Annotated in this window: 98 protein-coding genes and 2 pseudogenes (1 of these 100 running past the window's edge); 53 read left to right on the forward strand and 47 right to left on the reverse strand. The window is 46.5% G+C overall.

The window, feature by feature from the left end; translation table 11 throughout:
* Positions 1-419, forward strand: a 419-nt coding sequence (locus tag C4S39_RS03540) for an IS5 family transposase (protein WP_146059740.1), incomplete at its 5' end; no start/stop codon positions are given.
* Between the two features lie 295 nt (positions 420-714).
* Here the strand turns inward: C4S39_RS03540 and rpoH are convergent.
* From rpoH to ftsY, 4 genes are all read right to left on the reverse strand, one after another.
* Entirely contained in the window at positions 715-1,560 is an 846-nt protein-coding gene (gene rpoH, locus C4S39_RS03545) for an RNA polymerase sigma factor RpoH (protein ID WP_103965677.1), read from the reverse strand.
* 116 nt (positions 1,561-1,676) lie between these two features.
* Positions 1,677-2,588, reverse strand: a complete 912-nt coding sequence (gene ftsX / locus C4S39_RS03550; RefSeq protein ID WP_103965678.1) for a permease-like cell division protein FtsX — start codon at positions 2,586-2,588, stop codon at positions 1,677-1,679.
* Positions 2,585-3,238, reverse strand: a complete 654-nt coding sequence (gene ftsE / locus C4S39_RS03555) for a cell division ATP-binding protein FtsE (protein ID WP_103965802.1) — start codon at positions 3,236-3,238, stop codon at positions 2,585-2,587. The genes ftsX and ftsE overlap by 4 nt, the downstream gene beginning before the upstream one ends.
* A 22-nt stretch (positions 3,239-3,260) precedes the next feature.
* Positions 3,261-4,286, reverse strand: a complete 1,026-nt coding sequence (ftsY, locus tag C4S39_RS03560) for a signal recognition particle-docking protein FtsY (protein WP_103965679.1) — start codon at positions 4,284-4,286, stop codon at positions 3,261-3,263.
* Between the two features lie 76 nt (positions 4,287-4,362).
* On the opposite strand from ftsY, the gene C4S39_RS03565 reads away from it, so the two are divergent.
* Entirely contained in the window at positions 4,363-5,766 is a 1,404-nt protein-coding gene (locus C4S39_RS03565) for a M16 family metallopeptidase (RefSeq protein WP_103965680.1), read from the forward strand.
* A 183-nt stretch (positions 5,767-5,949) separates the two neighbouring features.
* Here C4S39_RS03565 and C4S39_RS03570 read toward each other — a convergent pair whose 3' ends face one another.
* Together C4S39_RS03570 and orn are read right to left on the reverse strand one after the other, a co-directional pair.
* Positions 5,950-6,363, reverse strand: coding sequence for an EF-hand domain-containing protein (locus C4S39_RS03570; protein ID WP_103965681.1), 414 nt, complete (start codon positions 6,361-6,363; stop codon positions 5,950-5,952).
* A 140-nt stretch (positions 6,364-6,503) separates the two neighbouring features.
* Positions 6,504-7,049, reverse strand: coding sequence for an oligoribonuclease (orn, locus tag C4S39_RS03575; RefSeq protein ID WP_103965682.1), 546 nt, complete (start codon positions 7,047-7,049; stop codon positions 6,504-6,506).
* Between the two features lie 90 nt (positions 7,050-7,139).
* Between orn and C4S39_RS03580 the strand changes: the two genes are divergently transcribed.
* The 4 genes from C4S39_RS03580 to C4S39_RS03600 all read left to right on the forward strand — a co-directional run bounded on the left by C4S39_RS03580 (position 7,140) and on the right by C4S39_RS03600 (position 14,675).
* Positions 7,140-8,396: a M48 family metallopeptidase gene (locus C4S39_RS03580; protein ID WP_103965683.1), complete on the forward strand. Its 1,257-nt coding sequence runs from the start codon at positions 7,140-7,142 to the stop codon at positions 8,394-8,396.
* A complete protein-coding gene (locus C4S39_RS03585) occupies positions 8,393-8,734 on the forward strand; it encodes a 4a-hydroxytetrahydrobiopterin dehydratase (RefSeq protein ID WP_103965684.1) in 342 nt (113 codons plus the stop codon). Before C4S39_RS03580 ends, C4S39_RS03585 begins: the two co-directional genes overlap by 4 nt.
* The gene (gene rsgA / locus C4S39_RS03590; RefSeq protein WP_103965685.1) at positions 8,731-9,624 is read left to right on the forward strand and encodes a ribosome small subunit-dependent GTPase A; all 894 of its coding nucleotides are present in this window, start codon (positions 8,731-8,733) and stop codon (positions 9,622-9,624) included. Before C4S39_RS03585 ends, rsgA begins: the two co-directional genes overlap by 4 nt.
* A 431-nt stretch (positions 9,625-10,055) precedes the next feature.
* Entirely contained in the window at positions 10,056-14,675 is a 4,620-nt protein-coding gene (locus tag C4S39_RS03600) for a rhamnan synthesis F family protein (RefSeq protein ID WP_103965687.1), read from the forward strand.
* A gap of 140 nt (positions 14,676-14,815) precedes the next feature.
* Here the strand turns inward: C4S39_RS03600 and C4S39_RS03605 are convergent, their stop codons facing one another.
* The 6 genes from C4S39_RS03605 to C4S39_RS03630 form a co-directional block, all read right to left on the reverse strand.
* Positions 14,816-16,810, reverse strand: a complete 1,995-nt coding sequence (locus C4S39_RS03605; RefSeq protein ID WP_103965688.1) for an HAD family hydrolase — start codon at positions 16,808-16,810, stop codon at positions 14,816-14,818.
* Positions 16,811-16,981: 171 nt separating this feature from the next.
* The gene (locus C4S39_RS03610; protein WP_103965689.1) at positions 16,982-17,761 is read right to left on the reverse strand and encodes a PIG-L deacetylase family protein; all 780 of its coding nucleotides are present in this window, start codon (positions 17,759-17,761) and stop codon (positions 16,982-16,984) included.
* Positions 17,727-18,896, reverse strand: coding sequence for a glycosyltransferase (locus tag C4S39_RS03615; RefSeq protein ID WP_181023745.1), 1,170 nt, complete (start codon positions 18,894-18,896; stop codon positions 17,727-17,729). Before C4S39_RS03615 ends, C4S39_RS03610 begins: the two co-directional genes overlap by 35 nt.
* Positions 18,897-19,023: 127 nt before the next feature.
* Entirely contained in the window at positions 19,024-20,793 is a 1,770-nt protein-coding gene (locus tag C4S39_RS03620; protein ID WP_103965691.1) for a GNAT family N-acetyltransferase, read from the reverse strand.
* Complete coding sequence (locus tag C4S39_RS03625; protein ID WP_103965692.1) at positions 20,786-22,060, reverse strand: ABC transporter ATP-binding protein; 1,275 nt, start codon at positions 22,058-22,060, stop codon at positions 20,786-20,788. Before C4S39_RS03625 ends, C4S39_RS03620 begins: the two co-directional genes overlap by 8 nt.
* Positions 22,050-22,604 carry a hypothetical protein gene (locus C4S39_RS03630; RefSeq protein ID WP_258039265.1) on the reverse strand — a complete coding sequence of 185 codons (555 nt, stop codon included), beginning with the start codon at positions 22,602-22,604 and terminating at the stop codon, positions 22,050-22,052. Before C4S39_RS03630 ends, C4S39_RS03625 begins: the two co-directional genes overlap by 11 nt.
* Positions 22,605-23,020: 416 nt before the next feature.
* On the opposite strand from C4S39_RS03630, the gene C4S39_RS03635 reads away from it, so the two are divergent.
* Together C4S39_RS03635 and C4S39_RS15685 are read left to right on the forward strand one after the other, a co-directional pair.
* Positions 23,021-25,534 (forward strand): beta strand repeat-containing protein, encoded by a 2,514-nt coding sequence (locus C4S39_RS03635; RefSeq protein ID WP_103965693.1) that lies wholly within the window; start codon positions 23,021-23,023, stop codon positions 25,532-25,534.
* A gap of 86 nt (positions 25,535-25,620) precedes the next feature.
* A complete protein-coding gene (locus tag C4S39_RS15685) occupies positions 25,621-25,749 on the forward strand; it encodes a hypothetical protein (protein WP_258039266.1) in 129 nt (42 codons plus the stop codon).
* Here the strand turns inward: C4S39_RS15685 and pyrF are convergent.
* The 6 genes from pyrF to aroA form a co-directional block, all read right to left on the reverse strand.
* Complete coding sequence (gene pyrF / locus C4S39_RS03640; RefSeq protein WP_103965694.1) at positions 25,736-26,449, reverse strand: orotidine-5'-phosphate decarboxylase; 714 nt, start codon at positions 26,447-26,449, stop codon at positions 25,736-25,738. The genes C4S39_RS15685 and pyrF overlap by 14 nt on opposite strands.
* A 15-nt stretch (positions 26,450-26,464) precedes the next feature.
* Positions 26,465-26,674 (reverse strand): LapA family protein, encoded by a 210-nt coding sequence (locus tag C4S39_RS03645; protein WP_103965695.1) that lies wholly within the window; start codon positions 26,672-26,674, stop codon positions 26,465-26,467.
* A 338-nt stretch (positions 26,675-27,012) separates the two neighbouring features.
* Positions 27,013-27,303, reverse strand: a complete 291-nt coding sequence (locus tag C4S39_RS03650) for an integration host factor subunit beta (protein ID WP_103965696.1) — start codon at positions 27,301-27,303, stop codon at positions 27,013-27,015.
* A 9-nt stretch (positions 27,304-27,312) separates the two neighbouring features.
* On the reverse strand, positions 27,313-29,025 hold the full coding sequence (gene rpsA, locus C4S39_RS03655; protein WP_103965697.1) for a 30S ribosomal protein S1: 1,713 nt from the start codon (positions 29,023-29,025) through the stop codon (positions 27,313-27,315).
* A gap of 128 nt (positions 29,026-29,153) precedes the next feature.
* Complete coding sequence (cmk, locus tag C4S39_RS15440) at positions 29,154-29,834, reverse strand: (d)CMP kinase (protein WP_103965698.1); 681 nt, start codon at positions 29,832-29,834, stop codon at positions 29,154-29,156.
* 38 nt (positions 29,835-29,872) lie between these two features.
* Positions 29,873-31,195 (reverse strand): 3-phosphoshikimate 1-carboxyvinyltransferase, encoded by a 1,323-nt coding sequence (gene aroA / locus C4S39_RS15445; RefSeq protein ID WP_103965699.1) that lies wholly within the window; start codon positions 31,193-31,195, stop codon positions 29,873-29,875.
* A 305-nt stretch (positions 31,196-31,500) separates the two neighbouring features.
* Between aroA and C4S39_RS03670 the strand changes: the two genes are divergently transcribed.
* Positions 31,501-31,752, forward strand: a complete 252-nt coding sequence (locus C4S39_RS03670) for a hypothetical protein (protein WP_258039267.1) — start codon at positions 31,501-31,503, stop codon at positions 31,750-31,752.
* Between the two features lie 103 nt (positions 31,753-31,855).
* Here the strand turns inward: C4S39_RS03670 and C4S39_RS03675 are convergent, their stop codons facing one another.
* The 4 genes from C4S39_RS03675 to C4S39_RS03690 all read right to left on the reverse strand — a co-directional run bounded on the left by C4S39_RS03675 (position 31,856) and on the right by C4S39_RS03690 (position 37,171).
* Positions 31,856-34,372 carry a DNA topoisomerase III gene (locus C4S39_RS03675; protein ID WP_103965700.1) on the reverse strand — a complete coding sequence of 839 codons (2,517 nt, stop codon included), beginning with the start codon at positions 34,370-34,372 and terminating at the stop codon, positions 31,856-31,858.
* Between the two features lie 139 nt (positions 34,373-34,511).
* The gene (locus C4S39_RS03680; protein WP_013648722.1) at positions 34,512-34,970 is read right to left on the reverse strand and encodes a DUF494 domain-containing protein; all 459 of its coding nucleotides are present in this window, start codon (positions 34,968-34,970) and stop codon (positions 34,512-34,514) included.
* 49 nt (positions 34,971-35,019) lie between these two features.
* On the reverse strand, positions 35,020-36,117 hold the full coding sequence (gene dprA / locus C4S39_RS03685; protein WP_103965701.1) for a DNA-processing protein DprA: 1,098 nt from the start codon (positions 36,115-36,117) through the stop codon (positions 35,020-35,022).
* A gap of 19 nt (positions 36,118-36,136) precedes the next feature.
* Complete coding sequence (locus C4S39_RS03690) at positions 36,137-37,171, reverse strand: LysM peptidoglycan-binding domain-containing protein (RefSeq protein WP_103965702.1); 1,035 nt, start codon at positions 37,169-37,171, stop codon at positions 36,137-36,139.
* Between the two features lie 97 nt (positions 37,172-37,268).
* Here C4S39_RS03690 and def point away from each other — a divergent pair, with 97 nt between their 5' ends.
* From def to C4S39_RS03740, 10 genes are all read left to right on the forward strand, one after another.
* The gene (def, locus tag C4S39_RS03695) at positions 37,269-37,772 is read left to right on the forward strand and encodes a peptide deformylase (RefSeq protein WP_103965703.1); all 504 of its coding nucleotides are present in this window, start codon (positions 37,269-37,271) and stop codon (positions 37,770-37,772) included.
* Positions 37,773-37,884: 112 nt separating this feature from the next.
* Positions 37,885-38,826 (forward strand): methionyl-tRNA formyltransferase, encoded by a 942-nt coding sequence (gene fmt / locus C4S39_RS03700; protein WP_103965704.1) that lies wholly within the window; start codon positions 37,885-37,887, stop codon positions 38,824-38,826.
* Between the two features lie 4 nt (positions 38,827-38,830).
* The gene (rsmB, locus tag C4S39_RS03705; RefSeq protein WP_103965705.1) at positions 38,831-40,108 is read left to right on the forward strand and encodes a 16S rRNA (cytosine(967)-C(5))-methyltransferase RsmB; all 1,278 of its coding nucleotides are present in this window, start codon (positions 38,831-38,833) and stop codon (positions 40,106-40,108) included.
* Between the two features lie 7 nt (positions 40,109-40,115).
* Positions 40,116-40,721, forward strand: coding sequence for a DUF4390 domain-containing protein (locus tag C4S39_RS03710; RefSeq protein WP_258039268.1), 606 nt, complete (start codon positions 40,116-40,118; stop codon positions 40,719-40,721).
* Positions 40,721-42,898, forward strand: a complete 2,178-nt coding sequence (locus tag C4S39_RS03715; protein WP_103965707.1) for an ATP-binding protein — start codon at positions 40,721-40,723, stop codon at positions 42,896-42,898. The genes C4S39_RS03710 and C4S39_RS03715 overlap by 1 nt, the downstream gene beginning before the upstream one ends.
* Positions 42,899-43,046: 148 nt before the next feature.
* Entirely contained in the window at positions 43,047-44,309 is a 1,263-nt protein-coding gene (locus C4S39_RS03720) for a sigma-54-dependent transcriptional regulator (RefSeq protein WP_103965708.1), read from the forward strand.
* 1,203 nt (positions 44,310-45,512) lie between these two features.
* On the forward strand, positions 45,513-46,154 hold the full coding sequence (locus C4S39_RS03725; protein ID WP_103965709.1) for a DUF4114 domain-containing protein: 642 nt from the start codon (positions 45,513-45,515) through the stop codon (positions 46,152-46,154).
* A 331-nt stretch (positions 46,155-46,485) separates the two neighbouring features.
* Entirely contained in the window at positions 46,486-47,145 is a 660-nt protein-coding gene (locus C4S39_RS03730) for a dioxygenase family protein (protein WP_103965710.1), read from the forward strand.
* Between the two features lie 4 nt (positions 47,146-47,149).
* Positions 47,150-48,100 (forward strand): thioredoxin-disulfide reductase, encoded by a 951-nt coding sequence (gene trxB / locus C4S39_RS03735; RefSeq protein ID WP_103965711.1) that lies wholly within the window; start codon positions 47,150-47,152, stop codon positions 48,098-48,100.
* A 64-nt stretch (positions 48,101-48,164) separates the two neighbouring features.
* Complete coding sequence (locus tag C4S39_RS03740; RefSeq protein ID WP_103965712.1) at positions 48,165-48,698, forward strand: Smr/MutS family protein; 534 nt, start codon at positions 48,165-48,167, stop codon at positions 48,696-48,698.
* Positions 48,699-48,718: 20 nt separating this feature from the next.
* On the opposite strand, the gene C4S39_RS03745 is transcribed toward C4S39_RS03740, so the two are convergent.
* Both C4S39_RS03745 and C4S39_RS03750 read right to left on the reverse strand, forming a co-directional pair.
* On the reverse strand, positions 48,719-49,090 hold the full coding sequence (locus tag C4S39_RS03745) for a TraR/DksA family transcriptional regulator (RefSeq protein ID WP_103965713.1): 372 nt from the start codon (positions 49,088-49,090) through the stop codon (positions 48,719-48,721).
* Positions 49,091-49,187: 97 nt separating this feature from the next.
* A complete protein-coding gene (locus C4S39_RS03750) occupies positions 49,188-49,727 on the reverse strand; it encodes a peroxiredoxin (RefSeq protein WP_103965714.1) in 540 nt (179 codons plus the stop codon).
* Positions 49,728-49,890: 163 nt separating this feature from the next.
* Here C4S39_RS03750 and C4S39_RS03755 point away from each other — a divergent pair, with 163 nt between their 5' ends.
* A complete protein-coding gene (locus tag C4S39_RS03755) occupies positions 49,891-50,139 on the forward strand; it encodes a histone H1 (RefSeq protein ID WP_103965715.1) in 249 nt (82 codons plus the stop codon).
* On the opposite strand, the gene C4S39_RS03760 is transcribed toward C4S39_RS03755, so the two are convergent.
* Positions 50,099-51,130: a P63C domain-containing protein gene (locus tag C4S39_RS03760; RefSeq protein WP_181023746.1), complete on the reverse strand. Its 1,032-nt coding sequence runs from the start codon at positions 51,128-51,130 to the stop codon at positions 50,099-50,101. The genes C4S39_RS03755 and C4S39_RS03760 overlap by 41 nt on opposite strands.
* A 130-nt stretch (positions 51,131-51,260) precedes the next feature.
* On the opposite strand from C4S39_RS03760, the gene C4S39_RS03765 reads away from it, so the two are divergent.
* Positions 51,261-52,136, forward strand: a complete 876-nt coding sequence (locus C4S39_RS03765; RefSeq protein ID WP_103965805.1) for a DDE-type integrase/transposase/recombinase — start codon at positions 51,261-51,263, stop codon at positions 52,134-52,136.
* 1 nt (position 52,137) lies between these two features.
* Here C4S39_RS03765 and C4S39_RS03770 read toward each other — a convergent pair whose 3' ends face one another.
* On the reverse strand, positions 52,138-52,470 hold the full coding sequence (locus tag C4S39_RS03770; protein ID WP_103965717.1) for a hypothetical protein: 333 nt from the start codon (positions 52,468-52,470) through the stop codon (positions 52,138-52,140).
* Complete coding sequence (locus tag C4S39_RS03775; protein WP_103965718.1) at positions 52,470-52,901, reverse strand: Panacea domain-containing protein; 432 nt, start codon at positions 52,899-52,901, stop codon at positions 52,470-52,472. Before C4S39_RS03775 ends, C4S39_RS03770 begins: the two co-directional genes overlap by 1 nt.
* Before the next feature lie 953 nt (positions 52,902-53,854).
* Between C4S39_RS03775 and C4S39_RS03780 the strand changes: the two genes are divergently transcribed.
* The 3 genes from C4S39_RS03780 to C4S39_RS03790 all read left to right on the forward strand — a co-directional run bounded on the left by C4S39_RS03780 (position 53,855) and on the right by C4S39_RS03790 (position 56,978).
* Positions 53,855-56,320: a YdbH domain-containing protein gene (locus C4S39_RS03780; RefSeq protein ID WP_103965719.1), complete on the forward strand. Its 2,466-nt coding sequence runs from the start codon at positions 53,855-53,857 to the stop codon at positions 56,318-56,320.
* 67 nt (positions 56,321-56,387) lie between these two features.
* Positions 56,388-56,603: a YnbE family lipoprotein gene (locus tag C4S39_RS03785; protein WP_181023747.1), complete on the forward strand. Its 216-nt coding sequence runs from the start codon at positions 56,388-56,390 to the stop codon at positions 56,601-56,603.
* A gap of 24 nt (positions 56,604-56,627) precedes the next feature.
* Positions 56,628-56,978: a YdbL family protein gene (locus C4S39_RS03790; protein WP_103965720.1), complete on the forward strand. Its 351-nt coding sequence runs from the start codon at positions 56,628-56,630 to the stop codon at positions 56,976-56,978.
* A gap of 26 nt (positions 56,979-57,004) precedes the next feature.
* Here C4S39_RS03790 and C4S39_RS03795 read toward each other — a convergent pair whose 3' ends face one another.
* The 5 genes from C4S39_RS03795 to C4S39_RS15965 all read right to left on the reverse strand — a co-directional run bounded on the left by C4S39_RS03795 (position 57,005) and on the right by C4S39_RS15965 (position 62,301).
* Positions 57,005-58,714 (reverse strand): ABC transporter ATP-binding protein, encoded by a 1,710-nt coding sequence (locus tag C4S39_RS03795; RefSeq protein ID WP_103965721.1) that lies wholly within the window; start codon positions 58,712-58,714, stop codon positions 57,005-57,007.
* A gap of 50 nt (positions 58,715-58,764) precedes the next feature.
* Complete coding sequence (gene lolD, locus C4S39_RS03800; protein ID WP_103965722.1) at positions 58,765-59,454, reverse strand: lipoprotein-releasing ABC transporter ATP-binding protein LolD; 690 nt, start codon at positions 59,452-59,454, stop codon at positions 58,765-58,767.
* The gene (locus C4S39_RS03805; protein WP_103965723.1) at positions 59,447-60,694 is read right to left on the reverse strand and encodes a lipoprotein-releasing ABC transporter permease subunit; all 1,248 of its coding nucleotides are present in this window, start codon (positions 60,692-60,694) and stop codon (positions 59,447-59,449) included. The genes lolD and C4S39_RS03805 overlap by 8 nt, the downstream gene beginning before the upstream one ends.
* 109 nt (positions 60,695-60,803) lie before the next feature.
* Positions 60,804-61,523 carry a Crp/Fnr family transcriptional regulator gene (locus C4S39_RS03810; protein ID WP_103965724.1) on the reverse strand — a complete coding sequence of 240 codons (720 nt, stop codon included), beginning with the start codon at positions 61,521-61,523 and terminating at the stop codon, positions 60,804-60,806.
* Positions 61,524-61,683: 160 nt separating this feature from the next.
* On the reverse strand, positions 61,684-62,301 hold the full coding sequence (locus C4S39_RS15965; RefSeq protein WP_308457301.1) for a septal ring lytic transglycosylase RlpA family protein: 618 nt from the start codon (positions 62,299-62,301) through the stop codon (positions 61,684-61,686).
* A gap of 215 nt (positions 62,302-62,516) precedes the next feature.
* Between C4S39_RS15965 and speB the strand changes: the two genes are divergently transcribed.
* Positions 62,517-63,479 carry an agmatinase gene (gene speB, locus C4S39_RS03820; protein WP_103965725.1) on the forward strand — a complete coding sequence of 321 codons (963 nt, stop codon included), beginning with the start codon at positions 62,517-62,519 and terminating at the stop codon, positions 63,477-63,479.
* 54 nt (positions 63,480-63,533) lie between these two features.
* Here speB and C4S39_RS03825 read toward each other — a convergent pair whose 3' ends face one another.
* The 3 genes from C4S39_RS03825 to C4S39_RS03835 form a co-directional block, all read right to left on the reverse strand.
* On the reverse strand, positions 63,534-64,706 hold the full coding sequence (locus C4S39_RS03825; RefSeq protein ID WP_146059741.1) for a hypothetical protein: 1,173 nt from the start codon (positions 64,704-64,706) through the stop codon (positions 63,534-63,536).
* 244 nt (positions 64,707-64,950) lie between these two features.
* Positions 64,951-66,693, reverse strand: a complete 1,743-nt coding sequence (locus C4S39_RS03830; protein ID WP_103965727.1) for a DUF5666 domain-containing protein — start codon at positions 66,691-66,693, stop codon at positions 64,951-64,953.
* Between the two features lie 24 nt (positions 66,694-66,717).
* A complete protein-coding gene (locus tag C4S39_RS03835; protein ID WP_103965728.1) occupies positions 66,718-67,614 on the reverse strand; it encodes a DUF6502 family protein in 897 nt (298 codons plus the stop codon).
* A 195-nt stretch (positions 67,615-67,809) separates the two neighbouring features.
* On the opposite strand from C4S39_RS03835, the gene C4S39_RS03840 reads away from it, so the two are divergent.
* From C4S39_RS03840 to C4S39_RS03855, 4 genes are all read left to right on the forward strand, one after another.
* Entirely contained in the window at positions 67,810-68,115 is a 306-nt protein-coding gene (locus C4S39_RS03840; protein ID WP_103965729.1) for a hypothetical protein, read from the forward strand.
* A 109-nt stretch (positions 68,116-68,224) separates the two neighbouring features.
* The gene (locus C4S39_RS03845) at positions 68,225-70,045 is read left to right on the forward strand and encodes a copper oxidase (protein WP_103965730.1); all 1,821 of its coding nucleotides are present in this window, start codon (positions 68,225-68,227) and stop codon (positions 70,043-70,045) included.
* Positions 70,046-70,172: 127 nt separating this feature from the next.
* The gene (locus C4S39_RS03850) at positions 70,173-71,060 is read left to right on the forward strand and encodes a hypothetical protein (RefSeq protein ID WP_103965731.1); all 888 of its coding nucleotides are present in this window, start codon (positions 70,173-70,175) and stop codon (positions 71,058-71,060) included.
* A 367-nt stretch (positions 71,061-71,427) separates the two neighbouring features.
* Entirely contained in the window at positions 71,428-72,339 is a 912-nt protein-coding gene (locus tag C4S39_RS03855) for a hypothetical protein (protein WP_103965732.1), read from the forward strand.
* Between the two features lie 234 nt (positions 72,340-72,573).
* Here the strand turns inward: C4S39_RS03855 and C4S39_RS03860 are convergent, their stop codons facing one another.
* Positions 72,574-74,835 carry a bifunctional diguanylate cyclase/phosphodiesterase gene (locus C4S39_RS03860; RefSeq protein WP_103965733.1) on the reverse strand — a complete coding sequence of 754 codons (2,262 nt, stop codon included), beginning with the start codon at positions 74,833-74,835 and terminating at the stop codon, positions 72,574-72,576.
* Between the two features lie 429 nt (positions 74,836-75,264).
* On the opposite strand from C4S39_RS03860, the gene C4S39_RS03865 reads away from it, so the two are divergent.
* Both C4S39_RS03865 and C4S39_RS03870 read left to right on the forward strand, forming a co-directional pair.
* Complete coding sequence (locus C4S39_RS03865) at positions 75,265-75,954, forward strand: Crp/Fnr family transcriptional regulator (RefSeq protein ID WP_103965734.1); 690 nt, start codon at positions 75,265-75,267, stop codon at positions 75,952-75,954.
* Positions 75,955-76,084: 130 nt separating this feature from the next.
* Entirely contained in the window at positions 76,085-76,441 is a 357-nt protein-coding gene (locus tag C4S39_RS03870) for a hypothetical protein (protein WP_103965735.1), read from the forward strand.
* A gap of 126 nt (positions 76,442-76,567) precedes the next feature.
* Here the strand turns inward: C4S39_RS03870 and C4S39_RS03875 are convergent, their stop codons facing one another.
* Positions 76,568-76,882, reverse strand: a complete 315-nt coding sequence (locus tag C4S39_RS03875; protein ID WP_103965736.1) for a hypothetical protein — start codon at positions 76,880-76,882, stop codon at positions 76,568-76,570.
* A gap of 273 nt (positions 76,883-77,155) precedes the next feature.
* On the reverse strand, positions 77,156-77,527 hold the full coding sequence (locus tag C4S39_RS03880) for a DUF4156 domain-containing protein (protein ID WP_103965737.1): 372 nt from the start codon (positions 77,525-77,527) through the stop codon (positions 77,156-77,158).
* A 190-nt stretch (positions 77,528-77,717) separates the two neighbouring features.
* Here C4S39_RS03880 and C4S39_RS03885 point away from each other — a divergent pair, with 190 nt between their 5' ends.
* Together C4S39_RS03885 and C4S39_RS03890 are read left to right on the forward strand one after the other, a co-directional pair.
* Positions 77,718-78,305 carry a LemA family protein gene (locus C4S39_RS03885; protein ID WP_103965738.1) on the forward strand — a complete coding sequence of 196 codons (588 nt, stop codon included), beginning with the start codon at positions 77,718-77,720 and terminating at the stop codon, positions 78,303-78,305.
* A 15-nt stretch (positions 78,306-78,320) separates the two neighbouring features.
* The gene (locus C4S39_RS03890) at positions 78,321-79,250 is read left to right on the forward strand and encodes a GIDE domain-containing protein (RefSeq protein ID WP_103965739.1); all 930 of its coding nucleotides are present in this window, start codon (positions 78,321-78,323) and stop codon (positions 79,248-79,250) included.
* Positions 79,251-79,350: 100 nt separating this feature from the next.
* On the opposite strand, the gene C4S39_RS03895 is transcribed toward C4S39_RS03890, so the two are convergent.
* From C4S39_RS03895 to C4S39_RS03910, 4 genes are all read right to left on the reverse strand, one after another.
* Positions 79,351-80,844, reverse strand: coding sequence for a CYTH and CHAD domain-containing protein (locus tag C4S39_RS03895; RefSeq protein ID WP_103965740.1), 1,494 nt, complete (start codon positions 80,842-80,844; stop codon positions 79,351-79,353).
* Between the two features lie 54 nt (positions 80,845-80,898).
* Entirely contained in the window at positions 80,899-81,717 is an 819-nt protein-coding gene (locus tag C4S39_RS03900; protein ID WP_103965741.1) for a polyphosphate kinase 2 family protein, read from the reverse strand.
* 42 nt (positions 81,718-81,759) lie between these two features.
* Positions 81,760-82,773: an isoaspartyl peptidase/L-asparaginase family protein gene (locus C4S39_RS03905; protein ID WP_103965742.1), complete on the reverse strand. Its 1,014-nt coding sequence runs from the start codon at positions 82,771-82,773 to the stop codon at positions 81,760-81,762.
* 129 nt (positions 82,774-82,902) lie between these two features.
* A complete protein-coding gene (locus C4S39_RS03910) occupies positions 82,903-84,072 on the reverse strand; it encodes a L,D-transpeptidase family protein (protein WP_258039270.1) in 1,170 nt (389 codons plus the stop codon).
* 188 nt (positions 84,073-84,260) lie between these two features.
* On the opposite strand from C4S39_RS03910, the gene C4S39_RS03915 reads away from it, so the two are divergent.
* From C4S39_RS03915 to C4S39_RS03925, 3 genes are all read left to right on the forward strand, one after another.
* On the forward strand, positions 84,261-85,424 hold the full coding sequence (locus C4S39_RS03915) for a hypothetical protein (RefSeq protein ID WP_103965744.1): 1,164 nt from the start codon (positions 84,261-84,263) through the stop codon (positions 85,422-85,424).
* A gap of 190 nt (positions 85,425-85,614) precedes the next feature.
* Positions 85,615-85,944, forward strand: a complete 330-nt coding sequence (locus tag C4S39_RS03920; protein ID WP_103965745.1) for a DUF3467 domain-containing protein — start codon at positions 85,615-85,617, stop codon at positions 85,942-85,944.
* Between the two features lie 92 nt (positions 85,945-86,036).
* Positions 86,037-86,513, forward strand: a complete 477-nt coding sequence (locus C4S39_RS03925) for a hypothetical protein (protein ID WP_103965746.1) — start codon at positions 86,037-86,039, stop codon at positions 86,511-86,513.
* Positions 86,514-86,693: 180 nt separating this feature from the next.
* Here C4S39_RS03925 and C4S39_RS03930 read toward each other — a convergent pair whose 3' ends face one another.
* Together C4S39_RS03930 and C4S39_RS03935 are read right to left on the reverse strand one after the other, a co-directional pair.
* Positions 86,694-87,668, reverse strand: a complete 975-nt coding sequence (locus tag C4S39_RS03930; protein ID WP_103965747.1) for a cupredoxin domain-containing protein — start codon at positions 87,666-87,668, stop codon at positions 86,694-86,696.
* Positions 87,668-89,377: a multicopper oxidase domain-containing protein gene (locus C4S39_RS03935; RefSeq protein ID WP_103965748.1), complete on the reverse strand. Its 1,710-nt coding sequence runs from the start codon at positions 89,375-89,377 to the stop codon at positions 87,668-87,670. The genes C4S39_RS03930 and C4S39_RS03935 overlap by 1 nt, the downstream gene beginning before the upstream one ends.
* A 299-nt stretch (positions 89,378-89,676) precedes the next feature.
* Between C4S39_RS03935 and C4S39_RS03940 the strand changes: the two genes are divergently transcribed.
* From C4S39_RS03940 to C4S39_RS04015, 17 genes and pseudogenes are all read left to right on the forward strand, one after another.
* Positions 89,677-90,876: an efflux RND transporter periplasmic adaptor subunit gene (locus C4S39_RS03940; protein WP_258039271.1), complete on the forward strand. Its 1,200-nt coding sequence runs from the start codon at positions 89,677-89,679 to the stop codon at positions 90,874-90,876.
* Between the two features lie 18 nt (positions 90,877-90,894).
* The gene (locus tag C4S39_RS03945) at positions 90,895-94,053 is read left to right on the forward strand and encodes an efflux RND transporter permease subunit (RefSeq protein ID WP_103965750.1); all 3,159 of its coding nucleotides are present in this window, start codon (positions 90,895-90,897) and stop codon (positions 94,051-94,053) included.
* A gap of 280 nt (positions 94,054-94,333) precedes the next feature.
* A complete protein-coding gene (locus tag C4S39_RS03950; RefSeq protein ID WP_103965751.1) occupies positions 94,334-96,361 on the forward strand; it encodes an integrin alpha in 2,028 nt (675 codons plus the stop codon).
* A 311-nt stretch (positions 96,362-96,672) separates the two neighbouring features.
* Positions 96,673-97,217 (forward strand): annotated as a pseudogene (locus C4S39_RS03955) (hypothetical protein); the annotation flags it as partial.
* Between the two features lie 145 nt (positions 97,218-97,362).
* Positions 97,363-99,312 (forward strand): integrin alpha, encoded by a 1,950-nt coding sequence (locus C4S39_RS03960; RefSeq protein ID WP_103965752.1) that lies wholly within the window; start codon positions 97,363-97,365, stop codon positions 99,310-99,312.
* A 113-nt stretch (positions 99,313-99,425) separates the two neighbouring features.
* A complete protein-coding gene (locus tag C4S39_RS03965; RefSeq protein ID WP_103965753.1) occupies positions 99,426-101,354 on the forward strand; it encodes an integrin alpha in 1,929 nt (642 codons plus the stop codon).
* Positions 101,355-101,467: 113 nt separating this feature from the next.
* The gene (locus C4S39_RS03970; RefSeq protein WP_103965754.1) at positions 101,468-103,435 is read left to right on the forward strand and encodes an integrin alpha; all 1,968 of its coding nucleotides are present in this window, start codon (positions 101,468-101,470) and stop codon (positions 103,433-103,435) included.
* Positions 103,436-103,589: 154 nt separating this feature from the next.
* A complete protein-coding gene (locus C4S39_RS03975) occupies positions 103,590-104,648 on the forward strand; it encodes a TIGR03032 family protein (RefSeq protein WP_103965755.1) in 1,059 nt (352 codons plus the stop codon).
* Positions 104,649-104,902: 254 nt separating this feature from the next.
* Positions 104,903-105,421, forward strand: a pseudogene (locus C4S39_RS15690) (shikimate kinase); the annotation flags it as partial.
* Between the two features lie 60 nt (positions 105,422-105,481).
* Entirely contained in the window at positions 105,482-106,573 is a 1,092-nt protein-coding gene (gene aroB / locus C4S39_RS03980; RefSeq protein WP_258039276.1) for a 3-dehydroquinate synthase, read from the forward strand.
* 1 nt (position 106,574) lies between these two features.
* Positions 106,575-107,696, forward strand: a complete 1,122-nt coding sequence (locus C4S39_RS03985) for a deoxyguanosinetriphosphate triphosphohydrolase (protein ID WP_103965756.1) — start codon at positions 106,575-106,577, stop codon at positions 107,694-107,696.
* Positions 107,697-108,005: 309 nt separating this feature from the next.
* Positions 108,006-109,079 (forward strand): uroporphyrinogen decarboxylase, encoded by a 1,074-nt coding sequence (hemE, locus tag C4S39_RS03990; protein ID WP_103965757.1) that lies wholly within the window; start codon positions 108,006-108,008, stop codon positions 109,077-109,079.
* Positions 109,080-109,108: 29 nt separating this feature from the next.
* The gene (locus C4S39_RS03995) at positions 109,109-109,798 is read left to right on the forward strand and encodes a response regulator transcription factor (RefSeq protein ID WP_103965758.1); all 690 of its coding nucleotides are present in this window, start codon (positions 109,109-109,111) and stop codon (positions 109,796-109,798) included.
* Complete coding sequence (locus C4S39_RS04000) at positions 109,779-111,053, forward strand: sensor histidine kinase (RefSeq protein ID WP_103965759.1); 1,275 nt, start codon at positions 109,779-109,781, stop codon at positions 111,051-111,053. The genes C4S39_RS03995 and C4S39_RS04000 overlap by 20 nt, the downstream gene beginning before the upstream one ends.
* Positions 111,054-111,351: 298 nt before the next feature.
* Positions 111,352-112,308 carry a sodium-dependent bicarbonate transport family permease gene (locus C4S39_RS04005; protein ID WP_103965760.1) on the forward strand — a complete coding sequence of 319 codons (957 nt, stop codon included), beginning with the start codon at positions 111,352-111,354 and terminating at the stop codon, positions 112,306-112,308.
* A gap of 49 nt (positions 112,309-112,357) precedes the next feature.
* A complete protein-coding gene (locus C4S39_RS04010) occupies positions 112,358-112,675 on the forward strand; it encodes a DUF190 domain-containing protein (RefSeq protein WP_103965761.1) in 318 nt (105 codons plus the stop codon).
* Between the two features lie 167 nt (positions 112,676-112,842).
* A complete protein-coding gene (locus C4S39_RS04015) occupies positions 112,843-113,637 on the forward strand; it encodes a lysophospholipid acyltransferase family protein (RefSeq protein ID WP_103965762.1) in 795 nt (264 codons plus the stop codon).
* Here C4S39_RS04015 and C4S39_RS04020 read toward each other — a convergent pair.
* The 3 genes in view from C4S39_RS04020 to C4S39_RS04030 are tightly spaced (at most 52 nt apart) and all read right to left on the reverse strand, a layout consistent with a single transcriptional unit that may run on beyond the window.
* Positions 113,588-114,391: a symmetrical bis(5'-nucleosyl)-tetraphosphatase gene (locus C4S39_RS04020; protein ID WP_103965763.1), complete on the reverse strand. Its 804-nt coding sequence runs from the start codon at positions 114,389-114,391 to the stop codon at positions 113,588-113,590. The genes C4S39_RS04015 and C4S39_RS04020 overlap by 50 nt on opposite strands.
* Before the next feature lie 6 nt (positions 114,392-114,397).
* The gene (gene dapB / locus C4S39_RS04025; RefSeq protein ID WP_103965764.1) at positions 114,398-115,204 is read right to left on the reverse strand and encodes a 4-hydroxy-tetrahydrodipicolinate reductase; all 807 of its coding nucleotides are present in this window, start codon (positions 115,202-115,204) and stop codon (positions 114,398-114,400) included.
* A 52-nt stretch (positions 115,205-115,256) separates the two neighbouring features.
* A protein-coding gene (locus C4S39_RS04030; protein ID WP_103965765.1) for an outer membrane protein assembly factor BamE crosses the window boundary here: on the reverse strand, positions 115,257-115,343 show its 3' end. The gene runs 315 nt beyond the window's last position; the window shows 87 of its 402 coding nt (coding positions 316-402); its start codon lies beyond the right edge, outside the window; it ends in the stop codon at positions 115,257-115,259.

The following is a 115,343-nucleotide window of genomic DNA, read 5'->3' on the forward strand; positions in this document are numbered from 1 at the left end:
TCGGTAAATCCCGAGGTGGCTGGACCACCAGGATTCATCTGGTTGCCGCAGATGCCAGAACAGCCATAACCTTTGCCTTATCTCCGGGGCATGCGCATGATGCACCGGAAGGGCGACAACTCCTGTTAGCGCTCGGCCCCGTCCCTTCACCTACTCATCTGCTGATGGATCGTGCTTATGAAGGTGATCAAACCAGACAGCTTGCATTGGAGCTCGGTTATATCCCGGTTGTCCCACCCAAAACTAATCGATTGGAGCCTTGGGAATATGACCGCGCCATGTACAAAAAACGCAATGAGATCGAAAGATTATTCCGCAGAATCAAGGGCTTTCGTCGAATATTCTCCAGATTCGACAAACTGGATATCATCTTTCTCTCATTCATCCATTTCGCTCTTATCGTCGAAGCACTTAGGTAGTGTTAACAGGCCATAGTAAAACTAAATAATCGTTAAAGATTGAATACCGGCGCAAGTAAGAAGCTGCGAATTACTAACCCGTTCTTGTGACGGGTTTTGTTATTACTTTTTTATTTTTTAATGAGGATGGAATTCGATCCCATGTGTCAGGATATAATCTGATCATCTGATTTCGAGTCAGCGCCGCTATGGCCGCTTCGGTACCTCTCCGGTTGTTAGAAATTCAACATCCGCTGGATTTTTGTGAGATACCGGGCGGATGTTTCAAAGGATAATTTAAACTTTTACCTTTATGTTATGCAGAGGCTTTCATGGCATCGCGCATTTTCTGCATCGCCTTGACTTCAATCTGGCGAACGCGCTCTGCTGATACACCCAGTTCATCGGCTAAATCATGTAGTGTTGCGGTATCTTTTTCCCTTAACCAGCGGGCTTCTATAATGTGGCGGCTGCGTTTATCCAGGCAATCAAGAGATTGCTTCAGCCCCTTTTCACGCAGTTGATTGATTTGTTCTTTTTCCAGAAGCTGCGACGGTTCTGCGCCATCTGTCAAATAATTGATGGGGCTGAATGTGTCGTCCTCGTCTTCAGAGGCGGGTTCCAGAGAAATATCCGAACCGTTGAAACGTTTCTCCATCTCAACGACTTCTTCGGCTTTAACGCCCAATTGAGCAGCCATTGCATCCACCTCTTGCGGATTCATTGTGTCCAAGCCATGCTTCATGCTGCGCAGATTAAAAAATAATTTCCGCTGTTGCTTGGTCGTGGCAATTTTTACTAAACGCCAGTTGCGCATGATAAATTCGTGAATCTCGGCTTTAATCCAATGAACGGCAAAAGACACCAACCGCACTCCCCGCTCTGGATCGAAGCGTTTAACCGCCTTCATTAGGCCGACATTACCTTCCTGAATTAGATCAGCTTGTGGAAGACCGTACCCCTTATAACCGCGCGCTATCGCAACTACAAAACGCAGATGAGACATAATTAGCTGCTGTGCAGCTTCAATATCGCCGCTATTCCATAGTCGCCGCGCTAAACTTGTTTCTTCTTCCTGTGAAAGTATAGGGAAAGAATTAACAGACTGAATATAACTTTCAATACTTCCACCCGTGGTAGGTAGTGTCAAAGCATTCGTCATTGTAATAATCTCCTGATAATGGATTTGTGCCTGTGCGATATAGCTATATGTAATTTTAGCACTCCCATTCTGTGAGTGCCAAATATTTAAAAAGTTTCGCTATAAATTCTTCCAGGTTATTCAGGTTCGATTTGCCAAAGATGGCTTGCGACAGAAATGCGTGCACCTAACCATCCCAGCCAGGCAGAAAACAACAACAAGCTGATGCTGTCTTGTAGAGAAAGGTATCTCAGTTGTATCTCAAGGCCATAAAGCTGAGTGAGAGGCATGAGCTCCCCATTGAGTGCATCAATGCCCCATGCGATGATGAGCCACGCTGTAATGCCTCCGCACAATCCTTGAATGGCGCCAAAGTAAAGAAAAGGACGTTGGATAAAGCCGTCGGTTGCGCCAATGAGTTTGGATATTTCGATTTCATCACGTTTAGTCAGAATTTGCAGGCGGATGGTATTGAACATGATCGCAACGATTGAAATACTCAGCAATGTAGCTAACATGAGTACGACCGAGCGCCCCAGTTTAAGCAGTACGTTCAGGCGATCTACCCAGGCTGAATCAAATTGTACATGCGCAATTTCCGGCCAGCTCTGCATGGTTAATTTCCATTGCTCCAGCGAGTCCGATGTATTCTCCCGAGTATGGACGACAAAAGCATCCGGAAGAGGGTTATAGGTCAAATTGGCGGCGATATCGGTAAGTCCGCTGCTTTGTTGTAATTGAATTAGCGCACTATCCTTGGAAATAAATTGATAGTTCACGATTCGTGAATCCTCTTGCAGGCGTTGCTGGATCTTGTCGATATCTTCCTTTGACGCATCCTGTTTAAGAAACAAGCTGATTTGCGGGGAGCCGGCCGTTTGACCGGATATGGATTGCAAGTTTTCCATCAGTACATAGACGCCGGTCGGCAGGCTAAGCGCGATACCCATCACAGTGATGCTCAGCAGAGTGGTAACAGGTGTGGAAGCCAGTCGCTTGAGTGTGTGAAAAAATACAAACCCGTGTTGCGTCAGCCATGCGCGCATCATGCAGCTAATTTTCCTTGTTTAAGTGACAGAATCCGATGCTGCGTGTCGTCCAGCAGAGAGGCATCATGCGTTGCGATCAGGATGGTGACACCTACCTGATTGAACGATTTGAACATGGCCATGATATCCCGGGCATATTCAATATCCAGATTACCCGTTGGCTCATCGGCAATCAGGATAGCGGGCCGGTGAACGACTGCACGTGCAATACACAGCCGCTGCCTTTCACCGCCTGATAGGGTGATGGGCATGACTTTTTCTTTTTTTAACAGGCCAACTTTATCCAGAGCGGCACGCACTCGGGACATCGCCGTGTTGTTGTCAAAATCGCTGATTTGCAGCGGCAATAAAACATTTTCAAAAACATTACGGTCAAACAGAAGCTTGTGATCCTGAAAAATGAAACCGATCTTGCGTCTTAAATAGGGAATTGCGGCAGATTTGAGTTGGGCGATATTTTGCCCGCTGATTGCGATTACGCCGGAAGTCGGGCGTTCTATTGCAGCAATCAGCTTTAACAGTGTGCTTTTACCGGCACCTGAATGACCGGTTAAAAATACCATTTCGCCGGACTCCACCTCAAGTTCAACGTTGTTCAGAGCAATGTAGCCGTCGGGATAACGCTTGGAGACATTCTTGAAAGTAATCATAGGGTTTTGTTCATTGTAGCGTTCAATCCAGAAGCGCTTCAACAAATTCTCTGGCATCAAATGGTCTCAGGTCATCCAAACCTTCGCCCACACCAATAAAACGCAATGCCGGAGGATTCTCCGGATATTGTCCTGCGATAGCTGCGACCACGCCACCTTTTGCGGTGCCATCCAATTTGGTCAGGATCAGGCCGGTAACATTCAGCGCGTCGTTAAAGGCTCTGACTTGCGTAATTGCATTTTGTCCCGTGTTGGCATCCAATACCAGCAGCACTTCATGCGGTGCATCCGGTATGGCCTTGGCGATCACGCGTTTCACTTTTTTAATCTCTTCCATCAAATGTAGCTGAGTGGTCAGGCGTCCAGCCGTATCCGCCAGTACGATGTCTATACCGCGCGCTTTAGCTGAGTTGACGGCGTCATAAATTACAGCGGCCGGATCGCTCTTTTTATCCGGATCACTGTCCGGGGCTATTACGGTAACATTGTTCCGCTCCCCCCAAGCGATCAATTGCTCACGCGCAGCCGCACGAAAAGTATCGCCGGCAGCCAGTAGTACTGATTGACCTTGGGTTTGAAAGAATTTGGCAAGTTTGCCGATCGAAGTTGTTTTTCCTACGCCATTGACACCCGTTATCATGATGACGAAGGGTTTATGCGTGGTGGTATCCAGTGGTTGGGCAAGCGGTTCCAGCATGGTGATCAGAGATTCCTTAAGCGCTTGCTTTAACTGTATGGAATCTGTCAACGCATTGCGCTTGACTTGTTTGCGCAGATTTTCAAGTAATTGATGTGTTGCGTTGACGCCTATGTCGGAGGTTAACAGGATAGTTTCCAGTTCTTCGTAAAGTTCCTCATCAATCTTGCCGCCGCCAAACAGTCCCGATAGCTGTTTCCCCAGATTCTGCCGGGTGCGTGAAAGGCCTTGTTTAAGCTTGCTGGCGAAGCTGATGGATTCCTCCGGTGGAGATTCGGATTCCACAGCGGATTTGACTGGAGTTTCGCTCGAATCTCCAGGATCTTTTTTGGATTTAAAAAAACTAAACATTCTGGTAGGCTCTCAATATGCAGAGGAATTCTCAAACCTCAATTTTATTCTGTTTACTTACTTTAGGTTGGTAAAAATGATATCTGATTACCGTATCACTTTTTTTTGCATTTTTTCAATTTGTGGATTTTTGTTGGTGGTCAATCCGCTGGCTTCATCATCGGCATTTGCCAATCCGCATGAGTATGTGCTCGATAATGGCCTTAAATTGATTGTAAAACAAGATCATCGTTCACCGGTTGTGGTGACGCAAATCTGGTACAAGGCGGGCAGCATTGATGAAGTCAATGGTGTAACCGGTGTTGCGCATGTTCTGGAGCATATGATGTTCAAAGGCACTGAGAAAGTCCCCAATGGTGAGTTCTCAAAAAAAATTGCAGCAGCCGGAGGGCGTGAGAATGCTTTCACGAGTTACGATTACACTGCTTATTATCAACAATTGCATAAAGACCATTTACCGATGGCGATGGAACTGGAAGCGGATCGAATGCGCAATCTCATTTTAACCAAAGAAGAATTTGATAAGGAAATCAAGGTGGTGATGGAGGAAAGAAGATTGCGTACGGATGACCAGGCGCGTTCGTTACTGTATGAAAAAATGATGGCTGTTGCTTTTCAGTCTCACCCTTACAAGAATCCGATCATTGGCTGGATGAATGATCTGGAAAATATGAGAGTGGAAGATACGCAGGAATGGTATGACCGCTGGTACGCGCCTAATAATGCAACCTTGGTTGTCGTCGGGGATGTTGATGCAGATGAGGTGTTTCGTCTAGCAAAAAAATACTACGGTTCGATTCAATCACACTCTTTATTCACGATCGATGCTCGTAAACCACAGACCGAACCACCGCAATTAGGCACTAAACGGATAACCATCAAGGCATCGGCAGAATTGCCTTATCTCATCATGGGATTTCATGCGCCTGCGATTAAAAATGTTAATGAAGATTGGGAACCCTATGCGTTGGAAATATTGGAAGGGGTGCTGGATGGTCATGCTTCAGCCAGGTTGAGCAAGTCATTAGTGCGGGAAAGTCAAATCGCTAATTCTGCCAGTGCCGGTTATGGTGCGATTGCGCGCGGCCCAAGCATTTTTTTTCTGAGTGCAGTACCTGGCACGGGCAAAACAGTAGCTGAATTGGAGCAGGCGCTGCGTTCCGAGATCGAGAAAATTATTCAAGGAGGTGTTACGGAAGAAGAGCTGAACCGAGTGAAGGCGCAGGTAATTGCGGGTCATGTGTATCAACGGGATTCGACTTTTTCTCAAGCTATGCAGCTGGGTAGATTGGAGAGTACAGGATTATCTTATCGTGATACGGATACCATTCTGGATAAGTTGAAAGCGGTTACTGCTGAACAGATACGTGATGTGACAAAAAAATATTTTACTGATGAGGGTTTGACCGTCGCGATATTGGATCCGCAGCCACTGGAACAGAAAGCTCCGAAAAAAATACCCAGTGGTTTAAGACACTAGGAAGCGCTGAACAAGGGTCATTCCGAACATGGCAGGGGATCATTGTATCGATTGCTGAAAACTCTTTGTTGCGTTTGGAATGACAGATGCGAGTATTTCAGAGTTTATCTGGAATGAATTGAAACTCCGACAGCCGTATTAAAGGAGTTAATGAACCGCTGTCGAAGCAAAAATTGTAAGCGGTTATTCCTTCTTATCTCCGTGCGCATGATCGCCGTTTTGCTGTTGCTTGCCATGATCGTGCATGTGTTTGCGCATTTTTTCCTTCATGCTGCGCCTTTCTGCTTCATCCAAGAAACCATCTTTGTTGGTATCTTTCTTGTCAAACATGGCTTCATGGTGCTTCATGAATTCCTCTTTGCTGATTTTGCCATCATTATTTGTATCCACTGATGACATTTTATGTTCACATTTGTGGCCATGGTCGTGTTGACCTTCAGATTTTGTGTTGCTATGGCTATGTTCTGATTGCTGTCCGCTTTGGTGCTGATGGTTGCTGCCTTGGGCGGTATCTGCAGCGATGACCGGAGTTACAAATTGCGTAACTAAAAAAGCAGTTCCGATAGCGATTGAAAGCAAGTTTCTTTTTAGATGCATCTTGTTCTCCATAGATATTGATTGAGTGAAAAGGTTTGCGAAACCTCGTATTTTAGAAACGGGCGAATCTTAAAAGTTCGGAAATTAAATTTCATGCTGAGCGTAAATTAAATTTACTGACATGAGCTTTATCATCATTCTCAGGCAACGATGAAGTGCTGCCGGTAATGCTTGAGTTCGTTAATGGAATCATAAATATCCGCGAGAGCCTCATGCTTGCTGTCTTTAGAGAAATTTGCCGCGATCTCCGGTTTCCAGCGTTTCACCAACTCTTTTAAAGTACTGACATCCAGATTGCGGTAATGAAAATAGGTTTCCAATTGTGGCATCGAACGAACCATAAAGCGCCGATCCTGACAGATGGAATTGCCGCACATCGGAGAGATTCCTGATGGCACGTGCAATTTTAGAAATTCGATCATTTGTGTTTCCACTTCGGCTTCCGTCAATGTGGATGCTTTAACTTTATCAATCAGGCCCGACTTGGCATGGGTCGATTGATTCCATTTATCCATGCCATCCAGTATTTCATTGGGTTGATGCACGACCAGAACCGGACCTTCGGCAACCATATTCAGTTGTGAATCGGTTATAACTAAAGCGACTTCAATGATGCGATCGGTGTCTGGATTGAGTCCGGTCATTTCCATGTCGACCCAGATCAGGTTATTATTATCTTGTGCCATAATTATCTAAAATTTGAATGCAATGTGTTTAATTGTGTCATATTGCCATCAGTCAGTCACTTTTATAAACTTTTGTATTCAATTTACACTATGCAAATATTTACATTGATTTTTTTGATCGCGCTATTACTTACCACGCTAACCCAGGTTTGGTTATCAGTCAGGCATATCCGTCATGTACGGATTCATCAGGACAGAGTGCCGGAAGAATTTGCCAGTCAGATCAGTTTGGCTGATCATAAAAAGGCGGCCGACTATACCTGCGCAAAAACTCGCGCAGGATACCCCAGCATACTCATTCATGCAGGGCTATTGCTCGCATTTACACTGGGTGGCGGATTAAATGTCCTGAGCGAATTCTGGGCCAACTGGTTAAATGATCCTTTGGCGCATGGCATGGTACTGATCATCAGCACTTTTTTCATTATGAGCGCCGCTGAAATACCATTAAGTTACTATCGTACTTTTGTAATCGAAGAGCAGTTTGGTTTCAACAAGATGACACCGGCGATGTTTTTTGCCGATTTGATCAAACAATCCGCGCTCGCCTTATTGCTGGGCGCGCCTTTGTTATTTTTCGTACTGTGGTTGATGGAAAAAATGGGGGAGAGCTGGTGGTTGTATGCCTGGCTTGCCTGGATTGCGTTCAACTTATTTGTGCTGGCAATTTTTCCCACGTGGATCGCGCCGCTATTTAATAAATTTACTCCACTGGAGGACGCTACGCTCAAAGCGCGTATCGAGCAATTGATGAATAAATGTGGTTTTAAAGCCAGCGGATTGTTTGTGATGGATGGTTCGCGCCGCAGCAATCATGGCAATGCTTATTTCACCGGATTTGGCAAAACCAAGCGTATCGTGTTTTTTGATACGCTGCTGGCACGTTTGAATCCGGCGGAAATTGAAGCCGTCCTGGCGCACGAATTGGGGCATTTCAAGCATCGCCATGTAATCAAGCGCATTATGATTTCATTTGCAATGAGCTTGGCATTTTTCTGGATTCTGGGCTATCTGATGGAACAGGGCTGGTTCTATGAAGGATTGGGAGTAGAGATTGCTTCCGTGCCGTCGACTGCGATGGCATTGTTGCTGTTTTTTCTGGTGATGCCGGTGTTTACCTTTTTGCTGCATCCAATATCAAGTATTTATTCACGGAAACATGAATTTGAAGCTGATGCTTATGCAGTGCAGAATGCATCAGCAGATGATTTGATTCATGCACTGGTCAAGCTGTATCAGGATAATGCGGCAACGCTCACGCCAGATCCGCTGCATTCGGCTTTTTATGATTCACATCCACCAGCATCAATCCGGGTGGCACATTTACAAAGTCAGGAGCAAGCATGAACAATACCGCATGTGACTTATCATCCAAACAATGCAAGCCGTGCGAGGGCGGCGTGCCACCATTGTCCACCACTACGGTTGCTGATTATCTGAAGCAGATCGATGGCTGGCAATTGCAGGACAAGCAGATCACCAAGACTTATGGGTTCAAGAATTATTATCAAACGATGGCGTTCGTCAATGCGGTGGCATGGATTTCGCACCGCGAAGATCATCATCCCGACATGCTGGTTGGCTACAACCAATGCGTGGTTACGTATACGACACATGCCATTGGCGGTTTATCCGAAAATGATTTCATCTGCGCGGCGAAAATCGACATGTTATTTTCAATTTGAGCCCCTGTCCCGATAAAACAAAGCGGCAGGCTCGATATCCAATCGGACAGGTAATTGCCGCGTTTGGCAGGCACTATTCGATTAAAACGACGAACGGCGAAATCATTTCCTGCGTCATGCGTGGCAAAAAAGGCGGTATTGCATGCGGTGATCGGGTTGAATATCAGCTTACCGCTGCGGAGCAAGGCGTCATCGAAGCGGTTTGTCCGCGTACTTCATTGTTATATCGCAGCGATGCATTCAAGGAAAAGATCATTGCCGCTAACGTGACACAAGTCATCATTGTTGTTGCGGCGATTCCCAGCTTTAGCGAGGAATTGATCAATCGCTGCCTGGTTGCAGTGGAAAGCGAGAATATCGAGGTATTGATTGTGTTGAATAAAGCCGATCTGGTCGAGCCAACACAAGTTGCGATGGCAACGTTGTCGCTTTACCAGGATTTAGGCTATTGCGTACTACCATTGTGCGCTCTGCAGGGTGTTTCAGCGTTACAGCCTTATCTATCCAACCATTTCAGCGTGTTGGCCGGTCAGTCGGGCATGGGTAAATCCACCTTGCTCAACGCACTGGTTCCGCAGGCCCGGCGCGCCACCGCGGAAATTTCATTGGCACTTGATTCCGGCTGCCACACGACCACGCATTCGCAGCTTTATTCTCTTGATGATAATAGCGCTATCATCGATTCCCCGGGATTCCAGGAATTTGGATTGAACCATATTGCAGAAGAAAGTCTGGCCTGGGGGTTCATCGAATTTCACCCTTACCTCGGGCAATGCAAATTCAATAATTGCCGTCATGTCACTGAGCCTGGTTGCGCAGTGGTACAAGCTGTTCAGCAAGGAAAGATTAACTCCAGGCGGCTGAATTATTATCATCGACTGCTGCGCTAGGCGATCTTGGTTTATCGGCTTCTGTTTTTGAGAAAAATCAGCTACCACAAGCCTTGCAACCTGTTATCCGCATTCCAGGGTGATGTGGCCTCACGAGCCAACTAAATTTGTTCAACGCTTAACCGGATATCACTGATCTGACATATAGATGAATGAATCGGGTGCCGGCGTTTTGTTATTGCTTGCTGGCCTTAATTCACGGGATCTATTATTTGATTGGATTTTCCTTTACATTACGAGCCTCGGATTTTGCGCTTGGTATCCGGGAGAGAGCTGCATTACAATTTGTTATACTCAAGTTTATCAATATTATTCAGTATGTTATTTTATATTCTTTATGCCGGTTATGACTGAATCCAGCCTCAATGCCTCCATTAATTAATGAAATAGTAATGGAATCTATTAGTAAGTTATCTTAATTGAACGGAAAAATGTTGAAAAATTCACTTATTCCCCATCAGGCGGCTACACAAATTCCTGGTAATTGCATACTGGTTTTTGCGACCGAACCCGGCGATGAGGTATTCGGTTGTGGCGGAGCCATCATGCATCACGTTGAACAAGGCATTCCTGTGCATGTCATCGTGGTATCTGACGGTGCGCATGATATAAGTGAGGAGAAAGCAACTGCCGAGTACACGCTGCAACGTCAGAATGAAAGCATTGCTGCCGCCGATATCCTTGGCTATGGCACTCCCGTTTTCTGGCAATATCAGGATCGACAAGTCTGTTATGGAGAGAAGCTGATACAGGAAATTCAAACAGCTATTCACGCGACCGGCGCTGACTTGGTCTATGTACCATCAATTTTCGAGATGCAACCGGATCACCGCGTGCTGGGCATGGCTGCCGTAGAGGCGGTCAGACGAATCGGCAAAGCGGTATGTTTAGCGTTATATGAAGTGAGCATTCCGTTGCACCCCAACCAATTGCTCAATATCAGTAACTGGGTAGCACGCAAAAAAGCTGCAATGGAATGTTTTGTTTCACAAAATGCAATCCAGCGTTACGATTTGCATATTGCCGCACTTAATCGTTACCGTACTTATACTTTACCCGTCAGCGTAACCGCAGCGGAAGCTTTCATTCTAATCACGGCTGAGGAACTGTCCAACGATCCGCTCAAACTGTATCAATCGGAGCATGTTCGTCAAAGAGCCTTGGGGTTATTTCTGGATAGCGGTGACGTACCGTTAGTCAGTATCATCATTCGTAGCATGGATCGCTCCACATTATCGGATGCGCTGGATTCTATCGCTTTGCAGACTTATCCGAATATTGAAGTCGTCATCGTCAATGCCAAAGGGGCAGGGCATCGAGTAATCAATGAGTGGTGCGGCCGTTTTCCGGTCCGGATCGTTGGTGATAATGAGCCGCTGAACAGAAGCCGTGCGGCAAATATCGGTTTGAATTCAGCCAAAGGAAGCTACTTGATATTCCTGGATGATGATGATTTATTTTATCCGGAACATATATCCAGCTTGCTGGTTGCTTTACAAAATAACTCAGATGCCCGATGTGCTTATGCCGGTGTAAATGTTGAGTATTATGTTGCCGGACAACTTGAAACTAATGCTGTGTTCAATGAATCATTCGATCCGCGCCGGCTTTGGGGAAGGAATTTTATTCCTATTCACGCCATGTTGTTTGAGAAGTCTTTGATTGCCATTGATCATTGCAGCTTTGATGAAAACCTGGAAGTCTTTGAGGATTGGGATTTCTGGATGCAACTTGCGCAACACGGCGAAATATTACATGTCGATAAAATTACGGCCATTTACCGCAATCATGGTCATTCAGGGATGGGATTGGAATACAGTGAAGATTTTGTAAAAACATCTAGAAGCAAAGTCTACGATAAATGGAAGAAGCTTTTGACTGGAGAGCAACTGGAAGGCTTGATTCAGTACAGAGAGGACATAATATCCGGTCTCCGCGCCTGTTTAGCTGAGAGCGGGCATCTGGCAGCTTCTCTGCGAAATCGTCTACAGCAGGATATGCTGGCCAGCAATCAACGCGAACAGTTACTGCAAGAAACTATCAATGATCAGCAGAAAGCGATTAATGATCAGCAGAAAGCGATCAATGACCAGCAGAAAGCGATCAATGACCTGTTTTATTCCACCTCATGGAAGATTACAGCGCCTGTACGATTTATAGCCCGGATTATTCGCGGACAGTATGCCGAAGCGTGGGGCGGTTTGCGTCGTAGGATTTTGCCTCTGTTAAAAATTATCTATTCGTGGTTACCTGTTCGTTGGCGCAGCAAGGTATTGGATATCGGTTACCGGTTTGCGGGATCTCTCTTTGCTGGAATGGGACATTATGAGGTATGGCGGGCGAATGAAACTGGTTCTGCTGGTCAATTATCCAGGGATCTTGACAGCTCTTTAACAGGAATGTGGGATCCTTCCACTATTTCCCCTTTGGCGAAGACGCCATCAGGGCGCATTGCAATTCATGCGCATATTTTTTATGCGGATTTGGCGACAGAATTCGAGAGATATCTGAATAATATGCCATTTTCCTATGATTTATTTGTTTCAACGCCCCACGAGACAGCGAAGCAAAAATGTGAACAGGTTTTTTCCCGGTTACCTCGATTGGGGCGGTTGACCATCGCTATGGTACCCAATCGTGGGCGCGATATTGCGCCCATGTTCTGTACTTTTGGCGAGGTATTGCAGCAATATGATTATATTGCTCACATTCATAGCAAAAAATCACTGTACAACAATGGTGCTACGGATGGATGGCGGGAATACTTGCTAACAAATCTGCTGGGAAGCAAGGCGCAAATACGGAGAATTTTTACGCTGCTGACCGGGGAAAAGCCGATCGGTTTTGTTTATCCCCAGAATTTCTCAAAGCTGCCTTACATGGCAAATACATGGCTTTCCAATCAGGTGAGTGGGCGCTTATGGTGCAATAAACTGGGTATTACAGAAATACCGGAAGGTTATTTTGACTTTCCTGCGGGATCAATGTTCTGGGCTCGTACAAAGGCATTGCAGCCATTGTTTGACGCGCGTATCAAAATCGAAGATTTCGCTGAAGAAGCAGGGCAAAAAGATGCAACCTTTGCGCATTGTATAGAACGTTTATTTGTATTGGTCACCAGACAATCCGGATTTAATGCTGCCATTCTTCGAGACAGCGGATCCAACAGTTGGTCCCGTTGGCATTTTGAGCAATATGTGTTGCGCAAACAGGAAGATGCACATAACAGAATGGCTGATCCAACATTGCGCATAGTTACTTTTGATATCTTTGATACGTTATTGACTCGACCACTACTAGATCCTGAAATCGTTAAAAATATAATTGCCCATCGCGCTGGAGGTGATGAGGGCAAGCTTTATCTTAAATTTCGTTCCATTGCAGAAACTCAAGCACGCCAGAAAGCTGACCGTGATATTGGATTGGATGCCATTTTCGATGAATTTTCTATCCTGTCAGAACTCTCATTCGAGGCTGTAATGCGATTACGCAAGCTTGAAGAAGCTGCAGAGCTTGAAATTGTAGCTCCACGACCGGAAGCAATCGCTCTGATGCAATTTGCTATTTCCCTGGGTAAGCGTGTCATACTGGTCAGTGATAGGTACCTTTCCAAATTATGTGTTGAGGGGATATTGCGGCATCACGGTATCAATGGATGGCATGAGCTTTACTTGTCTGCCGGGAATGGATCGAGAAAAGATACCGGTGATTTTTATCGTCAACTCTTGATACAAGAAACTGCTTCTCCAAGCGAGATTATGGTTATCGGGGATGACGAGCACTCCGATGTTCAAATACCTGGTGATATGGGAATCAGGATTCTGCACGTAATGCGGCCTGTTGAATTAGCTCGGGCAATGCCACGATTGGGATCCATGATTGAGCGTTCGATATATTGTGAAGACATCAATGAGCAGCTTACCCTTGGAACCATCGTGCAGGGGAATTTCCATCCTTTGTTTTTTCCGCGCTTTAGCGCCTCCGATCTCGTTCCTTCGACACCTTGGGCCATTGGATATGCCGTTGTCGGACCATTGGTTCTATCCTTTGTGCAGTGGTTAGCGGCAAAAGCCGAGGCGGATGGTATCCAGCGTTTATATTTTCTGGCTCGCGAAGGCCAGTTACTGAAAATAGCTTATGATCTGTGGGTATCCAATAATGCCCATGCCATTGCATCTGATTACCTGGTACTTTCTCGCCGTGCAGTGACTGTACCGATGATTTCGGATTTTAATGATATTCTTCAAATCGCGAGAGCGCAGTATCATCCGAATCATCTGTCCGAATTTATACAAGTACGGTATGGATTGACGCTATCTCATGAAGATCTGGAAAATTTTGTGCGGCTTGGGTTGTGGCCAAAAAACAAGCTGGTTTCCGTTGAAAATGAAAATATCGGGCATCTGATGCCCGTATTGCAGGCTTTGGAAGAACGCATTTTGATCAATGCGCAGGCTGAGCGTCCTGGGTTATTAACTTACCTGAGTGATCTGGGCTTAAATAAAAACCTTAAATCTGCTGTAGTAGACATTGGTTATGCAGCAACAATACAGGGCTGTTTGAATCGATTGATGGGGCAGACAATACACGGGTATTATTTAATGACTGTAGAACGCGCGCAGAAAATATCCTCGCAATATGGGGCAATCGCTCAGGGATGCGTTGCTCATTGCATTGATCCAAAAATTTATCCAATGCCGCCGATATTCGTTAAAAGCTTTTTGCTGGAAAAATTATTAAGCTCTGATGATGCACAAGTTGTTTGCTACCGGCAGACAGATTCAAATGGCATTGTTCCTGAGTTTCGTCAGCTTGCTGACGAAGAGCGCCAATCCATGGCGACACGTGCGGAAATCAGGCGGGGAATAATGGATTTTATTAACCAATCGATCACAATACGGGATAAATTAGTCAGTGATTTTGAGATTCCTTTGGATATCGCAACCGAATTGTTTGACGAGTTTATCAAGCGCCCCTCTCAAGCAGAAAAAGATATTCTTGACGGGCTCACGCTGGATGACCATTACTGCGGACGAGGTCTTGTAAGTTGACGGTTTTTTTATATCCCATAACATAAAGTTCTTCGCCAATAAAACCACGCACGGAGATGCCATTGCAACTTATTCTTCAGGTTTGGTGCTTGAGCCAGAAGCCACACCTGTGCAATTACTTGCACAAATAGATGAATGGATTAATGCGGCAAGAATGTCGCGAAATGTACGATGCCCATTCCGCAATAATGATCGTCGGTTGCTATGCTCATGATTTGAGCGCGCTCAGACTCCGAAGTGCCTTCCCAAAAATCTCGAAAAATATCAACGGCCAAATGCGGATCGATGCGTAATTTTCCAAGGCCGGAGTCTTTCATGGAGCGATAGTCACGGGCAAAATCCAGCGCTCCTGCACGAAGTTCGGAACGTAACGGTATTGAAGCTTTTTCAGCTTCGCTCAAAGGATTGTATACGCCGGCTACAGCGTGATTGTCTTGATAGCGGTAATGACTGATTTGTGGATCATCCGATCCCATGAACATTTCCAGAGGAACGTTATAACGTAATAAGGGCGATTGATCGGGTGTGGCCAGGTCCTCACCAAAGCAACCCGAGATGCGCACACCGTGACGTGTGCGGACTTCTGCAGCGGCTGCGCGGGTTACCATGTAATAGCCCAGAATTTTTCGCTCTAGCAGGTCGCATAATCTGTCCTGGATAGTTCCCGCATAACCCACGTCGACCAGTGCCGCCACTCCTTCCGTTAACTTGATTTGCTGCAAATAGGACAGCATGGGTTCGCGTTCCATCGCTGCACGACGATGGATTGCATCCGACAGGGTTTCCAGTACCGCGAGCAGAGCGTCATCGATCTGACCCGCCTGAATTTCTACCAGACGTTTGCGTGACCAAATGCCGCGTCGCTCCAAAGCTGTTAATGTCGTGTGATCCAATGTCAGGCCAAAACGGCGCAGCAGGAATTCAGGCAGTGAATTGGCCTGATAATCCGTGCGGGCAATGGCCAGAATATCCTCGTGTGATCGGATCATTGCGACCGAAACCGCGCGGCGTGATAGTACTAAATAATTGGATTGCGGTGTATTGTGCCCTGCAGTTAATATCTCATGGATATCCTTCATGAGCTGTCCTTCGCGGGCAAGGAAATATAAACGATCAATGTTATCGGCATGGGCCTGTTCAATTAGCCATTCGCTAAAGGCCGCTAACAACGGACCCACAATCGCATAGCCAATGCCGTATCGTCCGCATTGGGTCAGTGATGCGCGATCCAGAAAGAATTGCCTGGATTGGGCTTGAAAGAAAGTGCGTACGATATTGCCCAGCACCAGCTCATCAGCGGTCGGGCCGGCTGATTTTACTTTTTCTATCCAGATATTGAGGCGTGGAAAATACCCTGCCAATGCCAGCGGGCTTTCCAGAGCCGCAATTTGAAAGCCCAGTTGCTGCGGAATCTGCTGATCTGAAATGGGGTGATCGCCAATCATAACGGCCTGTTCTGGCAATATTCCTTCACTCTCTGCAATGTGGCGGAAAAGCGCTCCGGTAGATTTGCGCACGCCCACTTCGGACGAAATGTATAAGGCATCATATTCAAGGATATTGCACTTTTGCAGCATTTTTCTGATGGCGTCCGATGACAGAAACATATCACTGGCCAGCACCACTTTTTTGCCAGCCCGTTTTACCGTTCCCAGTATCTCGATCATACCCGGCAATGGTTGTGCCAGGGACAATTCCACTGATTCTTCAATTGATTGCAGCTGCTTGGCATCGCCTTCGGCGGTGCCAAAAAGACGAACATATTCAGTGCATATATGAGCTAAACTGACATCGGAGCTTCCCGCTTCCCGCAATGACATTTCAGCTGCATGGCGTCGTTCCGGATAATGTTTGCAATTGATGCGCTTTGCGATCCAGTGCTTGGTATTTTCCGGATCAAGCAGCGGGCGTGTAATGAGCGTATCAAAAATGTCGAAAACTACCAATCTGATGTCCGGATGCTCAATTCTGGTCAATAGTGCATCGCGATCGAATAGCGCCTGGTAAGGGTGCGAGTGACCAATCGAGCGGCGCATTCGATTAAGAATTTCATTGATGGAGCGTTTTATTGTCGCTTTTGCTCCGTAGGTTTTCTGGTATCTCAATACCTTGCGGAGAAATTGGTGATTGGTCATGGATAAGTGATGAATTAAGAATTATTCTCAACAGAGTGTGATATTACACAGCTTTATTGAAATATTTTGAATCTCGTTAACAAAATATAAGACAGTATGAATGATTTTTGTTACCGCATTAAGTCACCGGGACTGATTTGTCCGGAGAGTTCTAGCAAATTTTCCGGTTTATCAGTTTGTTATAAGATTTTCGAGATGGATTCTTAATTTTAACATTCTATACGACAAGTCTCGAAAGGGACCTTTCTTTTCAGCCTCTACAAAGGCTTCTGCATAACTTTCCTCTTCTTTTTTAGGAAGAAAAAGACCGCGATAGCTGGCTAACCCGATGATCGCAGAAAGATAATTGCAGTGGGAAAGGGGTAACGCATAGCAGGATATGGCCTGTCTCTTGAGATTAATTACACTGGTGATGTCCATCACCCGGGTAGCGGGAAGCGGACTCCAGATTTCATAAATAAATGCACGCGATGATGTTTTGCAGCGCTGCCAGCAGTTTAAAACGGCGTGGCCTATGGCGACATGGTCGCGATGATAATCAAGTACCGAAGGCAGAAACAGCCAATCCGGGTTAAATTGCCGCAGTAGCGTATCAACTTTGGTTTCAAAGCGGGGGGAATTGCGAAAACCGCCGTCCGGTTCATCGAGGAATTCCATGTCATTAATTCCCAATGTCGCTAACGATTCCATCGCTTCCTTGCGTCGAATGATGGGTGCGTCGGCATCAAGGCTGCCGGCGCCGGAACCATCGGTGACGAAAATAACTTTGACAATGCATCCTTGTTGCCTCAGTAATGCCAGTGTGCCGCCGCAGCCCAGAATTTCGTCATCCGGGTGCGGAGCGAAAACGAGTATTTTCCCATTGTGGATGGGAGTAAGTGGTGTTGGCAATGGACAAAGTCCTAGCCGGGCAATTTTAGTCTGCTGCAGCTTGGCGATAAATTGCTTCATATTTATCCGTAATTTCAATGATATCCGGCCATGAGTTAGCTCGTGTCAGCCCTTGCTGTGCAATTTGTTCGCGCAGCTTCCGGTCACTCAGCATGCGTTGCATCGCTTCCGTCAGAGCGTCAGTATCGGGTTCTGATAATAGTGCGCCATCCTTTACAACTTCAGGTACACCGCCCACAGCGGTGCAAACCGCCGCTGTGCCTGCTACGAGTGATTCAAGATTTGCCAATCCGAATGATTCGGAAGCTGAAGCGCTGACATACAAGTCGGCGGCACAAAGATATAAGCCGATATCTTCAGTGACCGCGAACAGAATCTCCCGTGAAAGTCTTGATTGCTGAGCCAGTTTTTGTAAAGTACTGTGATCGCCTTCACCCAGAATAACTAACTGGAGTTCTTTTTCCAGCTTAAGCCTGACGCATGCCTGGATGAGTAATGGATATTGCTTGACCGGGGAGATGCGGCCAATACTTAATATATAAACCGCAGACTCGTTCCAGCCAAGACGATTTCTTGCATCCTCCCGGCTGTAGCGGTTCACAACGGGGCGTGCATGGACCAGATGATGCCAGTGCGCAGGTAGCGGATGAATGGCTAGATCGTGTGCGATCTGAGAGACGCCGCGGCGAGTGGGTGCGATTACCCAGAAAGCAGCGCGCAGTATGTTGGCTTCCCGATGGCGCATGAAACGCATCACGCGATGACCCAGATGCACGCCATCTTCGTGAATGGCTTGAGTATAACAACCGAAACCATGTTCGGTGATGCCCCACACTGGCTTGTGATCGGGATAGAATCGCAGGAAAAAGCGCAAACTCATGGCGATATAGGGATCGTGGCAGTGTACGTGGGTATATTTCTGCGTAACTGCCAGTTTTGCGGCAAGACGTCCCATATTAAAGCGTTCCAGCAGAACCTGGAACAATGCGGGGAAATGGGTAGGTGTGTTTTTGATTCCGTGTAAGCAATTTAATAAAGCCAGGAGGCGTTGTTGCCAGAGCATAGCGCGTTGCCCTAAGTCGGCTTGGCAAAGATAGCCCACCTCGACTCCGCGGCGCTGGAATTCTTCAACAATGGGCGCCAAGCTGCGTCCCAGACCGTAACGCTGATCTGAACGGGTTTCACGTGTAACCATCAAAATTTTCATGGCGATTAATGGTTCACTTGCGTGGAGATTGCGCTCATTGTCGTGCGTCTATTAATTAAAACGCTTATTTGCGTATCGTGAGCAACGGTTGCATTTAAATTCAATATAAACTTATTTAGCGAAAGTCCGCATCGCCGGACATCAGCCACCAATGGTTACGTAAAGAATCAATCGATGGCGCGTTATCCCAGGTGCTGGCGGGAATGCGAATATCCAGCATTTTCCGGTTGCCGCCGGCGACTGCAAAATGGGCGGCAAAGTTTTCCGTGATACGGCAAAATAATCGTTGCTGGCCATTAATGCCTGCCAACCGGCGGGCGTGCAGAACCAGAAGAGGAATTTCGGCCAATGGCGCTACGATATCGACGATTTCGCACCCGTGGGCATCATAACGCAGTATCAGCACGCCCCGTGTCTGGTCGCCACCGCGGTTTTTTATCAATACGACCTGGTAGTGCTGGGTAGGATGATTAAGATAGCGGTGTTGTATATAAGCCCAGTCGCGGATACCGACTAATGCAGTCTGCAGATCCTTGGCCATTTGCTGCCAGCACGCATTAACGATGAGCGCAATTTGCGCATTATTATCTAGTGCGGTGATAGGAAGTAATCGGGTGCGCCAGTGAGGAAATTTCGATAACGGTGACCAGGAGATTTCGGCCATTTTTCCAACTTCGCCATATAATCCGTGCCGTTCCGCAATTTTCATGTGCCGTTCGTTTGGAAATCCAAAGCCGATCAGATAAGGCTTGCCGTAACCAATATAATGTTCCAGAAAGGCAGCCGTCATCAGGAAAAAAGGGCCTTTCCGGGTCAGTACGCCGCGTTCGTTTGTGTCGACCATGACATCCGCGATTTGCACCGCTGTTTGGGGTTGTCCAAAAAATAGAATCTTCCGGCCGACGCCGCCGTAGTGGGCAATCAGCTTACCTTTGCACCATACACCCAGTTCATGGCTTGCGTTTGAGCCATATTTCCATTGCCAGGTGGCTGGCGTCATCGTGTGATGGAATGTTTCCTTAAATAAATCAAAGAGCTTATGTTTTTGATCTTCCTTTAAAAGCTGCAAGCGCCACCGGGGTGTTGTTTTTTTTCTGAAACGCAACAAAGCGTAGCCGTATTGCCCGTTGGTATACTTTTCCCGGTTAATCCGGTTGGATTGCTCGAGTTGCGTCAGTTGCTCAGGGTTAAGGAAAAGATCCTTGATCAGCCTTTGCCGGTAGGTTGAAATGGCCTGTAACAAATAATCAAAAGTGGGTGCCGCCAGGACGGATAAATCCAGGTTTTCAATCAATTCAAACCCGGATCGCTCGGCCAGCATGATCATGTTCTTGAGTAAATGGAGACGTTCCAAATGTGTAATAGTGTGCTTCAGTGCAAATTCGCCCATTACGATCAATTGTCCCGATGGCGATAGCAGGTCCAGCGCTTTATTAAAAATGACCGGTTGATCGATGTATTGCGCTGATTCCTTAAATAAAACAATATCGAAGCCTTGCGCATCGGCATTAAGAGTTTCCAGCGTATCGAGCGTGATGCTGCGGACATCATAACCCAGCTGGCTGAGCATGGATGAGGTGGCGGCTCCCGGGTCTATCCCCACTTCCACAATGCGGCAAGGAGGCGGTGGCAGCTTTGATAGCAGCAGTTCATGAGTTGATTGCTGCGCTGTCCGCATGCTGATTTTGTCGTTTTTAAACAAACCGAAATGTAAATCAGAAGCCACGCCTTCATGCAGGTGTAACGCATGGGCATATATATTGAGCGGAAACACCGGCGTTTCGCCAGGAGAGGCCGGGGCTGCCGTCATTGACGCAGCGGCATGAGTAGCCTGGCGGTAATGCTGAGTGCTTTGTATCGAATTGTGATTAATGGATTTAGTCATTCTGAATGATGAGGTTGTTTTCCCATTGATGAGGAATTGAAAAATATCCTTGCAAGCGTCCCGCTTGCGTGACTTGTAAAGTTGCAATGGCTTCTGCTGAATCATACAGATGCAGGCCACGTTCGCACAATAAATAGATACTGACCTGATATTCTCCTTTGAGAAGCGGTAATCGTTCCAGCCTGAGGCCAATTTGCCCTGATCCATCGGGTGATCGTTGAATCGCGAATTGATCTTCCCATGTGGCTGTACTGGTGATGATCCGGCCATCTTTGGCATGTAGCGTCATGGCGATATTCGGGCACGGAAGTGCAGGATCCGAAGCGAAGCTTACGTTGATCAGGATATTGGATTGGCTGCTGGCGATATCGGCATGCGCTGTGCAGATGTCATCCGCTATGAGTTGTACTTTGTCCAGATGCGCGTTGCCGGATGGATGCCTTTTGTGCAGGACCGGGGCGCTTTCGCTTGCAAAATGTGTTGTGGCTGCCGGGTCAGTTGTACTTTGATCCAAAAATGACTGATAGGCCGATACCACCTGGGCGGATTCGCCATCTAATACCATCTTGCCTTTATTGAGCCAGATCGCACGAGCGCATAATGATTCAACCTGAAACAGCGAGTGCGAACAAAACAGGATTGTTTTACCCGCATCCCGCATTTGCATGATGCGAGTAAACGATTTTCGGGCAAACGCGCCATCCCCCACCGATAAAGCTTCATCGATGATCAGGATATCGGGGTCGACATTGATGGCAACAGAAAATGCCAAGCGTACATACATGCCGCTGGAATATGTTTTTACGGGCTGATCAATAAAATCACGCACACCTGAGAAATCGATAATCTGTTCGATGCGCTCAGCAATTTCCAACTGATTTAACCCCATGATCGCCGCGCTCATCAAGGCATTCTCGCGCCCGGTAAACTCCGGGTTGAATCCGGCGCCGAGTTCCAGTAAGGCAGCGATACGGCCGTTTACCTGCACTTCACCGCAGGTGGGGGTTGCCGTGCCGCAAACCAGTTGCAGCAGGGTCGATTTTCCCGAGCCGTTTTGACCTACGATGCCTACGACTTCTCCCGGCATTATCGTTAAGTCGATATCGTTTAAAGCCCACAGCTCGCGGTAATATTGACGTGAACCCCACCATCCGTGCGGCCACAAAAACTGTTTTAAACGATCTCTTGGATGTTGATACAGCTGATAGCATTTGGATAGCTTCACGGTGTTAACGGCTGGCTCATAGCCCGAAGCGTTAAAGGACATCTGCAAACCCTTGGCGTGTTTTATTAAACCCGATCCAGGTGACGAAGGTCACGGGCAAATAATACGGAGCTACTTGGCTCCAATGCGGTAATTGTCCATGACGTATCATTGCTCGCGCTTGCTCAATAATAAAAATAAAGGGATTGAGAGTGAGGTTCAAGCTTAACCCCATGAGTAATAACAAGGCAAAAATAAATGTGTCGTCGTTGATATCATGGTGTTGGGGATCCGGACATACTTTAAGCGCAACGCTGAAAACAAAAGCATATATCGACAACATCAGGGCAGCATTAATGGGAGAGTATATTAATCCCCGGAACGAGCTTTGGTATCGGCTGATCACTTTGCGCTTGATCATCTGCGGAATGAGCGGGGCCTGTTGCCACGAGCTGCGGAAGTTGTTCGGAAAAATAGTAGTATTAAACAGGTGCAAAGAAACTAAACTTGGAATATTGAAGGGTCTATTATCGCAGATAAACAAACGGAAATTAATAAGGAGTAGAACAAGACGGGTGCTTTTTATCTGTGGAATGGTGGCGGCCATTCCCGCAATCCCGCCTGATTATCTGAACTATTGATTATGTTCGCAGTCCATTCACTGCCCATGCGGTGGCCGTTGAAGCGCTATTGGCTTCAAATCCGGTGATTGTTGTAATACACACCCTTGTGCAAATGAATTGTTGGAATAAGCTCACTCTTATCCTGCATATGAGAATTTTAGCGTAAATTAATAGCGTTATAATTGTTGTAATTACGCAACATGGTCTGTGAAAACTTCGGATGCAAACTTGCAAAGAGGTTTTGTTTTGGGCAGAATGGACTTTAACTTGGCTTTTGTGGTATTTTCTGCTAGGAAAATTTGAGTTGCGCAGAAGTTACATAGAGACAAAGTGAAAGTGAAAAACTTGCAAGTAATTTACTTTAGTATTTATTTTTAATTTTTATAACGAGGGAGCTCCCATGGCTATAACAGCAGAACAACAAACTAGTATTCTGAAAGTTGCGATAGGTTTGTTTAATGCAGCACCAGGCAAGGTCTATATGACCGAATTGGCGAATCTGGTTGATGCAAACGGTTTTAATATGTCAATCGATCAATTGGCTGATTTTCTGGATGATACTCCGGTATTCAAGGACAACATTCTGGTTGGTAACGTAACCATAGAAGATCAAGCGAACATATTGCTGAATAATTTTGGTCTTGCAGCGGATGATGATCCTGCCAGTGCCGGTTCACAAGCGAAAGCATTCTTTGAAGGTGGGCTTGCGGCGGGTAAAGGCCTGGGCGCCCTCGTCATTGAAGGGATCAATTATTTGAATGGCACTCCGGCACCGGAATTTGCCGCAACCAAAACCTTGCTGGATAATAAGGTTCTGGTCGCCAAAGCCTACTCAGCCACAGGTTCATCGACTGATATCGCGTTATTGCAGACGGTATTAAGCAAAGTGACCGGGGATGCTCCTTATACGCCGGAAGACGTGCAGCAAGCACTGACCGATAGCGGTGTGCCGACCGGTAGTGGATCGGGCTTTGCGTTAATCGTGGGTGAAGATAGCCTGACCGGTACCAGCGGTGATGACGTCTTTACCGCATTGGCCATTCAGGATAACGTAGGCGGCGTGGTCAACTCGCTTGAATCCATTGACAGACTGGACGGCGGCACCGGTAACGATACGTTAACCGCAACGCTGATAGCCGGCGCAGCACCGTCTCTGACCAGCATCGAGAATATCATTGCGCGTTTTGGCGCGGGTACGACGCTTGATCTGGCAAACGCAACCGGCGTGCAATCGATCACCGTGCAATCGAGTACTGGCGCGGGTATGGTTGATAATATCGGCACTGCCGCTACTCTGGGGGTCAGAAATCAAGTCCAGAATGTGACATTCGCTGGCAATACCGCGACTACTCAGAACCTGAGTCTGGATACGGTGGGCAATTTTACGACGCCAACAGTAACTGCCGTTGCTCTGGATGATGTTGCTACAACATTGAATCTTTCAACGAATAATTCAAATGCCGACATTTCTTCATTAACACTTGTTGAAGAATTGACTTTAGCAGCAAGAGGATCGAATGAAATTCTTCAAGGGTTTGGTGGCACTGCGACAACCGCAACTATTACTGGTACGGGTAGCGTTGAGTTTCTGAATCCGTTTACTACCTTAGAAACATTGGATGCGGCCGGTAATTCCGGTGGTGTAACCGCGACATTGGACGGTAGTGCAGTCACTGTTAACGGCGGTTCCGGCAATGATGACATTACCTATACCGAAGCAATGGCTGCGACAGCTGCTGTGGCATTAGGCGCGGGTGATGACACGTTTACGATTACGGTTGCAGCCGTTGATGGTGCAACGGCGGATGGCGGTGAAGGCAATGACGCTCTGGGTGTTGTTGATGGTGCTCTTTTGGATGCAGCCGCTCAGACTGTTTATACCAATTTTGAAACACTGGAAATCGGTGGCGGTACCGGTACCTATGATATGGAAAATCTGCCAGGCTTGGTAGCAGTGACCATAGGCGCGGCTCTCACAGGTGCAGCAATCATAGACAATGCAGTGGCAGATACGACGGTGACCGTCAATGCGGAAGAAGGAACTGATTTGGCGCTGGGTCAAACGGTGGATTTCGCGTTGGCAACTGCAACGGGGTCTGCCGATAATGTGGACCTGACGCTGAATGCATTGGATGGAAATGATGATAGCGCAGCAAATGGCGTGATAACGGTGGATTCGTTCACTGCCAATGCCATTGAGTCTTTCACCATAGCTTCCAACGTTACGGTGATCGATCCTGAACTGGCAAATACCGATTACACCAATACAATCACTGCACTGGCCGGTGATGCGGTTGAAACATTGAATATCAGCGGCAATGCCAATCTGGATATTGCCGGCTTGACAGCCGCTACACTCAAAAAGATCGATGCCAGCACGATGACGGGTGCATTGACAGTGAATGCGAGCGGAGCGAGTGGCGTTGAGTTTGTTGGCGGTGCAGCTAGCGATACTTATACCGGAACCGCGGATGGCGATACCATTATCGGTAACGGCGGTGGCGATATAATCACACTGGGCGTCGGATCGGTAGACACCTTGATTCTGAATGCTGTGGGCGATTCCCAGTTGAATGCGGATCTGGACGGGCATGATATTATTACTGGTTTTGGTGTTGCGGGTCAGCTGGACGTCATTGATCTGGGTGTTCTTGGGTTTACCGGTCAGCAAGCTTCAGCGCTGGCGAATAAAGGCGGTGCCGCGATTGCTTCGATTGCTGATGGTTCGGCAACGTCCATAACGGATTTCTTTGCTTCCGGCGGTGTAGACCGGGGTGTGGCAATCGGTGTCAGTGGCGGCAGTACCTGGGTGGTGATCGACGCGAACAAGGATGGTAACTTTACCTCGGGTGATGATGCCGTTGTCGAATTGGTAGCTGCCCCTGGTGTTACGCTGGCTAACTTTGGATTCTAATCCGTAGATTAGAAAACAAAACCAGTAACAAAACTAAAAAGCCACCCTGTTTCAGGGTGGCTTTTTTATTTGCAGTCTTCGGGAAAATGTCAGGAAAAGCTATCGCTTCAATAGCGATTGAACCACATGATCAGAATGGAAAATTGCGTGGTATGGGTGAATGGAATTACCGCGATGGTATAGTGTTTGCGGATAAAAGAATCAGTGCTTTGTAGCGGATGTTGACACTGCGCTGATTTCCGCATGAAGTTGCTGGCAAGCCAGAAGCGGATTACCGGCCTGAGTGATTGGCCGGCCAATCACCAGATAATCGGCGCCGTTGCGGATGGCCTGCTGTGGCGTCGTGATTCTCCGCTGATCATCCGCACTATCGCCGTGCGGGCGGATGCCCGGCGTTACCAGGCAAAAGCGCTCACCTAATTGCTGCCGCAGATGGGCGGCTTCCAGTGCGGAGCAAACAACGCCATCCAGCCCGCATTCATCAGCGAGCCGCGCCAGGCGGTCGACGATCTGCTCAGGTTGACCGGCCAGGCCAATATCGGCAAGATCGTTTTGATCCATGCTGGTCAGCAACGTGACCGCGATCAGTTTGGTTGTGCCCGGAGTTATCGCCTCCCGCGCAGCTTGCAGCATCTTGCGGCCTCCCAGTGCGTGCACATTCACCATCCACACGCCTAAATCAGCGGCGGCCTGGCAAGCCCTGGCAACCGTATGGGGAATATCGTGGAATTTAAGATCAAGAAATACATCGAATCCCCTGGTCATGAACTGCTCGAGGAGTTGCGGGCCGGTCGCGGTGAATAATTCCTTTCCGACTTTCAACCGGCATAGTTGAGGATCAAGCTGATGCGCTAACTGTAAGGCGCTTTTACCATCCGGGAAATCCAGCGCCACAATAATGCGGGGTTCATGCATGAAGCTAAGCGATGTTTAATCGTTCGAGTTACACCGGCAGCGGGCGGAAATCATGGCAATAAGAGCGCCCAGTGCAAAGAATATCAAAAGTACGACACTGAGGGGCAGTTCTATGGACTGTTCCATGGTGTACTGGAGCATAACGGGCTGCGAATTTTTGGATGCAAATACCGCGAGTATTGCAAAGACTACAATACGAAAAAGCCAGGCAACTAGATTCATCATAATGAGTAGAGTCCGTACAGGTTATTAGAGAAGTGAATAAATTATAAGCTCAAAACAAGCCGGGTACTTAAGGAAACGCTGATTAATTGACTGCACGGGCGAATCATTTCGTTGCGCGGTACTCACGCCTTCGCCTATCTTGTTGATATGTCTCAGTTGTTGCGTTCCGAGCGTCTCGTGCTTCATCTCGTTCGCCGAATTAATCAGCGTTTCCTTAATATGTTATGACCTAAGCCAAAGATTGATGCAATGATGCAGGATAGCATTAAGCATTTGATGGTATCCTGCGCGGCATTTCGTCACATGCCACGCAGGATACTCATTTCGTTTGATAAAAACTATTTCTTATCCGTATAGTCCACCCGTTCACGCATTTCTTTACCCGCCTTGAAGTGTGGCACATATTTCTCCGGAACTTTGACTTTTTCGCCAGACTTGGGATTGCGCCCGATGCGTGGCGGCCTGTAGTTCAAATCGAAACTGCCAAAACCGCGTATTTCTATGCGTTGACCACTGGCCAGGCTTTTAGCCATGGCATCAATGATCGTTTTGACTGACAGCTCGGCATCTTTTGCAACCAGCTGGGGAAAGCGTGCTGCAAGCCGGGTAATTAATTCAGATTTCGTCATGAAATATCCTTATTGCTCAGTGTTTTTACTATCCATTTTTGCTTTCAGTAAAGCGCCCAGACTGGTTGTTCCTGCATTGGCCGGAGCTTTGATTTTTTGCATGGCGCTTGACTCATCCGATTTATCTTTTGCCTTAATCGAAAGATTAATGGTGCGGTTTTTGCGATCCACATTGATGATCATGGTTTCGACCGTATCGCCTTCTTTCAGGAAAGTGCGAATGTCTTCAACCCGGTCACGCGAGACTTCGGATGCGCGCAAATACCCCTCGATATCATCAGCGAGCGCGATGACAGCGCCTTTGGGATCAATTGATTTTACCGTACCCGTAACGATGCTGTTTTTATCGTTCTCGGCAACGAAGCTGGTGAAAGGATCGCCTTCCATTTGCTTGATGCCCAATGAAATGCGCTCGCGCTCGACATCGATGGATAAAATCAGGGCTTCGATTTCATCGCCTTTTTTATAATTGAGCACGGCCTCTTCACCCGGCTGATTCCAGGATAAATCAGATAAATGGACCAGGCCATCGATATTTCCAGGCAGTCCGATAAATACGCCGAAGTCGGTGATGGATTTGATTTGGCCGCGAACCTTGGCATTCTTATCATGCGTGGCGGCGAATTCTTCCCAGGGGTTAGCCTGGCATTGCTTCATGCCCAGTGAGATACGGCGGCGTTCTTCGTCGATTTCGAGGATCATGACTTCAACTTCATCGCCCAGTTGCACGATCTTGGAAGGATAAACATTTTTGTTGGTCCAATCCATTTCTGAAACATGCACCAATCCTTCGATACCTTGTTCGATCTCGATAAAAGCGCCGTAGTCAGTCAGGTTGGTCACTTTGCCGAACAAGCGGGTGCGTGCCGGATAACGGCGCGACAAACCTACCCAAGGATCTTCGTTCAGCTGCTTCATCCCCAGTGAAACACGATTTTTTTCCTGGTCGAACTTGAGCACTTTGGCGGTAACTTCATCGCCGATATTGACGACTTCGGAAGGATGTTTAACCCGGCGCCATGCCAGGTCGGTAATATGCAACAAGCCGTCAATGCCGCCCAGATCAACAAATGCGCCATAGTCCGTGATATTTTTCACGATACCCTGAACCACTGCGCCTTCCTGCAGGTTGGATAACAAGGTTTCCCGATCCGCGCCTTGTGTCGCTTCCAGTACAGCGCGGCGCGAAACAACCACGTTATTGCGTTTCCGGTCCAGCTTGATGACCTTGAATTCCATTTCCTTATTTTCATAAGGCGTGGTGTCTTTAACAGGACGAATGTCAACCAGGGAACCAGGCAAAAACGCCCGTATGCCATTAATCATTGCGGTCAGACCACCCTTAACCTTGCCGTTGACCATGCCCGTTACAATCTTTCCGCTTTCCATGGCTTGTTCCAAGTCATGCCAGGCGGTCAGGCGCTTGGCCTTGTCACGGGAAAGGCGGGTTTCGCCATAGCCATCTTCAAGGGATTCGATGGCAACGCTGATAAAATCGCCCGGTTTAACTTCAATCTCACCCCGGTCATTTTTAAATTCTTCAACAGGAATAAAGCTTTCGGATTTAAGTCCGGCATTAACGATTACAATATTGTAATCAACGCGGACGACCTCGGCGGTGATGACTTCACCAATACGCATTTCCTGCCGTGAGAGGCTTTCTTCAAAGAGTGCGGCGAAACTTTCGGGGGATTGTTGAGTTGCAGTGGAAGCATTAGTCATTATAAAAAAAACCTGATTGATAATCCAACGGACTGGATGGCCAATGGACTGGTTAGTTAATAAAATGTTCGAATAATAGATCTTTTCCTATTTTCGCTTATAGGCGTTGAGAAGAAATTTATCCATATTCAAACGCTGGTTTGATGCACGGTTTCATTATACCAAGAGAGCACGATGTCTTGTGCCTGAGATATGGTCAATGCCGAAGTATCCAGTAATCGTGCGTCTACACTCTGCCCAAGCGGGGCGATGCTACGAGTGCTATCACGTTCATCCCGTTTCTTGATATCATGCAAAAGGTCTGCCATGTTAGCACTTATTCCTTTCTCTTTCAACTGGTTATATCGTCGATGTGCGCGTATTTCGGCGCTGGCCGTTAAAAATATTTTTAGCGTGGCGTCGGGAAAGATAACTGACCCCATGTCGCGCCCGTCGGTAACCAGTCCCGGAGGTTGGCGAAATGCGCGTTGACGCTCTGTGAGCGTCGCCCGGACTTGGGAATATGCCGCTAATTGGGAAGCGAGCAAACCGCACTGTTCTGCGCGGATATCTTCTGTGACGATGGCGTCATCAAGATAGATCTGTTCATTTTTGAATACGATGTCCAGGCGTTTGGCGATTTGGGCAATCTGATCAGCATCGTGGATATCGGTGTGCGATTGCAGTGTTTTCAAAGCAACCAGGCGATAAAGCGCGCCGCTATCCAGGTAATGAAATCCAATTTTTTGAGCTACTAATTGAGCAACGGTGCCTTTTCCCGATGCTGACGGGCCATCAATGGTGATAACAGGTATTTTTTCGGTTTTCATTAAGGATATTAGTGATTTGCATAAACGGTTCAGTGAAGTTATTTGATTTCAAAATGAACGATTTGCGACAGTTTTTCAAAATAATCGGGGAATGTTTTGGCCACGCAATCAGGATCGTTGATGCGCACGGGCGCCCCCAAGCAGGCCAGCGAGAAGCACATAGCCATACGGTGATCATCGTAGGTATCAATCGCCGCGTGCGGAGTCAAGCCATGGATTGGAGGAGTAATGCGCAAGTAATCCTCGCCCTCTTCAACCATTGCGCCCAATTTCCTCAATTCAGTGGACATTGCTGTCAGGCGGTCTGTTTCTTTTAAGCGCCAGCTGGCAATGTTACGCAGCATTGTAGCGCCTTCCGCGAATAACGCGATAACGGCAAGCGTCATCGCTGCATCGGGAATATGATTGCAATCCAGATCGATGGCGCGTAGAAATTTTCCGCTGTTACCGCTATTCGGACTACTGGCTTCAATCCAGTTTTCTCCCATGGATATTTTGGCTCCCATTTGCTCGAGCGCTGCAGCAAAGCGAACATCGCCTTGCACACTGTTACAGCCGACGCCTTCCACCCTCACCGGCCCATTACCGATGGCGCCGGCCGCGAGAAAATATGAAGCCGACGAGGCGTCGCCTTCGACGGATAGATGTCCTGGGCTGCGATACTTCTGTTGAGCCGGGATCACAAATTGCCGCCAACCGGTATGTTCCACCCGTATGCCAAAATGCTGCATTTGCGCAAGCGTTAATTCGATATAAGGTTGGGAGATTAAGGTGCTCGTTACTTCGATGAGGGATTTCTTTCCGCTCAGAGGCAATGCCATCAACAATCCCGTGAGAAATTGGCTGGATACATCGCCTTTTACCGTAACGGTATGCGTATTGCCAACGATATGCGGGGTAAATGGTTTTATTTCCAGTGGTGGAAAACCGGGATTACCCAGGTAAGTGATATTCGCACCTAATTGCCGCAATGCATCAACCAGGTCCGCGATGGGTCGCTCGTGCATTCGTGGCACGCCCGATAGCCGATAATGTCCCTGCATTAAGGATAATACCGCAACCAATGGTCTAAAGGCGGTACCGGCATTGCCGAGAAATAAATCGGCATCGGTAACCGGGAATATTCCATTGATGCCGCAAATACGATAATTGTTTTTCCCGGTTTGAGTAACATTGACACCCAATTGGGTCAGTGCATCCAGCATATGCGCCGTATCGTCGGAAGCCAGTAAATCGTGAATCTGTGTGTCGCCTTGCGCGAGTGCGGCAAGTAGGAGAATCCGGTTGGAAATGCTTTTTGATCCAGGTAATCGTATTGTGCCTTGAGCTTTCCTGGCAAATGGTAGATCAAGCCACTTCATGGTTGGTATATGCAATTAAAATGAAGAATGATATCTCATAAGAACATTCGGAGCGTAATTTTATTGATCGGGCAGGCAGGCTGAATTTGCTCGTATTACCCGAGCCGATGATTTATCTCCTTTGGAAAAATCTTTATCATGCTATCTTGTTTAAGGTAATCTATCGCAGTAAATTTTGAACCAAAAGCAATCAGCTAACGTAAAACGTTTGGTTTTGAAATGATGTTATCGGATATCGCAGTTTATTGCGAGCATCTACAAGATAAATTTATCGTACTATTATCAATAACAAAGAGGTTTTATAAATGGAAATGGAAGACACAGAAATTGTTTTAATGTTCTCTTTACTGGCGATTCCTGTTGCCATCTGGTTGCAGTTGTGGGTGAAGGATCGCAGGGAGAGGCGGAAAAATACTTTGGGTGAAGAGGAATTTGAGAGTACATCGCGGGCATTTATATCCATCCTTATTGAAGGAACTGCCATGATAGGAGGGCTCATTATGATAATTATGGCTACCAGCGGGGTGGGCAAATATATCCTCAATTTTTATTTATAAATCATGCCGAAGAATCCGGGCAATGTTTCATGCCCGGATTCTTCGTGACCGGTCATCAATTTGTGATGGTGAAAAGGATAAAGGATATATTGTCTTAAGAGGGTCAGGAGGCGATATCACCAGTCGATTGGGTTTTTGATTGTTTTGTTTTGGATTTTGTTTCAGTTGTTTTTTTAGCAGCTTTTTGTTCAAACTCAAAACCTATTTTTCCATCTGAATTTCTAACCAGGTAAGCCGAAAAAGGTCTTCCTTTTTTGGAAATGAATTTTGTTAATAAATCGGTTTTTCCAGTTTCCAGCAATTTGGTGATTTGTGCACGATCAATTGGACGTGTAAGAATGATTTTCCCTGTTTTAAAATCACAGGTACGGGCAGCCCCGACAGATTTCTCGCAAACATACTGCATGCCGTGTTCATAAACGGCATGATTGCACTTGGGGCATTTACCTAGTGGAAGCTGCTCGCTGAAATCGATTTCCTCCTGATTTTCATCATTGTTGCCGAAATCAAATTTCATTTCCAGAGTGTCGGTAAGTCTGATGATGGCATTAAAGGATTGTCCCATTCTGCTTCGGAAGCCTTGTAGCGGACCGACTTCGTGCCGGGTGATCAATGTTTCCATTTCTTCAACTTCAAATTGGCGCCCGGCCAGAATTTTCCACAGCGCAAAATCACACTTCTGGCATTGAAATTTTTTATAGGTTTCATGCACGATGCCGCCACACTTCGGGCAAGGAGACTTCAAAACGGCAAAATCCCCCGCAATGGTTTCGCCGCGATGCGTCTTGGCTTGCTCTACCATGTGACGTGTCATCTCGGCAATTTTCTCCATGAATGCAGCGCGTTTCAGATTGCCCTGTTCAATCTGGCGTAACTGAAACTCCCAATTGCCCGTCAATTCGGGTGAGATAAGCTCGGGAATCTTAAGGCCGCGCAATAGCGTAATTAATGAGAAAGCCTTTGCCGTTGGGTGCAATTCGCGGCCAATACGCTGGATATAATTTTCAAAAACCAGACCTTCAATAATCGCAGCGCGGGTAGCCGGTGTGCCTAAGCCTTTTGCGTTCATTGCAGCACGCAGCTCTTCATCTTCCACGAGCTTGCCGGCGCTTTCCATTGCGGAAAGCAAGGTTGCTTCATTAAATCTCGCAGGGGGGCGAGTTTGATTTGCGATGATGTCGATGGCTTCCGTGATGACGGATTCACCGGGAATAATGGCTACGAGCGTGCGGTCATCTTCCGCATCGTCCGGCTGCGCCGATTTTCCATAGACTGCTCGCCAGCCGGGATTGACCATGACTTTGCCTTCGGTTTTAAAAGGCTCGTTTTCAATCCGGGTGATACGGGTGGTGACCAGAAATTCCGCCGCTGGAAAAAAGATGGCCAGGAAACGTTTGGTAACCAGATCGTAAAGCTTGGCCTCCGCCTCGTTTAATTTTGTTGGATTTAATGAAGTCGGGATAATGGCGAAGTGATCTGAGATTTTGGCGTTGTTGAAAATACGCTTATTGGGCACAACCCAGTTTGATGCCAGAATCTGTTGGCAGAATTTACCGTAACCGGTGTTTTGCAGGTTCTGCACGGTATCTTTAACGGTGCCGATATAGTCTTCCGGTAGAGCGCGTGAATCGGTTCGCGGATAAGTCAGCACCTTGTGTTTTTCATACAGTGCTTGCGCCAGGCCGAGTGTCGTTTTGGCTGAAAAACCAAAGCGGCTGTTGGCGTCGCGTTGCAGGCTGGTCAGATCGTACAATAATGGACAGATTTCCTTGCTGGGTTTGCTTTCCTCATTGGCGTGACCGGATTTTCCCTGGCATTTATCACGGATAATTTCAGCCTTTTTCTGTTCCCAAAGCCGTTCTGACCTGGATTCCTGATTGATTTTATCCTTGGTGAATTTCTCATCAAACCATTTGCCGGTATAATTGCCGCTACTGGCTGTAAAGGTAGCATGAATTTCCCAGTAATCCTGTGGACGGAATTTTTTGATTTTTTCTTCACGTTCAACAAGAATTGCCAAAGTAGGGGTTTGTACCCGCCCAACTGTGGTTTTATGAAATCCTCCTTCCTGGGAGTTGAATGCAGTCATGGCACGCGTGCCATTAATCCCAACCAGCCAGTCTGATTCTGATCGGCTGACAGCGGCTTCTGCGAGGGACTTTACTTCCGAGCTGTCCATTAATCGGGTAAATCCTTCACGGATCGCGTCGGGTGTCATGGATTGCAGCCAAAGACGTTTTACCGGTTTGCTGGTGCCGACATGGCGCAGAATATAATAAAAAATCAACTCGCCTTCGCGTCCGGCATCGCAGGCGTTTATCAATAAATCGACGTCCTTGCGTTTGATGAGTTTGCTCAGCAGCTTCAGGCGCGAGGAAGTTTTCTCTATCGGATTCAAATCAAAATGCGGAGGAATCACGGGTAAGTTTGTGAAACTCCACTTGCCACGTTTTACTTCGTATTCTTCCGGGATGACTAGCTCGAGTAAATGGCCTACTGCCGAAGATATGACGTATTGATCATTCTCGAAAAAATCAGTGTTTTTGGTGAAATTACCCAGCGCTCGTGCGATATCTGCTGCTACTGAAGGCTTCTCAGCAATGATCAGAGATTTACCCATGAGCTTTCCGGGAAAGATAATTTGCTGGCTCTGTATTATCGCGCATGATGGTTTTAACTGTTAAGTAGGGTGGCGGCGAGTGCATTGACTGCATTCATTCAAGCGGTTAATCGGTGTGAGCGAAGGACGCGATTCAGTCTTAATGACGATAATGAGAGTCACTGACAATCAGCAGTTTTTCCAATACGGTATCGTCAGTAAGCTGATTCTGGATCCATAATTCTGTCAAAACAATCAATTTGATTTTCTCGAGACTGGATGAGCTCTCATTCATCATCAGCACACGATCAATTAATAATTCCCGTTGTAACGGATTAATGATGCCGGCTTGCTCCAGAAAAAAAATAAATCCTCGTCCTTCGGTATCGATTTTTTCTATTTCATATTCGGTAAAGCACCGGAAGGAATTGTTTTCGGCAAAGCTGGCTGGATAATTGCCAATGTCATGACGCTCAAGCTCAGAGAGCCAATTCAGTGTTTCGCTAATATCCTCGTCGGCAAATCCTGCCATGGTGAGTTTGCGCGTCAGCGTTGCAGAGTCAGGATAGCTTCCTGAATCAAAATAATTTTCAAATAAATAAACGAGTATATCGAACATAATTGTGTCTATAAATACAGATAAGCGATTTTAGTTATAGTATCAAATGTCAATCAATTCGCTGATACCATCCTCCTGGTAGACTGCTGATCTGACCGTCAAGTTCAAGCGTTAATAGCATGGCTGATACAACCTCAGCAGTCAAGCCGCTACGTGCGCACAGGGTGTCGATGTTAACCGTATCATAACCTACGTAATTGAGTAACAAAGAGTTTTCTGTCGATTGCCCGGTGGAGGATTCTTTTTTTCTATCTGGTGTGGTATCGATTAATGCCAGATGACTTAATTCGTCCAAAATGTCTTGCGTGTTTTCAACCAATTTTGCACCCTGCTTGATTAATGCGTGACAGCCTTTTGACAGGGGTGAATGAATAGATCCTGGGATTGCCATCACTTCGCGACCTTGTTCCAAAGCCTGGCGTGCTGTAATCAGTGAACCGCTTTGCAATGCAGCTTCTACTACCAGGCAACCCTGGGTCATGCCACTGATGATGCGGTTTCTACGTGGAAAATTCCTGCCTATGGCGGGTGTGCCTAACGGAAATTCAGAAATCAGCGCACCTTCTTTCGCGAGTTTATGAGCCAAAGGATGATTTTTTGCCGGGTAAACGATATCTAATCCCGTTCCTACAATGGCTATGCTGGCGGCAGAGCCACGTAAGCCGCCCTGGTGGGCGGCAGTGTCTATTCCAAGCGCCATGCCACTGATAATGCAAAGTCCGGCATTGCTGGCGGCCTCGGAAAAGGCTTCTGCATTGGATAGGCCTTGTGGCGTAGCATTGCGGCTGCCAACAACTGCCAGAGCAGGCTGCTGAAGGAGTTCTCGCCGGCCTTTAAAATAAAGCAATGGCGGTGGATCCGCAATATTGAGCAACTGTGCCGGGTAATCGGAATCAGCCAAGGTAATGACCGCGTTAACGGGATCTTCCAGCCATTTTAGTACATTTATAATATTGTCGCGATCAGGGCCTTGCTTGATGCGATGAGCCGTTGTTTTTTTTACGATACGTTCGAGCGCTGTGATGTGTGCCGCAAGGATCGCTGCAGGATTGCCAAAAGCAATCAGAAGCCGGCGGATAGATTCGCCGCCCAAACCATCAATCAGATTAAGACTTAGCCATGATTCAATATCGGATGCATATTTCATGAAAGTTACAGCTATTATTTTAAGGAGTTTTGACCGCATCCAGTATTTTAATGGAATACGTACTCTGGACAACCAATGCGTAAGATATCTTGTCAAAAACGCGGAATACGAATGCCAGTCCCGTTCTCTCATCGGGTAGCTGTACCAGTTCCCCTGTCAGGGATTTATCTTGGCTTTTTCGGAAAATAGCAAGCACATGACCCATTTCAAGTCCATCCATTTGACCTTTATTCAAGGTAACGATGGCACCTTTGCCAATTTCGGTGATACCGCCATAAACTGAGATAATTCGTCCATTGACTGGAAAATCCGGGGCATGAGGTGCGTAGTTATTGAATATAGTTTTAGGTGCAGGAACGAGACGATCTCCTTTCAGGATTTCTTCCGTGGCCCGTGTGATGGTTACTGTGCTGACATTCGCTAGTGCAATGGCTTTTGCGTTGCCTAGGTAAGTTGCTTCATAACCGATAATCTGGTCTTTCTGATCGGGATCTTTTAACGCTTTGCCAGGACGGAAAATTTGCCATGTCGAACCTTTATCTTTTGGTAGTCCGCTGATATAAGCGGTATTGCCTGTGCTTAGAACCACTCGATTGTCGCTGGAGCCCAGAATATAGGGCGCGTTGTCAAGCCCATCCCTTTCAATGACCAAAGGTTGGCTGAGAAAAGGTTCGATAGCGGCAGCCGGGATACTGGGTATGGCTGCCGTATCGGATAATTCCGAACGAATTTTTGGAGATAATTTGACGGTTCTAACCTCATCTTCATTGTCCTCAAGGCTCAATCGAAACCCATAAGGTGTTCTTCTCAGTATGACAATGTCACCGGGGTAGATGCGGTGAGGGTTTTTTACCTGGTCGCGATTGAATCCCCAGATCTCAGGCCAGCGCCAGGGATCGTTAAGAAATCTGGCGGCTATTCCCCATAACGTATCGCCGGGCACAACGACATGGCGATGGGGAGTGTCGCTTCGCAACAAATTATTATCGGCGTTGACTGGCGGAATAGAAAACAGACCCAGGAATAAAATCATGGCTATAATAGGCTTTCGCATGGACGATCCCCGTACAGGTTATTAGTCATAATCAGAATAATTGGCTAATGATACGGTCTAAATGCGGTATTGAGTTTATTTATATACATAATTTTTTATGGCTATTTTAAAAATATTACAATATCCGGACGAAAAGCTACATACTGTAGCGGCACCTGTAGGACAGGTCACTGACAAAATCCGCACGTTGATAAATGATATGGCAGAAACTATGTATGCCGCGCCTGGGATTGGATTAGCGGCAACACAAGTGGATGTGCATGAGCGTGTTATCGTTATTGACACTTCCGAAGCACGAAATGATTTGCTGGTTTTGATTAATCCGGAAATCATGGCCAGCAATGGTATCTCGGATTATGAAGAAGGCTGCTTGTCAGTGCCAGGTATTTATGGAAAAGTCCAACGAGCTGAATCGGTTACGATACGGGCCTTGAATGCTCAAGGTGAATCATTTGTTTTGGATGCCGATGGATTGCTGGCTGTGTGTATTCAGCATGAAATGGATCATTTGGCAGGAAAAGTGTTTATTGAATATTGGTCCCGGCTCAAGCAGGTGCGTACTTTGGCGAAATTAAAGAAAAAACAGCGTAGTACAATGTGAGCGCGGAGGCTTGCATGAGGATAGTCATCTGATATTTTGCGGATTATTGCTTTCTTTCCATTGGCGGTATGAATTGCCGCTGCCTTAACTGATGAATCATCAATGCATTAGCATGAAAATTATTTTTGCCGGAACCCCTGTTTTTGCTGCTACTGCACTGGAAGGACTGATCCATGCAGGGCATCAGATTGTAATGGTTTTAACCCAACCGGACCGCCCGGCTGGAAGAGGAATGAAAACGGTTGCAGGTGCAGTCAAGGTGTTGGCTCAGCAGCAGCATCTTGCGATACTGCAGCCAATGACACTTAGAACGCCGGAAATACAGGCGCAACTAGAGGCGTTACGTGCGGATGTGATGATAGTTGCGGCATATGGATTGATTTTGCCGCAAGCAGTGCTGGATATTCCTTGTCAAGGTTGTTTGAACATCCACGCTTCGATTTTGCCGCGCTGGCGCGGCGCGGCGCCGATACAACGGGCGCTTCTGGCTGGTGATGCTGAAACCGGCATTACAATCATGCAAATGGACGCGGGTCTGGATACGGGTAACATCTTGTTGAAGCACGAAATGAAGATCGCGCCGGACGATAGCACGCAATCCCTGCATGACCGGCTGAGTTTGTTAGGTGCATTGAGCATTGTAGAAGCCTTGGCTCAACTACAACAAGGAAAGCTTGTTCCAGTAGCTCAGAATGAAACGGAAGCTTGCTATGCCACCAAAATAACCAAGGCGGAAGCTGAAATTGACTGGCGGCTTCCAGCCGAGCAGATAGACCGCGTGGTGCGCGCATTTAATCCAGCTCCGGGTGCTTACACATCTTTCCAGGGAATGGTTTTGAAGATTTGGCAGGCAAAAATAATTGCAGGTGAATCCGGGCAGCCAGGTGAAATTGTTGCGGTAAGTCGCGAAGGCATAGTTGTGGCATGCGGTTCTGGCTGGTTACAAGTGGAAATGCTACAGAAGCCGGGAGGGAGAAAAATGAATGTGGCGGATTTTCTGACGGGCAATAATTTTCATCCAGGTGAATGCTTTACTCCGGTTAATTTTTCATAAGAATATGATAAGAACACAACTTGTTGCGGCTTCTGTAGTGGGTAAAGTATTAGCCGGAGCAAGCCTGACGGAGGTGTTGCAGGATGCTTGGCGTGTAGAATCATCACTATCGAAGCAGCAGAGAGGCGCTGTGCAGGATCTGAGCTACGGTGTATTGCGTTTTTATGGACAACTGGGAGCAGTCTTAGAGCTCTTGCTGAAAAAGCCGTTGCACGACAAAAGCCTGTGTCACCTACTGCTGGTAAGTTTATATCAATTGCAATATGGCCGGGTGCTGCCGCACACCGTGGTGGATCAGGCGGTTTCAGCTTCACGCTGCTTGGTGAAGGGCAGCGGGATGCAAGGATTGGTCAATGCGGTGTTGCGCAATTTTATCCGGCAGCAGGAAAATTTGCTGAAACAAGCTGCTGAAAAAGAGATTGGACGTTATTCGCATCCGCAGTGGTGGGTTGATAAGCTGCGGCGGCAATATCCGAAAAATTTCGCAGCCATACTGAGCGCGAATAACAAGCGTCCTCCGATGACTCTACGGGTTAACCGGCGTAAGATCAGTGTGGAGGCGTACTGTGATTTGCTGGCGGAAAATGGGATGCAGGCTGAGTTGTTATGGCCGGGCGCGCTTCGATTGAGTCAACCCGTCAGGGTGGAATCTCTGCCAGGCTTTGCAATGGGATTGGTAACGGTGCAAGACGCAGGTGCGCAACTTGCTGCGCCACTGCTGGACGTGCATGATGGCATGCGAGTGTTGGATGCTTGTGCTGCTCCTGGAGGTAAAAGCACGCATTTACTGGAATTGGCGAATATATCGCTGTCAGTGCTGGATAATGACCCGGAGCGGCTAATTCAAGTACAGCAAAACCTTGAGCGTTTGAGGATGACATCGGAGCGATTAATTTGCGGTAATGCGGCGAATCCTGATGCATGGTGGAATAAGCAACCCTATGATCGAATTTTGGCTGATGTGCCCTGTTCTGCATCGGGTGTGGTATGCCGGCATCCTGATATTAAATGGCTTCGACGCGAGAGTGATTTGACTAAGTTTGTAGTAACTCAACAAGCAATACTGGACGCATTATGGAAAATTTTACGTAAGAATGGTAAGTTGCTCTATGTGACTTGTTCAGTTTTTGCAGAAGAAAATACAATGCAGATTGAGAAATTTCTTAAACATCATTCTGATGCACGCCAATTACCGCTTTCTGTGGCAGCGATGATTGATGGACAATTGTTACCTGATACTCAACATGACGGTTTCTTTTATACCTTGTTGCAAAAAACCTGATCGATATATGGATCGGGCGAAGCTATCGTATGTCAGTTCAGTTTTCTTATGGTTGATTCTATTTTTTCTGTTTCCGGCAGATACTGCGCAGGCGGAGGGCATCCAGATAAAAAATGTCAATTTGGTAGCGACGGGCGGGGGCTATGAAATTAGCGTGGATTCTGAAATCGCGCTTAACCCGACTTTGGAGCAGGCGCTCGAGAAAGGGATCGTACTTTACTTCGTATTCAAATACAGTCTGGTTGATGTGCGCTGGTATTGGCTGGATGACGAAGTCGTGCGCGGCAAATACAGAGTCGGACTGAGGTATTATGCGCTTACGCGCCAGTATCATTTAAATCATGCTTCATTTTCACAGAGTTTTAATACGCTCAGTGAGGCATTGGGGGTTTTGGGCCGTTTGCGCAATTTTCCCTTAACAGTTAAATCAGAATTAAAGCAGGATGCTGAGTATATCGCGTCGCTGCGTATATGGCTTGATCTGACACGTATGCCCAAGCCATTCCAGGTCGAGGCTCTGGGCTCCAGTCGATGGAATCTGAGTTCAGACAAATTGGAGTGGAGCATGAAATTACCTACGCCGGAGCAGCCATTCCAGATGAAAGGCCAGTAATGAAGTATGTGCTCATTATTGGCTCAGGGCTGGGCGCAGTCATGTTGTTTCTCCTGGCTACAGCAGGCGCCAATACGGAGTTTTTTGAGCATAAGTACCGCTTGCTGCTGGTTATAAATGCTGCTTTTGTACTTTTCCTTATGGCAATCGTCGCAATATTGTTGTGGCGATTCAAGCGCAGACTTAAATCAGGTGTATTTGGATCCAAGCTGGCATTGCGATTAATGCTGGTTTTTTCCCTGATGGCAATACTTCCTGGAGCTTTGGTGTATGCCGTATCAGTTCAATTCCTGGAGAAAAGTATTGAATCCTGGTTTGATGTGAAAGTGGATCGTGCTTTGGAGGGGGGGCTGAATCTTGGGCAGACTATGCTGGATAACTTGTTGGAGGAGCTGCAGAAAAAAGCACAGGCCACGGCGTTGATACTGGCTGGAACTTCAGATCCCCCTTTGCTGATACTTAACGAATTATTATTGCAAACCCAAGTGGAAGAATCCACTTTATTCAATCAGGATGGCAAGGTGATCGCATTCTCAAGCGAAAGTAATCTGGCCTTATTTCCTGAAAAGCCGAACGCGATGGTAATGCGTCATATAAGAATCCAGAAAGCTTACAGCGCAGTTGAATCGTTAGACGATAGAGGTTTATATTTGCGTGTGGTTGTACCTGTCAACGTATTGAGCTTGAAAGAAGATATCCGGGTTTTGCAGTTATTGCAGCCGGTTCCTGTGCAGTTGGCCAAAGATGCTGAGCGAGTACAGGCAGGGTTCCGGGATTACCAGGAACTTACATTATCACGTCATGGATTGACTCGATTGTATAGTGTGACATTGACATTGGCATTGTTATTATCCTTATTTTCAGCGCTGGCAACCGCATCATTGCTCAGTGAGAAATTAAGCGCTCCGCTCGGCATGCTGGCGGAAGGGACGCGTGCTATTGCACAGGGCGATTACAGCCGCCGTCATTTGGTTCAAAGTGGCGACGAATTGGGTATATTGACAGAATCATTTAATTTGATGACGCAGCAGTTGCAAGAAGCGCAAGCAGTTGCGCAGCATAATCAGCAGCAAGTGGAAAGCGCCCGGGCACATCTGGAGAGTATTCTGGCGAATCTTTCATCCGGCGTATTAGTATTTGACGATCAATTGGCTTTGTCCAAAGCAAACCGCAGTGCAGAACAAATACTTCAGATACCTTTAATCAGTTTGGATGGTTCAATTATCGAGGGATGTGTAACCAATGAACCGCAATTGAATATGCTGATAACTGAAATCCGGGCAGGTTTTAATTCGGAAGAGGCAAGTGTTTGGCAGCGTCAACTAACACGCTCGGAAGATGGTCGCAATCAGGTTCTGCTGTTACGGGGCACGCGATTACCTAAAATATCGGGTGGCGGCGGTGTGGTGGTTTTTGACGATATTACCAGCTTACTGCAGGTACAGCGCGCTGTAGCCTGGGGCGAGGTGGCGCGGCGTTTGGCACACGAAATTAAAAATCCATTGACGCCGATTCAGCTTTCTGCGGAGCGGGTACAACATAAATTAATCAATAAGCTCAGCGAAGAGGATGCGAAAATATTAAGGCGTTCTACCGATACCATTGTGAATCAGGTCGAGGCTCTGAAAAAAATGGTCAATGAGTTCAATCAGTATGCGCGTGTTCCTGAACTGGAACTGCAGCAATTGGATTTTAATCAGCTGGTTCGTGAAGTGCTGGCGCTCTATGAAACTGGAAGCATGGCGGTAGAAAATGGTAAGCATATACAAATCAAACAAATATTGGCGGAAGAATTGCCGGGAGTTAGAGGAGATTCTGCGCAGCTACGCCAAGTGCTGCACAATTTATTGCAGAATGCACAGGATGCGTTAATTGATACTCCGGAACCCGTGATAGAAGTGAAAACCGAAACGATGCATGGCGGTGTGCAGTTAAGTGTGCGTGATAATGGTTGCGGCTTTTCGGAAGAAATCAGAGCGCGGGTTTTTGAACCCTATGTTACGACCAAATTAAAAGGTACAGGCTTGGGTTTACCTATCGTCAAGAAAATTATTGAAGAACATGATGGGGTTATCCACATTGAAAATATTAAGCCACATGGCGCGCAAATCTCAATTATCCTGCCGGCGGTGGAAAAAAATAAAACTACAGGAAATAACAGGCTGACACTCAATTAAATTATCAAGTCTGCAGGTGTAGAAAAGGCAAGTAAAATATTTCATGTGTTGGCATTCGTTACTCAATAAACTCCGAATCTATAATGTGCATGAAATTTTACAGTTAACCATAACTAGCTGATTAAATTTCAGTGGTGGAGAATTCCAAATGATAACAAATAATACAATACTCATTGTTGATGACGAAATCGGTATACGCGAACTATTGTCAGAAATTCTGCGTGATGAGGGATACCGTGTGGCGCTGGCAGAAAACGCTGAGCAAGCGCGTATCTGGCGGAATCAAACGCGTCCGGATTTGGTGCTGCTGGATATTTGGATGCCTGATACAGATGGTATTACGCTGTTGAAAGAATGGGTTAGTAATGGAATGTTGACGATGCCGGTGATTATGATGTCAGGGCATGGCACCATTGATACAGCGGTTGAAGCGACGCGCATTGGTGCATTTAGTTATCTGGAAAAACCGATACCACTGCAAAAACTGCTGAGTACCGTAAGCAAAGCTTTGCGGGGCGGGCAAAATAAGCAGCAATCAGCGCTTTCTCTGGCGAGCTTGGGCAAAGGCAGCTTGATTGCAGATCTGCGCAAAAGATTGGAACAAGTGGTCAATCTGAAAGCACCCGTGCTATTGATGGGAGAGCCGGGTGCGGGGGCCGAAATATGTGCGCGCTTCATGCATCGCCCCAATACGCCGTGGATAGAGCCTGAGACATTGGCTTCATTGGCAGAATCGCCGCTGGATTTGCTAGAGCCTGCGCGTGATGGTTTGTTGTTTCTCAAGGAAGTAGGTGAAATCAGCAAATTAGCGCAGAAAGGTTTGTTGCTGTTACTAAGCAAGCTGGAAAAATATAATGTACGGTTGGTTTGTGCGACATCGCATCCACTTGCGGAGTTGACTGCGCAAGGCGCCTATCATCCCAGATTATATGAAGTGTTAAGTGGTTTAAGTATCGGCATTCCGGCGCTGAGAGCACATCGGGAGGATATACCTGAATTAGCGAATCAAATTTTATCGCGCTTTGTTGAATCAGGCGAAGCTTCATCGGCATTACAGTTTACTACCGCTGCGCTGAATTGCCTGCGTAATTATGACTGGCCGGGCAATCTTACGCAGCTAACGGGTGTGGTACACTCTTTGGCATTAACATCCACCGGTGACGAAATTTCAGTCGAAGCAGTGCAGCAGGCAATGGTATTTCCAGAATCGTCTTCCGCCTCAGTGGCCCCGGAAATTCCTCTTGATCTTTCATTGCGCGAAGCGCGTGATTTATTCGAAAAAACTTACTTTGAAAGATTGATTGATCAGGAGAATGGGAATATGACGCGTGTGGCTGAGCGGGCCGGGCTGGAGCGCACACATCTTTATCGCAAAATAAAATTATTGGGAATTAAGTTGCGAGGTAATTGATCCTCAATAAGCGGTGTATTACCCGACAGAATTGGTTTGGATATAAAATTAAGCTGTTTAGGAAAGAAAAATGGGTATTGCAAGTTTTAGGAAATAATTTTAGAATTCCCGCCTTTTGTATTTCCCTGTTCTTACAAATTCTTCGTTAGCAGATTAAGTATAGTAGTATAGTAATCGGTAATCGCGTTTTGTGAAATGCTGAGTCATTTTATTAACCCATGGCAATATCATCGTTGTTAAAAGGATTTCATGATAAGAAGTTTTTCCCGCCGTAAGAAAAAACAATCGCTTAATTTATTTATATTCCTTCTTTTGACGTTTTTATCCCTAGGATTCCAAATAGTTTCAATCAAAGATGAATTAATTCCATATCCTGCGCAGCTTGAGAATCATCAACCTGAAGAATCAATCTCTTAATAAGTTATTCTGCTCATGTTATTGTTTGTTCAGCAATAAATTGAAAAATCCCTGAGGATGTGTTTGTTGTGCACGGCCGGGCAGGAAAAGAGGCGCCCCGGATTAATCATCGAATAATAGTAAATGGATTTACCAGTTCAGGATTTCTATTTTTCTTGGCGACCTGATCAATCGTGAAAAAATATATACACTAAGAAGTGAGCATGGGTCCCGCTGGATCGCCGCATTATTTGTTGATTGATCCAGGAACTTTATAGGACAAGTTGACTAATTATTTAGTATCAATTGTGACAAACCTACTACTTTCTGTGTTTATCAAATCCAAAGCAATTGACCATTCCCTATGATTCGCTTGAGATAAGTATTAAATAAAATTAATTAATACTTTTAATAATGTGGAGTGATTATTCGCGATATTCCGTTTCATTCTGAATACGCAAAAGCGTGTAGTGCTCGTAGATCAGAAAGAAAAATGATCAGCTGATAAGAAACTAAAAGCTGCATAAAACATGTATTGATAACTCAATCCGACTTAGGATTTTCATAGGACATTTCCTCATTTTTTTCAGTATGCTTTCAGGATATTCATCTCTATTCTAGGCTGAGTATTGGGTCTAGTATCTCGCCAGACAGGAAAGTTCTGACTAAGCTTCTCAACAAGGTTCGGAGTGAGCGGTAACTTACTATGATTGCCGCCGGATCGTGGAGTTATAAGTGCAATCAGCTTATTTAGAGTTTTCATAATGTTCTGTTGTTTTTGTTAATAATTATTTTCTGGAGCGTGTAATGAAAAATTCTTTACGATTAACAGTGGCTTCTATGGCGCTTTGCTTTGGTTTGTTTTCGATAACCCACGTAAAAGCGGCTTCGATTTCCTATGCAGATCAGGGCACACCCGTTCAAAATTCTTACACTTTTACAGCAACAACCACAGGTTATATTGGCGCTTACTTTCAAGAGAGCTCTGCAGCTTATACCAATGCGCTGTCTTTACTCGTGAATGGCGTAGTTACACCACAGTCATCAATGGGAGTGCTGAACAATCAAACTTCAAACGTGGGAGATTATGTCAATCTTGGTTACGTTAATGCGGGAGATATTCTTACATTCCAGCTGAAAGTTCTCGATACCGGAGATATCTGGAATTCCAATTCCGCATCTAATGCCGATGGAGTAAATCACATTTATTCAACCGGGTTTTCCGGAGATACGGTTCTTGGTATTCCCGCCGGTACTTATGTGGGGTTTGAAGATGTTCATGGTGGCGGGGATTTTGATTATAATGATCAGGCATTTATATTCACAAACATCAGTACATTGGCAGAGAAACATATAAGCCCTGTACCTGAGCCGGAAACTTATTCTATGTTGTTGATAGGGTTGGGATTGGTGGCTTTTACAGTACATTCTAGAAAAAGAAGAATGTAATTTCAACATTACTAATCACTGTTTTTCCTTTTCCAGTTATTAGATCTGGCAGCAAAGAAAATGGGGCGGAAATACTATTCGCATTTGCTTCATTTTCTTTTGCGTAATTCACAGAATCAATGAGCAAATAGTGTCGGCTTACATTTAATATTTTTATCTTTAGCGTCCCTGTTTTGTGGCCGGTTCTGATGCAATTGAAGCGCGTGCAAAGAGGTTTCACGTGTCCAATTCACTGGATGCCGGCCAGATCGATTTTATCATCTGAATTTTTATACATATCGCTGTTCTAAAAAACTTTAATGAAATTCATAAGGCGATCGAGTCATTCAGTATGAAAAAAATTTCCCGTAGAAAAATGATTGGATTAGGCGTGCTGGGTAGCTTTGTCAGTGTGTTTGGCAGCAGTGTTTTTGCTAAGGCGTTAGCGCTAATGCCTACGCCCGCGGAAACGGAAGGGCCGTTTTATCCGGTAAAGAATCAGAAAGACAAGGATGAGGATCTGACGCAAATCAATGGATACGTTGGCGGTGCGAGTGGTCAGCATATTGTGGTCGGTGGGCATGTAACCGATATCCACGGTAATCCGGTTGAAAATACGCTGCTGGATATTTGGCAGGCGGATGCTAACGGTCGTTATCGTCATCCGCGTGATTCCAATAAAGCAAGGCTGGATCATAACTTTCAAGGGTGGGCGGTAATCCAGACTGATGATAAAGGATCTTTTCGCTTTAAGACAGTAATGCCCGGTGCTTACCCTGCCAGCGGAACATGGATCAGACCTCCGCATATTCATTTAAAGATTTTTAAACCTGGTTACCTCCCGCTGACAACGCAGATGTATTTTCCTGATCAGGAGTTAAACAAGAAGGATTTATTATTGAGTCAGAAATCTGTCATCGAACAATCAGCAATGGTGGCGAGAGAGATTGGGCAGCAAGGCAATTTAATCATTTACGAGTACAATATCGTCCTCGATCTACTTCGTAAATAAATTTATGATGACCAAACACAATTCACTGCTTATTCTCGGTTCCGGGCCGGCTGGTTATACCGCCGCCGTTTATGCGGCACGTGCCAATCTGAGTCCGGTTTTGATCACTGGCTTAGCTCAGGGCGGACAATTAATGACAACAACAGATGTGGATAATTGGCCGGCCGATGCAATGGGTGTGCAAGGTCCGGAGTTGATGGAACGGTTTCAGAAACATGCGGAGCGTTTTCATACCGAAATTATTTTTGATCATATTCATACCGCAAAACTGACAGAAAAACCGATTACCTTGATCGGCGATCAAGGGACTTATACTTGCGATGCGCTCATTATTGCCACCGGTGCATCTGCGCAATATCTCGGCCTGCCATCCGAAGAGGCATTTATGGGGCGCGGTGTATCAGGGTGCGCAACTTGCGATGGTTTTTTCTATAAGGGGCAAGATGTCGCTGTTATCGGCGGCGGCAATACTGCGGTGGAAGAGGCATTGTACCTTTCGAATATTGCGCGCAGCGTGACAGTAGTGCATCGGCGTGATCAATTCCGATCGGAAAAAATTCTAATCGATAAATTGATGGAAAAAACCCGTACCGGCAATATTAAATTGGAACTGAATCATGTATTGGATGAAGTGCTGGGTGATCAAACCGGTGTTACCGGCATACGCATCAGAAGCACCAAGGATGACGCCACCCAGGAAATGGATTTGCAAGGTGTTTTCATTGCTATCGGCCATAAACCCAATACCGATATTTTTGCCGGGCAACTGCAAATGGAAAATGGCTATATTGTTACGCGCGGTGGCGGTCAAGGAAATGCGACAGTCACCAGCATAGCCGGTGTGTTTGCTGCGGGCGACGTGCAGGATCACATATACCGCCAAGCGGTAACCAGTGCCGCGAGTGGCTGTATGGCAGCACTGGATGCGGAGAAATATCTGGATAATCTGAAATAATCATTAATCTAAGATGTAATTAACAGCTCTTCGATAAAACTGGATGGTTAAAAAGGATTCCATCATGGATGAAGATGAAATATCACTGTTTCAAGCGGCCATGCGTGATGTGGCGCCACTACCGGTGTCAGATAAAATAGTTACCAGGAGCATCAAGGTTCCACCGTTTCCACGCAAAAATAAGAACGAGGAAAATGCAGCGTCAGAAGATACGCTAACCGACAATATTTTTGTTGAAATTGAAGCAGGTGATGAGTGGTCTTTCGTGCAGCCGGGCATGCCGCATCAGACGTTGCGGCGTTTGCGGCGCGGTTATTGGAGGATTCAGGATGAACTTGACTTACATGGATATACGCGTGATGAGGCGCGACAGGCATTAAGCGCTTTTCTGAATATCTGTGCACAACAAAAATTTCGATGCGTTCGTGTCATACATGGCAAGGGGCTGAGCTCTAAAAACCGTGAACCGGTTTTAAAAACGAGAATCGGAAATTGGCTGATGCAACGTAATGATGTGCTGGCCTTCTGTCAGGCAAGACCGGAAGATGGCGGCGGCGGCGCTATTCTTATTTTGCTCAAAGCCAAAGTCAAAGTATAGGCCGGTAAAACACTTCGCAGTCATAACGAAGGACCTGATTCTTGAGGGAAAGCCTTTTCGTATTGAGTCTGGCACTGAATACAACGTTGCGCGGATGGATATACTAATAACCGCTCAAACCCGATCTCGTTACCACAGTCAATACAGTCACCGAACTCCAGTTCGCTCAGATACTTCATCGACATTTCCAATTCGCGCATTTCATTGATTTGCCGGTCAACTAATGCGGTATCAATATCATCCGGTATATTGTTGACATACTCCGCCAGCTCAAAATCACTGACATCCTCAGCGTGTGCAAGCTCGTTACGTATTTCTTTTTGTAGATACAGATAACGTTTATGTAACGCAGCTTTCAACCGGATTAACTGCTCTTCAGTAAAATTTGCCATGTTGCCTCCTTTTCCTGTTTTACCTTATATGTTGACTGAGATGGAATTTTCAATCTTTGATGAAAATCAAAAGAGCGTAATTCCGTTCGATAGTGTGCTATGCGCTATATGCCTGCAACTGTTTCAAATCTGCAATCACTGCGGAGGAATTGTGCGCGGCACTAGCCGACAAATACATGCGTGCAATTTTTCCGTGCGGATCGATTAAAAATGTATTGCGCCTGGCAAACTTGATAATGCCCAGATTAATAAGCGAATAATATCGAGCGGCCGTTTCCGCGGTGGTATCCGCCAATAGCGGAAATTGCAGATGAAATTTTTGAGCAAATTCTGCATGACTGTTTGTATCATCCACACTCACGCCAATCACTTCGGCATCCAGCTCTGTCAATTGCTGAAGGCTATCACGAAAAGTGCAAGCTTGCTTGGTGCACCCGGGCGTATCGTCTTTCGGATAAAAATATAATGCCAGCCACTTACCCTGAAAGTCTGCCAGAGTATGTATTTTTCCAAATTGATCCATCAGTTTGAATTCAGGTGCAGGCTGTCCCAGCTTTAGTGCTTTTTGAGTTGTGGAAAAGAACCAGAACATGAAGCCCACCGCGATAATCGACAAGATAATGGCTAACCATTCCATAATACTTTCATCCTCATTCGTTATATATATGTCGTACAGATCAAGGCCGCACTCATCAGTCGACCAGAGGAACACCCTGTTTAAAATGACTTGTCAATTGGTAGTGTCTCAGTTTGAAATCTGCTGCACTTGAACTTGTTTGCATCAATGCTATCATAGCAGTATGAGTAAAAGACCTAAAAATTTAGACTTAAATCAACTGGCAAAGTGCATTGTAGACGAAGCTATTGGTGAGATTGAACCAGAACCAGAAATAGATGAAAACAAAAAAGCCGCCATCGAATCAGGGCGGCTTGGTGGTCTTAAGGGTGGCAAAGCTAGGGCAGGTAAATTAACGCCAGAAGAGCGTTCAGATATTGCTAAAAATGCTGCTAATTCTCGCTGGGGAGATCATAATACGGAAAAAGATTAATAGTTGTTCCCTTCTTTGGCAGGATATCGTCCATCATGCTCATAAAATGAATCCATTTGTTACCAGGCTTATTTAAACAAGCTCTTTGCAAAGCTAAGATTGTAAACATTTGTTGAGAGAATAATTTATCTCCAGCCTCATTATTTAACCATTCATGATGTTTTCTAGCTCTATGTCCTTTTTCATTCTTGGGATTTCTATGATTTAACTCCTCTTTCAATCCAGGAATCAGTCGTTCCCAAACCAAGTCATTGGTATATGTACCAACAACGCTAAATCTATTCTTAGCCATCCCAGGCCATTCCCATCCTTTTAACTTATATATGTTTTCATAATATTCATCTGGGAATCTTTTAAACCACGCGGCTAAATCTTTTTTTAGAACTTGATCAAAATAGTTTCTTAACCCGTCAGCTGGTCTTAGGTTTTGATAGCCTGTAGCTTCATCAATAAGAGCAACAATACCAGTCTTGGCTAAACCACGCATTATCAATTCGCACTGAGCGGCAATAATGCTCTGTCTTGTTGTTTTTAACACCCCTAATATTCTAGCTTCCAACATTCCTTCACATATATCTACAAGCATTTCTGCATTAAAACCGGCAATTATTCGACCTTGATATCTGCGTTTTTTAGGGAAAAAGTGGTCCTGGTTCTTGTGTTTATATATCAATGGCTTGAGTGTGTTGTTGCTTAATAATCTAGTCAATCGTGATCCAGGCTTTTGGCCGCTTTTTGGTAAATCCTCATCTACCAATTTCAGGATTTCTTGCATCCCTCTGCCAGCTATTAAACGCTCTCCGTCTTCTGTCACATAACAATCAACCTCTACGCCGCCAAGAGTTAATTTAGCACCGAGCAAGACTGTCGTCATAGATTTATCCCATTTTGAGTTTGCAGCATTTTTAGCAATATTGCTTCGTTCTTCAGGAGACAAAGATGCGGCTCTTGCTTTGCCGCCTTTTGATTTAGAGTCAGAGTTATTGTCCATTGCTTGCTCCATTTTTGATTGATGCTTGCAATTATATTATCGCAAGCATAAGATGTCAAAAAAATAATGCTTGCGATTACTGATTTATGATGTATAATTCAAACTGAACTTAATGCTTGAGGGTGATGAGATGAACAAACTATCAATTGAAAAACGCGCAATGATACTTACGATGCTTGTTGAAGGTAGTTCAATGCGTTCAGTCTCACGTATTGCTGATGTTTCAATTAATACCGTAACTAAATTGCTGGTTGATGCAGGTATCGTGTGCGCCGAGTATCAAAATGAGCATTTATTGAATATCAAAAGCAAGCGCGTTCAATGTGATGAGATTTGGTCTTTTTGTTACTCGAAAGAAAAGAATGTATCACCAGAAGATAAAGGAATTCTTGGTCATGGCGATGTTTACACCTGGACAGCGATTGATGCAGATACTAAGCTTGCTATTTCATGGTTGGTTGGTCGACGTGATTATGAGTATGCAGAAGAGTTTATTGGTGATCTAGCAAGCCGTTTAAGTGATCGTATTCAGTTAACTAGCGATGGTTATGGATGCTACATCAATGCAGTAGAAAAGATGTTTGGTGGTATGGTTGATTATGCAATGCTGGTCAAGATTTACGGTGAAGAGAATAAAAGCCAAAAACGTTACAGCCCAGCATCATTTGTTAGCTCAGAAAGACGTGTAATGGCTGGTAATCCTGATATGGACTATGTATCAACAAGCTATGTAGAACGCAACAATTTAACCATGCGTATGGGTATGCGTAGATTTACAAGATTAACAAATGGATTCAGCAAAAAGATTGAAAACTTAGCTCATGCAGTGGCATTGCATTTTATGCATTATAATTTTGTTCGGATTCACAAAACATTGAAAACCTCTCCCGCAATGGCCGCAGGTGTTACTAATACTCTTTGGTCAATGAATGATGTTGTTGCTTTGATTGATGCAAAAGAAGAATTGAAAGATAGAAGTAGGGGGAAATATAAAACAAGGATATAAGTTATTTATTCGTCTTTTCGTTATTTGAATTTCTTTGAAACCATCCATCAACAATTTTAGTTATTATTATAACTACATTATCAACCCCGCATTTATCAGCAAGCGCCAATAATCCAAATAATTCAAGTATCATAATTGCAATCGGGCCTCCCCAAGATGGCATATGAATAAAAGCGATGATATTAATGATTATCATCATCGCTAAAACCCAATAAAAACGCTCTTCTAAAATACTGTTCTCTAAATCCTGAACTTTTGTTTCTAATTCTTGAATTATAATGTCTTTCTGACTGGGTATGTCATTGCTTTTAAGTTTATCAAACCCATCTGCCATCAGAGATTATTATATTCATTAATTATTTTTTCATTCGGTATGGGAACATTCGCTCCTCTTATAAATGTCGTATCCCATGCCCCGTTTACTCTATGCGTCAGAGTAATTAAAGATCCGGGAGGAAAATCAGAAAATTGTTCTGCCGCCTCTTTTATAATTCTAGATTCTTCTCCCTCAGTCCATATTTTATTTCTATTAAAAACATCTTGCACTGGTTTATTGCCAAAAAACTTAACCTTATAATACAAGCTAGGCAACACAGGCCCATATTCCCATGATTGGAATATTTCATCAATCAATGGCGAACCGTTATTCTCTCCCATGTGAACCATATGGGCAAGATACAATATCTTTTGCATCTGGAGATTTGATAGTTTCCATCCAGAATAATGGCCAAGGGTTTTCGCCGCATCAAATACTGATATAGTCATTTTTCACCCTCCATAATTCTAATACAGCAATTAATTATTATTTATGTATTCTAAGGAATCTATCACGGAATAGCTAATTAAAGTTGTATATGGGGGTTATTACAAAATTTTAAATTCAAACCGAGACACTACCTGTCAATTGCCTTTCTTGCGAGGAAGTGATAGTTTGGGCAAGATTCCATACGCATCACAACAAGTAGCAATTCAATAATACTGATGCCTAATTCATGACCAAAGAGTAAAACAAAAGTTTCAAAGGCATGTGTGTGAATACCATCAAAAATATGATTGAGCAGATTAAATTAAGTATGCTGGTAATGTTCTCATGCTTCTCCGGAATCGCCCCCTGAGAATGTAAAAAAAAACGCCTCATTTCAATTTTTGTTGCAGCATGCCCATGCGTGAACCTCGCCTTATAGTTCAGTCTACTGGAAACCTGGAATTATGCATCGCTTATAGTTGTTCAGAGTGAGCATTGCGGAATGCTGGCACTGGTGTGTGAATTTCTTTGACGAATTGGCCTGATCGCTTAATTAATCTCATCGTCATGTATTTTTCGAGTCACGCTGAATCGCGTGCAGCATTGAAATCAGGGGAAATCGGTTTCCTTGAAATGCAACGAATATTGCTCATCAGATTGCATTAACGGCTCCATCAAGGTGGATTTTCCTGACCTTGAGGTTTCAAAGATCACAATAACTAAAAAACAAGAGAAATTTCTTCTTGGTATCTAAGAAAATGATTAAACTAACTTTTTATAAATTACGTATGACTAATTTTGGTACTGAATGGTGTCATTTATTTGCGATCAAAGAAACTGAATTTCGTTTTAACGGGCGGCGTGATAATCTTGTACCTTACAAGACTCGAGTGGTTAAATTTCTGTTTCCTTTAGCTTCATAATATCGGTTGAAAGATAAAACGGGCTATTACAAACACTATCATTTCATCCAATGATGAAACAATTAAAAACCGGATTACTTGTTCTGTTGAGCCTCATTATTTTTGCAGGGGCGGGTCTTTATGCGTTCCGCAATTCCCTGCTGGAAATGCTCATCGATGATCAGTTACGCAAACAAGGTTTTCCGTTGCAATCCATTGCGGTTCTCGATATTTCGCTTAATGCCTTCCGCTTGCATGAGTTGAAGGCGGGTAACAACGATGAATTGCAAGTGGGTAAAATTTTGCTGACCTGGCAGTTCAGTGATTTGCTCTCGGGAAAACCGGCATTAGTTGAAATTAGCGGTGTGGAAGTGATGCTTGATCTGAGTGCAGAGCGTTCTGCGCAGGATTCGATGCAATTTGCTACGACGGTATCCGGAGAAGATATCCGCATACCGTGGTTGCCTGTACTTTCACTGGAAGACTCAGTGATACGCCTCCATTCGGTTGCGGGTGAGGTGGCGATTGCTTTGTCGGGCAGCATTGTGCACGACCATTCAAATACTCAAATGATCCGGTTCGACACCATAATCTCTGGTTCACTGGGTCAGGCAAAGGGAGGGCTGGCAGCAACCCTGGATGCGCAGGGAAATATGCAAGGTAAGGTTGCTATTTCGGAGGGTATGCTGAACATTCCCGGGGTCAAAATTTCCAGCTTCTCAGGCGAAACCGCTTTTGCATTTGCAGCATTGCATTTGCAGCATGTGCAGACTGACTTCGCATTAGCGGGCATTAGCCTGCCCGAGCAGAAGTCAGAAAAACCAGTACCCGGGCAGATGAATGGGACGCCAACTGCATTGAGACTGAGTGATGCGGCGATTGATCACATTACCTTAAAAGGAAGCATTAACAGACTATCGGATTCCTGGAACGGAGAACTTGATTTAGGTATTAAGGGAGGAAAGCTGACTGCCGGGCCCGCAGAAATTCATCAGCTATCGATGGCCTTGCCAATGCAGGTTAAGTTCAATCCAGACGGTTGGCGCATCGGATTACGCAATCCTGGTCAAGTTGCCCTGGGAAAGATCAATACCGGATATCCTCTGCGTTTCCGGGATCCTCCAGGTTTCTCAATTTCCCAGGCTGATCTGAACGTAACTGGAGGCCCGCATGGATTAGCGCTTAAACATAATATCATTGTGGTGCCCGCTAACTTTACTATGCTGGCTAAAAGCGATAAGCCTGCTGAAATTGAAGTAAACATTCATCCAGGAAAAATAGCTGCGGTGGGAGAAATGGATGCCAACAGAAACTATCAAGGACAGTTAATTCTCAGTGAGGCTTCCTTTAATCTGCCGCAATCCGCGATACAATTTAAAAATATCTCAACCGTTTTATATTTGAATGATAGCGAAATTGGCAATGCTGCCGATTTCTCCATCGGCAAATTGCGGCATCTGGCGCCCGAACCTCTGTTTGCAGACTTATCCATCAGTGGCGACATCAGAAATAAGGCCAAGCAGGGAGAATCAACAGAGTATGCACTTAAAGTCACAGGTGGTGTTCCAGGTTTGCAGTTTCTAAAGATTAAAGGCGCACATGCGCTGGATAGTGGTAGTGGAACGCTCAAAGCGGAGATTATTCCGTTAAATTTCTTACCGGGCAATTTGCAGCCCGGCACACTTTCTCCTGCGTTGGCGCAGTTAGACAACGTAACCGGCCAGCTTCGAGCGATCGCGCAATTAAAATGGTCTACAAAAGGTGTGCACAGCAGTCGCGGCGCATTTGAGATGAATAATGTTTCGTTTACGCATGAAACTGCGAAAATAAAGGATCTGAATATTGCGCTGAATTTGAACAATTTGCTAACCCCAGGTAGTCCGCCCGGACAGAAAATCACGGTTGAACAGATTGATTTTGGAATTCCATTGGAAAATTTACTGGTTTCCTATCAGATTCTGGATACAAATCCTCCCCAAGTTGCGCTTGAGAAAGCACAATTCTCCATGATGGATGGTGTGATATCGGTGGCACCAGTTATTATTGATCCTGCGGCCAAACGCTCTGACATGCTGATATGGATCAGTAATATTGATCTGGAATCATTCTTTAACCTGATCAAGGTTGATGGCCTTGCGGGAAGCGGACATCTGGATGGTCAGGTTCCATTGGCAATAGAAGAGAATCAATTAACGATAAAGAATGGACATCTTGCTGCCAAGGCACCAGGAATTTTGCATTTTCAATCCCAGAAAGCTTCGCAATGGCTTGCTTCCGCCGGAGAGGAAATGAATTTGTTGCTGCAAGCCATGCAGGATTTTCATTACACTGAGCTATCATTGACTCTCGACAAATCGGTTGCACACGATTTTGTAGCCCAGCTTTCTTTGTTAGGGAATAATCCTAAGGTTAAAGAAGGGCAGGATTTTCGTTTGAACGTTAGGCTGGAAACGGATATAGACAAAATCCTGCAAAAGATTAACGACGGCTACAGCTTATCCCATGAAATTCTGCGCGGTTTGTTCAGGTTGCATTAAGTTAGGCGGCGCTAAATTGCAGACATAGAGCGTTGTATGCTCATTATCGGAGAAGAGGAGTGCAATCATGTGTAGAATTGAACGAATGACAAACACTATAATTACTTCAGTAATCTTGATTTCTTTCTGCTTGGTGATCGTATCCTGTGCGCCGACGGTTAAAGTGGAATCTCCTAAGGAACCGATTACGATAAATCTCAATATCAAACTGGATGCTGATATTCGAGTGAAGCTTGAAGAGGAAGCAAAAAAAGATATAGCCGCCAACCCTGACATCTTCTAATAGTAAATGAGAAAGGAGAACATTATGCAGCGTATTTCAAATATGATTTTTAAGAAATCTTTGCCAAAAGCTTTTGGGATCATTCTTCCGGTGTTGGCGCTCTATGCAATTCCGGTATGGGCCGACAGTCTCGAGAACCTGCGTGCGTCAGGTGCAATTGGCGAAGGTAGTACGGGATATGTTATCGCTAGAGAACCGGGTGCCCAGGCAGAGGCCGATGCAATTAATGCCAAGCGTAAAGTAATTTACCAGGAAAAAGCCGCTGCACAAGGGGTTGAACCTAGTCAGGTAGGAAAAGTATATGCTGAGGAAATTATCCAGAAAGTTCCAGCGGGAACCTGGATTCAAATTAATGGGCAATGGATAAAGAAATAAGTAATTTTTTATCTTATTGCTGCATCTTAGGGATTCTGCGGCGCTTGCGATAATGGTTCTGCCACGCCATTCGAAAGTATAAAAACCCGGTCTGCTGCGTTAATAACCGCGGGTTGATGCGAAACAGCAATAATGGTCAGGCTCTTGGCCAGTTTCTGTAACGTTTCGCAAATCGTGCGTTCGCTTTCCGGATCTAATGCACTGGTAGGCTCGTCGAGAATCAGAAAAGACGGGTTATGCGCCAACGCTCGCGCAATCGCGATACGTTGCCGCTGCCCTCCGGAAAGTAAACCACCGCGCTCACCGACAACCGTTTGCAACCCTTCCGGCAATGCATTGACAAAATCCCAGGCACCAGCCTGACGAAGCGCCTGTTCCGCATCATTAATTGTCAATGTGGGCTCTCCAACCAGAATGTTATTCATCACGGTATCGTGCAATAGGATCGTATCTTGCGAGACATAGCCGATCATGTGGCGCCATTGCCGCAGATTGATATCATGCAAGGATATATTATCAATCCGGATTTCTCCGGATTGCGGCTCGGTCAACCCGCATAACAAATCCAGCAGAGTACTTTTACCTGCACCGGACGGTCCCATAACCGCGGTAAATGAGTTGACGGGTATTTCCATATTCAAATCTTCGAATATGATTTTCTGTCCATAATTAAATTTTACATGCTGCAAGGCAATGCCTTTCTGCAAGGTAGGCTGTATTGTTCCGCTCGATCTCTCTGCCGCTGCGCGTGCATCTTCGGCTGCTTTCCGTAGCGCCCAATAAGCACTTTCTTGTGCAGCGAGTTGCTGATGCCTGCGTTGTGTCTTATTCAATAACCCCAGAATACGGGTCAGCAAAAATACCATCAGCATGACTTCAGGGAGAGATAATTCCCACACTACCAATGCAATATACAAACCGCTAGCGGTCAGCGCAGCAAGAATAGGCTCCTGCAGTGCTGTCAGAGCTGCCCGATTCATGACTTCCTTACGCGTCGCTTTTTCCAGGTGCTGCGTCTGTTCATGTAAAATGGCGTCGGCTACATTATCACGCGCCATGGCTTTCAGCGATTTTACCGAACTGAGCACATCAGACAAATAAGTCAGCAGATGGCGTAACAAATGAGTTTGTTTTGTGCCCGCCCGGCGGGTTGCACTGACCAGGCGATTCAACGCAATCAATAAAAACAAACCGATGACTAATGAAGCGAGCGTCGCTTCCCATGAGATGAATAGCGCCACAATTGCATATACCATCACTTGAATAGCCAACGCCAGAACGTTCACACTGTGTTCAAAGCCGTTGGCGGCACGATAGGCTTCGGTTGCAATCGAATTTGCAAGAGATCCGACAGGCTGCCGCAAATAATAAGGCCAGCGGCTGGCTAGCAAAGCCTCGATCAAATCCAATCGTAACGCTGTGGCGACATGCGCAACTGTGTAACCTACTTGGCGATTCGCCAGCAATAGCACCAATCCCTTGAAAAACATACCGCCCACGATAATGATCAGAATTGCATCCAGCGTAGGTTCAATGCCGATATCTTGCAGCGTCGCTTCCATGAATTTACCGATACCGGAATCACCTGATCCGCCGGAATCGCCGACGGCTATCGATAGCAGCGGCAGCAATGCGGTTAGGCTCAATCCTTCGGCGATGCCCGCAATTAACAGCGCAAACAGAACAAACGCACTGCGCCGGGGAAAAACCATAATATACGTGAATAAGGTACGCATAAACCGGTTATAAGAAATGATCGGAAAATGATGATTCGTTTACATAAGCATCATACATGGGATACATCGCATAAAACTCCATCGATCAGTTGCTGGATACGTTGCGCGCGATTGGCCAGACCCGCATCGTGTGTGACGATAATCAAGCTGGCATTGATTTTACGATTCAATTCCAGCATTAAGTCAAATACATGCTCAGCTGTTTTACGGTCAAGATTTCCTGTGGGTTCATCAGCCAGAATGCAGGCGGGGCGGGTAACCAAGGCACGTGCAACAGCGGCACGCTGGCGCTCACCGCCGGATAGTTCGCCCGGAGTGTGTGTCAAACGATGACTCAGACCAACCAGCTGTAACATTTCAGCTGCGCGATCATAGGCTTCCTGGTTTGGCAAGCGGCGGATCAGCAGCGGCATGGCTACATTTTCCAAGGCGCTGAATTCCATCAGCAAATGATGAAATTGGTATATAAAACCAAGAGAGCCATTACGTAGCTGGCAGCGTTCTTCTTCGTTGATCCGGGCGATATCTTGCCCGAGAATCTCGATGCTCCCGCTGGTAGGCGCATCCAACCCGCCAAGCACATGCAGCAAAGTGCTTTTGCCGGAACCTGATGCGCCGACAATCGCCAGCATTTCTCCTTTGACCAGATCCAGGTTAACACCCTTTAACACCGGAACTGCCAAATCACCTTGCGAAAACTGCTTGACCAGATTGCGGCAAGAAATAACCACCTCATTCATAACGCAATGCCTCTGCAGGGTTTACTTTGGATGCGCGGTAGCTGGGATAGATCGTTGCCAGTAAGCTGAGAACAAACGAGGTTACGGCAACGGTCGTGATATCCGCCATCTGCGGATCGGTTGGGATGGTGCTGATGTAATAAATTTCCCTCGATAGGAATTGAACATTAAACAAACCTTCAATAAACGCAACCACTTCACCTACATTATAAGCGAGCAGCATGCCACCGGCTACGCCAAGGATCGTGCCAAAGACCCCGATAAACGTTCCCTGAACGATAAATATTTTCATAATGCTGCGCGGACTTGCGCCGAGTGTGCGTAAAATCGCGATGTCAGATTCTTTGTCAGTGACTGCCATCACTAATGTGGAAACAATATTGAACGCTGCAACCGCAATGATTAGTGCCAGAATTAAAGACAACATGCGTTTCTCGATTTGGATTGCACGAAAATAATTGGCGTGCTGTCTTGTCCAGTCGCTGATATGACTGTCAATCGTCAGCATCGCGGGTAATTCCTGCACGACTTTGGGCGCCTGAAATAGATCCTTTAACTTCAAACGCACACCGGAGACATCATCGTTTTCCATGCGATACAGTTTTTGCGCATCGGACATGTGAATCAGAACTAGACCGGAATCATATTCAAAATGCCCTACTTCAAAGATTCCAACCACAGTAAATTGTTTCAAACGCGGTAGAATGCCTGCGGGTGTGACTTGCCCTTGGGGCGAGATCAGAACAATTTTATCACCGATGAAAGTACCCATCGCACGCGCCAGTTCCATGCCGATCACGATGCCGAATTCTCCCGGAATCAAATGATTCAAATCACCGCTGACCATCGTTTTTGAGAAATCAGCTACTTGATCTTCCATTGCCGGCAATATGCCACGTACCAAAACACCTTGCACTACTTGATTATGTGACAGCATGCCCTGAGCGCTGACATAGGGTGCGGCGGCTTCCACTGCCGGGTGTTTAATGGCTTCTTCTGCCGTTTGCTGCCAATGGCTCAAATTGCCATGAAAACTACCAATCTGAACATGCGAAGCAACACCCAGAATGCGTGTGCGCACTTCCTTCTGAAAGCCATTCATTACTGACATCACAGTAATTAATGCCGTCATTCCCAGCGTAATGCCCATCAGAGAGATTAAGGAAATAAAAGAAATGAAATGATTGCGTTTTTTGGCGCGCGTATAGCGCAAACCAATGAAAAGTTCATAGGGAGACACGAATGATAGTACCCGTAATAAGTTTGACTATGAAGTTTGCCACATTTAATACGCAGCTTAACAAAATAATCAGAAATTGTGATTAGGATTTACACTGCAAGCTTTTTCATCAATAGCCGCCACGCGCTTCGTTGACCATTTCGGTGAGCTTTGCAATATCCAGCACATGCAAATCATGACCTTGACGCAATATCAATTTATTTCTGATCAACATGTTCAGCTCGCGTGATACGGCTTCACGGTGCGTGCTAACCAGACTAGCAATTTCAGTTTGGGTGGGTGCCGGCGAAATGACAGCAACATTTCCGGATATCATGTGATTTTTCGCCAAACGCAGCAATTCTACCTGAATACGGTTACGTACCGCTAGCGTACTATAATCATAAACACGTTCGGTCAGGCGGCGCACCTGACCGGTTAGGCGTTTTAAAATAATTTCTGCGATCTGGCGGTTGCCATAAATCAGTTCCTGAAAATCCGATGCCGGCATTGATGCCAGTAATACGCTGCTCCTTGCGATCGCCGTGGCCGAACGGGGGTGGCCATCAATCGCCGTCAACTCACCAAACATTTCGCCCGTTGGCAAATCGCACAAAATAACTTCCTGTCCCGATAAGCTGTGATACATGATACGAATTTCACCCTGCACAATAAAAAAAGCGCTGTTGGTATGATCGTGATAGCGCACGATCTCATTTCCCACTTCATAACGATGCCACCGGCAAGCGGCGGCAACCATTCCAATATCTCGCGGCGAAAGGCATTGAAATTCCTTGATCACAGACAGCATGGCGGTTGCACGGTCAGCCGAAATGTTTCGTGTGGTCATTTCTTGCTGTCTTTCAGAATAGCTTTACTTTACGGTATCCGATCATTTTCTAAGATTCTGCCTTTCCATGAAATGAATAATGATATATCAAATTCAGATTGATACGCTGTTTTGCAAAAAGTGATTAAGATATTCTATCGAAGCGATGCTGGATTACTGCTTAGTTCTGGCTGATTCTATCGTTAAGATGTTCGATCTTTACTTCATCTACACCATGCAAGCCAATTTTTTGGGCTGCGCCACGTGATAGATCAATAATTCTACCTTTCATAAAAGGACCTCGATCATTAACCAGTACATCAACCTGGCGACCGTTCTTCAGATTGGTAACTCTGACTCTGGAGGGTAAGGGAAGTGTTTTATGCGCGGCAGTCAGGCCGTGCGGAACAAAGCGTGTTCCCATCGCCGTGCGATTGCCCGACTCTGAACCATACCAGGATGCATGACCGACTTCCCGGTATCCAACTGCTGTTCGCAGCGGATAATAGGTAACTCCGCGGACTTTATAAGGCTTGTTGTATGGCGCAGTAAGGTTGGGTGCACGCTGCTTGGAAATATCCGGGGAGCGTAACACATTGCCGGGAAACATCGAAGCGCAACCGCTGATCAGGCCGACGATCAATATCATCATGCTAAGGAAACGCTGATTAATTGGCTGCACGAGCGAATCACTTCGTTGCACGGTACTCGCGCCTTTGCCTATCTTATTGATATGTCTCAGTTGCTGTGTTCCTGGCACCTTGCCCCTGACTTGCTTGCGATTTATTGAATGTTGCATAGCGTGTTTAAAACACTTTTAATTTTATATCCGCATCGGATTATAACGGTATCAATTCGCCAAGATCTATTGCTGTGTGTGTTAATTCATCGGCAATACTTGAATTCGCAGTAATCAGCAGCATATCATCAGCGCATTTCAATGCTGGTGTTGCAGACAATGGATGATTGCTAAAAGTGGTATGAGTATACTCGGTAAAAGAGGATTTAGAGATTATGACGAACGACAATTATACTAGGAATGGCGTCATTGTACGCGAGAGTACTTATGGAATGCAGCGTGAACCCACTTTCTCCGGCATTCTATCTTTCTTGCGGCGGAAATATAGTAAGGATATCGACGGCGCCGAACTGGTCGTCAGCGGTATTCCATTCGATTTGGCTGTCACCTACCGCTCTGGGGCTCGTTTCGGACCGCAAGCAATTCGCCTTGCCTCGGCAGAGGTTGCTTCGATAAAACCTTATCCATGGGGTTTTGATCCATTTGAGAATTTCACAGTGATTGATTTTGGTGATTGTTTTCTCGATGTCCATAATCCATTGACAATCCATCAAGCAATTGTCGAACATGCTCGCCATATTCTGGCATCAGGCGCGCGCATGCTGACTTTCGGCGGCGATCACTATATTACTTATCCATTGCTGAAAGCACATGCCGAAAAGTTTGGTGAACCGCTTGCGTTAATCCATTTTGATGCGCATAGTGATACTTGGCCGGATGATTCACCTGATTCTCTGAATCACGGTTCAATGTTCTACAAGGCGATAAAAGATGGGTTGATTGATCCTAAACATTCCGTGCAAATTGGTATCCGCACCTGGAACGATGATTTTATGGGTATGCACATTCTTGATTCCGCCTGGGTACATCGGCATGGCGCCGATGCCGTAGTTGCGGAAGTTGAACGCATAGTTGGCAACCGTCCAGCTTATTTCACTTTTGATATCGATTGTCTTGATCCTGCTTTCGCACCTGGCACCGGTACGCCGGTTTGTGGCGGTCTTTCCACTGCTCAGGCGTTAAGCATCATTCGTGGTTTTGGCACGCTTAATCTAATCGGCATGGATATTGTCGAAGTAGCACCCGCCTATGATCATAGTCAAATCACGGCACTGGCGGCTGCGCATATTGCATGTGATCTTATTTGCCTGCTGGCAAAACGTAAAGCGGAGAAATGACGATGCTTCGGGGAAAGTTATTCGGAATAGCTATCGATATTGAATTTGGAATTTCTAAAAAATATAGCGCAAATTGATACCACCTCCCCAATCAGGGCTGCGGTCTGAAAATCCTCTTATTCCGTAGGCATTCAGTCTGAAGTTTTTGGTGACTCGCTGCGAAATATATAGCATAAGATCCCTGCTATCTTCCAAACGTACAGGCGATTGCCCCATTGTGTAACTTGTTCCCATGGTGACAGTGGGGGACAATTGATATCCAATGCCTGCAGCGCCGTAGAGCACGTTATGAAAAGTAATCCCGGAGGGATTGCCCAGTATTCTGTAACCGAAAGTTGCGCTCAGTGTAAACTTGGAAATTGATTTAAACAAATCGCCTTGAATAGCATAATCGACCTGGCCGCTTCCCATATTCTGTTTGGCGCTGGCTGTCGGGATTTTTAAACGAGTCGTAATATCAAAAATAATTCCCGTACGTGCATGATCAATTAAATTATAGCTGAATGCGGCAACGATATCCCCCAATCCAGATTGCGTTGTGCTGTTAAACGATGATCCACCTAACGGAATACCTGCGATAAGCCCGGAAGAACTTGTTTTGCTTAACCGGACACTGTTTATCGCATCGCTTGAATCGTCATCCTCGTGACCACTACCGCTTCCGCTTCCGCTTCCGCTGTTGTCATCACCACCACTACCGCCGCCATTTCCACCGCTTCCGCTGTTGCCGTCGTCATCCCCGCCGCCACTTCCACCGTGTCCGCTGTTGCCGTCGTCATCTCCGCCGCTACTTCCACCGCTTCCGCTGTTGTCATCGTCATTCCTGCCGCCATTTCCACCGTTCCCGGAGCCCGAATCAATTTCCTCTCGGCCTGGATTTTCGCCAGAACAATTCTGCGCATCTTCATCACAAACAACAACTACGCCACCACCGCCTGAACTGCTACCCCCCAAACTTCCTCCGATAATGGGGCCCCCGCCATCAACGATCCCTCCAATCCCCGGACCGAGTACATTACCCGGTCCAGTGATGCTGAGATAAGGAACAATCAGCCTGAAAGATGCCCGATCCTTATCGTAACGGGCTGTAAATGGAACATACCAAATATCGGTTGAAGTCGTTCCACCATACTTGCCTGTGGTGAAATCGGTCGCGGTACTGAAGCTTAATCCATTGGCAGGAACAACAGGGCAATAGATGCCAAATGTTAACAGCAATAATGCCAAACTTTTTTGCTTGAAAGTAAAGGATGGATACATGCGCGTTTTTATGGATTTTCAGCGGAATCATCTGATACGATTACACGAATCAATAAACTACGGCTCATGTTTTTATTAATTAATGTTGATGCTCGTGAGAGGGTATATTTTCTTTTATGACAGAATTCACAACTCATTCAACTTTTTATGCAGGATAAATCTTCAGGTTGTAGAATCAATCGCCGCCATACCTATTGAAACACTGGATAAATTAATCACGAGTTCTATCGGGGATATCAATATCCCGTATACTTTCTCTATGGTCACCAATCCGGTCTTGTGCACTAGAATCAAATTCGTTTGGTCTTTCGTGTCTATCAATAATCAAATGCTTCTCATGACGCTCATGATCCCGTGCTCTATCTTGAACATCGGTATCCCGTACATTATCTTTGTAGCCGTCTGGCCTATCTCGCGAGTCTGAATCGGATTCTCTTGGATTTTCGGGTTTATCGGGTTTGTCGATTTTGTGATCCGATGTGCTTTGATTACGTATGTCAGAGGATTTCTCTACATGATCTCGTCCTGAGGAATTAGAATGATCCAATCGCTTATTGTCACCTTTACCTCGTTCTTCTCCACGAAGATCTCTATCGGATGACTGGCTCTTACCTGGGCTATGATCAAGTTCTTTTCTTAAATTCCCCTGGCTCGAGCCACTATCACCATGCCCGCTGCGTTCTGGATTATTCTTGTCACTCCGCGTGGCGCTTTCCGATCCATTATCCGAATTATTTCTTCTATCTTTATCACTGTTATCGTTAAAAAACCTATCGTTCCGATCCTGTATTTGAACAGATGGCAAATTTCTTATTTCAATACGTTCCGAATTTATTCGCTGATCCGCGCCGAGCCTGCCGTTAATGAGCACGCGCTGATTTAACTGGAGATCATTTTGAGTGACTTCCGTTAACTGCGTATCGGAATCAATAGTAACTATCCGGTTACCCACATTTAATTCTTTGCCTCCTAAGGCATGGATATATCCCTCAATCACAAGATGTTCTACATTTCCAATACTTCGTAGCATCGGCTCGATCTGGATATCCTGGGCTTTTAGATGGGCGCCATCCCACTGGCCCTTAACCTGGATTTCCACGCCTTTGGAAATGCCCGCCGGCAATAATTTTTCATCATGCTGAACGCGCGTACCATTGACAACAAAGCTTTGTTCGTCAATTTGTGTAACATGCCCGTTTATTTTGGCTTGCGCCTGTGGCGGCGTAGTTTCAATTCGCGATGCCACAATTGCGCCATCGGATAACCTGTGACCACTGACTTGTACCCAATCGCCTGTTTTCAGGTTTGAGACATGGCTAAGATCAGCGGATTTTCCAATATGTACAGCTTGATCCAACACGCGCATTTCTCCGGTCTCGGAATTAAAATTGCTAATCGGGCCAATCGCTGCATGCATTACCGTAATATTTTTAGCTACAAGCTCGTGACCCGTGACTAGCGCACGCACCGCAGCAATTTGCCCAGCCGCAAGATCACGCGCGGTAGAAGATCGGCCGTCAACGGAGACAGGGGTGTCGCTGTTATAATGAACTTCGATACCACTGATACAAACACTTGCAAATCCAGTGATGACACCGATGATTCCCGTTCCGCCAATGCCGCCATCGTCAGCAACGTGCCCGCTCCCTCCAATACCACCTTCCTGAACACCTGTACCACCTATACCGGAGTCAGCTAATGGCGCACCAGTTCCACCAATTCCACCCTTTGAAACGCCGGTGCCGCCAACACCCGATTCGGTTAACGGTGACCCCGTTCCTCCGATTCCGGATTGAGCGTGCAGTAAGGGATTGATCAGTGAGGGATTGATCAGTGAGGCGCTGGCATCGCAATTGTTTTTGGCGAATACACTGACAGAATAGCAAAACATCAACGCAATGGCAGCCGACATATAAGTAACGTAATGGTGCGGGCTTGCCAATAAATTTTTCATTTTGCGTTACCAATATTGGAGTGATTAGCAGCGTGTAATATTGTCATTATTGTTCTTTGGCGATTCTTCCGATTCTTCCGACTCTTCCGGCTCAGCCGGTTCACTATAAAAATAAATCCCGAAAGTCATTCGATAACATGGTTGATTTTTTGCTGCATCGCTTTTCTCGAACTCCATTGCGTCTTTATTAATAGCAAGTAGTGATTCCATTCCAAGATGCTTGGATTTCTCGGCCAATTCCTGCACTGAGGCAATGGTTAATTCATCGTAAGAAACACTTCGTTCAAAAAATGGTTGACTTTCTCCTAACAAATTGTTGGTCGCGGCAGCAGCATGATCATGCAAGTTATGACCAAAGTAATACACTTTCTCATCAAAACCGTTTGCCGGAACAAATGCTGACGTGTTAAGACATACTCGCTTTTGCTCATCAAAACGTGCTATACCGAGTCTCAACCATTCATCAAGCACTACTCGAGAACGTATGTCACAGCTTACATTGGCGACAAGTTTCTCAAAGGAAATTTCACCACCTTCCTTGATAAATCTAGGCAATGGCCTGGGTTGATTGTTTTCATCGAGATAACGTGCATCACTGGTCCAAAGACTTACTAGTCGAGCACCCATTGAAACTGCTTGAGGAATTGTTTCGGCATCGGAATGATTCTCATGACGTAATCGCTTGATATCCTTGCGATGAATACCTGTTAGCAGACTTAAATGACTGTCAGTCGAAGATTTTCCCTCGATCTTAAAATCTTTATCTGCGATTTCTACGAATAATTCCTTCAGTAATTCCAATAAAAAAGGATAAGTAATTCCTTTTGACAACATTAACTTGATTATCGGACGAAGCACGCGCCGAAGTGCGGCAACGAGCGAGGGCGGTAGCGTTGAATCAGGTGTTTGAATACTGTGCATAAAGCTTATTCACGGATTAAATTATTAAGGAAGTTGATGGATACAAAGTATTTTAACATATCGTGGGAAATAATCACACAATATATTGACATGGAAAATTTCCCCACGTATAGTTGATTTTGTGTGAGGGAAAATCTCACACGCACATCAGGACACTTACTGATGTTGCATCAATTCAAATCAAGGAGAAGTATCATGAAAAAACTCTCAATTATTACAATCCTCATGTTTAGTATGGGATTTGCATCTACATCTTTCTCTGCAGGAAAAGCGGTTGATGACTATCTCGGCTACTCCGACAAAATGAATAATCCAGCCGATCAAATTCGGCATGGGCGCGATACGGATGATTCTAGCAGAACTGCATATCCAAGGAATAATCAAGATACCGCTGTCACTCCACATGGTGGACAGAATACAGATGACCGTGAATCCAGACGCATTGGAAAGTTATTATGGAAGCATGATCATGTGCAGGGGGGTCATGGAAACGTTAAATAATAAAAATTAATATTACCCGGTAACGCCTGCGCAAAGGTGGCGCTGGGTAAAATACAAGAATAAAAGATAGAAAAATCAATAATTGTTAACTGCCCCAAGGAGAAATTTGATGTTTAATAAAATATTTTTAAAAAAGATTATCAGTTTAGGGGTTTGTTCCTCAACACTGCTAATGTTATCAACAGGCAGTGTTTTTGCACGTGATAACGAGGTCAGATTTGAATTGACGGATAATCCCGGAAGCTGGTTTGATACCGGAAAATCGATTGCGGGCAATCGTTCGATTGCCGTTGCTACGCCAGGTGTGCGCGTTAAGTTTTCCGGCAATTCGAATACGGTGCATACGCGAACCAGCGTGATCTACCCGACAGGCGCCGCTAACATGCCTTTCAATACCGAGCCCAGAAAAGGTGGCGATGATGTAACCCTGACCACGCCGGGTTTATATGTATTCACCTGCAGTATTCATCCCTACATGTTTGGTGCAGTGATTGTCGATGACCCTAAGACTGCTGGATTGGATTTGGGGTCTTCAATTAGCTTGATCAACGGCATTACTATTCCATCCAGCAGCGACTTGGCGACACGGCTTTTACGGACTTTCTTTATTGCCACCAACCCGGCTAACTGGCAAGACTATGCGAGCAATAAACCATGGCATGTTACCTATCCGAATGTCGATGTGCGCGTGGACATTGGTGTTGTTAATTTGCCGGATGTACTGAATACGCGCTACGGAAATGATATTACGCTGTCGGGACTGAAAAAACCAAAAACGCCTGCAGTCGGTGAAATTTGGGTAGCCACGCAATTTGAAACGACACGTAATAAAGAAAAGCCCGGTACGGTATCAGCGATCGACGGATCTTCCTGGCAGGTGACCCGCAAGGTAGCGCTACCTTCCATTGATATGAATAATCCGCATAATATGTGGACCGATAAAAATCAACGTGTGATTTATGTAACGCAATGGTTTGATTCAAAGCTGACGGTGTACGATCGTAAAACCGGTAAGCTTATCCGCAACGTATCCGTAGGCGAATCTCCTGCGCATGTGATGACCTTGACCGACTCGGATCGCCTTCACGTTACGAATAATGGCGATACGCGCACTGATTCAGTAATGGAGTTGGCACCTTTGGCAACCCAAGTACTGCGTAGAGTGGATATCGGGCGCGGCAATGCACATGCGCACTGGATGAGTCATGACGGTAAAACCATGGTAACACCTAACGTTTTTTCGGGGGACTCTACGCAATACAATTTTCATACCGATGCTGTTGAAGCCATTCTGTCAGTCAGCAGTCCTTTCGGCCATCCTCTGGCGATAGGCATGATGCCCGATGCCAGCAAATATTATGTGGCTAACCTGCTCGATAGTACGATGACAGTTGTGAATATGGATACCCACAAAGTTACTAAGCGCATCAATCTGATCAAGAATTATGATCCGATTGCAGGAGCCATTACCGGCCCGGTAGGCGCATTACCGATCCAAACTCCGGTTTCTCCCGATGGCACAAATATGGTAACCGCCAATATGCTCTCAGGGACGATAACCATTATCAATACGAATACCGATAAAGTGGTTGCGATGCTGCCCTGTGACCCGGGCTGTCATGGCGTGCAATATGGTGCCAAGCAAGGGGGCGGTTACTATGCGTATGTATCCAGCAAGTTTTCCAACAGGCTACTGATCGTGGATCCTGATCCCAACAATGATGGTGATCCATCAGATGCCAAGATTGCAGGTACGGTAGCACTATTCGCTGCAGGCACTACACAGAAGGATGACGCCATAAAAGGGAATCCAGGCATGGGCGGACAAGGCATATTGCCAATCCCGGTAGTGTATAACGGCTGGGTGCAGAATCTGCCCGCGGCTTGGAGTAATCAATTGACTCCCGCACAACGCAATCCGATTGATTAACTATATCTTAAGATATAATATGATTGAGTCAATGGATAAATAAAAATATGAATGGTGTTTGGTATCGCGTCATCATATCAAACACTATTTATTACCTTGACTTATCTATCTTTTCAGGAGAACTAAAATGAGTTCAGGACATGATGATTCATCCAGTAGTAACAAGTATTTTACATTCACCATTGAAAATGGTGCTGTAACAGCCTATTTCGAAGTTGAAAATGGAATAACCGAACAGGAATCCATCGACAACAGAGATTCGTTTGTGATCGATGGCACTCAAATCACCCACACAAAACAAACTTCTAACGGGCCTGAGGTCACTATCTATTCTGACACCGAAGCCGATGGATCTTACACAATCCTCTCTGGTAATACGGATGATGATCGCCCTGGTAGTGGCGACCATAAAGGTTATCAATTCACTATCAACGACGATAATGAAGTGGTTGAGGTATTTGAAATTAAGGATGGTGTGCCGAAACTTGATCTCATTGATGATGACGGTACGGAGACCTATGCAGTTAATGAAAATGGTGAAGTAGTGAGAACTGATGATGAGCCTGGTATCGGTACGGAAATAACCGTTTATGCTGATGCGGATGGTGATGGTACTTATTTCCGTGTTTCGGAACAATGGTCTCCCAGTTCACCAGGATCTGGTCCGTTTAAATTTGAAGACAGACTCGTCTATTCCCCAACTGACGGCGATGATCATGTTGGTGTGCGTGGAGGTGAAGACTGCCATGGCGGGCAAGGCGCGGATGATTTTGTGATTCGTGAGGCTGCGCATTTACGCATTGGAGACTTCAACTCGAGCGAGGATAATTTCATTATATTCGATACCGGTCTGGGTCTTATTTCAAAAGAGCATCTGCAAAGCTTTGTCACTGGTATTCACCGCAGTGATGATGATCAAAGTTTCATAGTGGATTTTGGTTCTACCGCATCAGTCACGCTGGTTGGCGTCGCATCTGACCAGATCAGCTGGGATGATGTCAGCGTATTGAGTTAAGTAACTTAAAAATTCAATACATTAGCAAGCTCATGACGAACGATAAAATTTGATTCCGCTCTGATTGAGCTTGCCGATCTGATAACGTTGTCAACTAATTGAAGAATATTTCCTAAGCGTTAAGCTGAAGAAACATTCATCCCTGCAGGGCTTACTTCCTGCTTTCCGGTTAGAGCCCCCCTGAATACCGATTTAAATGCCGCATTTTTTGCGACAAGGGAGCTGAATCTCTTTTTCCAGACCCTCAATACGTTGATCAGATTTCGTTATCAAATATCAAGTAATTGATTTATAATAATATTTAAAGATTTTTAATTTCAAGTCACAGGAAATTCTTTATTAGCGAACATTATAAAAGGGAGCATCTATGAACTACCTGTCACAAAATAAATGGGGCCTCAAACTTATAATTTGCGTATGTTTAAGTGTTTTGACGCTAATGACCGCTGCACAGGTCTTTGCACAAGACACGACAGCCCAACGCATCAAACAGCTGGAAAATACCTTGCAGGAAATTCAGAATGAGTTAAATAGAATCAAGGCGGAATCGGTGCAAACTACGCGGAAAGTTGAGCAGGTTCAGGAAACGTCGGCACAAACCACCCAAAAGGTGGAGCAGATTCAGCAAGCCAGCATCCCGGCTGAGAAAAAAAGTATCGATCTCGATGGTATGAGTCAAAAAAGGATCATGCTGTTTTTTCGTGGTGGCTATGGCAGAAGCGACGGGCATCGTAATGGTGTGTCGATTGAAAGCCGTGTCGCGCCGGTGGGTGCGCAGGAGCAAGCGGACCGGCATGCGTGGTATACCGGTGCCGGGTTTGATTTTCAATTGACCAAGGATACTTGGGGATTCATGCCCAAAACTGAAATTGATGCAGAGCTGATGTTTGAATATAAACAATATGGTCGTGGCATTCTGGGCAACGCGCTGGCGAACGAACCCACGCAGCTGGCGGGTGGCGCATATGATCCCCGGGGAGTGACGGTGAGTCAATTTACTTTGACCGCATCACCGAAAATTAAATTTAATCATTTTGCCGAATATAAAATCAGACCCTGGATTATTCCGGCCGGTCTGGCGATACACGTCGTCAGCCCACCCACTGAATCCATTACCGTACTGGAACCCGGCATTATGTTTGCAGGCGGCGTTGAATATAACATCTGGAGAGATTTCTTCATCGGTGCCGACGCTCGCTATCAGTTGACTGCCGGATCGCTGGACGGAGCAAAGTTTGGCGGCATGACTGTCGGTGGTTATCTTGGCATAGGATTCTAATACTAACCGGTAACAGTTTTGCTTTTTCGGGGTGAAACATTCCAATGAGCAGGGCTGTTATGAACGTTAGTAAAGCGATTGTTGCAATCACTTTAAAAGACTTCTGTGCAACTTTGGAAATTTCCCTGTGGTGACGAGGGAAATTTCCAGATGACATTTTTATATATTTGTTGCCGAGAGATTGCGGATTTTGAAGTATTTAGACAAGTGGGTTGGAAATAAGCCTGGAACAAGCTAATTTATAGGGGTGTTGTGTTGAAGAAATGTTTCAAAATTTTCTGTGGTCAGAGGTTTGCTAAAAAAATAACCTTGTCCGTAATCACAACCCATGGCAATTAAAAGCTGTTTCTGCGAATCTGTTTCCACGCCTTCAGCGATGACTTTCATACCCAGGCGATGTGCCATGGTAATCACCGCCTCGCATAAGATTCTATCGTTAGATCTGCTGTCGAGATTGGAAATGAACGATTGATCGATCTTGAGATAGTCAATATCGAATTTTTTTAAATAAGAAAGCGATGAATAACCTGTGCCAAAATCATCAATAGCCACTTGCACGCCGGCATCACGGAAATTTAATAGTTGCTTCACTACCAATTCATGAACATCGAGTAGCAAGTTTTCAGTAATCTCAACGATAATGCTGTGGCCGTCTAATTTTTGCTCATGCAAGTGGTTCACCCAATCGCTTATTTTGCTGATAAATTGTTTGGGTGATTTATTGATACTGATTTGAAAATTAATATCGTAATTGGCTTGCCACGCGACTACTTGGTTGACAGCTTGTTTGAATACCCAATCGCCTATTTCAGAAATCAGATTGGATTCTTCCGCGATGGAAATAAATTCTACCGGAAGGATTGTTCCTCTTTCCGGATGCTGCCAGCGTACTAGTGCCTCGGCTTTGTAGATACTGCCGGTTGTAAGTTCTACAATGGGTTGATACATTAAAAATAATTGTTGTTCTCTTAATGCGTGGCGCAATTCATAGGCGATTCTTGAGCGGGTTTCTGTTGCCTTACGCATATTGGAAGTGAAATAGCTGCAGCAATTGCGCCCATTATTTTTTGCGGTATACATGGCTTGATCAGCATTCTTCATCAGCATTTCCGCGCTACCCGCATCAGCAGGAAAAAATGTCACTCCAATACTCGCTGTGACATAGGCTAGCTTTGCATTCAAATGAAATGGTTTCGTCAATTCCAGTAAAATCATCTGAATGATTCTATCGGAACAGGGCTGGTCATTAATTCCGTTCAGAATAATAGTGAATTCGTCGCCACCCAGGCGTGCAACCGTATCGGTTTCGCGAACGCAACCATTAAGCCGCTTAGCTGCTTCTACCAGCAGAGCATCGCCAACACTGTGCCCGAATGAATCATTGACTTCCTTGAAGCGATCGAGATCGATAAACAGTACCGCCAACAACATGCCTGTGCGGGCGGCGTTCTTAATGTCATGGCTTAGACGGTCATAAAACATATTGCGGTTTGGTAAGCCGGTCAATGAATCATAGTTTGCTTGCCGCCATATAATTTCATCCGATTTTTTCTTATCAGTGATATTAGAAAAATTAATGAGATAGTAGCAGATCAAACCTTTTTTACTCGGCACCGAACTGATGTTTAACCATGCCGGGTATTCCCGTCCGTACTTGTGTCTATTCCATACTTCGCCTTGCCAATGACCGGACTGTTTAACGCTCAACCAGATTTTCTGAAAAAATTTGGTGCTGTGCCTAATTGATGTCACGATTGATGTGGGTTTGCCTATTACTTCTTCCGCGGTAAATCCGGTTATGCTATGCAGCGCTTTGTTAATGGAGATGATGATCTTATTTGCATCGGCAATCATAATTGCCTCGGTACTATTTTCAAAAACCTTACTGGAAAGATATAACTGCTCATTTATTTTTTGTTGCTCTAATGCAATGCCAATAATGAACGACCCAATCTGCAGTAATTTACGGTGAAACACACTGGGTAAACGATGTTCAAAGCTGGAGAGCGCAAATGAGCCAATACACTCGCCACCTTTGCTGCGTACTGGAATTGACCAGCATGAAAGAATATTAAAATCGATAGCTATTTTTCGGATACTTTGCCAACGTGGGTCATCGATCGTGCTTTCTATATACACTGCTTCTTGCCGGAAAACGGCATTGCCGCAAGACCCCGCTTCAGGGCCAGGACGCAACCCGTTGAGCTGCGCTATGCATTCTGCAGGAATACTGGGGGCTGCAAATACATTCATGCATTGCTTGTCTTTGTCCAATAACATGACTGATGCGACTGCATTTTCCAAAAGCTGCTCTATCAGCAGGCATATTTTCTCGCAGATCTCCTTGTAATCATTGCCTAAGACTATTAACTCAAGAATCTCTTGCTGAAACTGGAGAATCTTGCTTTGCTCAAAATTGGTGAGATCAAAGCAATCGGGGAGAGTAGAGATCAGTTGAGTTATATCCTTATTCACAGCGTCATATTCTCCACTCATTTTCTGCTATGCGGTTTTTTGCATGGATTGTAGGAATTCAAGAATTTTAATGTGAGATAGATTTAATTTATAGACATAAGTGAGTGTAAATTATACGTAAATTAGTCACTTGCTCAAGGTTTATTGATGTTTTTTTGTTATCTTGTGATCAACCGTATGATTATATGAATATTTATTATACTGTGTTGTATTTTTTTGTTAATTTGTGGCATATCGGGTTGTATGACTTCAAATTTGGAGCGCAACTTCTGCGAGTGCTTGGTATAACTTTTCTATGAGATCCCCTGAAGGGAGCGGTGCGATAACATTGCAAACTTGTGTGTGAAGGGAATTCATGCAATCAGGTAAAGGAAATTTTCCCGGTTTGTGCATTTTCCATTTATGGGAAAATGATTCATGGCAAGAATGGCATATTAACGGGAGGGACTAATGTCTTTATCAATAGAAAGCAGCAGCCTCGGATCAATAGATAAGTTTTTCGAGAACAATGTTAAGCGATTAATAAAAGATTATCCTTCAATCCAGGAGGTTAATATCCCAAACAAGGATTTCCTTTACCGGCAGGGAGACTTGTGCACGTATGTTTTTTGGATAAAAAGCGGTATCGTGAAGCTGTCGTATTTAACCGTGCAAGGCGGCGAAATAACCATTGCGCTTCTTAAAAGCAGGGATGTAATCGGTGATTTGAAGGTTGATAAGCAAGCAAGAGAAGAAACGGCGCAAGCGTTGGGGAACGTTAGCTGTTACCGTATGGCGTATAACGATTTCAAGGCATTGTTGCTGCAGTATCCGGCGCTGGCATGGCAGGTACTTGAGGAGACTTATGTCCGTAAGCAAAAAATCGAACATAAACTGCGGATTATTCTGACGCAACCCGTTGAGATGCGCCTTGCTGCTACGCTGTTGGAGCTGGCCAGGATGTTCGGCGTTCAGTGTACACATGGCTATGCGTTGGAAATTCATTTGACGCAGCAAGATGTGGCGGATCTGATCGGTGCCAGCCGTCCGGTGGTAAGCACTGTTCTGAATGATTTCAGAAGTCGCGGCATGCTCGAGTACACGCGCGACCAGATTTGCGTCAATGATGCGGCTTTGACTGATTACTGCGAAGCAAAGTAAGCGTGAAATAAATGAAAATGTTTTCTGGATAACAGACGCTGTGATAGTGCTGTATTAATGTGCCGATATGGTAACCCGTCAAGGTAGGTCGCCATACATTAATCACTCATTAATATCAGGAGCATTAAACATGAAAGTGATCTCACCGCGCATGCACGGCTATTTGGACTTTTTAACCGTCATTTTATTTTTGCTGGCTCCAGGCTTGTTCGATTTAAGTGATCTGCCTGCCTTATTGGCATACAGTCTGGCCGTAATTCATCTGATTGTGACATTGGCATCCGATTTTCCTTTTGGTGTCGTCAAAATCATTCCGTTTACTGTGCATGGCTGGATTGAACGTGCCGTTGGTCCGGCATTGATTGCTGTGCCTTTTGCTCTGGGTTTTTCCGGCGATGAGACTGCGCGGAATTTTTACATCGCAGCGGGTGTGGCAATTATTTTAGTTGGTGCGCTAACGGATTATCAGGGGCAGGTCAAAGACTGAGAAGTTCTACAAGTAAACGTTACGGAGATTCCGGATTTCTCTTGCTGGATCACGCTAAAAGCTGGGATATTTCATTCAGTTGTTAGCGTGATCTTCAGTCATCGTTGATCAGGGTTAGAGCGCTATTTATTTACTGCTGTCAGCACTATCAACTTTTTCTTCTAATGTATCGCCAGCTTCTTCAATTTCTTCTGCGGTATTTTCAATCGCTTCGTCAATTTCTCTGCCTGCCTGTTCGGCAGGTCCCTCAAACAAACTCTCAATTTCATCAACTTTATCAGATGCTTTGTCAATAATTTTATCAATGGTTTTTTCGCCGCTGTCGAAGGATTTATCGATTTCTTTACCCATTTTCTCGGCACCCCCTTCTTGCTGCCCCGAGCAGCCTACTAAAAGCAGGGATAGAAAAAACACGGAAAGGGATAAAATTAGTTTATTCATGACATACCTCGTTTACAAATGAATGGAGCGGGTTTCTGCAACCCGATTTACGAAATCTCTGAGCTGTGATACGAGACTCTGCTTACTAAATGTTTCTATTCTCTGAGTATTCAGAGTAATGATAAAAATCAAAGAGTACGGATCGAGACTCCGGTATGGTAACACTCATCAAATGCTTCAACAAATTTACCCGGGTCTTTATTTAAAGAAAATCAAACCGATCGCGTTTGAAGATGGGCGCAAGCGTGCGATGATCAGTTTCAATTCGTAGCTTCAATGACACCGGTAAGCATTTCCGATATGTATGATTTCCTTGTCGGCACCGGGAATTTCGTATTTGCCGGAGTTATTGGAACGGAGAATATGCACATTATTCCCTCCCAGTTTTTTCGTTTCATGGGTTAAATTGTTTCTGGCTTTGATCAGCCGCTCAGTATAAGACGCGGTTTCGTCTTCAGTTTCGCTTTCTTTTGAGGATCCTTTTACCTTTCCGAGTAATTCGCAGCCTTCAGGAGCGAATTTTCCGACTGTAATGGTAACGGTTTTGCCTTCTTCTGCTTGTGCATAAACTTCCACACAACCAATGATGAACAGTAAAACCAGTAATTTTTTGATTAATCTACAAGATGACTTTGAAATACACATGAATAACTCCTAATGCCTGGCGCCTCTAAGTTCAAAAGCATAGATAAACACGGTTTATCCGTCAATAGCCTTGATCAGGGGGAGTATTGCAGAGTTTTAGTAATCCATGCAATGAAATAAAGCCGCTACTTGCATCTTTTTAACTCAGATAGAGGTTGATCTATAAGGTATATTAAGTTTTGTGCAATTTATGGGAGGAGTGACATTGGACATTATTTTCTATATCTTTATCGCGGCAATCGCCATTGCTTTTGTATACGGTGTCATGCTCTATAACAGCTTGGTGGATATCAAGCATTCCGTATCCCAAGCTTGGTCGAATATCGATATTCTTTTGAAACAGCGTCACGATGAGCTGCCCAAGCTGGTTGAAACCTGCAAGCAATACATGGGGTTTGAACAGGAAACGCTCAAGCAGGTAATAGCGGCGCGTTCACAGGTGGCCAGCGCGCGGGAAGCGGGTAACATAGGTGCATTGGGTGCTGCGGAAAGCAGTTTGCGCATTGGGCTGGGTAATCTGTTTGCCGTTGCGGAGGATTATCCGGAACTGAAAGCCAGCGAGAAATTTCAGCATTTGCAAGTGCGTATCACCGGTCTGGAGAACAGCATCGCAGATCGTCGTGAGTTCTACAATGAGGCGGTCAAGATCAATAATGTGCGGATTGAGCAATTTCCCGATGTCATCATCGCTAACTGGTTTAAATTCAAGCCGCGTGATTTGCTGGAATTCAGCGATGCCGATAAGCAGGATGCCCATATCGGAAGATTGTTTGGTTAATACATTGTCTTCAGTATGATGACCCTGCCGGCCGAATTTTCCCCCGAAGAATTTCAATTGGCGTTGGGTGCGTCGATACTGATTGCATTGCTTAGTTTTTATATTTTTGCGCACAACTGGAAACGGTTACGGATCATTGAGGATACGCCAACCGCCAAGCTGCGTTCCGCGCATCAAGGTTATATTGAGCTGGAAGGAAAAGGGCAACTGGTTGATGATCAACCCATCTATGCACCGCTTTCGAATCATCCATGCCTTTGGTATCTCAGTCAAATCGAGCGGCAGGAATATTTTGTCGAAAATGGCCGTAGGCAAACCCGCTGGAATGTCGTGTATAAAACTATCAGCGATCACCGGTTCAAGCTAACGGATGGCGTTACCAGTTGTTTCGTAGATCCCAGCGGTGCGGAAGTCAACGGCAATGAGAAACTGGTATGGTACGGTAATACCGAATGGCCCACCCGGACGCAAGTGCTGGAAAGTCAGTCGATCGTTCATGCCATGACTAACGGCTACCGTTACACGGAGTGGTTGGTATTGCCAGGCCAACCATTGTATATACTGGGTCAATTCAGCACTTGGTCCGCCACGGGGCAAAAATCGGTACGGGACGTCATGGTGAATTTGATCAATGATTGGAAACAAGATCAACCGGCGCTGCGAAAGCGATTCGATAGCAATCAGGACGGCAATATCGATCAGGAGGAATGGGAGGTTGCGCGCCAGCAAGCACGGCACGAAGCGCAACAGATTCACGATCAATTGGCTTTGGAGCCGGATACGAACACCATTGCAAAACCGGCTAACACGGCACAGCCTTTTATTATATCGGTATATCCTCAAGCGTTATTGGTGCGGAAATATCGCAATAGCGCCTTCATCGCTTTGGCAGGGTGCATGGCATCACTCTACGCTGCCATATGGTTATTACACCTGTATGGATGACATGGAATAAGTTTGTTGAGCATGTGCTTTGCCATTCAGATTCAGAATTCTCTCAGTACGATTCTGAGCGGTTGACATACGAATTTTGACAGGCTCTACTCTAGCGCCAAAATAATTTGGATCGCGCAAGCCGTTGCCAGAGAGCGGCGGGTACATGCGCGTGCTGCGCAGCCGAGGATTCCAAAATACCGCTAAGCCGGCCCAGCTCAAAACCAAGTGAAGCCGTTTTTCTCGGAAGCTTGTGGAGCAATCGCTGGCCGATAACCCGATCGTTGATATATCCCAATTCATTCTGGAATGCCGCTAAAGCGGCAATGAAATGATTGGCGCGCTTGCCATAGATGGGTGCAAAAGCATCAGCTACGTAACGTAATTTTTTGGCGGCGATGCGTGCCTTATGGCGTTTGCTGGCATTCAATTTGGCGAAGCCGTGGCAGCTTTTGCATAGTTTCTCCCAGCGCTTGTCGAGAATTGCTTTGGTCCATGTTTTTACCTCCTGCTGCCAGGTTTCAGCCGGTGTGGCCGATAACAATCCGCGACCGATATCGAGTACGAGCCGGGTGAATTCCGGTTTGCGCAGTACATCTTGCGACTGCTGGCGGACCAGGGCAGCAGTATCCTGCAGTAAGACAAGCGCAGCATCGTCAATGCCGGTATTGATCGTGGGTGACTCCAGAGTAGTCAGAACTGCAGGCAAGATTTCCTGCTGAAATACATCCCAATCGCGTGCCGGATTCAGTGCTTGCATCAATTGACGCAGGGGTTGATCCCAATCGGGTATCGCTCGCCCTAGCGATTTCGCCAATCGTGCGCCAGTGTGCAGGCGGCGCAAGGCAATGCGGAGCTGATGCAGGTATTCAGTGTCGTGCGCGTTTTCCAGAAAGCCCGGTATGTTAGCCGATAATTGCATCAGCGCAGCCTGCAGGATGGCATTCCAAACATTTCCAGCTGACTGATTCTTCTCAATCATCGGTTGAATCGCCTTGACTGGAGCGGGAGTTGCCGCGCCGCTCAGAATATAGCCGCGCTCGGCTTTGCTGCGGGGCTCGACTTGAAGTGGCACGCGCTCCAGCAATTGCATTGCCACATCGAAGAGAAATTCCGGGGTTCCCGATTTGAGTTCTATTTCCACTTCGCAAATGTCGCTGGAGACGTCATTGGCGTAGATGTTTCCATTGTCGAGAGCTACTTCGGCTTGTGTTTGTTCGCCTTCAATTTGCCAGGTGGTGCGCTGAAACTCGGTGGTAAATACCGGCATGATGCGTTTGAGTTTGATACCGGCGAGCAGATCCAGGGCTATGGGTGGTAATGCGGAGAAATCCGGATGTTTGCCGTCAGTGACGGTTATCTCCCATTCGGGACGGTTTGTCAATGCGCCAACCGATTGTGTTTCGGCTTTTAGCGTCTGAATCCATCGGTTATTCACATAGCGCAGGCGCAAGGCTATGCCGCGCCGCATAAGATCGAATTTTGCGGTATCGAAATAAATGCTGAGTAGCGGGTGTTGTACCGGAGTGATTTTATTTAATAAAGGATGGCGCCGGAATTGTGTTCGATGACGCGGGTGCAGAGCCAGTTTTAGTTCGATTTCCATGGCGGATTCCTTGGTTTGAATATCCTGTGCTGCTGCGCTTGAGAAAACGCGCGATTATTCGATCTTTAATGTATCAAAGTCGATGTCTGCGGGAGCCGGGGGTGTTTTTAACTTCATGTCTTCCAGTGCTTGCACGACACGATCGGCGATGATCAGATTGCGATACCATTTATGGTTGGCCGGTATGATATACCAGGGTGAGGCATCGGTACTGGTAGCCGCCAGCATGGCTTCGAACGCACTTTGATAATTTTCCCATAATTTACGCTCTTCCAGATCTCCGGTGTTAAACTTCCAGCGTTTCTCCAGATTGTTGATGCGCTCCTCAAGGCGTTCCTTCTGCTCATCTTTTGAAATATGCAGAAAAAATTTCAGAATGACCGTGCCACTTTCGGATAACAATTCCTCGAATTCTCTGATTTGCCCGAAACGCTGCTTTACCACTTTATCCGGAATCAAGCCATGTACGCGGGTAATCAATACGTCTTCATAATGCGACCGGTTGAAAATGCCGATCTGCCCTTTGGCGGGCGCTTTTTGATGCACGCGCCACAAAAAATCATGGCCGAGCTCTTCGGCGGATGGTGTCTTGAACGTTACCACCCTGCATCCTTGTGGATTGACACCTGACATCACACTCTTGATCGTGCCGTCTTTTCCGCTGGTATCCATCCCTTGCAGTACGATCAATAACGCCCGGTCGCCGTTGGCATACAAGCGCTCCTGCAGCTCGCTTAGATTACCGGTCAATTTTTCCGTGACGGCTTTGGCTTCCTCCTTGCCTTGTTCGGTTTTTTCATAACTGCCGGTATCGTCGGGATCGCATTGCGATAACTGGAGCTTGTTGCCGGGTTTTATTTTGTAGTTTTTCATTTTAATGGATTCTTTGTCTGTCAATTTGGAAATATTTGATTGTTAATTATGAGAGTTCTCTTGTGATATTTCATTTCCAGCATAACTCCCAATCCACGCCACCCCATCATTGCCGATAGTGCCGCGGTACATGCCTTTGGTGTTGAATCGCATTGTATAACGGCCTTTTGCATCGAGAACGATCAAGCCGCCATCGCCACCGATAGCGGCGATTTCTTCCAATACACTATCAGCTGCCTCGACAATCGGGGTACGTAATAACTGAACCCGCGCTGCCGTGTTGAATGCAGCCGCAGTGCGAATGAACGTTTCTCCGGTGCCGGTTGCGGATACCGCGACTGATCGGTTATCCGCATAAGTTCCGGCGCCGATGATGGGGGAATCTCCGACGCGTCCAAAGCGTTTGTTGGTGAGTCCGCCGGTTGATGTGCCGGCCGCAAGATGGCCATAACGATCCAATGCGACAGCGCCAACCGTTCCGCGTTTTTCATCCGTGCCAGGTTGCAGTGTGTCGATATTGATATCATGATCGCGCAGTACGCGTTCTTCGGCAATCGCTTTTTGCAATTGCTTCCAGCGGAATTCTGTATGGAAATAGGATGGATCGACGATTTCCAGTCCTTGTTCGGCTGCAAAGGTTTCGGCACCTTGGCCGATCAGCATGACATGGGCGCTTCGGGTCATTACCGCTTGTGCGGCACGAATCGGATTGCGAATTGTGGTGACAGCAGCAACGGCGCCTGCCATACGTGTGGCGCCATCCATGAGCGATGCATCCAGCTCATTGCGGCCCGCATGCGTGAATACTGCGCCTTTGCCTGCATTGAACAAGGGCGAGTCTTCCATGACCACGATGGCTGCGATTACGGCATCAACGCTGCTGCCTCCCGCCTTAAGTACGGCATAACCAGCAGTCAGTGATTGTGCAAGCACTTGCGTATACGCTTGCTCGCGCTCTGTGGTCAGTTTGCCGCGCTCAATCGTACCGGCGCCACCGTGAATCACCAGACGGATCGGCAGTGTGTCAGCTTGAGTCAGGTTTGATTGTAAATTCATCGATCAGCAGAATCAGAACGTACCTCAGTTCCCTCAAGCTAATTGGGAGCGTTTGCGCAATCTGGATTCAAAAGATAATTTCCATGTTTTGGGTATTCAGGGATTGATAAAAATAGCAGCATAGCAATGCTATCGCGTCCGCACTTCTTCTTTATCAGCCATTTCCAGGACTGTAGCTGCCGTTAATTGTCTATCCATGCTACCGTCCCAGGTAGCATTGAACGGTAGTGTATTTTGCACGCGTTTTGCGAGATCGAGATAGGCTTGCAGCGTTAAATCAGTTTGTGTGACCGGTGTTGCAATTGCACGCGGATTCTGCAGGATTTCATTGAGCAGCGCTTGATTGATGCGGGTCTGAGACCGTGAATCGAGCTTCGCTTTGGACGAAGAGCGTGCGGTGCTGAATGAATTTTTAAGCAATAGGCTGTGATTACGCTTGTCGTCTTCCAAAATGGGATAGCTTTGCAAATATAGCGTGTTCTCACGCCAGCCAAGCAAATGCGGTTGATTGACGACGCGAACCGGTGTACCTACTGGAACATCGTTATAAATTAAGGCGATATCTTCCGGGTACATGCGCACACAGCCGTGACTGCCGCGCAAGCCAATGCTCGGCGGTTTGTCGGTGCCATGAATCGCATAACTTGGCCACGCAAGTCTGAGAACATGCGCTCCCATCGGGTTATCGGGACCTGGCGGTACGATAGCGGGGAGTGGATTGCCGTTTTTGGCATATTCTTTCCGGATGGAGGGTGTCGGTATCCAGCTGGGATTCTTGTTTTTGGCTGTAATCCGTGTCATGCCTTCCGGCGTTTTCCATTCCACGCGCCCGATTCCGACCGGGTGCGTAATGACTCTTTGCGGCTCGCCCGGTTTGGTTTGTGGAAAATAAAACAGCCGCATTGCAGCAAGATTGATCACAATCCCTTGACGCGGGGCATCCGGTAACACGAACTGGGTCGGAATAACGACTTTTGTGCCTGCTTTGGGTAACCAGGGGTCGATTTGGGGATTAGCGCTGACGATTTCTTCATAACCCAGGTTGAAACGCCGGGCGATATCGGAAAGTGTATCGTCCTCGCGGGCAGTGATGATTTGTAATTTACCGACCACATCTTCACGGGCGGAATCGAAACTGTATTCATGGCTCGCAATGGGCATGGGCAAGGACCGAACCACTGGATTGGCTGATTCCGTCGGTTGGGTTAGAAATGATTGGCAGCCGGTCAAGAAGAAAAAACCGCCGATAAAACCGTATCTCAGAATATAATGCAGCAATGGTGAAAGTGTTTTGGTCATTCGGATCATGAAAGTCAAGAAACAATAAAATCATCAATGACTCGTCAATTTACAGGTTTTTTCCTCATGGCTCAATCATTCTGCTGATCAATGGGAATTTCGCTGACTAAAAGACAACAGTATAAAAATAAAATATTTTCCGGAAATATTCGCAAGCTATCCGGAAAATGCGCTTAACAGGATTACAAATGCATCATCAATCCGATTTATTTTCCAATGAGATCAAAGATACTCAGCGGCAAAACCCAGGTAATTCTGTGAATGCGCTCAAAATGACGGCGCAACATGATCAACTGTCGCCAGGTCAGCAGCGTTTTAACCGGCTACTGGAGCGCATCGATAAATTGAAAGTACAACTGATCGAAGTGCAGGTGATGCGCGATGCGCATCGCCCCATGTACCACCGGATACTGACGCCACTGCGTGAGCGCCATAGCACGTGCGTGCGCGAAATGGTGTTTCTGCTGGATAACCGATTGCAGCGTAAAGGTTTAAGTGTTCAGCAGGAACGCATCGCTGCGGCCATACTGTGCAATCTCAGCATGCAGTTAATTGCTCAAGGAGATGAAGAAATGAAAGCGCTGCATGACAAGCACAGCAGCGAAAGTCTGGCGCAGAAGGAGCAATCTGCCATGATGGATATGCGTGAAATGATGGAAGACATGCTGGGTGAACCGTTGACCGATGACGAATCATTGGAAACCGCGCAGGATGTGTTCAGAGCCGGCATGGAGCGCTTGCGTGAAGTGGAAGCTGCCGAGCAGGAAGCGCGGCAACAGGCCCGGACCCGGAAAAGAAGCCCCAGCGCTGCTCAGCTTCAAGCCAAGGCCGATCAGGAGGTGGCAGAAACCACGTTGCGCAAGGTCTTTCGTCAACTAGTGAGTGCCTTGCATCCTGATCGTGCCAGTGATTCGGATGAATGTGACCGGAAGACAATACTCATGAGCGAAGCCAATGCCGCTTACGATCGTCGTGATTTAGTGACCCTGTTACAGATCCAACTGCGTGCTGAATTAACCGACACCGCATCCATTGCCAGAATGGCGGATGAGCAAATTGCCGCATTGACGTTATTGCTCAAACAACAAGTCCGGGAACTGGAAAGCGAACTGGAGCAGCAGCGTCATGCTGTACGTCAGGAATTTGACCTCAAGTCCTATGAGACGGTGAGCGTGGCTAACCTTAATCGCAGTCTCAGGGTCGAAGAATCGTCTCTGGAAAGAAACTTGATCACAATGCGGCAGGATTTGCAGCAACTGACCGATGACAAGTTCTTCAAGCGCTGGTTAAAAGATCAAAAGCGCTTATCCAGGGAGCCTCGGGTCGATATTTTTGATGATTGGCAGTATTGAATTTTCTCGATACATCGTTGCAGTCCAAAGTGCCAATCATAGGCGAAGAAAAATCCAGGCAGGGCATGCCGATTTTAAACTCTACAGAATTCTCATATTGATGAAATCAGGCTATCATGTTGCAATAGAACGGGATTTTTAACATATAGATGAGAAACTATAAGATTGCATCATACTTAGGAGAATACTAATGACGGAACAGAATGATGTGCCGGTCGAGAATAAAACGGAAGCAGCCGGAAATCAGGCGACGCAGATTAATGTCAGGATGCAGCAAGGTGAGCATGCCGGTCAGCCGCTATATTCTAATTTTGCTTCGATTCAAGGGGGACAAGGAGTTGTGATTGTGGATTTTGGCTTTCTGGATCCTCAGACCATGAATACGTTGAATCAACTGGTGCGTTCGGGCAAGAAAGTGCCGGATACCGTTGGCGCAAGAATGTCGTGCCGGATCGCACTGAGTATTGAAGCTGCACACAATTTGGCGCATCAGCTGAATCAATTGCTGCAAAAAAAATAGTTGGGGATTTTTACTATCATGTTTAGGTAATTGATGTTGCGTATTGATGCGTGGTTGTTTTATGTGATTGATATTGTTAATTGGAGAAACGCATGTCTGATGAGAAAGATATTGTGACTCAGGATAAAGATGGAATGACTCAACCGGCTACGAAGCAGATTGGTATCAGAATGCAGCCGGGCGAGCATACGGGTCAGCCGCTGTATTCCAATTGTTCGACTGTGAATGGTGGGCAGGGCGTTGTGCTGGTCGATTTCGGTTTCCTTGATCCGCAGAGCCTGAACGCTTTGAATCGAATGGCGAGATCGGGCGAAAAGCTACCTGATGCGGTCAATGTGAAATTGTCCAGCAGGATGGCAATCAGTATTGATACGGCTCATCATTTGTCGCAGCAACTGAATCAATTGCTGGGCACAAAGCTTTCGGCTGCCGTTGCGCAAGGTCATGAAAATACGAATAATCCATCGATGCAGGCAGGTTCAGGTAAGATGGAAGAGGGTGGCTTGGATACTCAGAAAAACGACGATAAGAGCGGTTTCCGGTTTCCCTGGTCAAAGAAGACACATTAATCCTTGTTAAGGGCGCTTCTATAAATTCAGAGCCTTAAGCAAGACGAGGTAAGCAGGCAATCCGCGGAAGTGGATACTCGCAAATATGGATTTCCAGAGGCGCTCTTAGGTCAATCAGATAATTTGAGATCTGAATTTATCTGATTGACCTGAAAGTAAAAACTGACAATAGCGTTCTACTCAGTCGTTCTTTTTGTGCAATGGAATTTTCTTAAACAGTGGTATGAGAAATAATCCGATCAGTGCACTAATCAGCATTATTCCGTAATTTTTCAAATCCGGATCGGAAAAATTGGTCATTTCCAGTGTCAGTAAGTCCTTTTCGGTTTTGTCAGAAGATTTATTGGAAACTTTCGGCAAGTCCTCAGCTTCATAGCGATCGGTTACATTATAGGGTGTTAAGCCTGGAATGCTGGGAATGTCTTTTCCGCCTTTCCCCACCACCAATTGTGCTTTCATGCCTTTTTCCATGTGATGAGAAATATCGCAGTGCACCAGGTAGGTATCGTCGGACCCTGGTACGATGATCGTGCCGGATACAGTTTTGGGGCCGGTGACTTCCAGATGGAACATGCCATATTTATAAAGATATTTAGGCAAGCCGTGCATCATGAATTGATGACGGATACTATCTTCGTTGATGAAGTGCCAGGTAACTTTCGAACAGGGCTTCACGTGCCACTGTTGCTGATCAAATGCGAAAGCGGTGCCTGGGAATTTCGCAGAATACTTTCTGCCGGCACGCACGGTAATTTCGACCTCTTCCGAAATGCTTTGGCAACTGCTGGGGAGTTTATCCAGATTTTGTCCCATGATCATGGTGCCCTCGTGATCCATGATGTGGTCGTCATCCATGTGATGATGGTGATGCATATCGCCATGATCCATAGCATGCGTATCGTGGGTGCTGTGATCAATGTCGTGATCATGCCCATGATCGTCATCCGCACTATGCTCGCCAGCATGATCGACTGCGGGACCGGTTTTTGTGCTGATGCTATGGCCGCTGTGATCATGCTTATCCTGATCCATGTCGTGACCACTGTGATCTTGTTTTTCTTGTTCGCTGGATTTATCTTGCTGTTGCGCAGTTGCATGTGTGTTGAACGCAAGAATACCGGCAAGTAAAAAAATGATTGTTGTAGTCTTAGCCATTATTGGTTACTCCCTTTGGGGCTTTTCAGGCGTGCGATTGCTGCTGTGGCGCTTTGCTTGATCTGTCCCCATCGGGAGAAAATCAAATAGATCAAAAGCCCTGCCAGTAAACCGTAAAGTACATTAAGCAGCAGATTTTGTGTCGCGGTATCCAAGCCCGTACGTTCACCCGGGGATCCCAAGCTCGCCCATTCATCCAGATCCTGCCAGATGGGGAGTCTTCTTTCAAAGTATTCCTTGGTGAAATACTTGTTCAAATCAATACCAAAATGACTCACCTTCGGCATGCCGTCTTTACCTAAATAGGATGTGTAGACGATCGAACTCATGCTGCCGCCTTCAGCCATGCCGTCCGTGGTGATCCCTTTTTCCCGGTGATCATGGATCAGCCAGTCACCTTCGCCGTAGCTATGTTTGCCATCATTAACCGTTTCCAGTTTCAGATCAAGCCGCTGCGCCGGTGCGATATCAAATACGTCACGCATGATCTGAGCCATCGGGTTGTGTTCCACGCCATCATAATGCGTGATCGTGGCATGATGGCCGTGCGTATGAACGGCGATCTGCTCGCCGCCACTATTGAGCAGCCGCAGTTTGATTTTCTGATCCGGTTCAACAATGATAAGCGATTCTCTGAGCGTATAAGGGAATGAAAGACCGTTCAGGGTAAAATAATCTTCGGTTGAGTCGGTAATGTCATAACGCCGGTTCATATCACGCGCAATGAGCCTGGGGTCGTTATGTTTCTGGATGATTTCCCCCAATTGCTTATCCATTGCATGGTAGTGCAGATCGTACTCCTGATCGAACTGTTCGCGCACGGCAACCGAAGGATGCCGCACATGGCCTGCGCCGATGTTTAACGTTTGCAGCCAGTTATTCGGTCTGTTTTCTTCAACGATAATCATCCCGGCCAGCCCCATCGCCAAATGGGTATGGGTTTGCACGTGGCAGTGGTAAAACATGGTACCTGGCTGGCGTGCCTGGAATTGATAGATGCGGCGTTCGCCCGGCATCAGTTCCACTTCACTGGTCTGCGGTACGCCGTCCTGGCCGCCATGTTCGCCGTGTGAAAATGGGTGATCAACGCCGTGCAGATGGATACTGTGCGGAAAATAATGAGTATTTTCCAATACGATTTGCACGATATCACCAACTTCAACGCGTATGACCGGCGAAGGTAATCTCAACAGCGGATTGGCGCGTATACTCTCAAAATTTTCAGTCGACATGCCGCTCATCTTGGGCGCGAAAACCCATGCGCCGGGCTGTATGCCGGGGGCAATATCAAAGGTTGGAAGCACGCCGGGGAAATCGGGGGTTTTACCGTTTAATTCCATGATTTCCAGTTTGATGATAATCCGATCGGGATCACCGTCGCCGTCCAAATCGTCGGTTTTAATGATGGCATCGGGCGAGAGCCCTGTTTTCATCAGGGTATCCATCGAGATATTGTTGGTTCCTTTGACCGCAGCTGCAATCCATGCGGGATTATCCGGACTGCAACCTGGGGATGCTTCAATTTTGACACCATCAATTTCCTGAGCCTCCCGCCATGCGGCAGAAATGATGGGGTCGCACATGGGTTCACCGGTTAACGCGGCAGGGTCAACTTTTACAGTTTCAGGTAATTTCAAGGATGCCTGAGCAGTTACTGCTGCTGACATCATGCAGAAAGTCAATAGGGAAAAAAAAATATGAACAGGCATATATAGCGCACCTTTAAATTTTATTTAGCATTAAAAAATAGAGTTGGTCGAATCATGCATATTGAGTGAGTGGAGTCAATTTTAATGATCAGGATCAATCTATATAGGTACAAATACTCAACCGCGTATCTGTAGACAGGTAAAATAATGAGGAATATCTTATCTTCATCTATGCAATACTTCTACATTGTTCATCAAGCTATCAATTTAGATATTATACAGAACCCTATTATGCTTTTGTGGGCTTTTCCATAACCTGACGGATGTTAAATTTATAATTTACCGAGCAAATTGATCGAGTGGTCATCTCTATTTTTTCTAATTTATTGAATTACTGTTTTTTTCTAACGATTCTTAAAAAGAAATGCGCTAATTCCTTTCGCTATGGATTGACATGCTTCCTGCTGGCAGGTTGTGGAGGCAGTGAACCGGATCAGTCAACAGCCGAAACGGATCCAGCCATTGTGGTGACATTTATGGTTGCTGAACCAGTCAATATGCCTATGAGCCTTGAAACAATCGCGCAAACTGAGGGCGCGAAAGAAATTGAAGTTCGTCCGCGTGTCGGTGGAATTTTACTTAAGCGCTTGTATGACGAGGGTACGGCGGTTGAAGCCGGGCAGCCGCTATTTTTAATTGATCCTGAGCCTTTCCAGAATGCTTTGAATGAGGCCAGAGCCTTGCTGCGCGAGCAGGAAGCTCGCGTATTACGCGCCCGAACCGATGAAAGTCGCCAAAAGCGGTTGCTGGCTGAAAATTTTGTCAGTCAGCGCGCTCATGAGCTGGCCGCAATGGATCTGGCGATAGAAGAAGCTGCCTTGCAAGCTGCAAAAGTTCGAGTTCAGCAAGCGCAGCTCAATCTTTCCTATACTACCGTCAAAGCGCCTGTCAGCGGAGTGACCGGGCGTTCGCAATTTTCCGAAGGTGCATTGGTGTCAGCCAATGGCAGCCTGCTGACAACGTTGGCGCAGTTGTCTCCGATTTGGGTGCGGTTCAGTTTCTCTGATAATGAAGTTGCCAGGTTCGGCGGGCATTTGAGTGAAAAGAATGTGCATAGCGTGCGAATGATTCTTGCGGATGGATCTGATTATCAACGGGAAGGCAAAATCAATTTTGCCGCCAGTAAAATTGATCCAACGCTCGGCACACAGCAATTACGCGCCACGTTTGAAAATGCCGATCAGCGCATACTGCCCGGTCAATTTGTGCGGGTGCGGGTTATCGCCGGGGAGTCGAGAACGGTGTACATCGTCCCGCAGGTTGCAGTGCTGAGCTCGGATTTGGGACGGTTCGTTTATGTCATTGATGAAGACAACGCTGTCGGTCAGCGCGCCGTTATCGCAGGTGATTGGATTGGCAAGGATTGGATCATTCTGGATGGACTAAATGCGGAGGATCGGGTGGTGATCGATAATCTCATTAAATTGTCGCCCGGTAAAACGGTTGATCCCCAAATACGGGATGCGGTGTCAACTTCGCATTTCAATGCGTCCTCTTGACAATTAGCGTTCCAGTTTATGGCTAGATTTTTTATTGAGCGGCCGATTTTTGCGTCGGTTTTGTCGATCATTATTGTGCTTGCAGGGCTGGCAGCCGCCATGCAATTGCCGGTCGAGCAATATCCGAGGATTACGCCTCCAACGGTCATCGTCACCGCAAATTTCCCCGGGGCCAGCGCCGAAACGGTTATCAAAACAGTGGCTGCGCCAATTGAAGAAAAGCTCAGCGCCATTGAAGGGTTGCTGTACTTTAATTCCAGTGCTGATTCGAGTGGCCGCCTGACAATTACAATCACGTTTGAAATTGGCACCGACGTGGATCGCGCTACTTTCAATGTCAGCAATGAAGTGAATACTGCGCTGGCGCGTTTGCCCGATGAAGTCAGGCGCAGCGGGATTACCATCCAGAAACGCACCAATGATCTGTTGCTGGTTTTCGCGGTAACTTCCCAGGATCCTCGGCATACAGGGCTTTTTCTAAGCAATTTTATTACCAATAATATTCTGGATGACTTAAGGCGTGCTCCGGGTGTCGGAGAGGCCAGAATTTTTGGCGCTCAGGATTATTCCATGAGGATTTGGCTGAAGCCAGACCGGATGGCGCAGCTGGGCATCACAACCAATGACGTCGCAAGTGCTATCCGCGCACAAAATATGCAACCTGCCGTTGGGAAAATAGGACAAGAACCCGCGTTGGCCGATCAGCAATTGGTTTATACCGTAACTGCAAAAGGCCGGTTATTAGAGCCGGAGCAATTTGAAAATATCATCTTGCGTTCGGACGGAGCGCGCGGCGTGTTGTATCTGAAAGATGTTGCGCGGATTGAATTGGGTGCGCAAGACTATTCGACCCGGACATTACTGAATGGACAACCAGGGTTGGGTATCGGTGTTTTTCTACGCTCCGGTGCCAATGCGCTGGATACGGCTGCAGCGGTCAAAGCCAGGATGAATGAGCTGAGGCATTATTTCCCCGAAGGGGTGCAGTACGTTATTTCGTATGATATCAGCATATTTATAAAAGCCTCCATTTGGGAAGTGATCAAAACCCTGGGGGAAGCCATGCTGCTGGTCGTTCTGGTGGTTTATCTTTTTCTGCAAAGCTGGCGCGCCACGCTGATTCCCATTATTGCCATCCCGATTTCCCTGATCGGTACTTTTGCCGGACTCTGGCTGCTGGGTTATTCGATCAATACCTTGACGCTCTTCGCAATGGTGCTATCCATCGGCATTGTGGTCGATGATGCGATTGTGGTGCTGGAAAATATCGAGCGTTTAATGACACAAGAAAAATTGTCACCCATTGACGCGTCGATCGAGGCGATGCAACAGGTATCCAGCGCCGTAGTGGCGATGACCATGGTTCTGGTGGCGGTTTTTATTCCGGTTGCATTCCTCGGCGGCATAGCCGGGGAGCTGTATCGGCAGTTTGCTGTAACGGTGGCTGTGGCGGGTGTTATTTCCGGCATTGTGGCATTGACGTTGACGCCAACCTTGTGCGCAATTTTACTCCGGCCCGCGCATCGTCAATCGTTTTTCTTTACCTGGTTCAACAAACATTTTGAACAAGTGCGCAGATTCTATGTCGGCATGGTGGGCCTGAGTCTGCGCCACTCGATCAGATGCGCGCTGATTTTCGCGCTGGTGATTGCAGGGCTGATGGTTCTGGTGAAGCATATTCCGGAGAGTCTGGTTCCTGCGGAAGATCAAGGTTTCGTGATTGCGGCTGTGGTCCTGCCGGATAGCGCTGCGCTGGCAAGAACCGTGCAAACCGCTGATGCCGTTGTCGCCGAGTTGATGCGCCAGGAGCCTGCGGTGATTTTCCAGTTTGCAGTGAACGGGATGGATTTTATCGGTGGCGGGAACAAGACGAATGTGTCGACAATATTTCTGCGCTTGAAAGATTGGTCGGAACGCACGGTCAGCGCGGAAGAAACGGTCAACAAGATATTTCAAGTGGGTGCCCAGCAGCCGGATGGTCTGGCGATTGCCTTTAATCCCCCGGCGATACGGGGATTGGGCAGTACCGGGGGGTTCGAGCTGTTTGTACAAAGCCGTGCAGGCTCAGATACTGCACAGTTGGCCGTGATTGTGAATGAATTTATGCAGGCGTTGAGGGAAGAGCCAAAGCTGGCGACAGTGAATTCATTTTTGCGCTCGTCGGTACCGCAATATTTTGTCGAAGTGGATGAAGCCAAGGCTATCGCGCAAGGGGTTGCCATCGCGGATATTTATGACACGCTGCAAAGCACCATGGGAACATTCTATGTCAATGACTTTAATCGCTTTGGGCGCACGCATCGCGTGCAATTGCAGGCCGAAGCCCCGTTTCGCATGAAAGCGGAGGATTTGGGAAAAGTCTACGTGCGCGCCGAATCGGGCTCGATGATTCCCCTGTCAGCCTTGAGCACAGTAAAACACATCGTGGGCGCGGAACAACTGGAGCGGTTCAATGGTCTGCTGGCGGCGAAAATCATGGGGAGCGGCGCCAGCGGTGTCAGCTCCGGCGAGGCCATTGCGCTGGTCGAAAGCGTTGCGGCCAGAACCTTGCCGGAAGGCTATCAGATTGCCTGGACCGGCGCCGCATTTCAGGAAAAAAGACTGGGGTCGGCGGCAATCTTCGCTTTCAGCCTTGCGATTGTGATGGTTTTCCTGATTCTGGCCGCGCAGTTTGAAACCTGGGCATTGCCCGTGGCCGTCATTATGGCGATTCCTTTTGCGATGTTGGGCGCATTAGTAGCCATTTTGCTGCGCGGTATGCCCAATGACATTTATTTTCAGATCGGCATGGTGACGTTGATCGGGTTGACGGCAAGAAATGCGATTCTGCTGGTTGAGTTTGCCAGTCAGAGGATGAAACAAGGCGTGGATACCGCACAGGCAGCGATTCAGTCGGCGCAACTGCGTTTTCGTCCGATCGTAATGACGTCGATGGCGTTTATATTGGGCGTGGTTCCTCTGGTAATCGCCACCGGTGCCGGCTCCGCAGCGCGGCAATCGATGGGAACCGGTGTTTTTGGCGGCATGATCATGGCCACCACTGTGGCGACTATTTTTGTGCCATTATTCTTCTCCTGGTTTGTGCGTAAACACGAACCTATACAGCCAGAGGATCAACCCAACATAACGCCCAAACCGCAACTCTCGGATAAACCTGAAAGGGATGCTCCCGATTGATGGATTGCATGTCAAAGCCCCCGGGCAAATAGGCATGGGCGCACATGAAAATGGCGCAGTGCCTTTTCTTCCCGATATTATTGCTAAGTTTATGAGTTATAATAATATTTATCAACTAAATCATCAATTTATCCAGTTTCGCTGGTGGCGATGAAAATTTTTAGTTTTATTTGAAAAATGATGCACCTGTGACTTATATCAATATTGAGCGTTTCAGAACTCTTTAATATTTAGCATAATGTTATTTTTGAGTGATCTTTTTTAGAAAGGAATTTTTATCATAGCAACTTTCAGTATTAATTTATCCAGTCTTAACGGGAATAATGGTTTTCGTTTGGATGGAGAGAAGGGCTTATCCTTTGGCATTTCAGGTTTTGGTTCCTCAGTCAGCAATGCGGGAGACGTCAATGGCGATGGCTTTGATGATTTGATGGTTGGAGATCTTTATGCTGCCCCGAATGGCCTAGGCTCTGCTGGTTCCAGTTATGTTGTATTTGGCAAAGTCTCAGGTTTTAGTGCTGCGATGGATGTATCCAGTCTTGATGGCAGCAATGGTTTCCGCTTGGATGGGGAGGCGGCAGGAGATCGGTTTGGCTGGTCGGTCAGCACTGCAGGAGATGTCAACAGCGATGGTTTTGATGATGTAATTGTGAGTGCTTTAGCGGCTGACCCGAATGGTGATGGATCTGGATCCAGTTATGTAGTGTTTGGCAAGGCCTCAGGTTTTAATGCTGCGATGGATTTATCCAGTCTTAATGGGAATAACGGTTTTCGTTTGGATGGGGAGGCGGCGTATAACTCCTTTGGGCGATCAGTAAGCACTGCCGGAGATGTCAATGGCGATGGCTTTGATGATTTGATTGTGGGAGTTAGGGGAGCTGACCCGAATGGCTATTATTCTGGATCCAGTTATGTGGTGTTTGGCAAAGCCTCAGACTTTAGTGCTGTGATCCCTTTATCTGATCTGAATGGGGAAGATGGTTTTCGTTTGGATGGGGTGGCAGCGAATGACAGTTCAGGTGCGTCAGTCAGTAATGCAGGAGATGTGAACGGCGATGGTTTTGATGATTTGATTGTGGGAGCTAATGGAGCTGACCCGAATGGCTCAAATTCTGGATCCAGTTATGTGGTGTTTGGAAAGGCTTCAGGTTTTAGTGCTACGATGGATTTATCCATCCTTGATGGCAGCAATGGTTTTCGTTTGGATGGGGTGGATCCGTATGGCTTCTTTGGCTTATCTTTGAGCACTGCCGGGGATGTGAATGGCGATGGTTTTGATGATTTGATTGTGGGAGATAGTGGAGTTGCCCCGAATGACACACGCTCTGGTTCCAGTTATGTGGTGTTTGGCAAAGCCTCAGGTTTTAGTGCTGCGATGGATTTAACCAGTCTCAATGGCACTAACGGTTTTCGCTTGGATGGGGGGGCTGTGTATGACTACGCGGGCTCCTCAGTTAGCACTGCCGGGGATGTGAATGGGGATGGTTTTGATGACTTGATTGTGGGAGCTAGTGGAGCTGACCCGAATGGCCCAAGATCTGGTTCAAGTTATGTGGTGTTTGGCAAGGCCTCAGGTTTTAGTGCTGCGATGGATTTAACCAGTCTCAATGGCAGTAACGGTTTTCGCTTGGATGGGGAGGCTAGGTATGACTACGTGGGATCATCAGTCAGCACTGCCGGGGATGTGAATGGGGATGGTTTTGATGATTTGATTGTTGGAGCTTATGGAGCTGAATCGAATGGCGCAAGAACTGGTTCCAGTTACATCATCTTCGGCCGCAGCGACTTTACCGATGGTAAGGTGGTGGATTTTCCCGGCACGCCTGGCGATGATATTTTTACAGGCACCAAAGCGGCAGAGCGCTTTAAGGGCGAGGCTGGCAATGATCGCATGATTGGCCGTGGTGGCGCGGATTCGTTTGAGGGTGGTGCGGGCAACGATTACATCCGCATATTGGGCGATGACTTCCAACTCGTCGATGGTGGTACGGGCACCGATATCCTGGGATTGGCCGGCAGCGGCTTTAATCTCAATCTATCCAGCGTGATCGATAAAATTCATGGTATCGAGACTATCGGTTTGTATGGCGTCGGGGATAATTCACTGACGTTGACCGCGCAGGACGTCATCGATCTGTCAGATACGACGAATACCTTGAAGATCAAAGGCAATGCCGGGGACAGCGTGACCGGGCTGAGCAGCGGCTGGACCGATGGCGGCATTCGCGGTAACTTCCATGAATATACGCAAGGGGATGCGGTGATATTGGTCGGATTGGCTGTGACGACGGATTTTCCGATAACCTGAACAGTCGTTCAATAATTGTTCATATTACCGTTTGAGGTTAAAAACAGGTCAGAAGGCATGCATTTTCTGACCTGTTTTTACATGGCAACTGCCAGCATCGTTCACAATCTTCTCGCTGTATTTCAAGGGCTGATCAGGCTTTGGTAGAAACCTGCTTGCAGTGTCAGGATTATTCTGGATTGTCATTCAAATGTTTTTGTGCCAAAGATGCCTGATTTCGTCTACGTATTACTATAAAAATAATTTAAATTAACGGGTTGCGGCATGGAATGGGGTGTCTGTTTATAAGCAACCCGATCATCAAATCACCCGGTTCCAGCTACGTAATCTTCGGTCGCAGCGATTTTGCCGGTGGTGATGTGGACTTCCAGGGTATACCGGGAGACGATAATTTCACTGGAACCAAAGCGGCGGAAAGCTTTAAGGGTGAAGCCGGCAACGATCGCATGATCGGCCGGGGTGGTGTAGATTGGTTCGAAGGCGGGGCGGGTAACGATTACATCCGCATTTTAGACGATGATTCCGGGCTTGTCGACGGTGGCTCGGGTATTGATACATCAGGTCTGGCCGGAAGTAACTTTAACCTGGATCTATCCAGCGTGATTAATAAAATTCACGCTATCGAGATCACCGGTCTGTACGGTGTCGGGGATAATTCAATGACGTTGATCGCACAGGATGTCATCGATCTGTCAGATACGACGAATACCTTGAAGATCAAAGGCAATGCCCGGGGATAGCGTGATCGGGCTGAGCAGAGGCTGGACCGATGGCGGCTCGTGGTAACTTCCATGAATATACGCAAGGGGATGCGATGCTGCTGGTTGGCGTGAATGTGACGACGGATTTTGTTTAAGCGATGATGCGAGAAATTTTACTGACCGTTTAGGATGATAATTCTATTCTGCTTTGATTTATATCAATTTTGAGCGTCTCAGAATACTTTAATATTTCGCATAATGTTATTATTTAATGATCTTTTTTAGAAGGGAATTTTTATCATGGCAACCTTCAGTATTAATTTGTCCAGTCTTGATGGAAATAACGGTTTTCGTTTGGATGGGGAAGCAGCGGAAGACAGATCGGGACTTTCAGTCAGTACTGCCGGGGATGTGAATGGAGATGGTTTTGATGACTTGATTTTCGGGGTTTTTAGATCTGAGCCAAACGGCTCTTACTCCGGATCCAGTTATGTGGTGTTTGGTAAAGCCTCAGGTTTTAGCGCTGCGATGAATTTATCCAGTCTTGATGGCAGTAACGGTTTTCGTTTGGATGGGGTGGCAGCGGATGACAGATCGGGCTTTTCAGTCAGTAGTGCGGGAGATGTGAATGGGGATAGTTTTGATGATTTGATTGTCGGTGCCTACAGAGCTGATCCAAACGGTTATTCCTCTGGTTCCAGTTATGTGGTGTTCGGGAAGGCCTCAGGTTTTAGTGCGGCGATGAATTTATCCAGCCTTGATGGCAGAAATGGTTTTCGTTTGGATGGAGTGGCATCGGATGACCAATCGGGTGGCTCAGTTAGCAATGTCGGGGACGTCAACGGCGATGGCTTTGATGATTTGATTGTCGGTGCTGCCCTATCTCACACGAACCAAGAAGACGGTAGTTATTATGGCTCGAGTTATGTGGTGTTTGGTAGGGCCTCAGGTTTTAGTGCTGCGATGGATTTATCCAGCCTTGATGGCAGCAATGGCTTTCGTTTAGATGGGGTGAAAAGGCGAGATTATTTAGGCGACTCAGTTAGTAATGCCGGAGACGTTAACGGTGATGGCTTCGATGATTTGATTGTCGGTGCTTGGGGAGCTAGCCCTAACGGTAATTACTCAGGTTCCAGTTATGTGGTGTTTGGCAAGGCGTCAAGTTTTAAAGCTGTGATGGATTTATCCAGTCTTGACGGTAGTAATGGTTTTCGTTTGGATGGTGTGAAGTCATATGACTTATCTGGCCATTCAGTCAGCACTGCAGGAGATGTTAACGGAGATGGTTTTGATGAATTGATCATCGGTGCGAGTGGTATTGGTTCCAGTTATGTGGTGTTTGGTAGAGCCGCAGGTTTTAGAGCTGAGATGGATTTATCCAGTCTTGACGGAAGTAATGGTTTCCGCCTGGATGGCGCGACTGCTCAATCGATTAGCAATGCGGGAGATGCTAACGGAGATGGGTTCGGTGATTTGATTGTCGGCTCTTGGAGAACAGCCTCGAATGGCTCGGATTCTGGATCCAGTTATGTGGTGTTTGGCAAGGCCTCAGGTTTTAGTGCTGCGATGGATTTATCCAGTCTTGACGGCAGCAATGGTTTTCGTTTGGATGGAGTGGCGGGTGACCGCTCGGGCCAATCAGTCAGCGCTGCGGGGGATGTCAACGGTGATGGTTTTGATGACTTGATTGTTGGTGCTCCCGGGGCTAATTCCAGCTACGTGATCTTTGGCCGCAGCAGCTTTGTGGATGACGTGGATTTCCCCGGCACGCCAGGCGATGATAATTTTACCGGCACCACGGCGGCGGAGCGATTTGAGGGCGGGGATGGTAACGATCGCATGATTGGCCGTGGTGGCGCGGATTCGTTTGAGGGTGGGGCGGGCAATGATTATATCCGCATATTGGGCGATGACTTCCAACTCGTCGATGGTGGTACGGGCACCGATATCCTGGGACTGGCCGGCAGCGGGTTCAATCTGGATCTGTCTGGCGTGATCGATAAGATTCATGGGATTGAGACCATTGGTTTATACGGTGTCGGGGACAATACGTTGACTTTGACTGCACTGGATGTGCTTAATCTATCTGATAGCACGAATACCCTGAAAATCAAAGGCAACACCGGGGATAACGTGGTTGGGCTGAGCAGCGGCTGGACCGATGGCGGCATTCGCGGTAACTTCCATGAATATACGCAAGGTGAGGCGGTGATACTGGTTGGCGTGAATGTGGCGACGGATTTTGTCTAAGCGTTGGTGCGAGAAGCTTATGGGTAGTGAGATATTTTATAAAACAAAATCAACAGGTGGCGTTCATAACTATTGTTTTATTGATAAGCCTTGTTTAGAAAGGAGTTTTTATCATGGTAACCAAAAGCATTAATTTATCCAGTTTGGATGGTAGTAATGGCTTCAGGTTGGATGGGGTGGCTGCGGGGGATCTATCCGGCTTTTCCGTCAGCAGCGCGGGAGATATGAATGGCGACGGTTTTGATGATTTGATTATCGGCGCTCCGGGAGCCGATCCAACAGCATTCAATGACGGTTCTAGTTATGTGGTATTTGGTAAAGCGTCAGGTTTTAGTAATCAGATCAATCTTTCCAGTTTGGATGGCAATAACGGCTTCCGGTTGGATGGAATAGCAGGTGTTTATAATCATACACGCTCCGGTTACTCGGTCAGCAGTGCAGGCGATATTGATGGCGATGGCTTTGATGATTTAATTATCGGCTCTCCTTCCGCTGCTAGACGTTACGCCAGCAGCTATGCTTTTATCGTGTTGGGCAAGGAATCAGGGTTTGGTGCCACAATGGCTTTATCTGATCTGAATGGCGAAGATGGTTTTCGCATAAAAGGATTTGAGAGAAGCAATCTAGGCGAATCAGTGAGTGGGGGCGGAGATATTAATGGGGATGGTATTGACGATTTGTTTGTGGGCGCGCCGGGTGTAATTGATTTAACCAGAGGGTATGTATTGGGCGGCGGCTACGTGGTTTATGGCAGCGCCGCTGGCTTTAGTCCCAATTTATCATATCGAGACATAAGCGGCGATACTGGATTTGTCATAGTAGGCGAGAAATTAAATCAAGAGTCGGATATTCTTTTAACCGGCTATTCAGTCAGCGTGGCCGGCGATATTAATGGCGATGGTTATGATGATCTGGTTATCAATGCAGCAGCTTCTGGGTTTGAGTCTACTCTTAGACAAGGTGACAGTTTTGTCGTGTTTGGCAAAGCTTCTCAGTCGGATACGGTGGAGCTTTCCGGCTTGGATGGTCAAAATGGTTTCCGCTTGACTGGTGGCGTGGTGAGGGTTGTAAATAGTGCAGGAGACGTCAATGGCGATGGTCTTGAGGATTTTACTGCAGGTAGTTACGTGGTATTTGGCCAGACTGCACCTTTTGATCCTACCCTGGATGTGTCTAAGTTGGATGGCAGTAATGGGTTTCATTTGCAAGGAACTCCGGATCGAGGCCCTATCGACAAAGCCGGTGATGTCAATGGCGACGGATTTGGCGATTTAATTGTGACAGGGATCGATACGAGTGGAAATGGGGCGGGCATCAGCTATGTGGTATTCGGAAAAGCACAATTCGATGCCACGCTGGATTTATCCACTCTCGATACTGCAACGGGGTTTCGTGTGGAGGGAGGAAACGGCACGGTCAGTGGCGCAGGGGATATCAATGGGGATGGCTTTGACGATTTGATTGTGGGTGCTGCCGCAGCTGATCCCAATGGGGAAGATTCCGGTTCCAGTTATGTTGTATTCGGCGGCGATTTTACTCATTCGGTGACTTTTCGGGGCGATTCCGAGGATGATGATTTTACCGGTACCAAAGCGGCAGAGAGTTTCGTGGCTGGAGAGGGCAATGATAGGATGATCGGCCGTGGTGGGGCGGATGTGTTTCATGGCGGTCCAGGCAAGGATTATATTCGGATAGGGGATTCAAGTTTCCGGCTGGTGGATGGCGGAGCGGGAAACGATATCCTGGGATTGGCCGGTAGCGGCTTTAACCTCGATCTGAGTAGCGTTCGGGGCAAGATTCATGGGATCGAGACCATTGGTTTATACGGTGTCGGGGACAATACGTTGACTTTGACTGCACTGGATGTGCTTAATCTATCGGATAGCACGAATACCCTGAAAATCAAAGGCAACACCGGGGATAGCGTGGTTGGGCTGAGCAGTGGCTGGACCGATGGCGGCATTCGCGGTAATTTCCATGAATATACGCAAGGGGATGCGGTGATACTGGTTGGCGTGAATGTGGCGACGGATTTTGTTTAAGCGTTGGCGCGAGAAGCTTATGGGTAGTGAGATATTTTATAAAACAAAATCAACAGGTGGAATTCATAACTATTATTTTATTGATGAGCCTTGTTTAGAAAGGAGTTTTTATCATGGTAACCAAAAGTATTAATTTACCCAGTTTGGATGGTAGTAATGGCTTCCGCTTGGATGGGGTGGCTGCGGGGGATATATCCGGCTTTTCCGTCAGCAGCGCGGGAGATATAAATGGCGACGGTTTTGATGATTTGATTATCGGTGCTCCGGGAGCCGACCCAATTCCAGAATATTCTAGCGGTTCTAGCTATATTGTATTTGGTAAAGCGTCAGGTTTTAGTAATCAGATCAATCTTTCCAGTTTGGATGGCAATAACGGCTTCCGGTTGGATGGAATAATAGGTTCTGGTTATGCTACTCACTCCGGTTCTTCGGTCAGCAGTGCAGGCGATATTAATGGCGATGGTTTTGATGATTTAATTATCGGTTCTCCTGGCTTTAATAAACATTACAGCGCTGGCTATGCTTTTATCGTGTTCGGTCAGGAATCAGGCTTTAGTGCCACAATGGCTTTATCTGATCTGAATGGCGAGGATGGTTTTCGCATACAAGGAGCAGGTTCAATGCGTCTAGGCGCATCGGTGAGTGGAGGCGGAGATATTAATGGGGATGGTATTGATGATGTGTTTGTGGGTGCGCAGGGGGCTATATATCATTCGGATGGTGCCGGCTACGTGGTTTATGGCAGCACGGATGGCTTTAGTCCCATATTATCATTTAGTGACATAAGCGGCGATACTGGATTTGACATACAAGAAGGTGATTTTTCGGTTGTTCGTTATCCAGGTGTTTCAGTCAGCCTGGTCGGCGATATTAATGGCGATGGTTATGATGATGTGGTCATCGGTGCATTGTTGTCTGGGTTTGAGGATACCGAGCGACAAGGTGACAGCTTTGTCGTGTTTGGCAAGGCTTCTCAGTCGGATACGGTGGAGCTCTCCGGCTTGGATGGTGATAACGGCTTCCGCTTGACTGGTGGTGAGGTGAGGATTGTAAATAGTGCAGGAGACGTCAATGGCGATGGCCTTGAGGATTTTACTGCAGGTAGTTACGTGGTATTTGGCCAGACTGCACCTTTTGATCCTACCCTGGATGTGTCTAAGTTGGATGGCAGTAATGGATTTCATTTGCAAGGAAGTCAAGGTGGGGGTAGGAGTACACCTCTTCGAAGCATAGATCATAAGGAGATCGGCAAGGCTGGCGATGTCAATGGCGACGGATATGGTGATTTAATAGTGAGAGGGGTGGATACGAGTGGAAATGGGGCTAGCATCAGCTATGTGGTATTCGGAAAAGCACAATTCGATGCCACGCTGGATTTATCCAATCTGGATACTACAATGGGGTTTCGTCTGGATGGCGTGACAGCAGCTGAGGGAGAAATCGGAACGGTCAGTGGCGCGGGGGATATCAATGGGGATGGTTTTGACGATTTGATTGTGGGTGCTGCCGCAGCTGCTCCCAATGGGGAAGATTCCGGCTCCAGTTATGTTGTATTCGGGGGCGATTTTACTCATTCGGTGACTTTTCATGGCGATTCCGAGGATGATGATTTTACCGGCACCAAAGCGGCAGAGAGTTTCGTGGCTGGAGAGGGCAATGATAGGATGATCGGCCGTGGCGGGGCAGATGTGTTTCATGGCGGTCCAGGCAAGGATTATATTCGGATAGGGGATCCAAATTTCCGGCTGGTGGATGGTGGAGCGGGAAACGATATCCTGGGATTGGCCGGTAGCGGCTTTAACCTCGATCTGAGTAGCGTTCGGGGCAAGATTCATGGGATCGAGACCATTGGTTTATACGGTGTCGGGGACAATACGTTGACTTTGACTGCACTGGATGTACTTAATCTGTCGGATAGCACGAATACCCTGAAAATCAAAGGCAACACCGGGGATAGCGTGGTTGGGCTGAGCAGTGGCTGGACCGATGGCGGCATTCGCGGTAATTTCCATGAATATACGCAAGGCGAGGCGGTGATACTGGTTGGCGTGAATGTGGCGACGGATTTTCCGGTGATTTGACAGGATATTGGTAACAGACGCAAAATGCTCGTCCGTTATGCATAAATTGCGCTTGGTCGTCTTGTATGGATTGCTTCAGAAACGTTTTTTGCAATCCATCAACGTCATCAGGATTGATGGTTTGCAAACTATGAATTTAAACGTCAGGATATGAATGGATACTAACGAGACTACTCCGGCACCTGCGCCGATGCTGGAAATGAGTGCTTCCCGCCAAATGTTGTCTTGGCTGGCAGAACAGAAATTATCCATCGCTTTCACTACCTACCAGGTGGGTAAGCTGTATTTTATCGGCCTCAAGCCCGACAACGGGCTTTCGGTGTTTGAGCGCAGTTTTAACCGCTGCATGGGTTTATGTACGACGCCGAATGGTTTGTACATGAGCAGCCTGTATCAGGTTTGGCGCTTTGAGAATGTATTCGAGGCGGGGCAGCAGCAGGATGGTTTTGACCGGTTATATGTGCCGCAGATGGGTTACACCACGGGTGACCTGGATATTCACGACATGGCGGTGGATAGCGACGGCCGCCTGGTGTTTGTTAACACTTTATTCGGTTGCCTGGCCACATTGAGCGAAACGCATAGTTTCAAACCACTTTGGCGGCCTTTCTTCATCAGCAAGTTGGCGGCGGAAGATCGCTGCCATCTGAACGGTCTGGCGATGAGAGATGAGCAACCGGCGTATGTGACTGCGGTGGGGCAATGCGATGTGGCCGATGGCTGGCGTGAACATCGGGCTAAGGGCGGCATTGTCATCGACGTGCAACGCAATGAAGTTGTTTGCGGCGGATTGTCGATGCCGCATTCTCCGCGCTGGCACAATGGCAGATTGTGGTTGCTCAATTCCGGCACAGGGGATTTCGGATATGTTGATCTCGCATCCGGGCGTTTTGAGCCATTGTGCTTTTGTCCCGGCTATATGCGCGGCTTGAGTTTTCATGGCGATTTCGCTTTGGTGGGACTATCCAAGCCGCGCGAGAATAAAACATTCAGCGGCTTGGCGTTGGATGATCATCTTAAATCGCGTAATGCGGAAGCGCGTTGCGGCATTCAGGTGATCGATCTGCGCAGCGGGGATATCGTCCATTGGTTGCGTATCGAGGGCATGGTTGAGGAGTTGTATGATGTGGTTCCTTTGCCCCGCGTACGCCGGCCCATGGCGCTGGGTTTCAAGACGGATGAGATTCGCCGGGTATTGAGTGTTGAGACCTAGGATTCCGGCAAGTTCCTGGATTGCAGGATATAACGTCAGTTGCCTGCAACATAAGTTATTAAGACCATGAGATGATGTGCTTCACTTCACCGGTTCTGGTGAAGATTCAAATTCATAGCGCCTGATGCCAATGCTTTTTCATGAGCACAAAATACCGGATTCACCTTATTTGTGGATTGTTTGCAGACGGCTTGCCTCGTGCAATGCACGGGTTTTCAGCTACAATTGCAGGTATGAATTCGAGTAAGACAAAAATGCTGCCACCCATTCAGAAAAAATTGGGAGATACCAATATAATTTTAGTGGGAATGATGGGCGCCGGGAAAACGACGATCGGTAAAGCATTATCGAATTCTCTATGTAAAGCTTTTGTTGATTCCGACCATGAGATTCAGAGACGGACTGGCGTAAAGATTCCCGTGATATTTGAAATCGAAGGAGAGACTGGTTTTCGTAAACGCGAGTCCGAGGTATTGGCTGGATTGGTAGAAAAGAAGAATATTATTCTGGCCACCGGCGGAGGTGCGGTACTGAATGCAGAGAACCGCCAGTTACTGAGACGGGGTGGAATTGTTATCTATCTGCGGGCATCGGTTAATGATTTATATCGACGTACCCGCCATGACAAAAACAGGCCATTGCTGCAGACGACTGAAAATTTATACGCACGATTGAGTGAACTTTATATACAACGGGATGCGCTTTATCGTGAGACGGCGCATGTCATCATTGATAGCGGAAAACAAGGGGTGCGTTTCCTGGTGCAAAAACTGATAAACAAATTAATATCCACAGATTTCAATACAATCATGCAGAAAGATCCCGGGAGTGCCATGCAGACCGTCGCTGTAGATTTTACCCCTTCATTGGAGAAACGGAGTTATCCGATACATATTGGTTACGGAATTTTGCAGCAGGTCGACTTGATTGTTTCCTGCTTGCCGCAAAAACGGGTGGCTATCGTAAGTAATGCAACCGTGGCTCCTCTTTACCTGAACAACCTGCGTACCCGATTGAGGGAGAAAGGCGTGAGTTCCGTTCCGATTATTCTTCCGGATGGCGAGGCTTACAAAAACTGGGAAACTTTAAATTTGATTTTTGATGCGCTGCTGGAAAACCACTGCGAGCGCAATACTGCGATACTAGCGCTGGGCGGAGGGGTAGTCGGTGATCTGGCCGGTTTTGCCGCAGCAACTTATCTGCGCGGCGTGCCCTTTATTCAGATACCGACAACATTGCTGGCGCAGGTGGATTCCTCGGTGGGCGGAAAAACCGGAATCAATCATCCATTAGGCAAGAATATGATCGGAGCATTTTATCAGCCGCGTATGGTATTGACCGATAGTGCAACCTTGAATACCTTGCCGGATAGAGAGTTACGTGCCGGGCTTGCTGAGATCATTAAGTACGGCTTGATCCGGGATCCCGCTTTTTTTGAATGGCTGGAACAGAATATGCATCGCTTGCTTGCGCGTGACCCGGGGATACTGAATGAAGCCATTCAACGCAGTTGCGAAAACAAAGCGGAAATAGTGGCGGCGGATGAGAAGGAAAAAGGGATCAGAGCGTTGCTGAATCTGGGTCATACCTTTGGCCATGCGATTGAAAATGGCATGGGGTATGGCGTTTGGTTGCATGGAGAAGCCGTGGCGGCAGGAACGGTAATGGCAGCTGAGTTATCGCGCCGCATGAAGCTGATCAGCGAGGCTGATGTGCAGCGCATTCGCAGAATTCTTTTACAGGCTGAATTGCCGGTTGTCGCGCCTAAAATGCCGGCGGAGAAATATTTGCAACTGATGACTCTGGATAAAAAAGTGGAAGCTGGCAAATCACGTTTTATTGTTCTTAACCGGATAGGTGAGGCGGTGATGAGGGCCGATATTACGCCTGCCGTCTTAAATGAAACGATTCTGGCATGTATGTAAAATGAATGAACTGGCTGTTTATGCCGTGTCTTCCGAAAATTCCCGAGGGCGTGAGGTACCTGAGGAATCGCCTGCCGGGCGCAGCGAATTTCAGCGCGATCGGGATCGCATCATCCATTCCGCCGCTTTCCGCCGGCTGGAATACAAAACCCAGGTATTTGTTAATCACGAAGGGGATTTGTTTCGCACGCGCCTGACGCATAGCCTGGAAGTTGCGCAGATAGGGCGTTCCATAGCTAGAAATCTGGGGCTGAACGAAGACCTGGTGGAAGCGATTACACTGGCGCACGATCTTGGACACACGCCTTTTGGTCATGCGGGCCAGGATGCGTTGAATGATTGCATGCGCGATTATGGTGGCTTTGAACATAATCTGCAATCCTTGCGGGTTGTTGATGTGCTTGAGGAACGGTATGCAGCTTTTGACGGGCTGAATCTTTGTTATGAAACCCGTGAAGGTATACTCAAACATGTTTCCAGGAAAAATGCACAGAAACTGGGCGCCGTTGGCGAGCGTTTTTTGCAGCGGAAAAGACCTTCATTGGAAGCGCAGCTGGCTAATTTTGCCGATGAAATTGCGTACAATAATCATGATGTGGATGATGGGCTACGTTCGGGGTTAATCACATTGGATCAATTGGAAGGGGTGGCAATTTTTTCGCATCATTTGAAGCAGGTTAAAGAGAAATATCCGATACTATCCGAGCGTCGCATGGTTTATGAGACTGTGCGCGGTATGATCAATACCCTGGTGACTGATCTCATCCGGCAAAGCACGCGTAATATTAAAGAAGCGAAAGTTGATAGCTTGGTTGCGGTGCATGTAGCGCCGCCACTCATTGACTTTAGTCAGCAAATAAAAAAACAGCAGCAAGAATTGAAGAAATTTTTACTCGATAATCTTTATCGGCATTTTCGCGTGGTACGCATGAGTGCCAAGGCTCACCATACAATCGAAAGGCTATTTGCAGTTTTTAGCTCGGAAATAAAATTACTGCCCACGCAATATCAGAAAAAATTTGATCGGGAGGGTCATCAGGCAATTGCTGATTATATTGCTGGTATGACTGATCGGTACGCAATCAAAGAGTATCAGCGTTTATTCGCGATTGTCGAAAATTAGGTTTGCATCGATTGATTAACACGAAAGTCAATTTCTACGCAAATTTCCGGATTGAATAATGCCGGTTTGGCGATATATGTAAAGGCCGTTCATGGTAATATTATTAATTGGTAAAGGTGAGTCTTTATCAGGCTGTTGAAAAACTATCTGCAAGGCTGTTACTGCCTTAATGACAGACTCGAATTGCTCATTTGTTAGGCGTTTTTTTTTGTACCCGCTGCGCTTCTTTCGACTTTCTTGGGAGCATTTTCAACAATCTGTTAATGGAAATTGCCCGTTTAGAATAACAATAAGAGTTAGGTTTATTGAATGACAACGCTGAAAAATGATACGTTATTACGCGCATTGCTGAAACAACCTGTCGAGTACACTCCTGTCTGGTTAATGCGTCAGGCAGGCCGGTATCTTGCGGAATATAATGCGACGCGCGCGCGCGCGGGGGATTTTCTCGCTTTATGTAAGAATCCTGGATTCGCTACTGAAGTGACCATGCAGCCGCTTGCGCGTTTTCCGTTGGATGCGGCCATATTATTTTCAGATATTCTGACCATACCTGATGCCATGGGGCTAGGATTGTATTTTTCCCATGGTGAAGGGCCGATGTTTGAGCGTCCGCTACGAGAGGAAAAAGAGATCCGTGCGTTAAAGATTCCCGATCCCGGCAAGGAATTGCGTTATGTGATGGATGCGGTGTCGGAAATCCGCAAGGCATTGGATAATCGAATTCCCTTGATCGGTTTTTCCGGCAGTCCGTTTACGCTGGCTTGCTACATGGTGGAGGGACGTGGCGGAACCGAGTTTCGTGAAATCAAAACGATGTTGTATCAGCGTCCGGAATTATTGCATCATATTCTGGATGTGAATGCAAAGGCCGTGACAGCTTATCTGAATGCGCAGATTGAGTCGGGTGCGCAGATAGTCATGATTTTTGATACCTGGGGTGGAGCGCTTTCGCATGGGGCCTATCAGGAATTCTCCTTGCGCTATATGCAGCAGATTATTGCCGGATTAAAACGGGATCATGAAGGCATGCGCATTCCAAAGATTGTTTTTACCAAGGGTGGCGGTTTGTGGTTGGAATTAATCGCTGATATTGGTTGTGATGCCGTCGGTTTGGACTGGACTATCGATATCGGGGAAGCGCGCCGGCGGGTTGGGGATAAAGTTGCTTTGCAGGGAAATCTCGATCCTTCGGTGCTGTTTGCGTCACCAGAGGTGATTGCTGCGGAAGTTGAGAAGATACTGTTGAGCTATGGTGCTGGAAGTGGTCATGTCTTTAACCTGGGGCATGGAATTTCTCAGTTTACGCCACCCGAGAATGCAGCCGCTTTGGTAGAAGCGGTACATACGCTGAGTCGTAAATTTCACTTGGAGAGTGCTTAAGTTGATCTGAGCCGTTGCAGGAAGAAATTATGCATATATTGATTATTGAGGATGATTTGGCGATCGCAGCCAATCTTTATGATTTTCTGGAATCCAGAGGGCATACTGCGGATGCTGCTGCAAATGGCGTCGCGGGATTGCATCTGGCGGTGACGCAGCGATTTGATGCGATTTTGCTTGATTTGGGTTTGCCGAGCATGAATGGCATGACGCTGTGCCGGAAATTGCGCCAGGAATCGCAGATTGATACACCTATTTTGATGCTGACCGCACGCGATACGCTGGAAGATAAGCTGGCAGGTTTTGAGCAGGGAGCGGATGATTATTTGATTAAACCTTTTGCGTTAAAAGAGGTGGAAGCCCGCTTATTGGCGCTACATAAAAGGCATCTCGGCAAGGTTGCGAATCGTACACTGGAATTCGACAAGCTTACTTTTGATCCTAAGACATTGTCGATTCGCTTTGAAAACAAGAACGTGAAGCTTCCGCCCAAGTGTATACGCTTACTGGCGTTGATGATGAGTGAGCCAGGCAAGGTGTTCAGCCGCGAGGAGCTTGAATTGGAGGCTTGGGAGGATGTTCAGGAAACCAGCGATACATTGCGCAGTCACATGCATATTTTACGGCGTGCTTTAACCAAGGCGGGCGGTTACGATCCAATCGAAACGGTCCATGGTCTTGGTTATTGCTTGACATCTCGTGCTCAGATTTCCAAATGAACATAGCCTGCGCTATCGCGTTGCAGTAGCGCTGTCAACATTTAGTATCTTTATTGTTGGAACGCTGTGCATTATTCTCTATTTTGTTTCTGATGATATTGAGGAAGCGCATATTGAGCAAGTCGTTGAGATGGAAATGGATCATCTCGTTCAGCGCTACCAGATACACTCGGATTTTATTTCCCAGGTCGGTTCAAATCTTAAAAGCTATGTGATCCACGGTATGGATGACGAATTGCAGATTCCTGCCTATTTGCGGGGGTTTAGTTCGGGCTATCATCGTGTTTATTATGGTCTTGAAAATTACCATATTCGTGTGCGCGTGATCGATGGAGTAAAGTTTCTTGTAGCTTATCGAATTGCGTTGCATCAGCAGCGATTAAGCAAGCTTAGATTAATCATCCTGATTTCATGGTTTATTGTTGTGGCCATTGCGTTTGTAGTGGGTTATCTGTTGGCCGGAGTGCTGGTTAAGCAGGTTACGGATTTGGCCGAGCGGGTCAGTCAGCTTGCGACAGATAATGCCCAAGCCGGGTTGCTGGCGCAACCTGATATGGATGAAGAAGTCGCTCAGCTTGCTCATGCATTGGATGATTATCAGAGCCGTATTAAACGCATGCTGCAACGTGAGCAGGAATTCACCGCTAATGTCAGTCATGAATTAAGAACGCCAATTACAACCATTCTAACCAGTTGTGAATTGTTGGTCGCAACGCCTGATTTGCCGACCAGATCGCATTATCGAATAAGAATGATCGAAGCGGCTGCCACGCGCATGGGCGAGCAATTGCAAGCTTTATTGTTTCTAGCGCGAGAGCAGGGGTCGGGGGTTACAGAGCCTGTAGCCGTGGCCGAGTGTGTTTTTGATGCAGTTGAGCCGATATGTTCCGAAATTTATCGGAAAAAACTGAAATTTGAAGTGAATATTGCACCATCGATTACAATTATAGTCAATCGTCAGGCATTGCATACTGCACTAATGAATCTGCTGCGGAATGCCGTGCAATACACTGAAAGCGGTTTTATCCGTGTTGAGTTTAATAATCGCCGCTTATCAGTTTCAGATTCCGGTATTGGAATAGAACCTGCGTATTTACCCTTACTATATGAGCGTTTTTTTCGCGGCTCCGAGCAGGGGGAAGGACTGGGCATTGGGCTTGCGATTGTCAAACGAATCTGCAATTACTATAACTGGAGTATTGAGGTGGATAGTACGCCCGGAAAAGGTACCACGTTTCATATTATTTTTCCTTAATAATTGAATAGATAGTCGTCTGTTGCCTTCACGAATTCTTCACATTTCTTATGTTAACGTTTCGTGTGAAGAGCAATTCAGTCACGGGTTTCAAGAATCAAGAAGAGTGTTCCTTATCGTCGCCTACACCAACTAGGTGGTTACGTTTCGTAGAATCTCGGTTAAAAATTGAATTTCCCAAAACCTTATGGCTTGTGGGTTTTTTTATGCCGAATTTACGTTACTTTAAAGAATGTGGTAGTAAAAAGAATTTTTATAAACAAGAATTATATCTAATCAATAAATTAGGGAGTATTGCATGGCAACTATACAACCAGTAGTTTTGTTTTTTGTATTCGGGGTCTTGGCAGGTGTGATCAAGTCTGATCTGAAAATACCCGAAGCGTTATATAAAAGTTTAAGCTTGTTTCTGCTGATCGCCATTGGTTTTAAAGGCGGGGTGTCAATGGCCAAGTACGAAATCATGGAAGTACTCCCCATTGCGGGCTCAATGGTTGTCTTGGCGGCACTGATTCCATTGACGGCTTACCCGATATTAAGGTTCATTGGCAGATTTACTCAAGCGGATGCGGGTGCGATTTCTGCGCACTACGGTTCTGTGAGCGCGGTAACGTTTGCTGTGGGCGTGGCTTTTCTGGCGGCGAAGGATGAGTATTCCGAGGGGTATATGGTGCTGATTATGGCATTGATGGAAATACCGGCACTGGTGACCGGTACGATTCTGGCGCGTGCCGGTGCGAGTGGTGAAAAAACCCAATGGGGCAAACTGATGCACGAGATTCTAACGGGTACCAGTCTTTATCTATTGGTGGCCGGTGTGATTATTGGTTATTATGCCGGAGTCATGGATATGGTAGCCCCATTGGATAAGATGTTCATGGACTTATTCATGGGTGTGTTAGCTTTCTTCTTATTGGAAATGGGGTTGTTGGCATCATCCAGATTGAAAGCCGTTATGTCAAAGGGCGTATTTTTAATTGCATTTGGTATATTGTTTCCGCTAACAGCCGGATTATTCGGTGCTTACCTAGGTTGGATTTTTGGCTTGTCGGAAGGTGGCAGCATGTTATTGGCAGTATTGTATGCCAGTTGCTCCTATATCGCTGCGCCTGCGGCTATGCGCATCGCGGTTCCGGACGCGGATCCGGCGATTTCAATAGGCGCTTCGCTGGGAATAACTTTTCCTTTTAATATATTCATTGGTGTGCCAATATACTGGGAGATGGCGCATTGGTTTCATGGTATTGCAGTTTAGGGATTATTAAATTTTTGAATGATTATTGACCTTTCGGAAAAGATAAATTATGAATAATACAATCGTAATGAAACGATTCGAGATTGTTATCGGAATTGAGCAGCTCGAGCAATTGATGGATCTGTTGGACGAATGCGGGGTGCGTGGTTACACTGTCATTAAGAATGTCGGCGGGCTTGGATCGCGGGGTGTGCGTGATCCCGATGATGTTCTGACGGAGGAGGAGAATGTCATGGTGGTTCTTGCCTGTAAAGAGGAACAAGCGCAAAAGGTTGTTAACGAACTGAGACCGGCGTTAAAAGGTTTTGGTGGAATGTGTCTGGTTTCGGATTGTCTCTGGCTTGAGGGACCGGCTGCTTCTTATTGATGTCCGGTTTGTTCATAGATATCATCGTCTGGATGCTGTAATACGCGCGTATATTGCCTTTGCGTGTATTGCAGCATCTGATTTTGCTGCAAAAGAATATTAAAAGAATATTGGTTGGCTGTGGCTGCTTCCATCATCAAAGATAGTTCTGTCGCTTATCGCTCTTCATGCAAAAAAATACCCCGCTATTGTTGCGTTTTCTCCGCCTGACGCGTTTGCTGTTTCATGTCGCCTCGGGCTTATTGCAATCGGTGGTGTATCCCTATTTTCCTCTGTCCATTCAACGCAAATTGATGCAGCGATGGGCCGGTGGATTATTGTCTGTGCTTGAAATCAGACTGCAATGTCACGGAAGATTGCCTACTGCGGAAATTCCATGTGTGTTATTGGCCGCCAATCATATATCCTGGTTGGATGTTTGTGTGTTGATGGCAGTCTGCCCTACTCGCTTTGTGGCTAAGGCAGAAATTAGCCGGTGGCCGATTTTAGGGCGATTGAGCAGAAATGTCGGTACGTTGTTTATTGAGCGTGCAAAGCGTGCTGATACCTTGCGCATCAATCAACGAATCAGTGAAGTGCTGGAAAGAGGAGAGCGGGTTACGGTATTCCCGGAGGGAACGACAACCGATGGTACACGATTGGAACATTTTCATGCTTCGCTACTGCAATCGGCTGTAACAACCGATGCATTGCTTTATCCTGTTGCCATCAGATATCGCAATAGCGCCGGCGGAATTTGCCAAGAGGCGGTTTATGCAGAGTCGTCACTGGTTGTGTCATTGCAAAAAATACTGAGCCAAACAAGAATTGATGCAGAATTGACCTTTAACTCACCGATTTCTTGTGGCACCAAGAATCGTCGTGAATTGGCGCGATTGTCAGAACAAGCGATTGCCGATACCTTATCGTTGCCTATTGTGCACATGAAAGTTGAAAAACTTTCTGGTCTTCCAGGCGAATAGCGGTTAATCGTCCGCCCCAAACGCAACCCGTATCCAATGCAATCAAATTATCCGTTATGTGTAAACCTAGTGCTGACCAGTGACCACAAATAATAGTGCTATTTTGACTGATCCGGTGGGGTACATTAAACCACGGAAAATAGCCGGAAGGGATGGAATGTAAATTTCCTTTATAGGTGAAATTCATTTTGCCTTCTAATGTGCATACCCGCATTCTCGTCATGGCGTTAATAATAACTCGCAGGCGCATGTAATCAACCCATTCATCTTGCCAGTAATCGGGTTCGTCGCCATATATTCGTGAGAACAGATCCAGGTAATTATCCTGTTGTAAGGCATTCTCGACTTCGCGGGCTAATTGTTTCGCTTGTGAAATTGACCAGGACGGCAACAGGCCTGCATGAACCATGGCATATGAATCTTCGGAATGAAATAATTTTTGGTGTCGCAACCAATGCAGCAATTCTTCCCGATCAGGCGCATCAAGAATCGGTTGGAGGGTGTCATGGGAGAGGTTCTTTGCTTTTCCTGCGGCAACTGTTAACAGGTGTAAGTCATGATTTCCCAATACCATCAGTATGGCATCACCGGCTTGTTTAATATAACGCAATAGTGACAATGAATCAGGGCCGCGATTGACGATGTCTCCCACCAACCACAATCGGTCCTGTACGGGATCAAACCGGATCAAGTCGATCAGCCGCTGGAACTCGGTAAAGCAGCCTTGTAAGTCACCAATTGCATAGGTTGCCATGAGATGTTAACGCAAGCTCAGTACATCCTGCATATCGAATAATCCGTTTGGTTTGTCAACCAGAAAACGCGCCGCGCGCAATGCGCCCATGGCGAAAGTCATGCGGTTGCTGGCTTTATGTGAAATTTCCACGCGTTCACCGATGCCGGCAAACATCGCGGTATGATCACCTACAATGTCTCCGGCACGAATGGTTGCAAAACCGATAGTCTCCGGTTTTCTTTCACCAGTCACGCCTTTGCGTCCGTAAACCGCTACTTTACTTAAATCCATTTGTAAAGTTTGTGCGATCACCTCTCCCATGCGTAAAGCAGTACCGGATGGCGCATCGACTTTATGCCGGTGATGAGCTTCGATTATTTCAATATCATAGCCTTCATTCAGTGCCTTGGCGGCAATTTCCAATAATTTGAAAGTGACATTCACGCCGACACTCATATTGGGTGCGAATACAATGGCGATATCTTTTGCTGCTGCCTCAAGTTGGCTCTTTTCTTCGACTGAAAAACCGGTTGTGCCTATCACCATTTTTATCCCTATTTTCCGGCAGATAGAGAGGTGTGCCAGAGTACCTTCGGGTCGGGTGAAGTCAATCAGGTGATCACAATCCCTCAAAGCACTTGCAAAGTCACTGACAATCGGGATGCCGCAAGGTGTTCCTATTAATTCCCCTGCATCCTTATTCAAGTAAGGACTGCCTGTTCTCTCCAATGCGGCTGTTAATCGCATATCCGGGGCCTGTGTCACGGCCTCCAGCAGTGTGCGACCCATACGCCCGGAGCAGCCGGCAATTGCAATTTTTTGGATGGTCATTTTATTCCTGCAATGGTTTTGGGTTTAAGAATCAATTACCAATCTTGTTGAGCTATTGTTTTACCTCGTCATCTGATTGGGTTTCATTTTTATCAGAGTCACGCTCGATTGGTTTGGTTTTTGTGGCTTCTTGCGAAAA

The sequence above is a fragment of the Nitrosomonas ureae genome, assembly GCF_900108305.1.
Lineage (GTDB): Bacteria > Pseudomonadota > Gammaproteobacteria > Burkholderiales > Nitrosomonadaceae > Nitrosomonas > Nitrosomonas ureae_B.

Excerpts from the sequence above, each read along its gene's own strand:
- C4S39_RS03840 (WP_103965729.1), top strand. The coding sequence starts at position 67,810 with ATGAAAAAACTCTCAATTATTACAATCCTCATGTTTAGTATGGGATTT.
- C4S39_RS03740 (WP_103965712.1), top strand. The coding sequence starts at position 48,165 with ATGGATGAAGATGAAATATCACTGTTTCAAGCGGCCATGCGTGATGTG.
- cmk (WP_103965698.1), bottom strand. The coding sequence starts at position 29,834 with ATGAAAACCGAAAAAATACCTGTTATCACCATTGATGGCCCGTCAGCA.
- C4S39_RS03615 (WP_181023745.1), bottom strand. The coding sequence starts at position 18,896 with ATGGTTACACGTGAAACCCGTTCAGATCAGCGTTACGGTCTGGGACGC.
- C4S39_RS15685 (WP_258039266.1), top strand. The coding sequence starts at position 25,621 with ATGTCAGGAAAAGCTATCGCTTCAATAGCGATTGAACCACATGATCAG.
- C4S39_RS03625 (WP_103965692.1), bottom strand. The coding sequence starts at position 22,060 with ATGTCCTTTAACGCTTCGGGCTATGAGCCAGCCGTTAACACCGTGAAG.
- C4S39_RS03645 (WP_103965695.1), bottom strand. The coding sequence starts at position 26,674 with ATGATGAATCTAGTTGCCTGGCTTTTTCGTATTGTAGTCTTTGCAATA.
- C4S39_RS04015 (WP_103965762.1), top strand. The coding sequence starts at position 112,843 with ATGCAAAAAAATACCCCGCTATTGTTGCGTTTTCTCCGCCTGACGCGT.
- C4S39_RS03710 (WP_258039268.1), top strand. The coding sequence starts at position 40,116 with ATGGATCGGGCGAAGCTATCGTATGTCAGTTCAGTTTTCTTATGGTTG.
- C4S39_RS03945 (WP_103965750.1), top strand. The coding sequence starts at position 90,895 with ATGGCTAGATTTTTTATTGAGCGGCCGATTTTTGCGTCGGTTTTGTCG.
- C4S39_RS03770 (WP_103965717.1), bottom strand. The coding sequence starts at position 52,470 with ATGGCAGATGGGTTTGATAAACTTAAAAGCAATGACATACCCAGTCAG.
- def (WP_103965703.1), top strand. The coding sequence starts at position 37,269 with ATGGCTATTTTAAAAATATTACAATATCCGGACGAAAAGCTACATACT.
- C4S39_RS03870 (WP_103965735.1), top strand. The coding sequence starts at position 76,085 with ATGAAAGTGATCTCACCGCGCATGCACGGCTATTTGGACTTTTTAACC.
- C4S39_RS03860 (WP_103965733.1), bottom strand. The coding sequence starts at position 74,835 with ATGAGTGGAGAATATGACGCTGTGAATAAGGATATAACTCAACTGATC.
- C4S39_RS03970 (WP_103965754.1), top strand. The coding sequence starts at position 101,468 with ATGGTAACCAAAAGTATTAATTTACCCAGTTTGGATGGTAGTAATGGC.
- C4S39_RS04020 (WP_103965763.1), bottom strand. The coding sequence starts at position 114,391 with ATGGCAACCTATGCAATTGGTGACTTACAAGGCTGCTTTACCGAGTTC.
- hemE (WP_103965757.1), top strand. The coding sequence starts at position 108,006 with ATGACAACGCTGAAAAATGATACGTTATTACGCGCATTGCTGAAACAA.
- dprA (WP_103965701.1), bottom strand. The coding sequence starts at position 36,117 with ATGAAATATGCATCCGATATTGAATCATGGCTAAGTCTTAATCTGATT.
- C4S39_RS03565 (WP_103965680.1), top strand. The coding sequence starts at position 4,363 with ATGATATCTGATTACCGTATCACTTTTTTTTGCATTTTTTCAATTTGT.
- C4S39_RS03875 (WP_103965736.1), bottom strand. The coding sequence starts at position 76,882 with ATGAATAAACTAATTTTATCCCTTTCCGTGTTTTTTCTATCCCTGCTT.
- lolD (WP_103965722.1), bottom strand. The coding sequence starts at position 59,454 with ATGAATGAGGTGGTTATTTCTTGCCGCAATCTGGTCAAGCAGTTTTCG.
- dapB (WP_103965764.1), bottom strand. The coding sequence starts at position 115,204 with ATGACCATCCAAAAAATTGCAATTGCCGGCTGCTCCGGGCGTATGGGT.
- C4S39_RS03910 (WP_258039270.1), bottom strand. The coding sequence starts at position 84,072 with ATGACCAAAACACTTTCACCATTGCTGCATTATATTCTGAGATACGGT.
- C4S39_RS03935 (WP_103965748.1), bottom strand. The coding sequence starts at position 89,377 with ATGCCTGTTCATATTTTTTTTTCCCTATTGACTTTCTGCATGATGTCA.
- C4S39_RS03930 (WP_103965747.1), bottom strand. The coding sequence starts at position 87,668 with ATGGCTAAGACTACAACAATCATTTTTTTACTTGCCGGTATTCTTGCG.
- C4S39_RS03965 (WP_103965753.1), top strand. The coding sequence starts at position 99,426 with ATGGTAACCAAAAGCATTAATTTATCCAGTTTGGATGGTAGTAATGGC.
- C4S39_RS03620 (WP_103965691.1), bottom strand. The coding sequence starts at position 20,793 with ATGACTAAATCCATTAATCACAATTCGATACAAAGCACTCAGCATTAC.
- C4S39_RS03635 (WP_103965693.1), top strand. The coding sequence starts at position 23,021 with ATGGCTATAACAGCAGAACAACAAACTAGTATTCTGAAAGTTGCGATA.
- C4S39_RS04005 (WP_103965760.1), top strand. The coding sequence starts at position 111,352 with ATGGCAACTATACAACCAGTAGTTTTGTTTTTTGTATTCGGGGTCTTG.
- C4S39_RS03610 (WP_103965689.1), bottom strand. The coding sequence starts at position 17,761 with ATGAAGCAATTTATCGCCAAGCTGCAGCAGACTAAAATTGCCCGGCTA.
- C4S39_RS03885 (WP_103965738.1), top strand. The coding sequence starts at position 77,718 with ATGGGAGGAGTGACATTGGACATTATTTTCTATATCTTTATCGCGGCA.
- C4S39_RS03755 (WP_103965715.1), top strand. The coding sequence starts at position 49,891 with ATGAGTAAAAGACCTAAAAATTTAGACTTAAATCAACTGGCAAAGTGC.
- C4S39_RS03585 (WP_103965684.1), top strand. The coding sequence starts at position 8,393 with ATGAACAATACCGCATGTGACTTATCATCCAAACAATGCAAGCCGTGC.
- aroA (WP_103965699.1), bottom strand. The coding sequence starts at position 31,195 with ATGAAGTGGCTTGATCTACCATTTGCCAGGAAAGCTCAAGGCACAATA.
- C4S39_RS03780 (WP_103965719.1), top strand. The coding sequence starts at position 53,855 with ATGATGAAACAATTAAAAACCGGATTACTTGTTCTGTTGAGCCTCATT.
- C4S39_RS03850 (WP_103965731.1), top strand. The coding sequence starts at position 70,173 with ATGAGTTCAGGACATGATGATTCATCCAGTAGTAACAAGTATTTTACA.
- C4S39_RS03960 (WP_103965752.1), top strand. The coding sequence starts at position 97,363 with ATGGCAACCTTCAGTATTAATTTGTCCAGTCTTGATGGAAATAACGGT.
- C4S39_RS03995 (WP_103965758.1), top strand. The coding sequence starts at position 109,109 with ATGCATATATTGATTATTGAGGATGATTTGGCGATCGCAGCCAATCTT.
- C4S39_RS03775 (WP_103965718.1), bottom strand. The coding sequence starts at position 52,901 with ATGACTATATCAGTATTTGATGCGGCGAAAACCCTTGGCCATTATTCT.
- C4S39_RS03680 (WP_013648722.1), bottom strand. The coding sequence starts at position 34,970 with ATGTTCGATATACTCGTTTATTTATTTGAAAATTATTTTGATTCAGGA.
- C4S39_RS03795 (WP_103965721.1), bottom strand. The coding sequence starts at position 58,714 with ATGCGTACCTTATTCACGTATATTATGGTTTTTCCCCGGCGCAGTGCG.
- ftsE (WP_103965802.1), bottom strand. The coding sequence starts at position 3,238 with ATGATTACTTTCAAGAATGTCTCCAAGCGTTATCCCGACGGCTACATT.
- C4S39_RS03975 (WP_103965755.1), top strand. The coding sequence starts at position 103,590 with ATGGATACTAACGAGACTACTCCGGCACCTGCGCCGATGCTGGAAATG.
- C4S39_RS03880 (WP_103965737.1), bottom strand. The coding sequence starts at position 77,527 with ATGTGTATTTCAAAGTCATCTTGTAGATTAATCAAAAAATTACTGGTT.
- ftsY (WP_103965679.1), bottom strand. The coding sequence starts at position 4,286 with ATGTTTAGTTTTTTTAAATCCAAAAAAGATCCTGGAGATTCGAGCGAA.
- rsmB (WP_103965705.1), top strand. The coding sequence starts at position 38,831 with ATGATAAGAACACAACTTGTTGCGGCTTCTGTAGTGGGTAAAGTATTA.
- C4S39_RS04010 (WP_103965761.1), top strand. The coding sequence starts at position 112,358 with ATGAATAATACAATCGTAATGAAACGATTCGAGATTGTTATCGGAATT.
- C4S39_RS03690 (WP_103965702.1), bottom strand. The coding sequence starts at position 37,171 with ATGCGAAAGCCTATTATAGCCATGATTTTATTCCTGGGTCTGTTTTCT.
- C4S39_RS03600 (WP_103965687.1), top strand. The coding sequence starts at position 10,056 with ATGTTGAAAAATTCACTTATTCCCCATCAGGCGGCTACACAAATTCCT.
- ftsX (WP_103965678.1), bottom strand. The coding sequence starts at position 2,588 with ATGATGCGCGCATGGCTGACGCAACACGGGTTTGTATTTTTTCACACA.
- C4S39_RS03985 (WP_103965756.1), top strand. The coding sequence starts at position 106,575 with ATGAATGAACTGGCTGTTTATGCCGTGTCTTCCGAAAATTCCCGAGGG.
- C4S39_RS03675 (WP_103965700.1), bottom strand. The coding sequence starts at position 34,372 with ATGGGTAAATCTCTGATCATTGCTGAGAAGCCTTCAGTAGCAGCAGAT.
- C4S39_RS03790 (WP_103965720.1), top strand. The coding sequence starts at position 56,628 with ATGCAGCGTATTTCAAATATGATTTTTAAGAAATCTTTGCCAAAAGCT.
- C4S39_RS03725 (WP_103965709.1), top strand. The coding sequence starts at position 45,513 with ATGAAAAATTCTTTACGATTAACAGTGGCTTCTATGGCGCTTTGCTTT.
- C4S39_RS03720 (WP_103965708.1), top strand. The coding sequence starts at position 43,047 with ATGATAACAAATAATACAATACTCATTGTTGATGACGAAATCGGTATA.
- aroB (WP_258039276.1), top strand. The coding sequence starts at position 105,482 with ATGCAGACCGTCGCTGTAGATTTTACCCCTTCATTGGAGAAACGGAGT.
- C4S39_RS03835 (WP_103965728.1), bottom strand. The coding sequence starts at position 67,614 with ATGCACAGTATTCAAACACCTGATTCAACGCTACCGCCCTCGCTCGTT.
- C4S39_RS03865 (WP_103965734.1), top strand. The coding sequence starts at position 75,265 with ATGTCTTTATCAATAGAAAGCAGCAGCCTCGGATCAATAGATAAGTTT.
- pyrF (WP_103965694.1), bottom strand. The coding sequence starts at position 26,449 with ATGCATGAACCCCGCATTATTGTGGCGCTGGATTTCCCGGATGGTAAA.
- C4S39_RS03785 (WP_181023747.1), top strand. The coding sequence starts at position 56,388 with ATGTGTAGAATTGAACGAATGACAAACACTATAATTACTTCAGTAATC.
- orn (WP_103965682.1), bottom strand. The coding sequence starts at position 7,049 with ATGGCACAAGATAATAATAACCTGATCTGGGTCGACATGGAAATGACC.
- C4S39_RS03750 (WP_103965714.1), bottom strand. The coding sequence starts at position 49,727 with ATGGAATGGTTAGCCATTATCTTGTCGATTATCGCGGTGGGCTTCATG.
- C4S39_RS03890 (WP_103965739.1), top strand. The coding sequence starts at position 78,321 with ATGATGACCCTGCCGGCCGAATTTTCCCCCGAAGAATTTCAATTGGCG.
- C4S39_RS03845 (WP_103965730.1), top strand. The coding sequence starts at position 68,225 with ATGTTTAATAAAATATTTTTAAAAAAGATTATCAGTTTAGGGGTTTGT.
- speB (WP_103965725.1), top strand. The coding sequence starts at position 62,517 with ATGACGAACGACAATTATACTAGGAATGGCGTCATTGTACGCGAGAGT.
- fmt (WP_103965704.1), top strand. The coding sequence starts at position 37,885 with ATGAAAATTATTTTTGCCGGAACCCCTGTTTTTGCTGCTACTGCACTG.
- C4S39_RS03920 (WP_103965745.1), top strand. The coding sequence starts at position 85,615 with ATGACGGAACAGAATGATGTGCCGGTCGAGAATAAAACGGAAGCAGCC.
- C4S39_RS03715 (WP_103965707.1), top strand. The coding sequence starts at position 40,721 with ATGAAGTATGTGCTCATTATTGGCTCAGGGCTGGGCGCAGTCATGTTG.
- C4S39_RS03855 (WP_103965732.1), top strand. The coding sequence starts at position 71,428 with ATGAACTACCTGTCACAAAATAAATGGGGCCTCAAACTTATAATTTGC.
- C4S39_RS03915 (WP_103965744.1), top strand. The coding sequence starts at position 84,261 with ATGCATCATCAATCCGATTTATTTTCCAATGAGATCAAAGATACTCAG.
- C4S39_RS03730 (WP_103965710.1), top strand. The coding sequence starts at position 46,486 with ATGAAAAAAATTTCCCGTAGAAAAATGATTGGATTAGGCGTGCTGGGT.
- C4S39_RS03745 (WP_103965713.1), bottom strand. The coding sequence starts at position 49,090 with ATGGCAAATTTTACTGAAGAGCAGTTAATCCGGTTGAAAGCTGCGTTA.
- C4S39_RS03895 (WP_103965740.1), bottom strand. The coding sequence starts at position 80,844 with ATGGAAATCGAACTAAAACTGGCTCTGCACCCGCGTCATCGAACACAA.
- trxB (WP_103965711.1), top strand. The coding sequence starts at position 47,150 with ATGATGACCAAACACAATTCACTGCTTATTCTCGGTTCCGGGCCGGCT.
- rpoH (WP_103965677.1), bottom strand. The coding sequence starts at position 1,560 with ATGACGAATGCTTTGACACTACCTACCACGGGTGGAAGTATTGAAAGT.
- C4S39_RS03765 (WP_103965805.1), top strand. The coding sequence starts at position 51,261 with ATGAACAAACTATCAATTGAAAAACGCGCAATGATACTTACGATGCTT.
- C4S39_RS03925 (WP_103965746.1), top strand. The coding sequence starts at position 86,037 with ATGTCTGATGAGAAAGATATTGTGACTCAGGATAAAGATGGAATGACT.
- C4S39_RS03810 (WP_103965724.1), bottom strand. The coding sequence starts at position 61,523 with ATGACCACACGAAACATTTCGGCTGACCGTGCAACCGCCATGCTGTCT.
- C4S39_RS03650 (WP_103965696.1), bottom strand. The coding sequence starts at position 27,303 with ATGACGAAATCTGAATTAATTACCCGGCTTGCAGCACGCTTTCCCCAG.
- C4S39_RS03900 (WP_103965741.1), bottom strand. The coding sequence starts at position 81,717 with ATGAAAAACTACAAAATAAAACCCGGCAACAAGCTCCAGTTATCGCAA.
- C4S39_RS03605 (WP_103965688.1), bottom strand. The coding sequence starts at position 16,810 with ATGACCAATCACCAATTTCTCCGCAAGGTATTGAGATACCAGAAAACC.
- C4S39_RS03760 (WP_181023746.1), bottom strand. The coding sequence starts at position 51,130 with ATGGACAATAACTCTGACTCTAAATCAAAAGGCGGCAAAGCAAGAGCC.
- C4S39_RS03630 (WP_258039265.1), bottom strand. The coding sequence starts at position 22,604 with ATGGCCGCCACCATTCCACAGATAAAAAGCACCCGTCTTGTTCTACTC.
- C4S39_RS03905 (WP_103965742.1), bottom strand. The coding sequence starts at position 82,773 with ATGAATTTACAATCAAACCTGACTCAAGCTGACACACTGCCGATCCGT.
- C4S39_RS03830 (WP_103965727.1), bottom strand. The coding sequence starts at position 66,693 with ATGAAAAATTTATTGGCAAGCCCGCACCATTACGTTACTTATATGTCG.
- C4S39_RS03570 (WP_103965681.1), bottom strand. The coding sequence starts at position 6,363 with ATGCATCTAAAAAGAAACTTGCTTTCAATCGCTATCGGAACTGCTTTT.
- C4S39_RS15965 (WP_308457301.1), bottom strand. The coding sequence starts at position 62,301 with ATGCAACATTCAATAAATCGCAAGCAAGTCAGGGGCAAGGTGCCAGGA.
- rpsA (WP_103965697.1), bottom strand. The coding sequence starts at position 29,025 with ATGACTAATGCTTCCACTGCAACTCAACAATCCCCCGAAAGTTTCGCC.
- C4S39_RS03670 (WP_258039267.1), top strand. The coding sequence starts at position 31,501 with ATGGAAATGGAAGACACAGAAATTGTTTTAATGTTCTCTTTACTGGCG.
- C4S39_RS03580 (WP_103965683.1), top strand. The coding sequence starts at position 7,140 with ATGCAAATATTTACATTGATTTTTTTGATCGCGCTATTACTTACCACG.